This window comes from Campylobacter novaezeelandiae (assembly GCF_018968685.1).
Classification (GTDB): domain Bacteria; phylum Campylobacterota; class Campylobacteria; order Campylobacterales; family Campylobacteraceae; genus Campylobacter_D; species Campylobacter_D novaezeelandiae.
In genome coordinates this window covers 1-112755 of record NZ_CP076657.1, presented here as the reverse complement: position 1 = coordinate 112755, position 112755 = coordinate 1, and the positions used below count along the sequence as shown (strand labels likewise).

Below are 112755 nucleotides of genomic sequence, written 5' to 3'. Positions count from 1 at the left end.
GAAATTCAAGAGATAGACGGACATGATTTTAATGCTATTAATGAAGCTTTAATTTTAGCTAAAAATTGCAAAAAACCTAGTCTTATTATAGCCAATACAAAGATTGCAAAAAAAGCTTTAGAACTTGAAGGATCACATAAAAGCCATGGATCTCCTTTGGGAAAAGATATTATTAAAAGAGCCAAAATAAATTCAGGTTTTAATCCTGAACTTAACTTCGAAATTCCACAAGATGTAAAAATTCGCTTTGAAGGGGCTATAGAGCTTGGGGATTTAGAAGAAGCTAAATGGAAAGTAAAGCTAGAAAACAGTGATAAAAAAGAACTCTTAGAAGAGCTTTTAAATCCTGATTTTTCAAAAATTATTTTCCCTGATTTTAAAGATAAAGACTTAGCTACAAGAGATAGCAATGGAGAAATTTTAAATATCTTGGCCAAAAATTTGAAAGGTTTTCTAGGTGGAAGTGCAGATTTAGGACCTTCAAATAAAACAGAACTTCACGATATGGGAGATTTTATAGAAGGTAAAAACATTCACTTTGGCATAAGAGAACACGCAATGGCAGCTATTAACAATGCTTTTGCAAGATATGGATTATTTTTGCCTTTCTCTGCCACATTTTTTATTTTTAGCGAATACTTAAAACCTGCTGCAAGAATAGCAGCTTTAATGAAAATAAAACATTTTTTTATCTTTACTCATGATAGCATAGGGGTTGGGGAAGATGGTCCAACCCATCAACCTATAGAACAACTTAGCACTTTTAGAGCTATGCCAAATTTTTTGACTTTTCGTCCAGCAGATGGAGTTGAAAATGTAAAAGCTTGGAAAATTGCTTTAAATGCAGATATTCCGAGTGCTTTTGTATTATCACGTCAAAAATTAAAAGCATTAAAAGAACCTGTTTTTGGAGATGTTGAAAATGGGGCCTATTTGATTAAAGAAAGTCAAAATGCTAAATTTACTCTTTTAGCAAGTGGTAGCGAAGTTAATCTTTGCCTAGAAGTTGCGAACGAACTTGAAAAAAATAAAATCTCGTGTAATGTCGTTTCTATGCCTTGCTATGAACTTTTTAAAGAACAAAATAAAGATTATCAAAAAAGATTATTAAAAGGTAAAGTTATAGGTGTAGAAGCGGCTAATTCTAATGAACTTTATGAATTTTGCGATGAACTTTATATTATGAAAAGCTTTGGGGAAAGCGGTAAAGAAAAAGAAGTATTTGAGCATTTTGGATTTAGCGCTTCAAAACTTTGCAATTTTTTACTTAAATTATAAAATGTCTTGCTATTTTAAACTTCAAGAAGAAGAAAATTTAAACAAACTTTTAATTTTTGGAATTTGGGATAAAACAAATCTTCCAAAAATTAAATTTCATAAACAACTAAATCAAAAAAATGTTGTCATTGATTTTACCCATTTAGAATTTATAGATACTGCTGGAGTAAGGTTTTTTCTAGCTCTAGAACATGACTTAACCCAAAGAAATATCAAAGTCCAAAAACTAAACCTAAATTCTAATTTTTCTCATTTTTTTACTTTATGCGAAAAAAATTACACAAGAATTTATCCCAAAAAACAAAGTAAATTATCTTATAAAGATTATTTTATTAGCATTGGTGTATCAAGTATAAATTTATTAAAAACATTTAGACAATTTTTTTATTTTTTAGGTGCATTTTTTAGCTCTTTATTTTTTTGCATAATTAATCCTAAAAAATTTAGATTTATTGCTTTTTTATATCATATAGAAGATTCTATACTAAAAGCTCTTCCCATTGTAATTTTAACTGCTTTTTTAGTGGGAGTTGTATTAGCCTATCAAGCTGCTTATCAACTTGCTCAATTTGGGGCCAATATTTTTATCGTCGATTTAATAGGAATTTCAGCCACAAGAGAATTAGCACCCCTTATTGCAGCAATTATTATAGCAGGGCGTAGTGCAAGCTCTTATACAGCACAAATTGGGGTGATGAAAATCACAGATGAAATCGCTGCTATGAATACTATGGGATTTAATTCTTTTGATTTTATTGTTATCCCAAGAGTTATGGCTTTAGTTTGCGCTATGCCTTTAATAGTTATTATAAGCGATATTGTAAGTATTTTAGGGGGAATTATTATTGCAAAATTAAGTCTTGATATAAATGCTGGAGAATTCTTAAGACGCTTTAGAGAGGCTATTGATTTTAAAAATATACTTATAGGGATTATTAAAGCTCCTATATTTGGATTTTTAATAGGAATTATTTCTAATTTTAGAGGATTTAATGTAGCAAAAACAACCCAAAGTATTGGAATTTATACAACAAAAAGTGTTGTTGATACTATTTTTTGGATCATAGCATTTAATGCTATATTTTCTGTATTTTTAACTAAAATTGGATTTTAATGATAATAAAAGCACATAATATCACAACCTATTTTGGATCAAAACTTATTCATGATAAAGTAAATTTCGAAATCAAAGAGAATGAAATTTTTGGAATTTTAGGCGGAAGTGGGAGTGGAAAATCAGTTCTTTTAAAACAAATGCTTCTTTTAGAACATTTTGATAGTGGCGAATATGAAATTTTAGGATTTAAATTAAGAGGTATTAGTGAACAAGATGCTCTAACTTTACGTAAAAAATGGGGAGTGGTTTTTCAATTTGCTGCACTTTTTAGTTTTTTTTCTGTTTTTGAAAATATAGCCACCCCTTTAAGAGAATATACCAAATTAGATTTTAATGCTATCGAAGAAATTGTCCATATGAAAATTAAGATGGTAGGTCTTGATGAAAATGTCTTAAAACTCTATCCTAGTGAGTTAAGTGGAGGTATGCAAAAAAGAGTCGCTATTGCTAGAGCTTTAGCACTTGATTCTAAGCTTTTATTTTTAGATGAGCCAACTTCTGGACTTGATCCTTATAGCAGTCGTGCTTTTGATGAACTCATCTTAAATTTGAAAAAAAGTTTTAATTTAAATATCATCTTAGTAACTCATGATAAAGATAGTATGAAAACCTTACTTGATCGCTTTATTATTTTAGAAAATAAAAAAGTTGCTTTTATAGGAACGTGTGAAGAGTTAAAAATTCAAAATCAAGAACTTTATAAAAGATTTATGGAGTAATTATGGAAAATAAGGCAAGTTATTTTTGGATAGGACTTTTTGTTTTTAGCATTTTCTCTTTTAGCTTTATTTTTATTATATGGTTTCAAGGATATTCAAAAAATGAAGAATTTAGCTATTACGAAATTCATACTCAAGAATCCGTTGCAGGATTAAGTGTAAAAGCACCCGTAAGGCTTTTAGGGGTTGAGATAGGAAATGTTGAAAAAATTAGTATCAATGAAAAAGATAATTTAAGTGTAAATATACTCATTAAAGTAAAAAAAAATACTCCGATTAAAGAAGATACCTTTGCTACTTTACAACTTCAAGGTATAACAGGACTTAAATTTATCCAGCTTCAGGGCGGAAGTAAAAATTCTAAAAGATTAATAAGCACAAAAACATATATTCCTATTATAAAATTCAAAGAAAGTTTTTTTACAGCAATTGATAAGCAAAGCGAACATATTTTTTCCCTTGTAAAAACAGCTGATAATAAATCAAAGATTTTACTAAGTGATAAAAATTTAAAAAATGTAGAACTTATTTTGCAAAATTTAGCCACTTTAAGCTCAAATATCAATCAAAATTTTAATCTTTTAAATGAAAATTTAATATCTACTAGCAAAAAATTAGGAATTATGGCTGATGAAGTTAGCATTCTATCTAAAAACGCTAGATTAAGTCTTGAAAATATCAACAATAGCTCTATTTTATTTAACAATTTTATAAAAAAAGCTGACAATAAACTTGAAAACTATGATGATCTTCGCTTCTCATTGCTCTCTAATCTAGAACTTTTTAAAATTTTACTTTTAGAAAGCAATCAACTCTTAAAAGATTTAAGAAGAAGTCCCTCAGATTTAATATTTAAAGACAATAAGCCAAAATTAGGACCAGGGGAGTAAAATGAAAATTATATTATTATTTTTTATATTCATATTCTTAAGTGCTTGTTCAATTAAGTCTACAGATATATCTCAAGAGTTTATATTAAAAAGCAATGAAAGAGATTTTAATCAAAGTTTTAAAACTACAAATCAAACTCTAAAAATTTTAGATTTTGACGTTCCTTTATATTTAAATTCAAAAAATATAACTTATATTAAAGATGATATAAGCGGTATTTATGCCTATCATTTTTGGGCAGATACTCCAAACAATTTATTGCGTTTTATACTACTTGATAAATTGGAAAAAAGTCATCTTTTTAAAGCCTTGATTGGAAAACATAGCAAAATAAGTGCTGATATTGCACTAGAAGGACGCATAGATTCTTTTGAACAAATTCTAAACAAAAATGATAATTACGTAAAAATTAATATAAGTCTTAATTTAATCAATATAAAAAATAATACTTTAATATCTCATAAATATTTTACCATTAAAGAAAAAGTTGCAAATAATAATCCAAAAGAAATTTCTAAATCTTTCGAAGAAGCTTGCAATAAATTAAGCAATGAAATTATTATATGGATAAATAATTCCCTTTAATAAAAGGAATAATATTTGCTTTCGTTTTGAGAAATATTTAACGAAGGATCAAAATGAATGGATTAAATACACTTAAAAAACATTTGGGTGAAGTTAAAGAAATGAGTCGCTTTGAAGCAAAGCAAATTTGTTCTCAAATTAATGATGCCAATGATTTTATTGGGGCTTTGCAAGTTTTAGATCTAACTTTAAAAAAAGTTTCTCAAAATATCGATCAAAGACTAAATTCTAATGAACTCGATGATATCCAAAAAAGAACTTTAGATGCTAACACTTCAACTCTTATACAAAATTGCTCTTTTATGGGAACGGCTTTATTTGGAAATATTTTTAATGTTTATGCAGGAGAGCAATTTTTTGAATTTGAAATTACAAATCCCTTATTAATGCTTGAAAATAATGGATATGAAGGAATTTTATCTTATATAGAAGATAAAAGAGATGAGATTAAGACTATTTTAAGTCAATTGGCAAATATTATAGCTACTGGCTCTATAAATAATAACAAACCTTACGATACACAGACTGCAAATTTTAAAAATTTATTTAGATAAATTCTTAATAGAAATTCTATTAAGAATTTTAATCTTGAAAATTTAGATCCCAATCAATCGGAGTTTTATTAAGACTTTTTAGAATTTCATTGACCTTAGAAAAATGTTTACATCCTAAAAATCTATTTCCAGCTAAAGGACTAGGATGCGCAGCTTCTAAGACAAAATGTTTTTGCGTATTAATTAATCTTTTTTTATTTTTAGCAAAATTTCCCCAAAGTAAAAATATAAGATTTTCTTTTTTATTATTTAAATTTAAAATTACAGCATCGCTAAATTCTTGCCATCCCCAATGACTATGACTTGCCGCTTTTCCCGCCTCTACACTAAGAACAGAATTTAACAATAAAACTCCTTGTTTAGCCCAAAAACTCAAATCTCCGCTTTTTGGAATGCTTATACCTAAATCATTATTTAACTCTTTATAAATATTTATTAAACTTGGAGGTATTTTAACTCCATTTGGCACAGAGAAACTAAGCCCCATAGCTTGATTAGGCTGATGATAGGGATCTTGTCCGATTAAAATAACTTTTAGAGTATGCAAAGGGGTAAGATTAAAAGCATTAAAAGTTAAATTAGATGGTGGATATATAATCTTATTTTCTTTTTTAGCTTCTAAATATTTTCTTTTAAGCTCCAAAAAATATGGTTTAAAAAATTCATCTTTTAAGAATTCTTTCCAATCATTATTCATTTTGATTTGATGAAAATTAATATTTAAATCTTTCATTATTTTCCTTAAAATACTTTAATTAATTGTAACAAAATAAAAATGATTTTTATATTTTAAAATATATTTAATTTTTTATTTTTAACACAATAAAAAATTAATAATTAATTTTTTATTAATTAATTATTAACTATTATTCTATTATAATATTTATTATAAATTTATTTTTTATAATAAATTATTTTCAAACAAGAAAGGTTGATGATGAGTATAAGAAAAGAACATGATTTTATTGGAGAATTAGAAATTCCTAATGATGTTTATTATGGAATTCAAACTTATAGAGCTTTGGAAAATTTTCATATGAGCGGAAGAAAACTCAAAGAGTATCCTTATTTTGTTAAAGCTTTTGCACAAGTTAAAAAAGCAGCTGCTTTAGCTAATAAAGATTTAGGAATGGTTGAAGCCAATAGGGCTGATTTTATAGCAAAAGCTTGTGATAGAATTATCAATGGAGAATTTCTAGATCAATTCGTCGTTGATATGATACAAGGCGGGGCTGGAACAAGCACCAATATGAATGTAAACGAAGTTATAACGAATGTTGCACTTGAAATGATGGGGCATAAAAAAGGAGAATACCAATATCTTCATCCAAACGATAATACAAATTTTGGTCAATCTACCAATGATACTTATCCAAGCTCGATTAAAGTAGCAGTTCATGCCAAAATGGGTGATTTGTTAAAAGCTATGGAAATTTTAAAAAATGAATTAGAGATTAAAGCTAAAGAATATAAAGATATTTTAAAAATAGGTAGAACAGAACTTGAAGATGCGGTTCCAACCACTTTAGGAAATACCTTTAATGCTTTTGCAAGTTATATAAAAAGTGATATAGAAAAAATAACAAAAGCAAGAGAATCAATGACTTATCTCAATCTAGGTGCAACTGCCATAGGAACAGGAATTTGCTGTCATCCAGATTATAAAAATCTAGTTGAAAAGTATTTAAGCGAGATTACAGGAACTACTTTTAAACCTGCTGAAGATTTTATAGCAGCCACTCAAGATACAGGTGATTTTGTACATGTTAGCGGAGCTTTAAAAACTGCTGCAGTTAGACTCTCTAAAATTGCAAATGACTTAAGACTTATGAATTCTGGCCCAAGATGTGGTTTAAGTGAAATTAATTTACCTCAATTGCAACCAGGAAGCTCCATAATGCCAGGCAAAGTAAATCCAGTTATTCCTGAAGTTGTTGGAGAAGCTTGTTATGAAGTAATAGGAAACGATGTTACAATTTCACTTTGCTCAGAAAGAGGAGAATTTGAACTTAATGCATTTGAACCAGGCATTGCTTATGCTTTATTCAATTCTTTAATCCTATTAGAAAATGCAATGTTAACTTTAGCAAATAAAGCTATAAAACATTTAACTGCTAATCCGCAAAATTGTAAAGAAACTATGTTAAATTCTGTAAGTTTAGTAACTGCTCTAAATCCTTATATAGGCTATGAAAACTCAGCTTCAGTTGCCAAAGAAGCTTTACAGACTGGAAAAAAAGTAGCTGATATTGTTTTAGAAAGAAAACTTTTAACTAAAGAAAAACTAGATGAGTATTTAACCCCTGAAAACATGTTAAATCCGAGCATAGAAAAATAAAGGATTTCTTATGGGTTTAGATATAATCTTGCAAATAGTTGTCCTTCTTGGTGCAATATTTATAGGTATTCGCTTAGGTGGAATTGCTATAGGTTATGCTGGTGGATTAGGAGTTGTAATTTTAGGTCTTTTTTTAGGACTTAAACCAGGAAGTATTCCTTGGGATGTTATTTTAATTATTGCTGCTGCTATTGCAGCAATTTCTGCTATGCAACAAGCTGGTGGTCTTGATTACATGGTAAAAATGACAGAAAAACTCTTAAGGGCTAATCCTAAATTTATAAACTACCTCTCTCCAGCTTGTGGATGGTTGCTAACCATTCTTGCTGGAACTGGAAATGCTGTATTTTCTTTAATGCCTGTAGTTATAGATGTAGCCAAGTCTCAAAATATAAAACCAAGTGTTCCTTTATCATTAATGGTTGTTTCATCTCAAATCGGAATTACTGCAAGTCCTGTAAGCGCTGCTGTTGTTTATATGAGTGGAATTTTAGAGCCATTAGGGTGGAACTACCCTACTTTATTGGGAATTTGGATTGCTACAACTTTTATTGCTTGTATGGTTACAGCTTTTATAATAAGTCTTATAACTCCTCTAGATTTAAGCAAATGCTCAATTTATCAAGAAAGATTAAAAGCAGGACTTGTTAAAGATCCAAATGAAATTTTACACGCTGAAGATAAACCTGGTGCTAAACTTTCCGTAGGAATCTTTTTAATTACTGTTTTAGCTGTAGTTCTTTATGCCACAGCAATATCAAGTAATATAAAATGGATCGATCCAGTAATCATACCAAGAGATGCGGCTATTATGAGTTTTTTACTTACTGCAGCAACTCTAATCACTTGGCTTTGTAAAGTTGAACCATCTAAGATCATTGAAACAAGTGTTTTTAAATCAGGTATGACAGCTTGTGTTTGCGTATTTGGTGTAGCATGGCTTGGAAATACTTTTGTAAGTGCTCATGAGGCAGGTATTAAAGAAGTAGCGGGCGACTGGGTTAAACAAGCTCCTGCTATGTTAGCTGTTGCATTTTTCTTTGCTAGTATGCTTTTATATTCTCAAGCAGCTACAGCAAAAGCAATAGTACCTGTTATAATAACTGCTTTAGGAATAAGTGCAACAAATCCTCATGACTCTTATATGCTTGTAGCTTGTTTTGCGGCCGTTTCTGCTCTTTTTGTTCTTCCAACCTATCCAACACTTTTAGGTGCAGTACAAATGGATGATACAGGGTCAACAAAAATTGGAAAATTTATTTTTAACCACTCTTTCTTTATTCCAGGTGTTTTGGCTATTGTGATTTCTGTATCATTGGGATTTTTAATAGTTTCTTTACTATAGCTTATATTAAATAACCCTTTTTAAGGGTTATTTATTTAAATTTTGATATATTTTAAAATCCAATTTCAAGGATTTTTATGTATCAAAAATTGATAATTTTATCTTTTCTTTTTCTAACTGCTTGTTCAACCTATCAAGAAAAAAATATTACATATCAAAAAGTTTTATTTTCTAACAACTGTAATGATACTTTTTTAAAAGAACAGATGCAAGAACTCAATCAAAACAAAGACGTTATTTTTGTTGGATTAAATTCGGGCTATATTGCAAGAGATTGCATGAAATTTAAACTAAGCAATGAATTTTTTGATAAAGTTGAGCATTCCTATAAATATGACGTAGATTTACAGAGCTTTAGCACAAAAAGCACTCAATTTATCGGAAAAACTTTAATCAATGATACAATTTCAGACTATGAAGGCTCTTGGTATGAACGCACTATGGTTAATGTATACAAAGGGTTAAATTTTATGAGTCTTAAAGACTTTGAAAATGCCAGAGTTGAATTTAATCGTGCTTTAATGCGTCAAGAAAAAGCCAAAGAATATTTTGAAAATGAAATAAAACAACAAATAGAACAAGCAAAAAAAAATGAAAATTATAAACAAAACATAAAGGAAAATCTTCAAGTTATAGAAAAACAATATAATCATTTATTTGACGATTTTAATGCGCAAAAAAACTATACAAATCCTTATGTTACTTATATTTCTTCTGTTTTTTTCTTTATGGATAAGGATTACAAAAAAGCCTATGATTTATTAAAAGAAGTTTATATTATTTTCAATAAAAACGAAGAAATAGATAAAGAATTTAAAATTTTTGAAAAATACTCAAACTCTTTAACCCCATCAAAATTAAAAAAGTACATTTTTATTGTTTATGAAAATGGCTTAAGCCCATCTTTGGATTCATTTGACTTAACCTTGCCTTTTATTTTTGAAAATAAAGTAGTAAATACAAGCATTTCTTTTCCTACATTAAAAAAAAGAAATGCCTCATTTGAATATCTAAAAGCAAAAAATCTTAATGATGATTTCAAAAAAACACAAAATTTATTTAATTTTGATCAAGTGGTTGCTAGCGAATTTCAGGCTACTTTAACCCCAAAAATTATTAAAGCTTTATTATCAGGTGCTATTAAAACTGGTATAAATTTAACAATTGCAAAAAATGATAGCAGTGGAGTTTTAAATCTTGCAAGTAATATTTTCACCATTTTGACAACAAAAAGCGATTTAAGATTTTGGAATTTCTTGCCTAAAAATGCCCAAATTATAATGCTTGAAAATGATGGTTTTATAGAAATTTATAATGATAACAATATGGAAATTTTTCATCAAGATTTAGATAAAAATAAAAATATTTTAATACTAATAAGGTCTTTTTCCAAAGAATTTCCAGCAAGAATTTACAAAATGGAACATTAAAAATGATATAATACTTTAAGGAGGCAATCATGAAATTAATTTATATTTTTACCATATTTATAGCATTATTTTTTACAGCATGTAAAGCACCAATTTATACAGATGGAAAAGCGAGTCAAAAAAAACAAGGAGATGCATTAACCCTAGGACTTGATAGAGAAGATTTTGAAAAAACCGCAGATATAATGGTTCAAAGTATGCTTAATGATCCAGCATTTGCCAATATCAAACAAGGACAAAGAAAGGTTATATCAATAGGAAAAATAATCAATGACACGCCACAAAGAATAGATACAGATAAATTAATAAGCAAAATTACTATAGCACTCAGAAAATCTGGTAAATTTATACTAACAACAGCAGTAGCAGCAGGAGGAGCTAAAGATGAGATGAGTGAAGCAGTAAGAGAGCTTAGAGATAATGATGAATTTAATCAAAATACTATTTCAAAAAAAGGTACTTTAATAGCTCCTGACTATTCTTTAAGTGGAAAAATTCGCCAAGATAATGTAAAATTAACAAATGGAAAAATCCAAGCAGAATATTTTTTTCATCTAACAATCACAGATTTAAATTCAGGACTTGCCTACTGGGAAGATGAAAGAACTATTGATAAAACTGGATCAAATAAATCAGTAACTTGGTAAATGAAAAAACTTCTTTTTATTTTTATTCTTTTTTCTTCACTTTTTAGTGGAGAAAACAATATTTCCAATACCTTACCACATGAAAGAAGCATCATACAAAAAGTAGCTATAGGCATAGGGAATGGAAAAAACGAAAATGAAGCTCTCAATAATGCCTTAATTGATGCTATTTCTAAACTTAGAGGCATAACAACGGCGAATCTAAAACAAGAATTTAAAAATATAGATATTAATATTTCATCTTTAGTTCAAATTTCACAAAGCTCAAATACAACTTTACAAAATATTAGCAATGGATATATAAACGATTATAAAATTAATAAAATTGAAAAAACAAAAAACGGATGGAGTATCGAAATTTTAGCTTACAAGTATACTTTTGAAAAAAGCAAAAAAGCAAAAATCATTGTTTTAAATCCAAACAAAGAACTAGGAGAAAATTTAGAACGAGCCTTAAATGAAACTTTAAGTAAAAATAAAAATTTTCAAGTTTTAGAAAGAAAAATGGATTTTAAAGATGAGGACAAACTTCTAAAAAATGAACAAAGCTTAGATGAGGAAAAGTATAAATTTGGCAATGTTTTAATTACAGATTATATTCTAGAATTTAAATTTGCTAATACTTCAAAAATATCTCAAAATAAAATTTCATACTATAAAAATGAAAAAAAATCATTGGATATTTCTTATAAATTAATTTTTTATCCGACAAGAGAAATAGTTCTTTTTAAAACCATAAACACAAATTTAACTTTTAATGATAATAAAAAAGAACAAAAAGCTTGGAAAAAAATTGCCGATAAAATAAATGAGGATTTAAATAATTTATTTTCCAAAAACGTTATCTTAAATCTTCAAGAAGAGAACTATTTAAGTGGAAAAGATGCTAATTATCAAATTGATAAAGACGGAGGGTTGAATTTAGGATTTTAACAAAAATTAAAGTTTTTTTTATATAATTAAAGTTTTTTAAAGCCATTAAAGCTTTTAAATCCAAGAATTTGGTGCTTTATGGTAACTTACCTTAAAGGAAAAGTAATATGTATGCTATTATCAAACATAGTGGAAAACAATATAAAGTTGGCATTGGTGATGAATTAAAACTTGATCATTTTGAAGCAGAAATCAAATCGAGCATAGAAATTAATGAAGTTTTAGCCATCAACGATAAAGATTTGAAGGTAGGTGCACCTTTTGTAGCAGGTGCAAAAGTTGTCTTAGAAGTTATATGTCACGGAAAAGATAAAAAAGTTATTATTTATAAAAAAAGACGCAGAAAAGACTCTAAACTAAAGCGCGGTTTTAGAAGACAATTTACTCGCGTTAAAGTCATAGATATTAAAGCTTAAGGAGTAAAAATGGCACACAAGAAAGGTCAAGGTTCAACTCAAAACAATCGTGATTCTATAGGACGTCGTTTAGGTGTTAAAAAATTTGGTGGAGAATTTGTTAGAGCTGGAAATATCATCATTCGTCAAAGAGGGACCGCAACTCATGCTGGAAACAATGTAGGCATGGGAAAAGATCATACGCTCTTTGCACTCATTGATGGTTTTGTAAAATTTGAAAGAAAAGATAAAGACAGAAAAAAAGTTTCTGTTTATCCTGCATAATTCTAGGCTTTTTGCCTAGAAATCTCTATAATCTCATTCATCTTGTAATCTTAAAAAATTATACTAAAATTTCAAATAATACAAATAATACTTAGTTATTGTAAAAATCTATTTCTTTTAAGTTTAAATTTATGGGGGGGGGTATAATGCTTATTTTAAAAATATTCTAAAATAAGGAGACTTAATGAATAAAAAAATTAATCCCAAAGATAATGCTTCAAATATGCAAAATTCAAACTCAGGAAACAAAGGCACAAACAAACAATACGATCAAAACCAAGGAAATCGTGGCAAGCAATTAAATCCCAATCAAAAAAAGTAAATTAAAAATTTAAAAATAAATTTAAATTTTTAAAACCGATAAACCTTATGTTTTAAAATTCGAAAGAATAATTTCTTTCGAATTTTATTTTTATTTTTCTTTTGATATACTTCTTTTAAAAATTTCTTAAGGTTATAAATGTTTATTGATAGTGTTAAAATTACCTTAACTTCAGGTAATGGAGGCAAAGGAGCCGTAAGTTTTCGCCGAGAAAAACACGTTCCATTAGGAGGACCAGATGGAGGTGATGGTGGAAGTGGCGGAAATATTTATTTCATATGTGATAATAACACGCATACTTTGGTTAATTTTAAAGGTAAAAAAGAATTACGTGCTCAAAACGGATCTCCTGGAATGGGACGCAATAAAAATGGTAAAAAAGGTGAAGACTTAAATCTTATTGTGCCTGAAGGAACTCAAATCATTGATGCAAATACAAATGAAGTCTTACTTGACTTAACTAAAGAAGGGCAAAAAGAACTCTTTTTAAAGGGCGGAAAAGGTGGACTTGGAAATACACATTTTAAGCACGCAACCAACCAAAGACCTGATTATGCACAACCTGGAATAAAAGGAGAAAGTCGCTTAGTAAGACTTGAATTAAAACTTATTGCCGATGTGGGACTTGTAGGTTTTCCAAATGTAGGAAAATCAACCCTTATAAGTGTAGTATCTAATGCCAAACCTGAAATTGCAAATTATGAATTTACAACACTTACTCCAAAATTAGGATTAGTGGATGTAGATGAATATAACTCTTTTGTCATGGCTGATATTCCAGGTATTATAGAAGGAGCAAGTCATGGAAAAGGCTTGGGGCTTGAATTTTTAAAACATATTGAAAGAACAAGTTTTTTACTCTTTGTGCTTGATCCCATGAGAGAAATGAGTTTAAAAGAACAATTTATTATTTTAAGAAATGAACTTAAACAATTTTCGTCTAAACTCTATAAAAGAAAATTTGGCATTATGATTTCAAAAAGCGATAGTGTAAATTTAGGTAAAGAATTTGCTAAACAAATAGCTTTAAATTCACAAGAACTGCAAAATTATTTAGAAGAAATAAATAATATCCAAAGCTTTTTAATTCAAGTATCAAGCCTTGAAAAAACAGGACTTAAAGAACTTAAGTTTATCCTTTTGGAAGAAATTAAAAATTTAAGAAGCAATGAAAATGAAAAATAAAAATTTTATTTATAAGTTTAGTTTGCTCATTAATAATCCATAAATCAAATAAAATAACAATATATTTAAATTTTAAAAGGTTGCATATGCAAAGAATAGTTATAAAAGTAGGATCACATGTAATTAGCGAAGAAAAAAAATTAAGCTTAGAACGTATTAAAAATTTAGTAGAATTTTTAGCCAAGCTTATGGAAAAATATGAAGTGATCTTAGTTACCTCAGCAGCCATTTCAGCAGGACACACTAAACTTGATATAGACAGAAAAAATCTCGTCAACAAACAAGTTTTAGCAGCCATAGGACAGCCTTATTTAATTAGCGTTTATAATGAATTTTTAGCTCATTATAATAAAATTGGGGGGCAAATTTTACTTACAGGAAAAGATTTTGATTCAATAAAGGCTACAAAACATGCTAAAAATGCTATTGATGCAATGATAAATTTAGGAATTTTGCCCATTATTAATGAAAATGATGCCACAGCCATAGAGGAAATAGTTTTTGGAGATAATGATAGTCTAAGTGCCTATGCAACTCATTTTTTTGATGCAAATTTACTTGTGATTTTAAGCGACATAGATGGCTTTTATGATAAAAATCCTAGTGAATTTAAAGATGCTAAAAGATTAAATAAAGTTGATAAAATTCTTGACTCTTGGCTTGATATGCCAGTAAAAACAGGAAGTGAGCACGGAACTGGGGGCATTATCACCAAGCTAAAAGCTGCTAAATTTTTACTTGAAAATAATAAAAAAATGTTTTTAGCAAGTGGTTTTAATCTAAATGTAGCCAAAACATTTTTACTTGAAAACAAACAAATAGGCGGAACTTTATTTGAAAATTTTTAACACATAGCTTTACATTGAAATAAAGCTAATTTGCAATGATTAAAATATTTTTAAATATCTTTAAAAAATTCCTCTATTTTTACATTTAAAACCTTTGAAATTTTATAAAGATGTTCAAGATTAAAATGTATATTTTATATCCTGCTTCAGCTCCACCTACTAAAGAACAAGATTTATAACCTATTTCAAGACTTAAATCAAGTTGTGATAGACCTTTTTCTTTTCTTATTCTAGAAACATTTTTTGCAATTTTTTTATAAAAATCATCTATTTCATTTTTATTAAACTGATAAGTCAAATTCTAAACCTAAATCTATTATGATAGATTAGGTATATTTATTTTATAATTCTTTATCACTCTATTATAATAGATTAAAAGGCTTATATGATGCTTAGAAAAATTAAATATGACAATGGTATAAGAGAAATTTATTTAGGAAATTTTAGAATTTTAAAATATAAAAGATATGAAACTTTTTTAGAATTTAAATTCAAACAAATGCAAGAATTTTTACTTGATCATACTCACATAAATAAAACAAATAAAAAAGGTATTTATTTTTTACTGCTTTGCTCAATAGATCCTGCATTGCCCAAAAATACCGTAAGTTTTTTTATGATTTTTATTTAAGAAGTCAAAAAAAGAAAAACTTATATTTATAGATAGTGGTGCTCGCGTAGGAGTATTTAGTGATGCACTTTAGCTTGTGAGAATTTGCTATGCTTTTGAATCAAGTATTCATTTATACGCTTTTTTAAAAAATTTATACAAAGATAATCAAAATTTAATTTTATTCAATAAAGCTCTTTCTAATAAAAACGACAAAACTTTTTCAAACAGATGATAATATAGTAAGTGATGGTGGAAATATTCTTAAAACAGATTTTAATGGAGAAAATTTCTATGAGGTAGAACTAATCAATTTTTGTGAATTTTTAAGCGAAATTTTAAAAAAAGAAGAAGAAATCACATTGATAAAATTAGATATAGAAGGAGCTGAATTTGATATTTTAAATGATTTAATTGATCAAAAACTTTATAAAAAATAAAATACATTATAATAGAAACACATGAGCGTTTTTTAATGATGGGATACAAAAAATTAATTTATTAAAAGAAAAGATAAGAAAAAATAATATCACAAATATATTTTTGGATTAGATTTGATAATAAAAGTTTAATTTCTTCTTTATTATAATTACTTTTTAAATTATACAAAAGTAAAAAAATGAAAAATATTATCTTTATGGGCACACCCCATTATGCAACTTGTATTTTAAAAGAATTAATAGGTCAAAAATTTAATATTTTAGCTCTTTTTACTCAGCCTGATAAAGCAGTAGGAAGAAAACAAATTCTCACCCCAAGTCATACAAAAGCTTTTTTACTTGAAAACAATATTAATATCCCTATTTTCACTCCTACAACTTTAAAAGATGAATCAGTTTTTAATGAGATTTTCAAATTAAACCCTGATTTCATTGTGGTTGCTGCTTATGGAAAAATCTTGCCTAAAAATATCCTAGACATTGCACCTTGTATTAATTTACATGCTTCGCTTTTACCAAAATATCGTGGGGCTTCTCCTATACAAAGTGCTATTTTAAATGGAGATAAAAAAAGCGGAGTTTGCACTATGCTAATGGATGTTGGACTTGATACTGGGAGTATCCTTGAGAGCATAGAATGTGATATAAAAGATAAAAATGCTATAGAAGTTTTTGAACTTTTAGCTCATTTAGCAGCAAAACTCTGCGTTAACACTTTAAAAAATTATAACTCTATTGTTCCTGTAGCACAAGATGAAAATTTGGCAACATATTGTAAAAAAATTAAAAAAGAAGATGGTTTAATTACCTTAGATAATGCAAAAAGAATTTATCAAAAACATTTAGCTTTCATTCCTTGGCCTGGAATTTTTTTAAACAATGGTTTAAAATTTTTAGAACTTGAACTTGTAGATGAATTAAAACAACATAGCAAAGAAGCACAAATTTTAGAATTAGAAAAAGAAAGTTTTCTACTCGCTTGCAAGCAAGGAATTTTACGTATCAAAAAAATTCAAGAAAATGGAAAAAAAATTTTAGACGGACGCACCTATCTTAATGGAAAAAGGCTTAAATGTGGAGATTATTTGTATTGATAAAATAGCTTCAACTCATCTTTTTTTATGTGATGAAATTCGAAAAAATAAAATAAAAAAGAATCTTGCTATTTATGCACTTGAACAAACAAATGGTATTGGAAGCAGAGAAAACTCTTGGCAAAGCTCTAAAGGGAATTTACATCTTTCTTTTTGCATTGATAAACAAGATCTTCCCAAAGACTTGCCTTTAGCTTCTATAAGTATTTATTTTGCTTATTTGTTAAAAGAAATTTTAGCTCAAAAAGGATCAAAAACTTGGCTTAAATGGCCTAATGATTTATATATAGAAAATAAAAAAATTGGAGGAATAATAAGTACAAAAATAAAAAATTTTATTATAGGCGGAATAGGCCTTAATCTAAAATATTGTCCAGAAAATAGCTCTTTATTGGATATTGATATAAAATTAGATGAGTTAATTTCAAAATTTATAGAAACTTTAATGCAAAAAAAATTATGGAAGAATATTTTTAGCAAGTATATGATAGAATTTGAAAAATCAAAGCAATTTAATGTCCATTATGAAGGAAAAATCTTTTCTTTAAAAGATGCTCTTTTATATGAAGACGGATCGATATTATTAAATAATAAAAAGGTATATAGTTTAAGATGAGCGAAGTTATAACAATTGCAAACCAAAAAGGCGGGGTAGGCAAAACGACAACTGCTGTTAATCTAGCTGCTTCGTTAGCTGTTGCTGAAAAAAAAGTTTTATTAATAGACGTAGATCCCCAAGCAAATGCAACTACTGGACTTGGATTTAATAGAAATAATTATGAATATAATATTTATCACGTTTTCATAGGAAAAAAAAAGCTTTCTGATATTATTTTAAAAACTGAACTCAATCAACTTCATCTTGCTCCTTCTAATATAGGATTAGTTGGTATAGAACAAGAACTTGCTAAAGGCGAAAACAATGAAAAAAAAGTTGTTCTTAAAAACCAGCTTAAAGAAGTAGAAAATGAGTATGATTTTATTATTATAGATTCCCCTCCAGCATTAGGAAGTATTACTATTAATGCATTTGTTGCAAGTGATAGTGTGATTATACCTATACAATGCGAATTTTATGCCTTAGAAGGTGTTGCAATGGTTTTAAATACCATTAAAGTAATTAAAAAAACTATTAATCCAAAATTGAAAGTAAGAGGTTTTTTACCAACAATGTATAGTTCTCAAAATAACCTTTCTAAAGATGTAGTTGAAGATTTAAAGCAAAATTTTAAAAAACAACTTTTTACAATCAATGGGAATGAAAATGATTTTATAGTTATACCAAGAAATGTAAAACTCGCTGAAAGTCCTAGTTTTGGTAAGCCTATTATTCTTTATGATATCAAATCGCCTGGTTCTTTAGCATATCAAAACTTAGCTTATTCGATTTTAGGATAAAACTAATGGGCTTAAATAAAAATAAAGGTTTGGCTACACTTATTGGCGATATGGATGAAGTTTATAGCAAAGAATTGGGTCTTGATAAAAATAAAACAATTCAGATTCCAGTTGAAAAAATTAAAATTAATCCCTTTCAACCAAGAAAATATTTTAATAAAGAAGCTTTAGACGAATTAGCAAATTCAATCAAGCAATATGGACTTATTCAGCCTATTATAGTTTTAAAACAAAAAGATCATTATACTCTTGTTGCAGGAGAAAGAAGGCTTAGGGCATATAAAATGTTAGGATATGAAAATATACTAGCTCTAGTTTCAGATGCCAAAGAGGAAAAATTAAGAGAATTAGCACTTATAGAAAATATCCAAAGAGAAAATTTAAATCCTATTGAACTTGCAAATTCATACAAAGATCTAATAGAAGTTTATGAAATTACTCAAGAAAATTTAGCATCGCTTGTTAACAAAAGTCGTGCTCAAATTACTAATACTTTAAGACTTCTCAATTTAGATTCAAGCACACAAAAGCTTATTGTTGAAGGAAAAATTTCACAAGGACATGCAAAAATTCTTGTAGGATTAAATAAAAAAGATGAAAAAATGATAACAAATAGTATTATTGGACAACAATTAAGTGTCCATGATACTGAAAAAATCGTTAAAAAAATTAAAAATCAAGAGGCCATTAATTTAGAAAATGATCTTGAATTTGAAACTGAATTTAAAGAACTTATAAAATTATTGAATAATAAAAACTTTAAATGCAAGAAAAGCAAAAAAAACCTTATTATACATTTAAAAAATATTGATATAATAAAAAAATTAAAACAAATAATTGAAAAAATTAATTGAAAAATTATTTTTTATGAGATATAATATCCAGATTTTAGAAATTTAAAACTATCAAGGAGTTTTATGTTTGATGATGTTCATCCTTCTGTAATACTAGCAACTATTTTTATATTTCTAGCCATGATAGTTATTTTAAATTCTATGCTTTATAAACCTCTTTTAAAATTTATAGATGAAAGAAATGATTCCATAAAAAATGATGAAAATAAAGTGAAAGAAAATTCTCAAGAGATTTTGGATGTCAATCAAGAAGTGGAAGAAATCCGTAAAAATACAAGAGAAGAAATTTACAAAATCAAGCAAGAAGCTATCAATAAAGCCAAAGAAGAAGCCAACGAGCTTATAAAGCTTAAAAAAGAAGAAATTGAAAATAAAATGCAAGAATTTTACAAAGATTTAGAAAATGAAAAACAACAATTAAAAGAAAGTCTACTTGAATACTTGCCAGAATTAAAACAAAGTCTTCAAAATAGCATCAAAAAAATCTAAGGATAGTAATGCAAAAATTAAAGTTTTTACTTTTTTTACTTCCTGTTTATGTATTGGGAAGTCCTAGTGGTAATGGAGATTATGATATAATACCAAGAGTTGTTAATTTCTTAATATTTATAGCTATATTATATTATTTTATAGCTACTCCACTTAAGAATTTCTATAAAAATCGTATTTTTCAAATTTCTTCAAAACTAGATGAAATTCAAAGAAAGTTATTGGAAAGTAAAACTAAAAAATTTGAAATGGCTAAAAAACTTGAAGAAGCAAAAATCGAAGCATCTAATGCATTAAATCATGCAAAAAAAGAAGTAGAAATTTTGGTTCAAAAAGTTAAAGATGAAGCTCAACATGAAATTAATTTACTTAATAAATATTTTGAAGAACAAAAAAATTACGAAATTAAAAAAATAGAGAAAGAAGTTATATCTCAAATACTATCAGAACTATTTAAAGAGTCAAATACAATTTTAAAACAAGATGATATGATTGATATTATTATGAAAAAGGTATCTTAATGGCTGATAAACTTGTTGCTAGAAAATATGCAAAAGCTATTTTATCAAGAAAAGATTTTGAAACATTTTATAAAAATTTATGCATAATTCGCCAAGCTTTTTATGCTCCTCATTTTATAAATATATTACAAAATACACAAATACACAAAGAAAAAAAAGTTGAATTGATACTTTCTTTTATCGAACAAAAAAATCCTTACTTTGAAAATTTTATTAAACTTTTAGCGCATAATTCTAGACTTTCATTTATTCCTGAAATCATTGAAGAACTTCAACAACAAATATGCTTTCAAAATAATACCTATAAAGGGGTCGTTTATTCTAAAAAAATTCTTGATACAGAAATTCTAAAAAAAATTGAAGAACAGTTAAAATCTAAACTGCAAGTTCAAATTAAACTAGAAAATAAAATTATAGATAGTAACGAAGTTAAAATTGATATAGAAGATTTAAATTATGAAATATCTTTTTCTATGAAAACTTTTCAGAATAAAATTAGTGAATTAATATTGAAAACTATTTAAGGAGAATAAATGAAATTTAAAGCCGATGAAATCAGCTCAATAATTAAAGAAAAAATTGAAAACTTTGATTTAAATCTCGAAATTGAAGAAACTGGAAAAATTATTTCTATTGCAGACGGGGTTGCCAAAGTTTATGGGCTTAAAAATATCATGGCCGGTGAAATGGTTGAGTTTGAAAATGGCGAAAAAGGAATGGCTTTAAACCTTGAAGAAAGTAGTGTTGGTATCGTTATTCTTGGTAAAGGTGAAACTCTAAAAGAAGGAAGTAGTGTTAAAAGGTTAAAAAAACTCTTAAAAGTTCCAGTAGGAGAAGCTTTAATAGGTCGTGTAGTTAATGCCCTAGGAGAACCAATTGATGGAAAAGGTTCTATTTCTAGTAGCGAATCACGTTTTGTAGAGGAAAAAGCAAAAGGGATTATGGCTAGAAAAAGTGTTCATGAACCTTTACAAACAGGTATAAAAGCTATTGATGCTCTTGTTCCAATTGGTCGTGGTCAAAGAGAACTTATTATAGGAGATAGACAAACTGGAAAAACAACAGTTGCAATAGATACCATTATCAATCAAAAAGGGCAAAATGTTATTTGTATCTATGTGGCTATAGGTCAAAAACAAAGCAATGTAGCTCAAGTTGTTAAAAAATTAGAAGAACACGGAGCTATGGAATACACTATTGTTGTAAATGCTGGAGCTTCTGATCCAGCGGCATTGCAATATCTTGCACCTTATTCAGGGGTAACAATGGGAGAGTATTTTAGAGATAATTCTAAACATGCTCTAATTGTTTATGATGATCTTAGTAAGCACGCTGTAGCTTATCGTGAAATGTCTTTAATTTTACGCAGACCTCCAGGACGCGAAGCATATCCTGGTGATGTTTTCTATCTTCATTCAAGACTACTTGAAAGAGCAAGTAAATTAAATGACGAACTAGGTGCAGGATCTTTAACAGCTTTACCAATAATAGAAACCCAAGCAGGAGATGTTTCAGCTTATATTCCTACTAATGTTATTTCTATTACTGATGGACAAATTTTTCTTGAAACAGATCTTTTTAACTCAGGAATTCGTCCAGCTATTAATGTTGGATTATCAGTTTCTAGAGTTGGGGGCGCTGCGCAAATTAAAGCAACTAAACAAGTTTCAGGAACCTTAAGACTTGATCTTGCTCAATATAGAGAATTACAAGCTTTTGCACAATTTGCAAGTGATCTTGATGAATCAAGTAGAAAACAGCTCGAACGTGGTCAAAGAATGGTTGAAATTTTAAAACAACCTCCTTATTCTCCTTTAGCTATTGAAAAACAAATTATTACTATTTTTGCCGGAGCTAAAGGATTTTTAGATGATATTGCTGTTTCTGAGATTAGAAATTTTGAAGAAGGAATTTATGTATTTATTGAATCAAAATATCCAGAAATTTTTGAAGAAATTCGTTCAAAAAAAGCTTTGGATAAAGAATTAGAAGAAAAAATAAGCAAAGCTATTAATGAATTTAAATCAAACAACTTATAGGGTTTTTAATGTCTAATTTAAAAGAAATAAAAAGAAAAATTAAAAGTGTTCATAATACTCAAAAAACCACAAATGCAATGAAACTTGTTTCTACTGCAAAGTTAAAAAAAGCCGAAGAAGTTGCAAGTAGAGCAAAAATTTATGCTCAAAAAATTGAACAAATGTTAAGTGAGATATCATTTGAAATTAATAAAATTGCATATGATGAAAATGATTCAAGATTCAAATTTTTTTGTCAAAAAAACCCTATAAAAACCTCTGATATTATTTTCATAACAGCAGATAAAGGTCTTTGTGGTGGTTTTAATATTAAAACTATTAAAGCTGTTAATCATATTTTAAATGATTATAAAAATAAAAATATTAATGTTAGACTAAGAGCTATCGGTAAAACTGGAATTGAATACTTCAACTTCCAAGGAAAAAAACTTTCCAAAAAATATCTTGGCTTAAGCTCAAGTCCAGATTATGAAAAAGCGTCACTTGTAATTAAAGATGTTGTAGAAGATTATTTAAATGGCTTAACTGATGAAGTTATATTGATTCATAATGGATATAAAAATATGATTACTCAAGAATTATTCATTAATCATCTTATTCCAGTTGAACCCTCCAAAGATCTTGATATAGGCTCTAACTCTCTTATAGATTTAGAACCTGAAAATACAGATCTTTTAGAAAATTTATTAAAAACTTATTTTGAATATAATATGTATTATGCATTAATTGATTCCTTAGCAGCAGAACATAGTGCTAGAATGCAAGCAATGGATAATGCGACAAATAATGCAAAAACAAAAGTAAAACAACTTAATTTAGCTTACAATAAAGCAAGACAAGAGTCAATTACTACCGAGCTGATTGAAATTATCAGTGGTGTTGAGTCAATGAAATAGAATTGAAGGAGAATTAATATAATGCAAGGATTTATTTCACAAGTTTTAGGACCTGTTGTTGATATTGATTTCAATGAATACTTACCTAAAATTAATGAAGCGATACTAGTTAATTTTGAAAATGAAGGAAAAAAACAAAAACTTATTTTAGAAGTTGCTGCACATTTAGGAGATAATAGAGTGAGAACTATTGCTATGGATATGACAGATGGTCTTGTAAGAGGACTTGAAGTTAAAGCTTTAGGAAGTCCTATTAGTGTTCCTGTCGGAGAAAAAGTTTTAGGAAGAATTTTTAATGTAACCGGTGATTTAATTGATGAAGGAGAAGAAGTTCATTTTGACAAAAAATGGTCTATACATAGAGACCCTCCTGCTTTTGAAGAACAAAGCACAAAAAGTGAAATTTTTGAAACTGGAATTAAAGTTGTTGATTTATTAGCACCATATGCAAAAGGTGGAAAAGTAGGACTCTTTGGAGGAGCTGGGGTAGGAAAAACTGTTATTATAATGGAACTTATTCATAATGTTGCCTTTAAACATAGTGGTTATTCTGTATTTGCAGGAGTTGGAGAAAGAACTCGTGAAGGAAATGACCTATATAATGAAATGAAAGAAAGCAATGTATTAGATAAAGTTGCTTTATGTTATGGACAAATGAATGAACCGCCAGGAGCGAGAAATCGTATAGCCTTAACAGGTCTTACTATGGCGGAATATTTTAGAGATGAAATGGGTCTTGATGTTTTAATGTTTATTGATAATATTTTTAGATTCTCGCAATCAGGATCTGAAATGTCAGCACTTTTAGGAAGAATTCCTTCTGCTGTAGGTTATCAACCGACTTTAGCAAGTGAAATGGGAAAATTCCAAGAAAGAATTACCTCAACAAAAAAAGGATCTATTACTTCAGTTCAAGCTGTTTATGTTCCAGCTGATGACTTAACAGATCCTGCTCCTGCAACTGTTTTTGCTCATTTAGATGCTACAACTGTTTTAAATAGATCTATAGCTGAAAAAGGAATCTATCCTGCTGTTGATCCACTTGACTCTACTTCTAGAATGTTAGATCCTCAAATCATAGGCAAAGAACATTATGAAGTTGCACGCGGTGTTCAATCTGTTCTTCAAAAATATAAAGATTTGCAAGACATCATTGCTATTTTAGGTATGGATGAACTCAGCGAAGAAGATAAACTTATCGTTGAAAGAGCAAGAAAAATCGAAAAATTCTTATCACAACCATTCTTTGTTGCTGAAGTTTTCACAGGAAGTCCTGGAAAATATGTCACACTTGAAGAAACGATAGCAGGATTTAAAGGGATTTTGGAAGGCAAATATGATCATTTACCAGAAAATGCTTTTTATATGGTCGGAAATATAGAAGAAGCAATTGCAAAAGCAGATAAACTCAAAGGTTAAATTTATGGATGATTTAATCAATTTTGAAATTATAACTCCGTTAGGTTTAATTTATAAAGATCAGATCAAATCTGTTACTCTTCCTGGAAGTGAAGGTGAATTTGGTGTTTTAAAAGGACATGCTTGTTTAATTTCATCATTAAAATCTGGGATAATCGATATTGAAAAAAAAGATTTAAACCATGAATTGATAGCTATAAATGAAGGCTATAGCGAAATAAATGAAACCAAAGTTTGTGTTTTAGCCAAAGATGCTATTTGGATAAGCGGAGATAATCAAAGTGAAATTGAAAAAAATCTTACAAAAGCTAAAGAACTTATAAAATCTGCAAGCTCTGATAATGCTGCCTTGGCTGCAACATTATCAAAACTAGATAACAAAGGCTAACACTTATGAATTTTGAATCTATTTTTCATTTTTTTAATAATTCTAGCATAATCACTTATATTGTTTTAATATGGCTTTCTCTGTATTTTATTCTGTCTTTTTCTATACTTTTTTCAAGAATTACCAATTTAAATATTTGGAAAATTAAAGAACAAAAAAGTTTAGAAATCCTCTTAACAGGTGAAAAAGATCTTAGCAAAACAGATTCTATATTAAGAAAATGCACAGAATATAGCCAAAATCACTTAGAAATTTATAAAAATTTAGCCCAAAAAAAATCTTCAATTGGATTAACTTGGCTTAGTATTATAGCCTCTACTTCTCCTTTTATAGGACTTTTTGGAACTGTGATTTCTATACTTGAAACATTTGGTGGACTTGGTACACAAAATTCTCTCAGTATTATTGCTCCTAAAATTAGTGAAGCTTTAATCGCTACAGGATGTGGAATTTTAGTAGCTATTCCCGCTTATACTTTTCACTTAATCATCAAAAGAAGAGCTTATGAAGTTATAAATATTATTGATAGTGAAATCAAAATTTTAAACTCAAATAGAGAATGAAATGACTTTTGATAACGATAAACCAGAACTTAATATTACTCCTTTAGTTGACATTATGCTTGTTTTACTTGCCATTTTAATGGTAACTGCCCCTTCTATAAGTTATGAAGAAAAAATAAATTTACCACAAGGCTCTCAAAAAACAACAAGTTCTCCAACTATTAAAAGCTTGGTTGTAAGCATTAATGCAAAAAAAGAAATTTTTATCAATCAAAAAAAATTCGATTTTATAAGTTTTGCAGATAATCTAACTCAAATGCGAAATGAATTCAACACTCAAGATCCAGTTTTTATAAGGGCTGATAAAAGTTTAAAATATGATGATGTGATCTTTGTGTTAAGAAATATTAAAAATATTGGTTTTACTAAAGTTGCCCTACAAACTGAATAGATATGAAAAACTACGGTCTTGGTAATCTTAATTCTTTTCTTTTAGCTTTAATAGTTTATTTTTTAGTTATTCTAATTGTTTTTTTTAGAATAACAGCTTTTAAAGATCCAAGTATTAAATACACTGATTTAGAAGATAGTTTTATTGATATAGAATTAACTCAAAGCTCAAATAAAATTGCGAATTCAGATATAAATAAAGAAGTAGATATTGCCAAACTTTTTGAAAAAACTACAAATAAATTTGTTCAAACTGAAAATATTGACCAAAAAGAAACAAATTTTAATGATTTGTTTGGAAATGTTAAAGATATTCAGGATGAAAAAACAACAAAAGTCCAATCATCTGCTAAACCAAATATTCAAAATAACTCAAGTGATAAAAATGCCTCGCAATTAGTAAAAAATTTAGAAAATACTCTTCTTACTCAAAATAGCAATACTGACAGCATACAAATTCAACGCACAGGAATTTATGATGAATTTTTAGGCAAAATTACACGCATTATAGAAGAACGCTGGAAATTAAATAAATCGCAAGGAAATCTTAGCGTTAGAGTAAAAATTTTTATAGATAGTAATGGAAAATTTGGCTATACTTCTGTGGAAAAAAGTAATGATATAGCATTTGATAAAAAAGTAATGGATTTTTTAGAAAATTTACAAGGCAAATTCATAGCTTATCCTCCGAAAAATCAAAGTATCAATATTACAATGAATTTAAGCGATGAATTAATTGAAATTAAACAATAAATGGAGAAATACAATGAATAAACTTTTTTTTATTTTTTTAGTTTTATTTACCTCACTTTGGGCCGAAGATCCTATTATTGATGTAATTAACAAAGATATTGCTTTACCAAAAATTATCGTAAAAGATAAATCAAATTTAAGTGATGAAAACTTAAAAAGAAATTTCTATAATATCCTTGTTAATGATTTAAAAGTAAGTTCAAATTTTGAAATTGTTAATAACGGCAATGAATCAACAAACTATATTTTTGAATATTCTTTATCAAAAAACACTAATAACCTAGATCTTAATGTTAAAATTAAAATCGGCAATATAGAAAAATCAAATAAAAATTATTCATCTTCTATAGAACAATATCCTTTTTTAGCGCATAAAAGCGTTAAAGATTCTGTTAATGCTTTAGGTCTTGCACCAGTTGATTGGATGGATCATAAAATTTTAATCTCAAGAACAAATAGTTCCAAAAAAAGTCAAATCATTATGGCAGATTATACTTTAACCTATCAAAAAATAATAATAGAAGGGGGATTAAATTTATTTCCAAAATGGGGAAACAAAGAACAAACCTTATTTTATTATACAGCTTATGATTCAGATATGCCAACTCTTTATTCTTATAATCTAAAAAATAATCGTGCAACAAAAATATTATCAAGTGAAGGTATGGTTGTTGCAAGTGATGTAAGTACAGATGGAAGCAAACTTCTTGTTACTATGGCTCCTAAAGATCAACCTGATATATATTTATATGACCTAAACAACAAAAAACTAGAAAAATTGACAAATTATTCAGGTATTGATGTAAATGGCAATTTTATTGGGAATGATGACTCTAAAATTGTTTATGTTTCAGATCGTTTAGGATATCCAAATATTTTCATACAAACATTAGGAAGCAATATCGCAGAACAAGTAGTTTTTCATGGAAAAAACAATTCTTCAGTTTCAACCTATAAAGACTTTTTAGTTTATTCAAGCAGAGAGCCAAATCAATTTGGCGTTTTTAATATTTATCTTATGTCAATCAAGAGTGATTATATTAGACAATTAACCGCTAATGGTAAAAATTTATTTCCAAGATTTTCAAGTGATGGAGGAAGTGTTGTTTTTATCAAATATTTAGGATCTCAAAGTGCATTAGGAGTAATAAGAGTAAATGCAAATAAAGCTTTTTATTTTCCATTAAAACTAGGAAAAATTCAGTCAATTGACTGGTAAATATAATGTTGAAATAATTTAAATTTTTAGATATAATCTAATGAATTTATTAATTTTTGAAAGGTTATAAAATGAAAAAAATTCTTTTAACTTCGATTGCCGCTTTTGCAGTAATCATTAGTGGCTGTAGCACAAAAAGCACCACTGTAGAGAGTGATAGTTCTGTTGATTCTAAACCAGGTAGCGGAAGTAGTGATACTTTTGAAAGTATTGATAGTAAAATCAATAGATTAAATGACACTTTAAATAAAGTTTATTTTGACTTTGATAAATTCAATATTAGATCTGATATGCAGTCAGTAATTCAAGATAATGCAAATATTTTCAATACTGAAGTAAGTGGTGTTAGCATAACAGTTGAAGGAAACTGTGACGAGTGGGGAACAGATGAATATAATCAAGCTTTAGGTTTAAAAAGAGCTAAAGCTGTAAAAGAAGCTTTAGTTTCTCAAGGTGTAAATGCAGATAGAATTTCTATTAAAAGCTACGGAGAAACTAACCCTGCATGTACAGAAAAAACAAAAGCTTGCGATGCACAAAACAGACGTGCAGAATTTAAATTAGCAAAATAAATATAATGAAAAAAATATTATCAGTAGCTCTTTTAATAGGGGCTACTTTTGTTTATGCAGAGAATTCTGCTTTTAGCGCAGGTAATTTTGCAAATGATTCTTCCTATGGCTTAACACAAAATGAAAAAACAATCAAACAAAAGCTTGATACTTTAAACAACAATTATTCCGAAGTTAATGCAAGAATAAATGAAGCAAATGAAAGAATAGAGGGATTGCAAAGCACCATTGAAGGTATCAATTCACAATATACAAAAATAAATTCTCGTCTCAATCAATCAGAACAATACTACGAAAATTTAGAAAATAATTTCACACAAGAAATCAATAATTTAAAATCATATGTAGAAGAAAGTAGAAAAATTCAAGAAAGCAATAATAAGCAATTTAAAAAAGTTTTAGCAGAATTAAGCACTTTAGTTGATTCCATTAATGCAGATTATGTTTCAAAAAAAGAAATGGAAAAAAATTATAACAATATTAATTCGCAAAAAGACATCAATACAAGTGTTATAGAAAATAACCAGAGTTCTAAGTCAGCCTTAGAAGAACAAAAACAAAAAATAATACATGATGAAAGTTGGAAAAAAGAAAATCATAGCAAAATTTTAGATCTTGCTATTTTAGACTTAAATCAAAATAAATTTGAAGAAATGAAGCTTAAATTAAACTATCTACTTCAAAAACATTACAAACCAGCTAGAGTTAATTTTTACTTTGGTGAAATAGAATACAAACAAAAAAATTATAATAATGCAATTGTTTTCTATAAAAAAAGCTCAGCCATAAGCACCAAAGGAGACTATTTTCCTAAGCTACTTTATCATACAGCTATTTCTTTGGATAAAATTGGAGATCCTAAAACAGCAAATAGTTTTTACAAAGCTTTAAAAACTAATTATCCTAATTCACCTGAAGCAAAAGCTTCGCCAAATCGTAAATAAGGAGGAAAAAATGGCCATTGAAAAAAATAATGTTGTTTCTATGTTTTATGAACTAAAAGATGCTAATACAAATGAGGTTTTAGAATCAAATCTTTACGCTCAACCTATTTCTTTTATACTTGGAAAAGGACAAATTTTAGATTCTTTAGAAGAAGAAATTGCGAAATTAGACTGTCCTTCTAATACAGAAATTCTTATTAAAAAAGACAAAGCTTTAGGAGAATACGATGCAAACGCTATCCAAACCTTACCGAAAGAACAATTTGCTGGTATTGATCTTAAAATAGGAATGGAGCTTTTTGGAGAAGGCGAAAATGGGGAAAATGTTCGCGTTAGTGTTAAGGATATAAAAGAAGACAGTGTTACTATTGATTATAATCATCCATATGCTGGACGTGATTTACTTTTTTCTCTTAATCTTGTTGATGTAAGACCAGCAAGCGAAGATGAAATTCTTACAGGAATTATTGCAGGAAGCCATAGTTGCGGTTGTGGAAATAATCATGAACATAAACATCATCATGAACATAAAGGCGGTGGATGCTGCGGTGGTCATGGTGGGTGTGGTTGCCATTAATATGAATTATACATTTATTTTTCCAGGTCAAGGCTCTCAAAGTCTTGGCATGGGTAAAGACTTCTACGAAAATTCTAAAAGCGCCAAAGAGCTTTTAGATCATGCGAGCGATTTTTTAAAAATTAATTTTAAACATCTTTTATTTGAAGAAAACGATGATTTAAACAAGAGTCAGTTCACTCAACCTGCAATACTTTTAACTTCTTTAATGGCTTATAATACCTTAAATGAATTAGAACCGAATTTAAAAGCAAAAATTTCTTTAGGACATTCTTTAGGTGAATTTTCTGCTTTAGCTATAAGCGATGGGCTTGATTTTCTTGAAGCACTCAAACTTGTACACCAAAGAGGGCTTTTCATGCAAGAAGATTGTGCCAAGATTGAAGCAGGTATGATGGTTGTTCTAGGTCTTGATGATGAAAGCATAGAAAAACTATGCGAAAAAGCAAGAGTTGAAAATAAGCAAATTTTTGCTGCAAACTATAATTGCGAAGGACAAATCGTTATAGCTGGATTAAAAGCTGATTTATTAAGTTATGAAAATGAATTTAAAAATGCTGGGGCTAAAAGAGCTATGCTTTTAAATATGAGTGTAGCAAGTCATTGTCCTCTTTTAGAAAATGCTTCTTTAAAACTTTATAAAGAACTCGAAAAAGTTTTAAAACCAAATTTTCAAACAATTATCTCAAATGTAAACGCCAAACCTTACTCAAGTAAAGAAGAAGCCTTAAATTTGCTAAAAGCTCAACTTGTATTTCCTGTGCTTTATAAACAAAGTATAAAAACGATAGAAAATGAAACTTCTTATTTTATAGAATTTGGCTCTAAAATTTTACAAGGACTTAATAAAAAAATCACCACTAAACCGACTTATTCTCTAACCAACCTTAATGAAATAGAAACTTTTTTAAAGGAAATAAAATCATGAAAATAGCGATTTTAGGCGCAATGGAAGAAGAAATAACACCTTTACTTGAAATTTTAAAAGATTACAATAGTATAAAATATGCTAATAATATTTATTACACAGCAAATTACAAAAATCATGAATTAATTTTAGCTTATTCTAAAATAGGCAAAGTAAATTCAACTCTAAGTGCAAGCATAATGATAGAAAAATTTAAAGCCCAAGCTTTACTTTTTACAGGAGTTGCTGGTGCTTTTAATCCCGAGCTTGAAATAGGCGATTTGCTTTATGCAACAAAACTTGTTCAATATGATTTAGATATTACTGCTTTTGGCCATCCTTTAGGTTTTGTTCCAGGAAATGAAATTTTTATTAAAACTAATGAAAAATTAAATAATATTGCCCTAGAAGTAGCTAAAGAATTAAATATAAAATTAAAAGCAGGCATTATCGCAACTGGCGATGAATTTATTTGTGATGAAGCAAAAAAAGCAAAAATTAAAGAAATTTTTAATGCTGATGCTTGCGAAATGGAAGGAGCAAGCGTAGCTTTGGTTTGTGATGCTTTAAATACACCTTGTTTTATTTTAAGAGCAATGAGTGATAAAGCCGGAGAAAAAGCTGAATTTGATTTTGATGAATTTGTTGTTAATTCTGCCAAAATTTCAGCTAATTTTGTGCTTAAAATGTGCGAAAAACTATGATAAATCTTAGCAAAAAACTCATCCGTCAAGTAGCTAAAGCCAATGCTAAATTTAGTCTTATCAATGAAGGCGATAGAGTTCTTTTAGGCTTAAGTGGAGGAAAAGATTCTTTAGCCTTGGCTCATCTTTTAAAGCGCATGCAAGCTCACGCTCCTTTTAAATTTGAACTTAAGGCTGTCACTCTAAGTTATGGAATGGGCGAAGATTACTCTCGTTTAAATCATCATTGCAAAGAGCATGGTATTGATCATAGCATTCTTGATTCTAATATTTATGAAGTTTCTGAAGATGCTATAAGAAAAAATTCTAGTTTTTGTAGTTATTTTTCAAGAATGCGTCGAGGAGCTTTATACACTTATGCTTTAGAAAATAATTTTAACAAACTTGCCATAGCTCATCATTTAGATGATGCAGCTGAAAGCTTTTTTATGAATTTTATCCATAATGGGGCTTTAAGAACTTTGGCACCAATTTATAAAAGTAAACGTGGCATTATAGTAATACGCCCTTTAATCTTTGTAAGAGAAAGACAGCTTAGAGAAAATGCTTTACAAAATGAACTTGAAGTTATTGGCAATGAATTTTGTCCTGGTATGAAATTAAGCGAAAGAAATGTTAAATTCCCTCATGCAAGAGAAGAAGCAAAACAAATCTTAGCTAATTTAGAAAAAGATTATCCTAAGCTTTTTACAAGTCTAAAAACTGCATTTGAAAATTTACATACAGAGAGTTTCTGGCTTCAAAACATATGAAAAAAGCTTTTGTGCTTATAGACTATCAAAATGATTTCGTTACAGGAAGCTTAGGGTTTGAAAAAGCTTTAAAAATAGAAAATAAAATTTTAAATTTATTAGATAATATTGACTTTAATAATACAGATTTACTAATCACTTTTGATACACATGATAGCAATTATTTAAATTCTAATGAGGGAAAATTAATACCTATAAAACATTGCATTCAAAATACACCAGGGTGGCAAATGCCTACAAATTTACAAAAATATATACCAAAAGCCAAAAAAATATTTTATAAAAATACTTTTGGAAGTTTAGAGCTTGCAAATTTTATTAGCAAAAGCGAATATAAAGAACTTTATTTTTGCGGACTTGTATCGCATATTTGTGTTTTTTGTAATATCATTTTAGCTTTTAGTGCAAAACCTGATGCAAAAATATTTTTATATAAAGAAGCCAGTGCTAGTTTCGATACAAATTTAGAAAACTCCTCTTTTAACCTTTTAAAAACATATGGAATTAAAATAATATAGGTTTAAGTCAATGATCATGCTTATAATAATTTTAATCGTGATTATTTTTATCTTAGTTTTTAAAATAAATAATCAAAACAAAATCAATAAAAATTTAAAGCGAATTATTTTAAAACAAATCCAAAAAGAAAAAAATAAAAAAATTAAGAATCAATTTTTCTTAGAAAAAAAGAAACAAGAAGAAAAAATATCAGAATACAAAAAAAGCAAAGAATATAAGCTTGATTTAGTTAAAAAATGCAGTATTTTCAGTAAAGATAAGCTTATGGGTATTGGAGAATTTTTAATTTATAAGGAATTGATTTTTTGCGAAGATATTAAAAATAACTTTATAGTTTTTCCTCAAATCTCTTTAAAAAGCTTTTTAAAAGATGACAAAGAGGATGAAGTTTGGAAAGCATATTCTGATTTAGTAGTTGATTTTTTATTTGTTATCAAAGATTTTAAAAATAAATCCACAAAGCCATTTGCTGTTTTAGAATTTCAAGGTGGTGGACACTATGGAGATAAATCAGATATCATTCAAATGGAAAAAATTAAAAAAAACGATGAAATCAAAAAAGAAGTAATTTTAAAAGCAAAACTTCATTTTTATGTTTTAGAAGGGGCTCAAGTTTATCAAGATAATTCTTATTTTATTGATGATTTAAAACTAAAAAAAGAAATCAAAAAAATTGCAGATTCGCTTTATTTAAAATACAAAGATTTAATTTAGCTTATGCAGGGTTTTATTTTACATACTCAAAAAATTAAAGATGAGGATTTGATCGTTTATATTTTAAGTGCTAAAGCCTTACTTAAAACCTATCGCTTTTATGGGCTTAGACATTCAAGTATTTTAAATGGATATAAAATCGATTTTTCTCTAGATGAAAATCCCAACTTTTTACCACGTCTTAAAGATGTTATGCATCTTAGTTTTACTTGGATTTTACAAAGAGAAAAAATGTTTTTATGGCAAGAATTTATACGTCTTTTTTACCAGCATTTAAGGGGTATAGAAGAGCTTGATTCTTTTTATTTTGAACTTTTAAATGAAAGTGCCATAAAATTTTTAAAACAAAATCCAAAACGTGTAATTATAGATGCTTATATAAAAATATTGGAATTTGAAGGCAGACTTCATAAAAATTTTATCTGTTTTTCTTGCGAGGAACCGATAAAAAATGAAATTACACTTTTAAGAGCTTTTTTGCCCTCTCATCATTATTGTGCTTTAGGCTATTCATTTAATCAAAAAAAACTTGAAGAATTTTATAAATATAAAAATTCTAGTATTTTTAATGACGAAGAGATAGAAAAAATTTATTCTATTATCAAAGAAGGATTTTAAAATGATAATTTGTGATGAAAATGTTGATTTTTTAGAAAAAATTGCCCAAAAAATAAGTTCTAAAGATGTTGAACTTATTTTTTTAAACAATGAACAAATGCGTAATTTAAATTTAGAACAAAGAGGGATCGATAAAAGCACTGATGTGCTTTCTTTTCCACTTGTAGATATAGCTAAAAATTTACCCCTAGGATCCATAGTAATAAATACTGAATTAGCCAAAGAAAAAGCAAAAGAATTCAATCACACTTATGAAGAAGAAATAAGCTTACTTTTTATCCACGCCATGCTTCACTTAATAGGTTTTGATCACGAAATAGACAAGGGAGAGATGAGAGAGAAAGAAAAAGAATTAATCAATTTTTTCAAACTCCCAAAGTCTTTGATAGTGAGGAATGATGGGTAAAAATTTATTGATTTATTGGCTCAAATATTTAAAAGATTTATACTAAAAAATCATCGCTTTTACAAGTATTACAATTTTAAAAAACTAAAAACACTGCTAATGATTGCTTGTTCAATTGTTAATCTATTAAATTATCATCTAAATCTGAGACTGAACATTTTTATTTATTTTATTCTCTGGCTTTTTCTCATTAATTCCTTTATGCTGGCAACTAATTTATATTAAAGAAATTCCACAACTTAAATAAATTTTGGTTACATTTTATTCAAATTATGGATACAAGCAATATAATAAACATTTAATTTAGAGCATTTATATAAAATTCCAATTAAAGATTTAAGATAACTATTTAAATTTAAAATTTTACACAATTCTATTAAGCTAAAATATTTTATAAATTTTATTTTAAACCTTATTAAGATAAATAAAACCAAAAACAATGAAAATTGTTATAAATTTTCAAATTCTAAATATTTTTTAACAAAGTTTTAATAAGAAAATAATTTTAATCATAAAATTTGGAAATCAATTGTTTTAAGAATTACAAATGGTGCGGATGAAAGGACTTGAACCTTCACGCATTGCTGCACCAGATCCTAAGTCTGGCGTGTCTGCCAATTTCACCACATCCGCAAAAGTGGTACGCTCAAGAGGATTCGAACCTCTGACCTACGGCTTAGAAGGCCGTTGCTCTATCCAGCTGAGCTATGAACGCATATAGTAAGAAGTGGTGGTGCGCCCGATAGGAATCGAACCCATAACCTACAGATCCGAAGTCTGTCGCTCTATCCAGTTGAGCTACGAGCGCTTAGTGGGGTGAGTGATGGGAATTGAACCCACGACCCTCAGGACCACAATCTGATGCTCTAACCGACTGAGCTACACTCACCATTTTTTATAAATATTTATAAAAATGGTCGGGGTGAAAGGATTCGAACCTTCGGCCCCTTGGTCCCAAACCAAGTGCGCTAACCAGACTGCGCTACACCCCGAGTTAAAAAGCTAACATTCTAGCATAAAAAATAATACAAGTCAAGAATTTATTATTCCCTAACGCGCAAAAATATAGGAAAACGTGGTAAAGAATTTTTTGTCAATCCATTAAATTTATAAGTGATGATAGAACCTATTTTTGGAGGATTTTCTCTATCGCTATCTTTAAGCCCTGAACCAATTTTAATAATTTTTGTATTAGGCAGCTCACACAATAAAGCTCCAATTTTATTCTCATATTTACCTTTTCCTTTTGTATAACCCACAACTTTACATTCATCATCAAAAAAAGGTTTTAATTTTAAAGAAAAATTTGATCTTTTATTCTCATAAGACATAGAATTTTTTCTTACTATAACTCCTTCGCCACCATTTTTTATAATATTTTCATAAAAATTATTCAAATGTTTTTTATCTTTAATAAAAATTTGAGGAATAATTTTTATATAAGGATTAGGATATTTTTTTAAATACTCTTGCAAAACTTCTAAACGATTTAATAAAGTACATTCTTTAAGCTTAAATTCTTCACAAGCGTTTGGAACATCAAAAACATTGTAAGTTACTTTTTCCCAAAGTGTATTATTGATTTCATTTTTTCTTATAAGGGCTGAAATTTGATCAAAACTTGCTCTTTGTATCCATAATTCCCCATCAAGAGCAAAATTTGGAAAATTTTGAGTAAAAAACAAAGGGACAAAGATAGGATAGTTTTTACGCGTTTTAAACACTCTGCCATCCCAAATTCCTCTTACTCCATCAAGTTTTTCACTCATTACATAAGTTTTTATATCTTCTTTATCAAAAAATTTTTCATCATAGGTATCAAATAATAAAACCACCTTCGAAAAAGAAATACAAAAGATTAATAATACAATATTTCTCATCTATAGCAAATTTATGATATAACCTGTAGAATCTTTTTGAATTTTATAACTGTATTTTCCATCTAAATAAATCACCAAACGATAATATCCTTTATGAGATCCAAAATCTATTCTTTTAAATAAAGAGTCTTTAAGCCTAATATTTTTGGTTGGCTGAATATTATCTGATTTAAAATCTAAAACAATCTTGCTAGGATTTCCTATTGAAAAATCAGATAATATTTCATCGCTTGTGCTAAATTTGATCTTATTTTTATAAGTTGTATAAGCTATGAAATCATATATTTTATCTGTTTGTATAGGAAGTTCTATACTAACAGAAGTATTTAAATCTGATTTAGAATTATTTTTCTCGGGTATAGTCACAGAAACATCTAAAATTTTAGAAGGATCAGGGGCTTTTACTCTTGTTAAGACATAACGATCATGCCAATCTATGCTTTTATTGATATCAAGATTTAAATCACTCTCACTTCCATCAAGATTAATATAATGAAAAGTGACACCTTTAAGAATTCTTGCACTTGAATTAAATTTAACTTCTTCTTTTTGAAAAGATTCTGGGATTATGATATTATCACTTAAATTTTGTTCTATATCAAAAGGATTTTTAGCGTTTGCAAAAGCATATAAAAACAATAAAATATACAATAATTTAATTTTCATTTGGATACAAACCTTTCAACTCAAAGTATTCTTTTTGTGCTTTGGCATTTTGCTCTTTTAATAAAAGAATTTTTTTATTTAAATTCTCTTTTGTTGCTTCTAAAGAAAGCATAGTATCTAAAGAATATTGACCAAAAAGCATATTACCAAAATAAATAGCCCCAATAATCACAAAAATTGCCCATAAAAGCATTTTAAAAATATTAAAATAAAGACTTTTTTTCTTGGTACTTTCGTCATATTCTTTTAATAAATCACTCAGAGTCTTTCTCCCAAATATTCATCATTTTGAAGTTCAATTTCTAATAAACGATTGTATTTAGCAGTTCTTTCTCCTCTTGCTAAAGCTCCTGTCTTAATCTGACCCGTATTTAAAGCTACAGCAAAATCAGCTATAAAAGTATCTTCGCTTTCTCCTGATCTATGAGACATAATGCATTTATAATTGTTTCTATGCGCTAAACGCACTGTTCTCATAGTTTCTGTAATAGTTCCTATTTGATTTGGCTTTATAAGAACAGCATTTGCCATTTTTTTAAGAATACCCTCTCTTAAAATATTTTCATTGGTTACAAATAAATCATCGCCCACAAGCTGAATTTTATCTCCTAATTTCTGAGTAAGTTTTACCCAACCTTCAAAATCATTTTCAGCTAAACCATCTTCTATACTACAAATTGGATATTTTGAACAAAGCTCTATATATTTTTCAATTAAATCATCGCTTGAGAAAGTTTTTCCTTCTAAATGATAGCTTCCATCCTTATAAAACTCGCTACTTGCAACATCAAGAGCTAATTTTATATTTTTTTCATAACCTGTTTTTTTAATACAAGTCATTAAAAGATTTAAAGCTTCTTCATTATTAGCCAAATTAGGAGCAAATCCCCCTTCATCTCCTAATGCTGTAGAATGTCCTAAAGAGGCCAATTCTTTCTTAAGAGATGCATAAATTTCGCAAACAGAACGCAAAGCTTCTTTAAAACTTGTAAAACCAAAAGGCATAATCATAAATTCTTGAAAATCAATATTATTATTCGCATGAGCTCCGCCATTGATAATATTGCACATTGGGACAGGTAAAATGCTTGCATTTACACCGCCTAAATATCTATATAAAGGTATATTTAAAGAATTAGCCGCTGCACGTGCTAAAGCCATAGAAACGCCTAAAGTTGCATTAGCTCCTAAATTTGCATAATTATTTGTGCCATCAAGCTCTTTTAAAGTTTCATCTAATTGAACTTGATCATAAGCATCAAGTCCTATAATATTTTCGGCTATAAGTTCATTAACATTGGAAATAGCCTTTAATACTCCTTTTCCATTAAATCTTTCATCATTATCTCTAAGCTCTAAAGCTTCTTTTGAACCAGTACTTGCACCACTTGGAACTATAGCTGAACCTACACTACCATCATTTAATACTATCTCTGTTTTTATTGTAGGATTTGCCCTACTATCTAAAACCTCAAACGCCCTTACATCTTCTATTATCAACATTTTATTCCTCCTCCTCATCTTGTGAAGAACTTATCATCCCCTCAATACCGATAGAATTTTGTATTTCTTTAGTAATCTCTTCTGCAACTTGTGGATTTTCTTTTAAGAAAGCTTTTGAATTCTCTCTACCCTGCCCTAATTTTTTATCTTTATAAGAAAACCACGCTCCACTTTTATCTACTATATCTAGCTTAACACCATAATCTATAAGTTCACCTTCGCGACTTAAACCTTCTCCAAACATTACATCAAATTCGGCCTGTCTAAAAGGTGGAGCAACTTTGTTTTTAACCACTTTAACCTTAACACGATTTCCAATTACTTCTTCACTTTGTTTTAAACTAGCGACTTTTCTTACATCTAAACGCACAGAGGCATAAAATTTTAAAGCATTTCCACCAGTAGTTGTTTCAGGCGTTCCATAACCCATAGCACCTATTTTCATACGAATTTGGTTAATAAAAATAACCGTAGTATTCATTTTATGTACTATCCCTGTAAGTTTTCTTAAAGCCTGAGACATCAACCTTGCTTGAAGCCCTACATGCTGATCGCCCATGTCTCCTTCTATTTCAGCCTTTGGAGTAAGAGCTGCCACACTATCAACTACAATTAAATCAATAGCTCCACTTCTAGCTATAGTTTCTACAATCTCTAAAGCCTGCTCCCCAAAATCAGGTTGAGAAATATAAAGATCGTCTGTATTTACCCCTAAATTTTTAGCATATTTCACATCTAAAGCATGCTCTGCATCAATAAATGCACAAACACCCCCTGCTTTTTGACACTCTGCAATGATATGTAAAGTAAGCGTTGTCTTACCTGAGCTTTCAGGTCCATAAATTTCAATGATTCTCCCCTTTGGAATTCCTCCTATTCCCAAGGCTAAATCAAGTCCTACCGAACCAGTGCTAATACTATCAATTTGCTCAACTTCTTTATCGCCAAGTCTTAAAATAGTTCCTTTTCCAAAAGCTTTATCAAGACTTTTTAAAGCAGCATCTAAGGATTTTCTTTTATTATCATCCATTATTTTCCCTTAAAAAAATTTAATTTGAATTTTAACAAAATAAAGCTAAATAATGCATTACTTAAAAATTATTTTATTAAAAACTATAAGTTTTTATTTTTATTGAAAGATTACAAAAATTAAAGTTTTTATGAATTTTTAAATGAAATTTTATAAAATATTTTATTTAAGAAAAATCAAGGATTAACTCACCAATGAAAAAAACAATCACAATAGCTCATTCTCCTGATGCTGATGATATTTTTATGTATATGGCGATTAAATTTGGCTGGATTGGCAATGAATTTGATTATAAAAATAAAGCTTTAGATATACAAAGTCTAAACGAATTTGCTCTTCAAAACTACTATGATGTTAGTGCTATTTCTTTTGCTCTTTATCCCTTAATCGCTAAAGAATACGCACTTTTACGCACGGCTATGAGCTTTGGCGAGGGTTATGGACCAAAACTCATTAAGAAAAAAGAAACGAAACTAAAAAGAAATTTTAAAGTAGCACTAAGTGGAGCAAATACTACAAATGCTTTAATTTTTCGCATAAAATATCCAGAAGCTAGAATTATTTATAAAAATTTCTTAGAAATTGAAAAAGCAGTATTAGAAGGTGAGGTCGATGCTGGAGTTTTAATCCATGAAAGCATTTTAGAATTTGATACAAAACTTTGTGTAGAAGTAGAACTTTGGGATATTTGGCTAGAATTCGCAAAAGAAAATCTGCCCTTACCTTTAGGCGGAATGGCCTTACGTCGCTCTTTGCCTATCACAGACGCAATCAAAATAGAAAAAGATCTCATAAATGCTGTTAAAATAGCTCATCTAAATTCTAAAATTTTAATCCCTATGCTAATGGAAAGAAAATTTATACGTGTAGATGAATTAAAACTTAAAACTTATTTATCTTTATATGCTAATCAAAATTCTATTTATTTAAACGAAATTCAAACCAAAGCCCTTGATACACTTTTTAAACTAGGATATGAACATAAGTTTTATGATAAAATAATCCACACAAATGATTATCTTATTCCTAGCGAATATGAAAATGCTAGATATTCTTAAAGGAAAATTATGGATGAAAGCACTCTTGTAGCCCTTGGGGTTGCTACTTTTAAAGTTACACTGTTAATCTCTTTACCTATGCTTCTTGCAGGACTTATAGCAGGACTTATTATAAGTATTTTTCAAGCTACAACACAGATAAATGAAATGACACTTTCTTTTGTTCCAAAAATTATTTTAGTTGTAATTGTAATCATCTTTTTGATGCCTTGGATGACAACAACAATGATAGAATTTACCGAAAATATTTTAAATCAAATTCCAACTTTTATTAAATGATCATAGATTTTAAAAAATATTCTTCTGTGCGTATAGGTGATAAATTTGAAGTTCAAGTTTTAAATAAAATAGAAGAATTTGATGGCTTTTTAATAGGTGGAGCAAATAATTTACTAATTAGCCCAAAACCTAAAAAAATGGGGATTTTAGGAGATGTTTTTGATTTTATAGAAATACTTGATAAAAATAAAGACTTTCTCATCTTACGCATAGGTTGCAAAACAAAAGCGAGTAAAATTTATCGCTTTGCTAAAGAAAATAATCTTTTAGGCTTTGAGTTTTTACAAAAAATCCCAGGCACACTTGGGGGACTTTTAAAAATGAATGCAGGGCTTAAAGAAGAATGCATCAGTCAAAATTTGATCAAAATCGCCACTGCCAAAGGCGAAATTATGCGTGAAAATATAAATTTTGCTTACCGCTTTTGTCCTTTGCAAACGCCTTTTTTTTGGGCTGAATTTAAACTTTTCTTTGGCTTTGATAAAACAAAAGACGAGTTTTTAAAAAATGCCAGAAACAACCAACCAAGCGGTGCAAGCTTTGGATCTATCTTTAAAAATCCAAAAGATAATTTCGCAGGAGCCTTAATCGAAGCTGTAGGACTTAAAGGTTTTAGCAAAAATGATGCTATGTTAAGTGATAAACACGCCAATTTTTTAATCAATAAAAAAAACGCCAGCTTTGATGATGCATTTTTTCTTATAGAACTTGCTAAGAAAAGAGTTTTTGAAAAATTTGGAATTTTATTAGAAGAAGAAGTCATTATACTTTAATTTGCTTATTTTAAAGGATTTTTATGAAATTTATCAATTTAAATCAAAAAGATTTTTTTAATCCTTATTATTTTAAAAAACAAATCACACAAAATGAATTTGATAATTTTAAAAAGTTTTTAAATATCTACTTAGCTGATCTTGAAAATTCTAAAAACCAAAATGAAGATTATCTAGTGGCTAATGCTCTTGCACCTTTTTTAAAAGCTTTAAATTTTAATACCGCTATAAAACATAAACAAAAAGGAAAAAGTGAGATTGATCTAAGTCTTATCAATAAAGAAGAGCTAGAAGTTATTATAGAAGCTAAAAAACAAGGCTCTAAAGAATTTATCACGCCAAATTCTTTAAATTCAAAGGCACTTTGCGAAAGCATACTTTACTATCTTAGAGAAAGAGAACATAATTTTAATCTAAAATTTATCATCATCACTAATTTTTATGAATTTTATATTTTTAAGGCAAGAGTTTTTGAAGAATTATTTTTCAATGATACAAATTTCAAAAAACTTCTTAATGCTTTTAATGATAACAACTCTCTTATCAACAACACAGAAAAATTTTACAAAGAATGCTCTAAGCTTATAGAAAATAAAAAGCAAAATTTAGAAGGCTTTTTTATAGATTTAAAGATCTTTAATGACAAAGAAAAGCAAAATTTTAAAAATTTAAAAACTATTTTTAAAATTTTTAATAAAGATTTTTTACACAATGAATTTAATCCCAACGATGCAAATTCCTTAAATAACGCCTTTTACAAAGAGCTTTTATACATCTTAGGGCTTTATGAGAGCAAACAAAACTCAAAACTCATCATCACAAAAAGCCAAGAGAGCAAAGAAGAGCAAGGCACTTTTTATACTGCTATAAATTCTAAGCTTGAAAAAGAAGATTTTGAAACCATTTTAAAACTTTTAATCTTATGGCTAAATCGCATTTTATTTTTAAAACTTATAGAGTCAAATTTGGTGCGTTTTAATGATGATAAAAATTTGAAATTTTTAAATTTTAAAAAAATCCCTGATTTTGACAAACTTAGCGAACTTTTCTTTGAGATTTTGGCTAAAGAAAAAAGCAAAAGAAAGAAAAGTGTATTTGCTTATCTGCCTTATCTAAATTCTTCTTTATTTGAAAAACAAAGCATAGAAAATACGCTTGAAATTTCAAGCCTAAGCAATGATTTAAAACTTTATTACTATAAAAACACTATATTAAAAGATGACAAATGCAAGGCTAAAAAAGGACAAGTGGGGCTTTTAGAATATTTGTTTGAATTTTTAGATAGCTTTGATTTTGGTAGCGATGATGAACAAAGCGAAATTCTAAGGCAAAAAGAACTCATAAGCTCAAGTGTTTTAGGAAATGTTTTTGAAAAACTAAACGGCTATAAAGAAGGAAGTTTTTATACGCCAAGCTTTATCACTTCTTATATGTGCAAAGAAAGTATCACAAAAATCGTGCTTGATAAATTTAATGCTAAATTTGATCTTGATGCTAAGGATATAAGCGAACTAAAAAAGTCTTTAAAAAAAGAAGATAAAAAGATACAAAAAGAGCTTTTAAACTCCATAAAAATTTGCGATCCTGCCGTAGGAAGTGGGCATTTTCTAGTTTCTGCTTTAAATTGTTTGCTTAGCATTTATGATGAGTTAAATCTTTTTGATGAAGAATTTTACCTAGAAGTGCAAAACGATGAAATTCTCATCACAGATAGAAAAGGCGAGTTTATAGAGTATAAACGTCCAAGCACACCTAAAGATAAAGTCCATCTTATCCAACAAGAACTTTTTCATACTAAAAAAGACATCATAGAAAATAATCTTTTTGGGGTTGATATCAACCCAAACTCTTGCGAGATCACGAAGCTAAGGCTTTGGATAGAGCTTTTAAAACACAGCTTTTACCAAAACTTTGATGATGAAACTTATCACGATCTTAAAACCCTACCAAATATCGATATAAACATAAAATGCGGGAATTCTTTGGTATCTTACTTTGAAATTGATAAAAGCCTAAGTCATTATCCAAACATCAAAGAACGTATGAGTAAATACAAACGCATAGTAAAAGACTATAAAGAGGGATTTTACACGGATAAAAATCTCATTGCCAAAGAAATAAAAAATCTCCAAGAAAGCTTTAAAAATTTTTGCTTGAAAGATAAATTTAACAAAGAGATCAAACAGCTCACAAATGGGGCAAACGAGTATTCTAAAAAATACGGCGATTTTTTGGCCGATGAACATCACGATGAAAAATTTAAAAGCTTTTTTTCTAAAAATATGTTTGAATTCAGTTTTGATGAAAAAGTAGCAAGAAAAGAATTTAAAAAGCTTTTAGAGCTTTATGAGCGTATTTTCGAACTAGAAAAATCACATCCTTTTGAATGGCGTTTTGAATTCCCTGAAATTTTAGACGATGATGGAAATTTCAAAGGCTTTAATCTAATCATTGGCAATCCGCCTTATATAAGACAAGAAGAGCTTAAAGACCTAAAACCTCATCTAGCTAAAAACTATAAAGTTTATAAAGGCACGAGTGATATTTATACTTATTTTTATGAATTAGGATTTAACGCTTTGATAAACGGGGGCGGGGGTATTGAATTTCATAACCTCTAACAAATACACGCGTGCAGGATATGGGGAAGCTTTGCGTGAATTTTTGCTTAAAAATGTAAAGATTTTAGAATATACCGATCTAAATGGTGTAAAAGTTTTTGATAGTGCTACCGTGGATACTTCTATACTTTGTTTTGAAAAATCAAAAAGCAAAGATAATAAATTCAAATACCTTTCTTTAAACAATGAAATTTTAAAAGCTTGTGCTTATGACATTGGTTTATACAAGGACTTTAAAGAGCTTTCGCAAAATTCTTTAAGTAAAGAAAGCTTTACTTTTAATGATGAGAACGCAAATGCTTTAAAAACTAAAATAGAACATATAGGAACCCCGCTTAAAGACTGGTATGGACTTAATATAAACTATGGGATAAAAACGGGCTTAAATGAAGCCTTTATCATCACCACTGAAAAAAGAAACGAAATTTTAGCAAATTGTAAAGATGAAGCTGAAAAAGAACGCACCGCTAAACTCATACGCAAAATGCTACGCGGACGCGATATAAAAAGATATAGCTATGAATGGGCTGGGCTTTGGATAATAGTCTTTGAATTTGGAAGTTATAAAATTTTAGAAAAAGATTATCCAGCCATATATAATCATTTAAAACAATACAAGAAAAAACTTCAAGCTAGAGGACAATGCACCAATAAACCTGTGACAGAGAAAAGCCGTATTTGGGGCAACATCATTGGCTTGAGCTAGATAATAATCCAAACAAAGATTATTTATTACAATTTGAAAAAGAAAAGATAGTATATCCTGAAACAACTCAAGGAGCATATTTTGTCTATGATAATAAAGGAATTTTTTTAGAAAAAACAGCTTTTTTTATAGTCTGTGAAAATTTAAAATATTTACTAGGATTATTATCATCAAATTTAATTACATATTATTATAAGAATTTTTCTCAAGGTTGTAAATTAGGGACAAAAGGTTATCAATATAACAAACACGCTCTAGAAAAATTACCTATACCAAAAATAAATTCCAAAAATGAAAAATTAGCTGATGAGCTTGTAAATTTAGTAGATGAAATTTTAAAAGCCAAAGAACAAGACAAAAACGCAAACACTCAAGAACTAGAAAATAAAATTGATTTTTTAGTCTATAAACTCTACAATCTCACCGATGATGAGATAAAAATCATAGAAGGCAAGTAATGGAAAAAGTCAATATTGAATTATTAAAAATAAGATTGCGTATAGAAAAAGATGAAAAGCGCCGTAAAGAAATAGAAGATATTTTAGAAAAAGATGATGAAGAGTTAGCAGATTTATATATGAAAAAACATTACAAAACAATAAAAGAGAAACAAGAAATAATAGCTAATGCTTTAAAAATAAAAGTAGATGATGTTATTTATGATAAGTCTGAAAAATTTATATCAGGAAATAGAAATAAATTTGAAATTCATCATAAAGCAATAGGGTATTTTGATTTTTATTCTTTAAATGAGTATGAAATAGATTTTTATAGTTGCGATATAAACCTTGTTATTTCAAAAGGGTCTTCAATATATGCTGAAAATATAAATTTCAAAAGTTTGTATTTTATAAATTGTAAAATAAATATTAATGTTATTGATGATTTTTGTTGTGAAAATATACATTTTTTAAATTGTAATATTTGTGCTTTAAATTTCAACAAAGTTATTATAAAAGGAAATATGAAATTTTCAAATTCTATTTTTATAAATAAATCTATTTTTAATAGTTGTATTTTTCAAGATAATATTTATTTTAATAATTCTCACTTTAAAGATTACACCGATTTTCACGAGTGCAAATTTGAAAAAATTGCTTGTTTTTACGGGGCAACGTTTGAAAAAACTCCAAATTTTAGTGCTTGTTATTTTAAAGAACCAAAAGCCATAAATTTAATCAATATTGATATAGATAAACTTGATTTTAAATCAGTGGAGCAATATATAAAAGATAATTATCAAGATGAAAGTTACAAAAACGAAATTAAAAACATAAGCAGTCTAAAAAAAGATAAAATTGACAATAAACATCAATTAAGATATGCCAAAAATTTAAAAGATTCTTTTAGAACTATAAAAGATATTTTGATAACACAAAATAGTATTTTAGAAGCTCAGGAATGGCACAAGCTAGAGCTTTACGCAAAAGAGAAAGAGTTAGAACTTGAGGTAGAAAGTTGTTATAAGGAGAAGAAGAAACCGTTTATTGCTGCTAAATCAGAAGATAAAAATTCTATTAATCTTACTTTTAATGTATTGTTATTATGGATTTACAGGGTTACAAGTCTTCATCACACAAATTTGCCTAGAATTATTAATTTTACTAGTTTAAATATTGTTGTGTTTGGAGGTTTGATTTACTTGATTACTTACTTAAGTTATCTCATTGATAAACAAAGCAATTTTTGGTTTTTTGGAGTGGCGTTTCTTTCTATTTCGGTTTGGGTAATTGTACATCTAACAGTATTTAAAAAACAAAAGATAAAAAATATAAGATTAATCTCATTTACTTTTTTATTATTTTTAATAACTATGATTTTAATAGAATCCGCAACCTTATTAATGCCATTTAATAATGTTATCTTTGCATTATTTTTATATTGTATATTTATAATTATCTCATTTTATTTTTATTCTTATATAAATACAAAACCTTTAATATTTTATTCTTTAAATTATATTGTTTATTTACTTTTAATTATAGCTATTGTTGTAAAACCTCAACTTATCAATCCTTTTGTGGGAATTTTTTCATCAGATAAACTTTATGAAAGTAAATTTGAAAAAAGGTTAAATGACTTAAATACAAGTGCTATTATAAACCTTGCAAAACTATCTCAAAAAGATTTTAATTTCACTAAAGAATATATAAATATTTCTTTTACAGAATTAAATTCAGCTAAGGCTTTGATAGTAGCAAATAAAGAAAAATTAAAAGAAATTTTATCTAAAGTGTATGATGATAAATATGAAAGTGGTTATAAAAAGGTCTTAAATGAACTAGAAAATAACACATCAAATGTAAAAAATATCATAGAAAAAATAGACAATAAAAATAACAATAGCGTTGTATCTGCTCAACTTAACCAATTTTTAAAATTAAATTTTACTCAAGAAGTAGATTTTTTACATGGAATAAAAAGAAATTTTTCTATATCTGAAAAACTATCACCTGAGCAAATGGCTCTTTTTGATCAAAAAGACAGTCAAGATAAATTAAAAAATATTTTATCTCTTTTAAATTTCAAAGTAAGCTTTGAAGAAATTTTAAAAATTATAAAACAAGATGAAAATATGCAAGGTGTTATAAAATCCACTAGTATTTTATATAGCATTATTCTTTTGCTTTGTATATTTTCACTCCAAAAAACCGCACGAAAAAATTCTATAGTGCCAAGCTAAGCTTTTAAGGCTTAGCTAAGCTTTATAATTAGTCTTTTAAGTAGTATTCTATAGTAGAAACCACTCTTATGGTTTTGATATAAGGGGTGTTTTTGTCTCTATTACTGATACTAAATTGCCCTTGAGAAGCCTTTTTTATCTTACCAAGATGGCTATTTGAGTCTTGTGCGAATTTTATCGCTGCATTTCTGGCATTGAGCGTTGCTTCTTCTATCATTTGTGGTTTTATCTCATTTAATTTTGTATAAAGATATTCTATTTCATAATTTTCTATTTTTATCACTATACCTTCTTTGCCAAGCGTTGAAATTTTTTCTAGTATGCTTTTTCCAAGTTTAACATTTTTAGTATAGATGAGTAAATTTCCCGTGCCCACATACCTAAAGCTTACTATATTATCATTTCTATAAGGATCGCTTAATTTATCTATGATATTTGGGGCATTATAGCTTATCTCATCAGCCCTTACACCTTGAGCTTGCAAAAATCTAAGTATATTTTGCTTATCTTTTTCCAAATCTTCGTATAAATTTGTAAGATTATTATTTGATCTTGTAAATTTTATAGGAAAGATAAGTGTATCCGCTTCTACATCTTTTTGACTTAGACCCTTTACGCTTACACTTCTTTCAAGCGTTTTAAAGTCATTTAAAGCCTTATTAAAACCAAAGGCCAAAATCAAACTTGCCAAAACTATGGCCAAAGATATAAAAAAAGTATTTAATTTCATTTTTATCCTTTAAGTCTGTATTTGCAATAATTATAAAATCTATAAATATATATTTTAAAACTTTTATTTCGCTTAAAAATTATAGAGTATTTGGAAGTTAAAATATTTTTAAAAATTTAAAATTCCAAAGATTTTAAATTTTTAAAAAATAGCTAAAGATAAAAATTCAATTCTTAAAACAAAATTTAGAAACTAGAAAACAAAACGTGGCCGGGAGAAAGGGATTCGAACCCCTGGAGGTGTGACCCTCAACGGTTTTCAAGACCGCCGCTTTCGACCACTCAGCCATCTCCCGAAAAAAATGTAAAGAAAACTATCGCTGGAGGCGACATCCGGATTCGAACCGGAGATCAAGGCTTTGCAGGCCCATGCCTTACCGCTTGGCTATGTCGCCTTGAATATGGTGCCCGAGGCCGGACTTGAACCGGCACGGAAGAAAAATTCCGAGGGATTTTAAGTCCCTTGTGTCTACCAATTCCACCACCCGGGCGGGTGATAATGGAGCGGGAAACGAGAATCGAACTCGCGACACCAACCTTGGCAAGGTTGTGCTCTACCCCTGAGCTATTCCCGCAAAGAAAACTTTTATAAACAACAAGTAAGTAAAGATGAAATCTTAACAAATTAAACTTAAAATATTGTTAAGATTTATTTTTATTTATTTGCAAATGTAACTTACGATAGCCTCTAATTTTTGATCCCCTTCTGTTACAAGAGGTAAAGAAAGTTCTACTCCGTCCATTTTAGCATTTGAATTTAAAACCCTTGGCATTGTTGCACCATATTGTCTTTGAGTGATATTTAAAGATCTTAAAGTACAGGTTCTATTTAAATCGCTAGAATATTTTTTTTCATATTCTAATGATTTTGTTAAAAGTTTATCATAAAGCTTTTCTTTACTTTCTTTTAAAAGCTCATCAGAAAATCTAGCCTCTAAAGAAGGTATTGAAACACTTATAAACTCACTTTTTGCAACAATGGCGTTTAAATCATTAATAAAAGCATTAAATGCATTTAATTCTTCTGGTTTTATATTGCAATTTAAATAAGCATTTAGCCTTTGTCCTTTTGGAATTTGAACCCCATCTTTATAAGAAAAATTTGGCTCTAAACTATACGAACCGCCTGTGCAAAATTTATCTTGTTTAGCTCTTTGTAAAATTTGATTAAAAGTATTAGAAATTTGACTTTTTTCTTCTTGGGTTAAAGAAATTTTTGTGCTTAAAAGCTCATTTGCCCAAAAATTGATATGTGCACTAAATACATCAGGTTTTATTTTTGAACTTTCTTCAATGTTTCTTGAAAAACTTAAATACCTATTTGAGTTTAAACTGCTATTTGTATCTTTTTTCTTATTTAAAAACTCAACGTTAAAAATAACCCCTAAAACAAAAAGCAACAAGCATAAAAAACCTACACCTAAACCTTTAAAAAAAGTTAACATCTTATTTCCTTTATTAAAAATTTAAGCTAATTTTAGCAAAGAAATATAAAAATCAATATCTCTTTATCCTTGTTTTAAAAATCCTATAATGCAATTGCATTTTTTGCATCTAAATTTAGCATTACTATCTTGAATTTTTTTATGAATTCCAAAAGGCACATCGTGAATTTTTCCTAGACATTGACAAGTATAAAAATAAATTGCCAACTCGTCATTTTCTTCTTCTTTAACTTCTTCAAAACTTATATCAGTTCCATCCTCAGAACTCAAAGCTCCTATTCTCCATTTTTCTACTTTCATATCCTCATAAAGTATATGCTCTAAAAGCCATTTTTTTACCATAAGATAGAGTTTCTCTTTTAAATCATTTGTAGTTTTTATATTTTGAATAAGTTCTATCATAGATTGAGTAATTTCTTTATGGATCTTACAATGCTCTTCAAAATAAGGGTATTTGATAGTTAGCATATATTTTTCTTCATCATTAAAATGATATCTCATATAATTAAAAAATTCTGTCAGTAAAATTTTAATTTTATCTTTATATACAGGCTTATCAAGTATATATTCAACTTTTGCAGCAAGTTCAAATAATTTTTTATGTTGTTGATCTATTTTGTTATTATGAACGCTATAACTCTTATCCCATTTTGGTAACAATTTTTATCCTTTATAAGTTTTTTCTTTGCTCTTTAAAAAAACCAAAAGCTGTTGGCATTTTTTACATTTGATGATTGTATTTTCATTTATCATGCTCATATGATCTTCAAAATTTAATCTATGTTCTATTTTGCAAGGACAAGAATAAATAAATTCTAAATTTTCTTGCATTATGGGTTGCTTTTGTGTTGATTTTTCATTATTTAAAGCTTTTGTTTTATTTTCATTAGCCCAAATTGCTATTTTAAGATCATATTTTAAAATATGCTTATAAAGCCAATTTGACATCATGTAATACAATCTTTCTTTAAGATCATTTGTAGTTTTTATATTTTGAATCAACCTAGACATTTCATATATGATATTTTTATGCATTTGTCTATGTTCATGAAGATAGGGATATTGAATTTCTTCCATAAATTTTTCTTCATCATGAAAGTGTTCTTTCATATAATTAAAGAGTTCTGTTAAAATTTCTTTTAATTCATCTCGTTTAACAAATCTATAAACTGCATTTTCAACTTTTGCGGCAAGTTCGAATAATTTTTTATGTTGAGCATCGATTTTTTTATTATTAATGTTATAGCATTCATCCCAAGCTGGAATCAGCCTATGATCTTCCATTTTTCCAAAGCCCCCCCCCCAGTCCATTTACAAAACATTTTATCAATATTCTATAAATATTATTTAAATATTATATCATAAAAATTTATTTTTATATATTTTTTTAATAATATATTTAAATGTATAAATATACTTTTTATTATATTTTTATTAAATTTTATTTAAGATAGTTCAAAATTTCATTGCTATTCTTAAATACTTACAATTGCTATAAATTTTATTTTTTTGCTATACTCCTTTTATGCAAAAACAAATCCTAGCTAAATTACAAAATAATATTCTTATTTGGTATAAAAAAAATGGTAGAAAAGAGTTACCTTGGAGAAATTTACAAAACTCTTTATGTGATAAAAGACTTTACCATATTGAACGCTCTTATGGGGTTTATATCAGTGAAATTATGCTTCAACAAACTCAAGTAAAATCAGTTTTAGAAAAATTTTACTTTCCTTTTTTAGAAAAATTCCCAAATTTAGCTAGCCTTGCAAATGCAGACGAAGAAAAACTTTTAAAAGCGTGGCAAGGACTTGGGTATTATTCTAGAGCCAGAAATTTAAGAAAAGCAGCCATTATTTGCATACAAAAATTTAATGGGTCTTTGCCAAAAAATATCAAGGATTTAAAAAGTTTAAATGGTATAGGAGCTTATACAGCTGGGGCTATTGCTTGTTTTGGATACGATGAAAAAGTAAGTTTTGTTGATGGAAATATAAAACGCATTTTATGCAGATTGTTTGCCTTGCAAAACCCTAGTACAAAGGAACTAGAACTCAAAGCTGAAAAACTCTTAAATTTAAACAATGCCTTTGATCACAATCAGGCTTTACTTGATATAGGAGCTTTAGTTTGTTTGCCTAAAAATCCAAAATGTGGAATTTGTCCACTTTATGAATTTTGTATAGGGAAATTTAATACAGAACTTTATCCAAGAGTTAAAAAAATATCATATGAAAATTTAAATTTAAATCTTGTTCTTTTAGAGTTTCAAAAGAAATTTAGCATTCAAAAAAGTTCTAAAAAACTTTATAAAGGTATGTATAATTTCCCTTTTTTTGAGGACAATGAATTTAAATTTAATAAAAATATGAAATTAATAACAGAGTTTAAGCATAGCTATACTAGATTTAAAATCAATGTTAGAGTTTATCATCAAATTTTAGACAAGAAAGATAAAAGTCACAATTTTAAAAGTCTTGAAGAATTAGACAATATGCCCCTTTCAATTCTTTCTTTAAAAGCTTTAAAAATACTTAAACAATCCATTATAAAATTTGATAGCGAGGTTTGATTTATTATAATTATAAAATTATTTTGAAATTGAATTGGACAATAATGAAATTTAAAAAAATTTATATAGAACTTAGCGATATTTGTGGTTTAAAATGCGATTTTTGCCCTTGGGTGAAAAATACAAGAGGTGTTATGAAATTATCAAATTTTAAAGCTTTGGTAGAAGAAATTTCAAATAAAGCAGAACTTTTTACCTTTCACCTACTAGGAGATCCTTTACTTTTGCCAAATCTTGAAGAATACATTCAAATAGCCTATGAAAAAGATATGAAATTAGAACTTACAACAAGTGGCTTTTACTTTAATGAAAAAAATCAAAATTTACTTTTAAAATACTCTAATATTTATCAAATTAATATTTCAATCACGGCTTTTTTAAGTCAAAATAAATTAAATTTAAAAGATTATTTTGCACCTATTTTAACTTTTTGTCAAAAACATCTTGAACAAGATATTAAAAGTTTTATCAATCTTAGGCTTTGGAATTTAGATGAAAAATTTAATTTTCCTAAAGAAAATTTAGAATTTTATGAATTTTTAAACTCATATTTTAATGTAAAAATTGATCCTAAGCAATCTAAAAATCGTCTTGCAAGACATATAATACTTCATCAAAAAAAATCATTTAACTGGCCTAGTTTAGAGAATAAAATCATAAATACCAAAGGAACTTGTTATGGGCTTATTAAGCAAATTGGAATCTTAAGCAATGGCACAGTTGTGCCTTGCTGTTTAGATGCTAAAGCTTGCATTAACCTTGGAAATATCTTTGAAAAACCTTTTACAAGCATTATTAACTCTCAAAAATCAAAAAAAATTATACAAGGCTTTAAAGAAGGAAAATATTTAGAAGCTTTATGTCAAAGATGTGCTTTTAATGTAAGTTAAATTTAATTTTTTTTAGCTAAATTAAACATTTTATTTTATAAAAGGCAAAGAATGAAAAAAAACCTAATCATAGTCGAATCTCCCGCTAAAGCAAAAACCATAGGAAATTTCTTAGGAAAAGATTATGAAGTTATAGCCTCTAAAGGTCACATTAGAGATTTACCAAAAACAAGCTTTGGTATAAAAATAGAAAATGATGTTTTTATCCCTGAATATAAAATTACAAGTGATCATAGCTCCTTGGTAAAAGAATTAAAAGAAAAAGCTAAAAATGCTAAAGAAATCTTTCTTGCAACGGATGAGGATAGAGAAGGAGAAGCTATAGCTTATCATATAGCAAAAGCCATAGGAAAAGACGAAGAAAAACTTCCTCGTATCGTATTTCACGAAATCACAAAAAGTGCTATTGATCATGCTCTAAAACACCCTAGAAAACTGAATATGAACTCAGTCAATGCTCAACAAACTAGACGTTTGCTTGATCGCATCGTAGGTTACAAACTAAGCCCTCTTTTAGGACAAAAAATTCAAAAAGGTTTAAGTGCTGGACGCGTTCAAAGTGCGGCTTTAAAAATCATAGTAGATAGAGAAAAAGAAATTCGTGCTTTTATACCTTTAGAATATTTTAGCATTGATATGATATTCAAAAAAGATCTAGAAGCGGAATTAATAGAATTTGATAAAACCAAAATAGAAAAACTTACCATAACCAATAAAGACCGTGCTAAATTAGTTCTTGAAGCTTGCAAAAATGATAATTATTTTATAAGCGAAATAGAAAATAAAGAAAGAAAAATATCACCCCCACCTCCTTTTATGACCTCAACTTTACAGCAAAGCGCTAGCAATCGCTTAGGATTTAATCCTAAAAAAACCATGATGATAGCTCAAAAACTCTATGAAGGAGTAAATACTCATCAAGGCACAATGGGTGTAATCACTTATATGAGAACAGATAGCTTAAATTTAGCCAAAGAAGCAATCCAAAATGCAAGAGAATTTATCAAAAATAATTTTGGAGAAAAATATCTCCCTAATAAAGCTAATGTCTATACCACAAAAGCTAAAGGAGCTCAAGAAGCTCATGAAGCAATACGTCCTACAAATCTGGACTTTACCCCAGAAATTGCAACCAAATTTTTAGATAAAGACGAGTTAAAACTTTATGCCTTAATTTACAATCGTTTTTTAGCCTGTCAAATGAATCCTGCTATCTCTGGAACTCAAAATATTTTTGTAAAAAATGATAGAGCTGTTTTTAAAATAAGTGGTAGAAAAATACTTTTTGATGGATACTATAAAGTATATGGAGATATGGATAAAGATAAAATTTTACCCGATCTTAAAATTGGAGAAAATTTAAAAATACAAAATTTAGAAATGAATTCTCATTTTACAGAACCTCCTTCAAGATACTCTGAAGCAGGACTAGTAAAAAAACTTGAAAGTTTAGGCATAGGAAGACCTTCTACTTACGCCCCTACTATCTCTATACTTACAAGCCGTGATTATGTAAAGATTGATAAAAAACAATTAATTCCTAGCGAAATAGCTTTTGTAGTTACTGAGATGCTTGAAAAGAACTTTAGTGATATAGTAGATAGTAAATTTACTTCAAATTTAGAAAATACACTTGATGAAATCGCTGAAAATAAAGCTAATTGGCAAGAAACTTTGAAAGAATTTTATTATCCTTTTATAAAAAAAATAGAAGAAGGAAAAAATAAAATAGCAAGTCAAAAAACTGTTGTAAAACTAGGAGAACTTTGTCCTGAGTGTGGCGGAGAACTTGTTATAAGAAAAGGACGTTTTGGTGAATTTGTGGCGTGCTTAAATTTTCCAAAATGCAAATATTCAAGAAATTTAAACAACGAAAATAAAAATGAAGACCAAAATTCTACAAAAGCTAAAACAAACTCAACAGGCATAATTTGTCCAAGCTGTAAAAAAGGTGAAATTGTAGAACGCTTTTCAAAACGTGGAAAATTTTATGGTTGCAGTGCTTATCCAAAATGTAATTTTATAAGCAAATATAAACCAAGCGATGAAATATGCGAAGAATGTGGTGAAAATTTAGTGATTAAAGAACTTAAAAAAGGCACATTTTTAGAATGCCTTAAATGTAAAATAAAAAAAGAAATCAAAGACTAATTCTACTTATGAAAATGGAATTTATTTTACATTTTCATAATTTTTATTAATTTTATAAATTAAAACATTTACAAAACAATACAAAATTATTAAAGTTTAAAAAGGAGACTAAAATGCAAAAACAATACATCAAAGCTGATGTTATTTTAAGTTTAGGATCTGCTTGTCGCACTGCACATCACTTAAGAAAAAACCATTTAAGATTATTTTCTTCTCCGCTTGATTGGATGGTAAGTGGTGATTTAGATATAATTTATGATTTATTTTGCAATGATTTTAAAGATTTTTTCTTAAATTATGAAGTAGTTAAACATTCTAAAAAAGGCGATAAGGCAGATGAGCCAATTCATGTTAAAGATGTCAAATATGATATTTTATCCATTCATCATTTCTTTGCTAATGAAGATTTAAAAATTCAAAGCAAAAGAGTCAATGAACAAAGCATTTATCGCTGGAATAAAATCAAACAAAAATTACTTTTAGCCAAAAATATTGTTTTTATCCATTGCGGTAACTTTGAACTAGAAAAAATAAAAAAATTTTTAACAAAAACTTCTCTTCTTTTAAAAAGAAACGGGGGGGGGGAATAATATAAATATTATTTTATAAATATTAGTTCAAACGAAAATTTAAACGAAAATGAAATTTATATAGATGAATTTAAATTTAATGAAAATTTACATATCATAAACTACACTATCAATGATTCTTATAATGGTTTTATAGGAAATGCATCTGCTTGGAAAAAAATTTTAAAAAGCTTAAAAATGCCACTAAAAATTAAAATAAAAAATGCTATTAATGATTTTTTTATCCGTTTAAAAAGAAGCTGCAAAAGAAGAATAGCTTTTTTTACAAAAAAATACAAAAATGATATCAATGAATTTCATTAAAACTTACCTACCCTTAATGATAAAAATGCCAAATCTAAAAACCCACTTAAAACATTAAAACAAAATAAATTTATTAAATTAAGGCTTTTTTGTTAGAATGCAAATTTTAATTACTAAATAGGAGAAGCAATGCAAATTATGCTTTGTGCTATATGCAATATAGCAAGCGGAGGATGTAGCGAAGATTGTAAATACTGCACTCAAAGCTCTTTTGTTAAAACAAATATTTTAAAATATAAAAGAAAAGATATCAAGCAAATTATTTTAGAAGCTAAAATGGCTAAAAAAAATCATGCTCTAGGATTTTGTTTGGTAACTGCAGGGCTTGGACTTGATGATGAAAAATTAGAATATGTTTGCGAAGCTGCATATGCGATACAAAAAGAAGTTCCTAATTTATTTCTTATAGCTTGCAATGGTATGGCAAATGTGGAACAACTTAAAGAACTTAAAAAAGCAGGAATTTTCTCTTATAATCACAATCTTGAAACTTCAAAAGAATTCTTTCCAAAAATTTGCACCACTCATACTTGGGAAAGTAGATTTAATACAAATCTTAATGCCAAAGAAGCAGGATTAATGCTTTGTTGTGGCGGAATTTACGGAATGGGAGAAAGTGAAGAGGATAGAATAAGCTTTAGAAAATCACTACAAGAATTAAAGCCTTTTTCAACTCCGATAAATTTTTTTATTTCTAATGAAAATTTAAATTTAAAAGCTCCAAAATTAAGCGCAGATGAAGCTTTAAAAATAGTGCGTGATACAAAAGCTGCATTACCTGATTCTGTTGTTATGGTAGCAGGGGGACGTGAATTTGTTTTAAAAGAAAGACAATATGAAATCTTTAAAGCAGGAGCTTCTTCTATTGTTATAGGAGATTATCTTACCACAAAAGGAGAAATAGCCTCTAAAGATATTGAAAAACTTGAACAAATGGGATTTAGTTTTGCTTCAGAATGTCATTGAGCACCAAGATTTAATTGATCTAAAAATTCTTGCAACAATAGCTTGTTGTTTATTTTTTTCTCCATATATTGCCAAATCTTTACGACTACCTATTTCTGCAACTGAAATTATTTTAGGTTCTATTGTGGCGTATTTTCATTTTATAGAAGATAGTGAAAATTTTAAACTTTTAGCTAATATTGGTTTTTTCTATCTAATGTTTATTGCAGGTATGGAAGTCAATTTAAGAAATTTTTTTAATATGGAAAAGAGACTTATTAAACAAAGTATTTATTATATATTTTTGCTTTATTCTTTAGCTTCTTTGATAGTCTGGATTTTTAAACTTCATTTTATATTTATTTTGATAATTCCTATAATGAGTGTTGGACTTTTATCTATACTTTTTAAAGATTTTGGTAAGCAATGTTATTGGCTTAATACAGCTATGATTGTTGCTACCTTAGCTGAAGTTATTAGTATAGTTTTAATTACTATCGCAGGAGCTTTTTTAAGAGAAGATACAAATATCATTAATGTAGGTCAAAGTATTTTATATCTTAATATATTTTTAGGGCTTTGTCTTTTAAGTTTTAAAATCCTTGGTATTTTATTTTGGTGGTATCCTGGATTAAAAACTATTTTAATGCCTGAAGAGGACAAAAACGAAAAAGATATAAGATTTTGCATTGCTATTTTTATTTTAATTATTATAGCGATGATTTTTACAAAATTAGAAGTTGCACTTGGAGCTTTTATAGCCGGTTCTTTCATAGCAACCTTTTTTAATCATAAAAAAGATTTAGAACACAAACTCTCAAGTTTTGGTTATGGTTTTTTAATTCCTGTATTTTTTATCTATATAGGTTCAACTTTTGATATTAAAATACTTTTAGAATATAAAATCATACTTTATTCTTTTTCTCTCATGCTTTTAATGATGTTTTTAAGGATACTTTGCTCTATGGTTTTTTTAAAGGATATTGGCTTTAAAAACTCAATTTTATTTGCCTTAAGCCACTCCATGCCTTTAACTTTATTAATTGCTGCAGCGACTTTATCTTTTAATGCTAAAATTATTTCTTCAAATTTATATGCTGCTTTAATTTTAACAGCTTTATTTGAGGTTATAATAGTTTTAAGTCTGATAAAAATTGTATCAAACATAAAAAAGGAAAATTAATGAATCTAGATTATTATTTAAATTTGGCTATTGAGGCTGCCTCTTTGGCATCTAAGGCTATAATGCAAACTAGGGATTCTTTAGAAATTTGGAAAAAAGAAGATAAAAGTCTTGTTTCAACAGCAGATATGGTTTCTAATGAAATTATTACACAAAAACTCTCACAAACTAATTTTAAAATTTTCTCAGAAGAAAAAATTTTAAAATACGAAGAAAGAAAAAATCTAGAGTATTTTTGGCTTATTGATCCTCTTGATGGCACAAGTGGTTTTTTAAAAAAATCAGATGAATTTTGCGTTATGATTTCTCTTATAAAAGAACAAAGACCCATTTTAGCTCTAATTCAAAGCCCTAGCACAAACAATGTTTTTTATGCACACTTGCACACCCCTGTTTATAAAAATAATACAATTTTAAAAAAAGATGAAAATTTAATAAATCAAAATAAAAATACCGCTCTTTTAAGTGTAAATCATTTAAGCAAAGAAGATGAAAACTTTGCAAAAAAACACAATCTAAAAGCTCTAAATATAGGCTCAGGACTTAAATTTTGTGCCATTTTAGAAGGAAGAGCTGGGGTATATAAAAGAAATGAGAGCTTAAGTATATGGGATATAGCAGCAGGAGATTTTTTAATCAATCAAATTGGTGGTTTTATGGGAGATTTTAATTCAAAACTATTAAACTACAATCAAGAAAGCTATAAAGCTTTACCTTTTATAGCACTTTCAGATAAAAAATTCTTAAAAGATTTTTTATAAGGATAAAAATGAAAATTTTATTTTTAATGCTTTTTTTTCTAAATGTTTTATTATCCAATGATTTCTCGCAAAAAAAAATTTTAAGCATCAAAGCAAATGAAGATCCTTTTGAAATCATTGATTTAAAACAAAACAACCCAATAAATCTTTATAAACAAGAAGCTCTTTTTAACAGCTCAAATATAAACAAAGAAAAACAAAATAATCCCAAAGATGTAAAAACCGATTTTGCTATACTTGTAGGTTTTAAACCGCATTTTGGTTTAGCCTTAAATCAAATTTATATTAAAGCTGATCAATTTTCTTCTTTATTTATGAAAAATTTTTTCTTAAATTCACAACTTCATTTTATAAATTCTAAAGCCAATGAAATATATCAAAATAAAAAATATCTTGATTTATTTAGCATAGATAATAAATTTCATATTTTAAATATTTCCAATTTTTTAAATTATGAAAAAGATAAAAATAAAATCTATTCTCAAATTACAGATTTTCTAATCGTAATGAATTTAAACGAATTTTATATCAATACAACAAATTTTTTTATAACAAAAACAAAAAGTGCTAACGCTCTTATTAATTTTAAAATCATTGATGTTATTACAGGAAAAATAATAAGTAGCAAAAAAATCAAACTAAAACTTTCTCTAGATTCTTATAACGAAGAACAAAGTTATAAGCTTATATTAGATCAAATGCCAAAAATGCTTGCTGAAATTATCGATAAAGAAGATTTTAAAAAATGAAAAATTTTTATATGCAACTAGCCTTAAATGAGGCATGGAAATATCAATTTTTAACCTATCCAAATCCTGCTGTTGGTTGTGTGATCTTAGATAAAAATGAAAAAATTTTAAGCATAAAAGCCCACGAAAAAGCGGGTTGCAATCATGCTGAATTAAATGCTATAAGCGAAGCCTTTAAAAAATTAAAGCCTGAGATTTCTTTACCAAAAGAAGCCAATGCTTTACATGAATTTATTTGCAAAAATCATCAAGGAATTTTTAAAGATAGCATAGCTTTTGTAACACTTGAACCTTGCTCTCATCAAGGCAAAACACCTCCTTGTGCAAAACTCTTTAGCGAACTTAAATTTAAAAAAGTTTTTATAAGTGTTAAGGATGAAAATAAAATAGCTAGTAATGGGGCTTTATATTTAAAAAAACAAGGCATTGAGGTTGAATTTGGAATTTTAGAAGAAGAAGGTAAAAAACTTTTAAAACCTTTTTTAAAATGGCAAAAAGAACAATTTAAGCTTTTTAAACTTGCTCTTTCGATGAATGGTTCACCCTATGGCAAAATAGTAAGCAATGAATTAAGTCGCACTTATGCTCACCAAATAAGATCAGCTATTGATCTACTTGTTATCGGTGGAGAAACTATAAGAGCGGATAGACCTATACTTGATGCAAGACTTTGCAAAGGCAAAGCTCCCAATATTTGCATAAAAACTCATAAAAATTTAGAAGAATTTGATAAAAACATCCCTTTATTTAAAGTTCCAAATCGCAAGATTTATACTCATATCCCAGAGGAAGCAAAATTTATAATGTATGAGGGCGGAGAAAATTTTTTAAAAAATTTCAAAGATGAAATAGATATGTTTTTAATCTTTCAAAGCTCTAATTTAAATAATAAAGAAAATATCAAAATACCTTTAAATTTAACCCCGCTTTTTAAAGCTAATTTAGGAGAAGATAGCTATGGCATTTATGAGTTTTGATATTTTTTTATATGCAAAAACAGATTTAAGAATGTTTAATATAAAAGAGATAAATTTAGAAAAAAAAGGTGTATTTAACTATGAAATAAAAGCTAAAAAAGATAAGCTGAATCCTTATGATGAAAGCTTTGTTTATAGTGATAAAAGTGAAGATATTTTTGAAGCAAATGATGAAATTATTATCTCAAATCTTGGTAAAAAAATCATACTTTTTAATAACTACTCAAAAAATATTAATAATTTTAAAAAAGCAAAAAAAACTCATTTATTAAATCTAGCCCTTTTAGGCTCTTTAAATATCTTTTTTATAATCCTTGCTTTTTTAAATAACTTTAATACAATCAATTGCTTTTTAGTGCTTTTTGGTCTTTTGTTTTTAACTATGGGACTCATTAATTTAAAACTACTTAATAAGCAAATTCATATTTTAAAAAATTTCAAAAGCGAAGAAATGAAACAATTTTTAGAAAAAAATCATTAAAAGAGATATTTAACTTTGCATTTAGTCGATTTCATTTAAAATGGATAAGTAATTAATTATAGATTTTATAAATCAAGAAGAAGCTATGAAAAAGATAGTTGCTTTACTCGTGGTACTTTAGTTTTTTAAACGCTGATTTTAAAAAAGTAGATACATATGTTTTGATTTTAAAGAAAAGCTTAGAAAGTGTAATTCTTTACTTACAAATTCAAAGACAAATGTGTCGCTTAAATAAAATCAATAAATAAAGGAGGAAATAATGTTTGCATCTGTCAATTCTCAAAATACTTTATTTTCTTATGAAAATTTAAACATTGAGAAAAAAGAACTTGTAAAATTACAAAATGAAAACAAAACTCCTTTAGAAATTCCAAGTGATCAAATAGGTGGTGTTAGAGTTATCTTTGAAGATAAAAATAAAAATTTAATCAGTATAAATTTAAGTGAAGAAAATTTCAAAAGCTTACAAGAAAATTTTAGATCTTATACAAATTATATCCCAAAAGAAGATGGCTCTATAAGATTAAACGCAGAAGCTGAGAATTTCATCTCTTCGTGGTTTAATACTGCTTTAAATTTAGATAGTGCAAAAATAAATTCAAATCTTTATGATGATTATAATCTTATGTCTTTTAAAAAAGATAGACCTACTTTAAATCAAAGCCTAAATCAGCTTGGAAAAAGTAATTTTAATGCCATAGATGAAAATGCAAATATCACCCAAAAGCTTAATTTTTTAATTGATAAAGATGTCAATAAAGATGGCAAAATTGAATTAGGAGAATCAAAACCCGATGAACCCAAAGAAATATTAAATTCTCTTAGAGAAAGTTTAAATGGATCTTCAAAGATTACTGATAGAATAGATCCTCAAAAAATAAATGAAGAACAAAAGAAAAAAATAAAAAAAGTTGATAATAAAAAAGAAGAAGATTTGCTTAAAAAAGCACAAGAAAAAGGTTTAAGTGCATTAAGTGCTAATGAGCAAGAAAAGCTAAAAACACAAAATCCTAAGGAATTTAAAAAATTACAAGAAAAATCTTTGCAAAATTTAAGCTTAAATTTAAACAAAGACTTTAATCAAATAAAACTTGTAGATAAATTAGTCTAAAAGGTATTTAAATTTATACCTTTTAGAGCGTTACTTATAGTTTTACTTATAAAATTAGAACTACTAATACTTAATTTATCTAAGAATCTATCTAATTTATCCTCTTCTTTCCAAATAGGGTTTTTAACCCCTGCTAAATGCTCTAATTCTTTTTTAGCGTTTTCATAATCACTAAGCTCATCAATAAGCTTTAAATCCTTTGCTTCTTTAGCCAAAAACACTCTTGCATTAGCCCAAGTATCTTTTTGATCAAGATTTAAACCACGCTCTTTTGCTACATAACTTGTAAAAAGATCATAACTTTGATTGATTAAATTTTGTAAATATTTTTTTTCCTCAGCAGTCCAAGCCCTTGTAAAAGTTCCAGCACTTTTAAATTCTCCTGCTTGCAAACTTTGCTCTTTAATACCAAGCGTATTTACCAGCTCACTTATATCAACTCCTTGCATAATAACTCCTATAGATCCTATAAAACTTGCTGGATTAGCTAAAATTTTATTTGCACCTACTCCTGCCAAATAACTTCCGCTTGCCATAGTTCCACTTGCATAAACAACTACAGGTTTTTTTTCTTTTAAATTTTTAATTGCTAAAGCAAGTTCCATACTTGGTGCAAAAGATCCACCTGGAGAATCTATAACAAAAAGCACCCCTTTTATATTATCATCATTTTTTGCATTAATAATTCTTTCTAAAACTTTTGAGCTATCAAAAATCTCTCCTTTTAAATCAATACGCTCTAAATTTGCAAAATTTGATTTTGAGGCAGAATTTGGCACAAGAATTAAAAAAACAATAAACAAAAAAACAAAAGTTTTAAAATAAGTATTAATAAATCGAATAATTTTTCCAAAAAAATTAAAAAAACACTTTAAAATTTGCATTCTTTTCCTTTAATAAATAATTTTTCAACAAATTTAGCATTAAGAATAAACTGCAAAGGTAATTGTAAATTTTCACATTCTTTCACTTCAAAAAGACTAAAATCAGCACTTTTTCCTATTTTAATTTCTCCTAAATTTAAATTTAAAGCCTTGGCTGGATAAAGCGTTGCCATTAAAATAAGTTTTTTTGCTAATTCTAAAAGATTAAAATCTTTGTGTATAAGTAAATTAGCACGCATTTCATCTAACATAGATAAAGAGATATTTGAACTTAAGCCATCTGTGCCAAGATGAATATTTAAACCACTTTTTAAAGCTTTTTTTAAATCTAGGCTTTTTCCACTTAAAAGACGATTTGAAAATGCACAATGCGTTATAGAATGTAAATTTGTATCTAAATTTTCCCATTCTTTTAAATAAACACAATGAGTAAAAAGTGTTCTTATATCTTTAAAAAGTTTTAAAAAACTATCTACGCTATAAAATGGAACTGGATTAGAAGTAAAGTTTTTTAAATAATCTTTAAATTTCCCTTTTGCAAATCTTAACCAAAAATTCTCAGCCCTACTTTCTAGCAAATGAGTACTAACAAGTAGATTTCGCTCTTTTGCTAAATCAAGAGCAAATTTAGCAAGTTTTGGGTGAGTAGAGTAAGCAGAATGCACTGATACCGCTGGAATAAATAAATCGCTTTTATGCTTTAATGAATCTTGAAATCTTTTTAAAAATTCTTCTTTTTTAACAGCAATTTGATTTTCGTTGCTTCCTAAAATTTCATTAAAAAATATTATACGCATTCCATCTTTGCTTGCCTTAACACAAGGTTTTAAATCACTTCCAAAACTTGAAATTTCGCCTATGGTTGCCGTTCCTGTTTTGCGCATCCAATTTAGTTTTTCTAAAATTAAATCATTCTTAGCTTCTTTGCTAAGTTCATCTCTTGAATTAATAATACTTTTTAACCAAATTAAAAACTCTCCAAAATGTAAAGTATAAGAATTTGCACTAAATTCTAAGTGCGTGTGAGGATTGATAAAAGAAGGAAGCAAAAGCGTGTGTTTATGAGACTTTATAAGCTCTGCTTTAGGATATTTTTTTTGCAAAGTCTCTAAAGAATCTATAGCAATAATTTCTTCTTTAAAAGCCAAGGCCTTTTTTTCTAAAATATTAAATTTTTCATTACATAAAAATATTTTATCACTATAAATTATTTTCATACTTTCCTTTCAAAGCCATAATTGTAACAAAAATTTATTTTAAAATGTTATAATATTAAATTAAAGAATTAATTTTTAAGGTTTAGACTATGAAAATAATGGTAATTCAAGGACCAAATATCAATATGTTAGGTCTTAGAGAAGTTGGAATTTATGGCTTAATGAAAATGGATGAAATTCATGAGCAAATGAAAATTGCCGCATCTGGAAATAATGTTGAACTTGATTTTTTTCAAAGCAATTTTGAAGGAGAAATTGTAGATAAAATTCAAGAATGCTTAGGTGTATTTGATGGCATTATTATAAATGCTGGGGCATACTCTCACACATCAATTGCAATCAGAGATGCAATAGCTGGAGTAGGTTTACCAACTATAGAAGTTCATATTTCTAATATTTATCGTAGAGAAGAATTTAGACAAAAAAGTCTTTTAAGTCCTGTTTGCTCTGGAAGTATAGTAGGCTTTGGACCTTTTGGATATCATCTTGCTTTAATGGGTGTTTTACAAATTTGTGATCAAATTCAAAAAATTAAAGAGCAACAAAATCAACAAAATGCTAAAAATTAATGGAGCAATACGCTTTGAAACAAGTCGTTTTTTTCCTTATTGCAATAAAGGGGTAATTAAACAGAAATATTATGCTTTTATAGGTCTTGGAAGTAATATAGAGCCAGAAAAAAAACGTTTTGATATTTTTTTTAGAAAACTTCTAGATGATAAAAGAATCAAGATTTTAGCTACTTCCCCCTTTTTAATCAATAAGGCATTTGGATTTACAGAACAAAAAGATTTTACTAATGCTGTAATGATCATTGCAACCAATTTGCATGCAAGAGCACTTTTAAAAATTTTACTTTATTATGAGTTAAAATTTAAACGAAAGAGAACTTTTAAAAATGCTCCAAGAACTTTAGATCTTGATCTTTTGTATTTTTCAAAAAAAGTAAGAAAAGATTCTTGGTGTGAAGTTCCACATATTGGAGTTAAAGATAGAATAAGTGTAATTTTGCCTATAGGCTTATTATAAAGGAAAAAATTAATGGGACAACTTATCCATACCTTTACTGTAGAAGATACCGAAGAGATTATACCGAAAGTTAAACAAGACTATGGAGATAAAGCTTTAATTATAACCAATAAACAAATCAGACCAAAAACCATTAACCGTAAAGGAATTTATGAAGTAATGGTAGCCATAGAAGAATCAGACTATGAAGAACATCTTAAAAAGATGGGAAAAACTCTGCCAAATAAACAAACCAAACAAGCTAACTCTTATCAAAAAATAGAACAATCAAAAATTTCAAAAAACTTAGAAGATGAAGATGTTGTTTTAGACTTTTCATCTAATCTTAAAACACCTCCTTTAAAAGAAAAACTTCCAAGAAATAATCTTGAGAATATAAAAGAAAAATTATCAGAAGTTAGTAGCGAAATTTCAAAAGTAACTAACACGCCATTGCCAAACTATGAGCCAACTCCAAACTATAATAAAAAAATAGAATCTTTTGAAAAACAGATTAATAAGCTTAATGATAAAATGAATTTGCTTGTTGATATGATGTGGGATGATAAAGCTGAAGCTAGAAAAAATCTTGTTATACCGCCAGAATTTGCGAGTATTTATAAACAAGCCAAAGAAAGCGGTATGAAAGAAGAGCATTTAGAAGCCATAATGAAAGCAACTATTGAAAATATGCCAACAGCTATGAAAACCAATAAAGAAGCTGTGCAAAAATATTTTTATTCGCTTTTACGCAGTATTTTGCCTTGCCGCGTAGAAAGTGAAATTAAAAAGCAAAAAATTATGATGTTAGTAGGCCCAACAGGAGTTGGAAAAACTACCACTTTAGCAAAACTTGCTTTTCGCTATGCTTACGGAGATAAACGCTATAAAACTGGAATTATTACTTTAGATACCTATAGAATTGGTGCTGTGGAGCAATTATTTCAATATGCAAAAATGATGAAATTGCCTATCATTGATAGTATAGAACCAAAAGATTTAGATGAAGCTATTAAAAGTTTAAATAATTGTGAAGTAATCTTAGTCGATACCATAGGAAATTCTCAATATGACCAAAACAAACTTGCAAAAACCAAAGAATTTTTATCTCATTCTAATGCACAAATTGATGTAAATTTAGTAATTTCAGCTAATACCAAGCATGAGGATTTGGTCGAAATTTATAAAAATTTTTCTTTCTTAAATATTGATACGCTTATTATTACTAAATTTGATGAAACAAAAGTTTTTGGTAATATTTTTTCTTTAATTTATGAAACAAACATTCCTCTTAGTTTTTTCTCTATAGGTCAAGAAGTTCCTGATGATTTAGAGGTTGCAAATAGCGACTTTTTGGTGCGTTGCATTTTAGAAGGTTTTAACAAAGGAAAAGCAAGTGAATAATCAAGCTAATAAATTAAAAAATCTAATGAATGAAAATAAAAATAAAAAATCTAAAAATACACATTTTATTTCCATCACAAGCGGAAAAGGTGGGGTGGGCAAAAGCACTATAAGTGCTAATTTAGCAAATGTTTTAGCCTCCAATAACTATAAAGTAGGACTTTTTGATGCGGATATAGGCTTAGCAAATTTAGATGTAATTTTAAATATACGCATACAAAAAAATCTTTTACATGTCTTAAAAGGTGAATGCTCTTTAGAAGATATTTTAATAGAAGTAAAACCAAATTTATGGCTCATACCAGGAGAAAGCGGAGATGAGATATTAAAATACAATGATAAAAATATCTATGAAAGATTTTTAAATCAAGCAAGTATTTTAGATGAGCTTGATTTTTTGATTATTGATACAGGAGCGGGTATTGGAGGAAATATTTTAAATTTCTTGGAAATGTCAGATGAAGTTATAATCGTTACTGTTCCTGATCCAGCAGCAATTACTGATGCTTACGCGACTATTAAAACTACTTCTAAAACTAAAGAAAATTTATTAATGATTTTCAATATGGTCAAAAATGAAAATGAAGGATTAAAAGTTTTTGAAAATATTAAAAAAGTCGCCGATGCAAATATAAAAAATCCTCTAAAATTAGAATTTTTAGGATTTTTAGCAAGCAGTAAAGATGTAAGCTCAAGCATTAAAAAAAGAACCTTATTTACTGATGATAATACAAGCTCTAGCGATGAACTTAAAGCTCTTGCTTCAAAACTTTTATATAGATTGGAACAAAAAGTGCTTAATAATGTTTCAAATAGAAGTTTTTCGAATTTCTTTAGAAAAATTATAGAAAGATTTTAAAAAAGAGAAAATATGAGAGCTGAAAATTACGTAGCATTTTTTACTGTTTGCGGTTTCTTTATAGGACTTTCATTTAGCGTTATTAGTGTAGATGAAGCTTTTGATATTATTTTGTTTACATGCTTTATTACTTTTGCTTTTTATATTTTTGCACATATTGCTATAATGAATTTTATAGATATCAAAAAAATTAGTGGTCGTATTTTTAATAAAAATGATTATGAAAAAACTAGTAATAATATTATTAATGATTTAATCATTCGTGAGAAAAAAATGGATATAATTTTGGAGAAGCTTAATCAAGAAAGAGAAAGTCTTAAAAAGAATGACCCAAAAGAAAGAAACAAAAATGCTAAAAAAGCCGCCTAAAGCCTATGAACAAATGATCAAAAAAGAACAAGATGATCTTGTTGTAGCTTATATGCCCGCTTTGCGTGCTATGGCTTTTAAACTTAAAGAAAAACTCCCTTCAAGCATAGATGTTAATGATTTAATTAGCACTGGTGTTGAAGAAATGATTAAACTCTCGCGCAGATACGATAAAGAACAAAATGATAATTTTTGGGGTTTTGCAAGAAAAAGAGTTAATGGATCCATGCTTGATTATTTAAGAAGCTTAGATGTAATGAGTCGTAATAACAGAAAAATTATTAAAAGTATTGATAATCTCATAGATGAATATTATCAAGAATACGAAAGCGAACCTGATGATGAGTATTTGGCTAAAAAACTAGACCTTGATATAGAAAAAGTCAGAGAAGTAAGAACAGCTCATGCAATAAGCTATACTCTTCCTTTAGATGAACAAATAGAGCTTTATAATGAAGATAATACTTTAGAAAAAATTGAAAAAGATGAGCTTTTAGAAAAAATTAATGAAATTCTAGAAGATTTAAAAGAACGTGATCAACTCATCATTCAGCTTTATTATTATGAAGAACTTAATCTTAAAGAAATAAGCGAAATTTTACAAATAAGCGAAAGCAGAATTTCTCAAATTCACAAAAAACTTCTTAAAAAAATAAGAGAAAGGCTTTCTTAATGGCTGAAATACTTTCTCAAGAAGAAATTGATGCTTTACTTGAAGTTGTAGATGATAACACAGATACGCCAGTATCCTCCAACAATAAAGACGATAAAGAAGAAAGAAATATAGTCGTTTACGACTTTAAAAGACCTAATAGGGTTTCTAAAGAACAATTAAGAACCATTAAAGGTATCCACGACAAACTCGCAAGAAATCTTGCCTCTCAAATTTCATCTATGATGAGAAGCATAGTAGAAACTAAACTGCATTCAGTTGATCAAATGACTTATGGTGAATTTTTAATGTCTTTACCAAGTCCTACAAGCTTTAATGTTTTTTCCATTAAACCTTTAGATGGTAACTGTGTTTTAGAAATTAACCCAAGTATCGCCTTTCCAATGATCGATAGGCTTTTAGGAGGTCAGGGTGATAGCTATGAGGCCTCGCGCGAACTCACAGATATAGAACTTAATTTATTGGATTCTATTTTGCGTATTATTATGCAAAGACTCAAAGAAAGTTGGGCAAGTGTTACTGAAATTTATCCTAGTATTGAAGCAAAGGAATCAAGTCCGAATGTAGTCCAAATAGTTTCTCAAAACGAAATCGTCATTATGGTTGTAATGGAAATTATCATAGGAAATTCAAGCGGCATGGTAAACATTTGCTATCCGGTTGTACATTTAGAATCTATTCTTTCTCGCTTAGCAAATCGTGATATAATGATGGGAGAAACCTCAGCTAAAAAATCTCGTAATAAAGAACTAAAAACTCTCATTGGTCGTGCCGAAGTTGTTTACGAGGCTATTTTAGGAAAGACTTTAATTAGTGTGCATGAATTTTTAGAGCTTAATCAAGGAGATATTTTACGCCTTGATAGAGAAGCTGATGATAAAGCCATAGTTTGTATTGATAAAAAAGAAGTTTTTTTAGCACAAATTGGCTTACATCGTTTTAGAAAATCGATTAAAATCTTAGAACTTATTAGAACCGACAAAGACGAAATTAAAGAAATTCTTGAAAAATATGAAGAAGAAAGAAAAGCAAAAGCCAACGTTTATGATCAAGAAGAAACTCAAGAGGAGGAGGATGAAATATGATTAATGAATTTTTAAAGCTATTTACAAATGAATGTATAAGCACAATAGAAGGCTTAACAGGTAAAAGTGCTGAATTTAGTGAATATAAAGAATTTGATATTTCAACCCAAGATACGCTAAAGCCTCCTTTGGTTTATGTAGATTTTAATATAAATCCAACAGGTAAAATAGGAATTTTAGCTAGTGCTGTTTTAATGAGTGCTATTGGTGAATGGATGATGGGAGAAGAAGAAATTACCAAAAATGATCAACTTGGTGATGACGAAATGGATGCAGCTAAAGAAGCGATACAAAATATTATTTCTGCTTTTTCTACAAGTTTAGGAGCCCAAAAAGAAATTCCTAAAATAGAATTTAATTTTAACTCTTGCAAATTTAGCTCTGAGCAACCCGAGCTTAAAGATTTTATTAAAATTTATCTTTATGATGTAAAAATAGAAGATTTAAATGAACAAATTTCTTTAGTAATGGATAAAAATTTTTATAATTTACTTACACAAAAAGAAGATGACAATACCAGCAATAATAGCGATGCTAAAGATAATGATAAAAAAATTGCATTAAGCGAAGAGCTTAGAAATATAAATCTTATTATGGATGTAAGGCTTCCTGTTCGTGTGCGTATAGGAAATAAAAAAATGCTTTTAAAAGATGTTTTAACCATGGATATAGGTTCTGTTGTAGAGCTTAATCAATTAGCCAATGATCCCTTAGAAATTTTAATTGGAGAAAAAAGAATTGCTTATGGAGAAGTTGTTATAGTTGATGGGAATTTTGGAGTTCAAGTAACTGAAATTGGAAGCAAAAAAGAAAGATTAGAACAACTTAAATGAAAAATGTAAAACTTGATATAGAAAAATTTGAAAATATCCCTGATTTTCCAAAAGCTGTTACTTTTTTTGGTTCAGCAAGATTAAAAGAGGATAGCATTTATTATAAAAAAGCCAAAGAGTTAGCAAAAAAATGTGTTGAAAATGATTTTTGCGTTATCAGTGGCGGAGGTGGGGGAATTATGAAAGCAGCAAATGAAGGTGCTTTTAAAAATAAAAATAATAAAACTTCCATACAATCTGTAGGTTTTAATATTTTTTTACCCTTTGAACAAAAACTTAATGATTTTATAGAGTATAATATCACTTTTAAGAGCTTAGCCATACGCAAAATGGCTCTTATTCAAAAGAGTCTAGCTTTTGTGATCTTCCCAGGCGGCTTTGGAACTTTAGATGAGTTATGTGAAATTATCACACTAAAACAACTTAAATTTAAAGAAAATGTTCCTATTATTTTATTTGGGAAAGATTTTTGGCATAGCTTTGATGAATTCGTCAGAAATTCTTTGCTTGAATATAATCTTATCACAAAAGGAGATGAGTTAAAGTATAAAATCACTGACGACTTAGATTTTATCATTCAAACTTTAAAGGAACAATTATGAAAATTCTAGTCGCAATGAGCGGAGGAGTTGATAGCTCAGTAACTGCCTATAAACTTAAAAATTTAGGTCATGAAGTTATAGGATGCTATATGAAACTTCACGGAAAACCAAATTATCATGAAGAAAATATAAAAAAAGTTCAAAAAGTAGCAGATTTTTTACAAATCCCTTATCATATTTTAGACTTACAAGAAGATTTTAAAAATAAAGTATATATGCCTTTTGTTAATACCTATAAAGAAGGAAAAACTCCTAATCCTTGTGCTTTATGTAATCGTTTTATCAAACTTGGAAAACTTTTAGAATTTGCTAAAAGTTTAGGCTGTGAAAAACTTGCCACAGGACATTATGCAAGACTTGAAAATGGATATATCAAAGTAGCTTTTGATGAAAGCAAAGATCAGAGTTATTTTTTGGCAAATGCCGATAAAGAAGCTTTAAAATACCTTATTTTTCCACTTGGAGAGATGAAAAAAGAAGATGTTAAAGCTTTTGCTTCTACCATAAAAGAATTAAAATCTTTTGCTACTCAAAAAGAAAGTTCAGAAATTTGTTTCGTTGAAGATACTTATATCAAAGTTTTAGATCAATTTATGGATACAAAAATACCAGGAGAAGTTTTAAATAGCGATGGAAAAGTTATAGGAAAACATGAAGGTTATATGCACTATACCATAGGAAAAAGAAGGGGATTTGAAGTGCGTGGAGCACATGAGCCTCATTTTGTTTTAAAAATAAATCCAAAAGAAAATCAAATTGTAGTGGGAACTAAAGAAGAGCTTAAAGTTAATAAATTTAATTTAAAAAATATTAATCTTTTTATAGATGCTAAAGAACTCGACTGTGAAGTAAAAATCCGCTACCGATCTAAATCAACACCTTGTAAAGTAGTTATTAATGATGATAAAAGCGCTAATATCATTTTAAATGAGCCAGTTTATGGTTTAGCAAGCGGTCAAATGGCTGTATTTTATGATAATGATAAAGTTATAGCTAGTGGTTTCATAGAATAAGTTTATATTTTGTAATTATCTTAAACAAATAGATAATTACAATCATCATTTGAAAATATTTTTAAACTACCTATGACAAAACATATATTTTGGACTGTATTTTATATTTTTTAACAAAGCAATAAAAAAGCTACGAACTAGATTAAATGATTTCCTTCTTGCAAGAAATGAAAAATTTAACAAAATAAAACTAAGCAAAAAAAATAAACTCTAATCACGATCATAAAATGATCAATTTTTAAGTTGATAATTAATTGGTATTAAAATCTTAATATTTTTACTATATTTTGGGAAATTTTTAGACGCTAACTGTATAGTTTTTAAAGCACTTTCGTCTAATAATTTATATCCTGAACTTTGCATAATTTTTAAATACTCTAATTTTCCCTCCTGTTTCCATAAAAACTCAATTAAAACTATACCCATCATACGCATTTTAATTGCTTGTCTTGGATAAACCAAAGAATCTTGTATAGCCTTTTTAATTTCTTGTAAAAAAGGATGATTATCGCCAAAATTTATACTTTCTGTTTCTGTTTTTTGATTTACAGCTTGATTGGAATTTAAATTATTAAATTCTTTAGATTTAACAACTTCATTAGATTTGTGTAATTTTTCGTTTACAATAGGCTTTTTTTTGTATTTTTTTATTTTTTGGGTTTTGATTACTTTTTCTTTTATAGGTAAAATTGGCAAAATTGGAACATTTTGTTTTTCTTGTTTTATGGTATTATCTTGAGATGGACTAGAAATAGCAAACTGTTTCATTGAGAGAGAAAATGCCTCTTGACTCTTAAATTCTATTTTAAACAAAGTAACACTAGAAAATAAAAAAAATAATAAAGGCAAAAAAAATAAAAAAGAAATATAAAAAGCTTGAAATTTATGATTTTTTAATATATTAGTCATTTTTTTTCTCAGTTAAAATTTGAAAATTTTCGTGCTTTTTAGCTTTTAATAAATCAATAACTTTTACAAAGCTTTCAAATTTTGAATCTTTATCGCTTTTTAGCTCCACTATAGTTTTAGGATTTAAATTATCAATAGTATGTTTAAGCTCATCTAAGCTTATCTTTTTATCATCGACATAAAAAATATTTTGTGCATCAATACTAATAGAAATTTTTTCTTCTTTTTCACTCATATTTATACTGCTTTGACTTGATGGGAGATTAATTTTTATACTTCCTTGCGCTATAAAAGTAGAAATACTTAAAATTATAGCAAGTAAAACAAGCATAATATCAATAAAAGGGACTATATTTAACCCTTCATTTTTTGGAAGCTTAATCATCTTTATTCTCATTAGAAATTCTAAAAGAATTGCTAAGAAGCGATACTTTGCGCAATAAAGCATTATAAGCAATTAAAACAGGAATAGCCACTAAAAGTCCTAAAGCTGTTGCTTTAAGCGCTAATGAAAGTCCTATAACTATGGATTTTACATCTATATTACCAGCCAAACCCATTTCATAAAAGGTTATCATTATACCTATAACAGTTCCTAAAAGTCCTATATAAGGGGCATTAGAATAAATAATATAAAGTGTTGTCAAATTTTCACTTATTGCATCATCAAATTTTTCTTGATTTTTATAATCTTTAAAATTAAGTTTTTTAAAAAACAATATTCTTTCTACGACACACCAAAATGCTATAAAAGCCATAAAACCTAAAACTACAAAAATAATTAAATCTATATAATTTTTTAAAAATTCCATAAAAAACTCCAAATGTAGTTTACGATTATATTAAAAGAACTCTGAATTTAAAATTAATATCTATTATCAAATTTATTTAAAAAATTTTTATACTCACTTCACAATTTATTATTACAATTCATTTAAATTAATTTTTAAGGAGTTTAATATGAAAAAAATATTTTTTGCAATTTTAGCTTTTGCAGCATTACTTTACGCTGATATGGTTGTTTCAGTTGATTCTTTACCTCAAAATGCTCAAAAATTTATCCAAACTTATTTTAAAGGAACTCAAATAGCTCTTGTAAAAAAAGATATTGACTCTTTTGATGTTACTTTAAATGATGGTACAGAAATTGATTTTATCATAAATGGAGAATGGAAAGAAATTGATGGCAATTATAAAGCTATACCAACTGGATTTTTACCTACTAATTTAATTTCTAAAGTTCAAGCTTCTCAAGCAAATGCACAAATTATAGAAGTAAGCAAAGAAATTAACGGTTATAAATTTAAATTTAATAATAATATGAAAGTTTATACAGATATAAATGGAAATATTTTAGGACAAAAATTTGATGATTAAAATAAAGCTTGTTTTTTAAACAAGCTTTTCAATCCAAATCATTCTCCTGGAAAGTAGTTTGGATTCTTCCAAGGTCCATATTTAACTTTTATATATTCTTTTGGATCTAAATTCTGCTGTGGTGATGCAAAATATTCTGGTTTTAAAGAAGGGGATTTACTATAAGCAGTATCAAGCCCTGCGCGATTTTCAGTTGTTACAATTGGCATTCTTACAAAACCTGTATTCACATAAGCTGCAATATCAAGCGCATCATCATCACTTAAAATAGGATTATCATAGCTTGCGCTATAAGGCATAGCCGACTTTAAAAATCTTGCTAAAAAAGGTATCATAGACATATGTCCTCCATCAGGATAAATGAGCAACGACGGATAAAGATGACCTCCACCTTGTGCATAGTTTTCATTTTTAATCCCTAATCCATTTTCGCCATGACAAGCCATACAATTTTCTTCAAAAAGTTTTTTTCCACGCACAGGATTGGCTGGGCGATTAGGAAATTTCATTTTAGCAAAAAAATCTCCCTCAAGTCTTACCCCATCTTTAATTCCATAAGCTTTTTTAAGCCATTTAAAATAAGCTAAAATTGCTTTCATTTCTTTAGAATCATCAGGGAATTTATGAGAATCTGTTCCGCCCATACCACGAATCCTATCCTCTAAAGAAATAATCTTCATTGTTTCTATATCAAGCTTTGGATAATTATTTATAACATTTAAAAAAGGAATAACATATTTTTTAGTGCCAGGCAAACCATTATTATCATCCATATGGCAAGCTATACAATTAACCTCATTATTAGTCATTTTAAGCTTCCCTTTAGGTCCTAATGTACTTTCTGTTTTGCTTAAAAGTTGTATGCCATAACGAATTAATTTTCCCTCTTCTCCTTTTGGCACATCATCAATGCTTAAATTTTTAATTGGCCATTGTTGTATAGGTCTTTTAGAAAATTCTTCAAAATACTTAACACCTTGCTTGTCGTTAAGCTCTTCTCCAATATTATAATCTTTAAAATTTTTAGCATTAGCCAAACAAATCAACACAAAAATTAAAAATATTTTTTTCATTACTAAAACTCCTTTTATAACATTAGAACCATTTTAGCAAATTAAAAGTTTAATTAAAAACAAAAAATTAATTTAAAAATTTATTTTTAATTATTTGTAGATTTTTTTCCAAATTTTTTAAATTATGTTCTACAGTTTGTTTAAAATCAATAAAAAACGGACTTGTTAAAGTAGAAATTAAATAGTTCTTTTCTTTTCCAAAACAGAACTCAACACTAAAAAATTTATCCTGCAATTTAGTATAAATTTTTTCTTCATTATCAAAATAAGTTTTCTCATTTATTTTTAAAAATTCAATTAAAATACCACAAAAATAACGCTTCCTTTCATCTATAAATTGCAAATCATAAATAATAAAATCTTTAAATTCGAAAGTATTAAAGCTCTTAAATTCGCTTAATGTTTCGCTTAAACCCAAAGCTTCAAATTCTTTTTGATTAATTCCAGTTTGTTTGAATTTTGCTTTAAAACGATATAAAAATGACCTTAGGATATTAATTTCTAGTTCTTTTTGACTTTTTTTAAGTTTTCTACTTGCAAAACGAAAGAAAAAAATTCCGGCAAAAATAGCCAAAATTAAAGCTATAAGCAAATCTTTAGTAAAAACAAAAGCTAAAAATCCAACAAGAAAAGCCTCTATAATGCTTAAAAATTTTAAAATAGCCAAACGCTTTATAATAAAAACTCTTTGATTTTCCAAATCCTGCATTCGCTATCCTAAATTTAAAACTATGATGATAAACTTTTTTAGAAAAATTTCAAATTTAAAATTTTATAAAAGCAAAATCTAATTTTAAGATTTTGCTTTTTCCATTCTTTTTCTTTGAGTTGGATCAAGATAACGTTTACGCACACGAATATTTTGCGGGGTAACCTCAACAAGCTCATCTTCTTCTATCCACTCTAAAGCCCTTTCTAGACTTAATTTTCTAGGAGGTACAAGCTTGATAGCATCATCGCTTCCACTTGCTCTAACATTGGTAAGATTTTTCCCTTTAATAGGATTTACATCCAAATCATTAGGACGTGAGTGTTCTCCTATAATCATACCTGTATAAACCTTAGTTTGAGGATCAATAAAAAGCACACCTCTATCTTGTAAATTAAAAAGAGAATACCCTAAAGCAACACCATTTTCCATAGAAATTAATGCTCCATTATTTCGCTTTTCAACTGTACCACCAAAAGGACGAAACTCTAAAAAACTATGATTCATTATTCCTTCGCCCTTGGTATCTGTTAAAAATTGACTCCTAAAACCTATAAGTCCACGTGCTGGAATTTCAAATTCTAATCGCGTTTGTCCATCTCCTGTTGGCACCATAGTTTTCATTTCAGCTTTTCTTTTGCCAAGTTTTTCTATCACAGCCCCGCTAAATTCATCTGGCACGTCTATAACTAAATGTTCAAAAGGCTCTGTTTTAACTCCATTTTCAACCTTTACAATAACTTCGGGCCTTCCCATACAAAACTCAAAACCTTCACGACGCATATTTTCAGCCAAAATAGTGATTTGAAGCTCGCCTCTACCGCTTACTTTAAATTTTCCTTCGCCACTATTTTCATATTTCATGGCAATATTTGTTTTCATTTCAGCTTCTAGACGTTCTGCAATTTTATTCGAGGTAACATGTTTGCCTTCGGTTCCTGCTAATGGGCCATCATTGACAGAAAAAACTATACTCAAAGTTGGCTCTTCTATATGCAAAGGATCAAGAGGCATAGGGTTATTAGGATCTACAATACTATCTCCTACATCTAAAGCTTCAAAACCAGCAATAGCCACTATATCACCACTTTGTGCTTCATCAATATCCATTTTTTCTAAACCCATAAAACCTATAAGTTTTGAAATTCTTCCATTTACTTTAGTTCCATCAGCTTTTGCAAGCATTACACTTTGATTTTTTTTCACACTTCCATTAAAAATTCTTGCAATTCCTATTTTGCCCACAAAATTATCATAGCCTAATGTAAAAACTTGAAGCTGTAAAGGATTTTCATTATTTCCACTTGGAGCAGGAACACGCTCTAAGATTGTTTTAAAAAGGGGTTCCATATTATCACTTGTATCATTTAAATCAAGTTTTGCATAACCATTTTTTGCTGCTGCATAAACTATAGCAAAATCAAGTTGCTCATCATTTGCATCTAAAGCTACAAAAAGATCAAAAATTTCATTGATCACACGCTCAGGATCAGCGGCTGGTTTATCAATTTTATTGATCACTACTATAGGCTTAAGACCTAAAGATAAAGCTTTTTTAACTACAAATTTAGTTTGAGGCATAACTCCTTCTTGCGCATCAACCAAAAGTAAAACCCCATCTATCATTTTTAAAACACGCTCTACTTCTCCACCAAAATCAGCATGACCTGGAGTATCAATAATATTTATCTTAGTTCCCTTATAATTAATAGCAGTATTTTTAGAAAGTATAGTAATACCTCTTTCTTTTTCTATATCATTGCTATCCATCACACGTTCTGAAATTTGCTCTCTATCGCTAAAAGTCCCTGATTGTTTAAGCAATTCATCAACCATTGTAGTTTTACCATGATCAACGTGAGCAATAACTGCAATATTTCTAATATTTTCCAAAATTTTCTCCAAAGCTTCAAAATTTAAAAAATAAAAATTATATATAAAAAATACTTAAAAATTAAAAATTAAAAATTGGAACACTTGTTGCTTTGTTCAATCATGTAAAACCAAAATTGAAGGAAATTAAAATGTCAAAACCATTAAATCAAGAAATTTTAGAAGGATTAAATCCTGAGATTACAATTAAAAAAGATAATACTCTTTTAGAAATTTTAAATCTTTTAGAAATTTTAAAATCAAACACAAATGAAAAAATGGCAAGAATTTCAGGCGAGTTAACAGAATTATTATCTCACAATGAAAATTTTATAAAAATTCAAAAAGCTGATAATTTAAATGAGTTATTACAAATTCTTACAGAAATAAGCAACAAAATGATTAAAGTTCATAATAGCGATTTTCTAAAAGAAAAATTTCCTGTACTTAAAAAAAGTAAATTTTTAAATTATTAAGGATAGTTATGTCAAGCCTAACCTCACAAAATGATATATTAAATTTAAATTCTAGCTCCAATAATTCTAAAACGAATTTTAGCAAAACAGACAAAATAAAAGAAAATAAAAATGCTGAGGTTAAGGATACAAAAAATCAAAAAGAAAGCAACAAAGAAGATACTGAAGATTTTTTAAATTCATTGCTTAATTCTATAGAAGAAACCAATGAATTTTTACCAGATAATATGAAAATCAGTAAAAAAGAAGTTCTTGATGAAGCTTTAAATAAGCTCCAGCAAGGTGCTTTTGATGAAAATGATAAGATAAGTATTTTTGAGTCAGCCTCTTTTATGCAGATTCTTTCTATGCTTGATAAACTAAAAGCTAATTCATCAGATATCAAGCTTGGGAATTTAAGCTCTCAATTAATACAAACTGTTAAAACAGAAGCTAATTTTAATGCTTTAAAAAAAGCAAATAATTTAAGCGAACTGTTAAATATAGCAAAAGATTTAGGCTTAAATGTTAAAAATATAAAAGTGGATCGTTTACTTGATCTAAAGGCCACTTTTCCAAATTTAGATAAAGCAGATTTTTTTAAAAATTCTATTGACAATGTTTTTAAAGAAATTATTCATAATAAAATAACTCATCTTATTAAAAATAAAGAAAGCAACACTAGCACCAACACAAAATCACCCTTAGTGCAAAACAAACTCAAAGAAAAAAATACAAATTCTTTGCTTTCTGAAACCCTAAAAAACCTTGATCTTTTAATTAAGGATAAAAAAGAAAGCAAAAAAAGTAATGAGCAAGATTTAAATGAAACCATAAAAACAAAAATTAAAGACATTAAAAATGATATTTTGCAAAATCAAGAAACTAAAAAAGAAAACATAAAAGAAGAGTTAAAAGATATTAAAACCGAAATCAAACAAGAAAAAACTGAACATTCTTTAAAAGATATTAAAACTGAAGCTGATAAAAATTTAGATAATAAAATTAAAGAGATCCAAAAAAAAGAACAAATTCTTAAACAAGAAGAAACAATAAAACAAGAAAAAATAGTAAAAAATGATAACTTCAATAAGAATGAAACTATAAAAAATTCCCAAATCATTAGTTCAAATCAAAAAGAATTAAATATTAATCAAAAAGATCTCAAACAAGAAAATCACAAAGATTTAAAACAAGTCAATCTTGATCAAAAAATCAATCCAGAAAATATAACAGATAAAATTTCAAAAGAGTTAAATAAAAACAATAATTCTACTTTTGATAATAATCAAAATAAAGATTTAAACCAAAATTCGAATAATCAAAATAAAGAAGAAAAATCTATAGAAAAAAATTCTGAAGATTTAAATTCTTTGATTAAAGAATTAAGCAAAATCAATCACAATCAAACTAGAAATGCTACAAATGCAAAAGAAACCTTACAATATTTTTCACAAGATTTAAAAGAAGCTGTAGAACAGTATAAAGCTCCTATTACAAAAATTAGCATCACCCTAAATCCGTCTAATTTGGGAGAAGTTGAAGTAACTTTAGTTCAAAGAGGAAACAATTTACACATTAATTTTAATTCTAATACCAATGCTATGAATCTTTTTATCCAAAATCAGGCGGAGTTTAAAAATTCTCTTGTTAATATGGGATTTACAGGACTTGAAATGAATTTTAGCGATCAAGGAAAAAAAGATCAAAATCAAAATCAAGGAAAAAATCGTAGCGGTTATGGTTTTAAAGACGCTTTAGATGGCCAAAATGAGGAAAAAATTAATCTAGAACTTGTTTTAGCAAAATATTTCTAAATTGGAATGATTTTTGCTTTTAATTAAAAAATACTTAATATAAAAAGGATTTTATGATGTCAACAACAACTTGGAATAGCAATCTTAATTGGACAAATACCGCTAATACTAGCACAACCAACAAAACAACTAAAACCGATGATTCATCTAGCTCTAGTAATAGCTCTGGTATTGTTAGCAATCCAAATGCTACCTTGGATAAAGATGCATTCTTAAAACTTCTTTTAATAGAGCTCCAACATCAAGATCCAACTGATCCTATGGATAGCGATAAAATGCTTACTCAAACTTCCCAACTTGCTGCACTAGAAATGCAACAAAATACTAATAACACTATGCAGCAAATGGTTAAGACTATGCAACTACTTTCAAATTCTATGAGCACTGGTATGAGTATCTCTGCTGTAGGTGCTATAGGAAAAATGGCCACAGTTAATGCAAATACTATTAAATTAACTGGTGCTGATGAAGTTATTGCACTTAAAATGTATTTGCCTGAAGATTCCGATGATAAAGGTATTACTTTAGAAGTTTATGATAAAAATAACAAATTAGTATTTTCAGAAAAAAGCAATGAGGGAAAAGAAGTTTCAAAAGGACTTTTTACTTTAGAATGGCCAGGTAGAAATAATGATGGGGTTTATGCCGGAGATGGAGAGTATACCGTTAAAGTGGTTTATAATAATAAAAATGGAGAGAAAATCACAGCAAATTATGGTTCATATCCTATAGAAGCTATTAAATTTATAGATGGAATTGCTTATGCTAAAATGGGGGGTCAATACGTTAAATTTGATGATATTGCCGAAATTGCAGAATATAAAACTTCAAGCGGAAGTTCTCAAACACCAAGTGAGCCAGACGAAAATCCTGAAGAACCAGATGAGCCAAGTAAGCCAGACGAAAATCCTGAAGAATCTGTAGATTCTGATTTTTCAAAACCAGAAAGTTTTTATAGCACGTGGAGACATTAAGCCATGATGAACTCATTTTATAATGGAATTTCTGGAGTAAAGTCAAATAGTTTTGGTATAGATATTTCAGCTAATAATATAGCCAATGTTAATACCATAGGCTTTAAAAACTCAAACGCTGAATTTAAAGATGTATTTTATAATACTATTACATCTCAATCTACAAACCCAGGACAAGGCGGGTATGGCTCAACTTCAGCTTCTTCAAAATTAGATTTTTCTCAAGGCTCTCCTGTCGCAAGTGAAGGAGAATTTGATGTGGCACTACAAGGAAAAGGTTTTTTTGGGGTTTTAGGATCAGATGGAGGGGCTTATTATACAAGGAATGGATCTTTTAGAAGAGATGCTAATGGATACCTTGTGGATTCTTATGGAAACTATGTTTTAGGAACAATGAATCCTGCCTTTACAGGCATTAACTATAGCGACAGAGTTGCTGGACTTATGGGGGATTATCTTGATACAGGCTCTCCTGTAAATAATGGCTTTACAATTGGATCAAATGATTCTTTTACTTTGGGAACAACAACTTCCCAAGGAGCTATTAAAGTTCCTGTAAATATGTATCTGCCTCCTCAAGTAACTCAAAATGTAAAATGGAGCGGAAGCTTAAATACCAATACAACAACAGAAGTGGTTAAAATAGATCTTGATCCTAATAAATTTAATATTACAAAAACTGAAGATGGAAAATACATAGTTAGCGGAAGTGTTAGCAAAGAAGATGTATATAGTGCTAAAGCAGGTGATAGAATTATTTTAAATTTTACAGATGATAATGGAGTTAAGACAAGTTTTGAAGCAACTTTAGATGAAAATTTAAATTTTAAAAGCAATGAACTTGATTTAAAAGGTTTAGATGAAAATAGCATCAAACTTGATACGGCGCAAATTTCAACAGAACAGCAAAAAGCCAATAAAGATATCCTAGAATCTCCTATATACAATGCAGATGGAAGCAAAAGCACTTTAAGGGTTACACTCGAAAGAGTTCTACCACAAGAAGGCGATAATATACAATATAAAGCTATTGCACAAATTTATGATTCTAATGGAAATGCAGTAGGTAATCCAACTGAAGGAAATATGGTTTTTGATAAAAACGGGGCTTTGCTTCAAAACAATATCACAAGCATTGCAAATCCAAATGGTGGAACTATTAATATAGATCTAGGAACCCCATATGATCCTAATAAACCAGGTTCAGGTTATAGTGGAATTTACATTAAACAAGGGACAGAAAAAGATATACTTACACAGCAAGATGGCGTAGCTGAAGGATTTTTTGAGAAATATAGCATATCAGATGATGGAAGTATAGTTGCACAATTTAGCAATGGTAAAAATGGTATTGTTGGAAAACTTGCTCTTTATAACTTTATAAACGAACAAGGTTTAGCAGCAATAGGAGATAATATTTTTGCAGCTACAGCAAACAGTGGGGATCCTACTTTTATAATGAAAGATGGAAAATTAGTCAATACTGCTAAATTTAAAGGTGGATATCTAGAACAGTCTAACGTGGATTTAAGTGTAGAACTTTCAAACCTTATTGTAATGCAAAAAGCTTTTGATGCAAGTTCAAAAAGTATTACAACAAGTGATCAAATGATTCAAAAAGCTATAAATATGAAAAGATAATTTTATCTTTTCATTGTTTTAAATAGTCAAAAACAGAACTAAATTCTTTTAATTCAATTTCGCTATATTTTTCACATTCTTTTATAGTTGGGTTTTGATTTTGAAAACTTATACTTAAATTACTTGATACTAAATTATATTTATGTTCATCTTTGTTTATATTAAAACAAATAAAATTTCCAATATCTATTTTAGCATTTGTGCAAATATGTATTTTTACTCCATCCATTTTTTCATTAAGTTTATCAATCTTAGAACTAATTTCAAATTTTAAATTTATCAATTCTTTATACTGCTCAATCAAAAAATTATATTTATTTAACTTTTCGCTATAAGCGCTTAAAAGAAGTTTGCATTTTTTAGCATTAATAAAATTAGTTTGTTCACTCAATAAATATTTATAAGTTTTTTCTAAATTCAAAAGAACTATTTTTAAAGAATGTTCTAGTTTTACACTTAAATCTTTAAAATTAAATAATTCTTTATTTGATTTTTCAATATCACTATATTCAAAATAAATTTTATTATTATCTTTCATACAATTTTCAACAATAAGCTTTTTTCTAGGATAAATTTTATTACCCTTTAAACAATCTTTAATAAAAATATTATCAGCTTCTATAATTGCACCAGAACATTTTTCTATATAAACATCCTTAGCCTTAACATGTCCTTGCTCTAAATTTTTAATATAAACACAATCTGCTTGCAAAAATCCCTTATGGATATTTATAAAAACATCACTTCCATAAATTTGTGATTTTGCATGTGTAGCACCTTGGATAATTATTGTTTTACCATGCAATTGTGTATATCCAACATTGCCATTTATTTTTACTTTAGAAGTTTGAATATTTACTATACCTGATTTAACAGCATCATCTATTGAATTATTAACAATTTCGACACAAACATCTTCATCTAAGTCTGTTTTGATTGTTCCTGTCGTCTTAAGTCCAACCTGAGAAACTTTTAATGTATTTGAAATTCCATAACCTTCATTATCTTGAAACAAAAATCCATATTTTGCACTGTAGTATTTTATCCTATCATTGAAATTGATCTCATATATACTTTGATCTTTAAGTTTAAAAGGGTTATTTAAAAATTTAATTTCTTTTGGAAGTATGGGTTTTCCTTGTAAATTCTTTCCTTTTTTACCTTCTATTTTTAAAACATATTCAAAAAGCAACTCATCCTTTTGAACAGGTCTGCAATAATCCTTCTCATCATAAGAGTGATCTAGCTTATCATCTAAATGTCTATGAAATTTTACCTCATCAATTTTTCCTTCTTGAGTATCAACCCCTCGACTTATAATAATTTCATATTCTTTATCTTTAAAACCTTGTTTTATGGCTTGGACAATATTATTAATATTATTGTCTAAATTTCTATCCAATCTTATGATAAGAATTTTATATTTTACCATACCTTTAAAAAGTTCTTGAAAAATATCATTTTTAAGCTCGGTATAATAGCTTAAATTACTAGAAACCACCAAACTTGCTTTTAAACAAAGTAAATTTTTATCACTTTTAAAAGAAAATTTAAACAATTTTGAATTTTTTGGAACCATTTCTATCAAAAATTCCTGAGTTATATCTTGAAAGCCATCTAAAAAGAATTCATCAGAATAAAATAAATTTAAATCTTCTTCTTGATAAGTTTTCTTTTTCCTAGTTTTAAAATTTGTACAAATTGTATTATAGTTTAATATCTTAAAATCTAACTCTTGAGACGTTTTGTTTTGTTCTTGTTTTAAAGACTCGTAGGGATTAAAAGTTTTTATTAATTTTGACATTTTCAAACCTTTTTTTAAAATATTCAAATGTTTCTTCTTTGTTTGTAATTTTCTCTTTTAGACATAACGCTTCTTTACAAGAAGGGCATCTAAAATACCTTTTTTCCTTTAAAAGCTCTTCATGAATACTTTGTGGCACTCTATGAATTTTCAAATCACAATTGCAAATATAAAAAAATTGATATTCTTTTCCTATGTCTTGATTTGCAATCATTTTTTTTAAATTAATATACTGCTCCAAAGTATAATGAATTTCTCCAGTATAAATTAACCTTGTTAAATAATTGTTTATTAAAATATCCTCAGTACAAACATGATTTAAAATCCAACTTTTTGTTAATATAGATAATTGCTCTATAACATTTGATATATCAATATCATTTACCAATAACAAATTTTTTGTTTTATTTGCCAGTTCTTTATGAACTCTTCTATGTTCTTCTAAAAAGGGAAAATTTATTTTTTCCATAAATTCTTCTTCATTCTTAAAATGAAATTTAATATAATTAAATAATTTAAAAATGATGCTTTTAAAATTATCCCTATCCTCTTTTTCAAAGTTGTTTTGAACCTTTTTAACAAAATCATCTATTTCATCAACTATCTTAAAAAGTTCTTGATGTTGTTTATCTAGACTTTTTTCATTAATGGAATACTCACTACACCAAACAATACCAGCCATAGCTATCCTTTTTTCTAATTTTTCTGACGTTAACAAAAAATAAATAAAAATAAAATAAAAAAATTCCTTTTTTAAAAAATTACACGGGGGGGGGGGGTTACAAAAATACGCATTTAGCATTTGAAACTTTTAATATTTAAAACTTTTTAAGACTAATATGCTATAATAACTACGCCTTTTTTCAGACCTGTGCAATATTTTATTTAAACATCGCTTCAGGGTAGGAATACAGCAGAGCACTTAAATTTTATATGTGCCGCAGCCATCTGGGAAAAGGTTTTATTCTATTTCCCTAGTAATACGATTTCTAATATCTCTACGAACTATTTCTATACTCCAAAGCCAAACTATATGACCAAATAATTCAGAAATATGCTCATCTAAAGGAATTTGTGAAAGCGGTGGAACTTCAGCTATCAAAGGCATAACTATAACATGAGCAAAAAGATAGACAAAAAAACCAAAAACAGCGCCTTGCCACATTTTAATGCGAGGATAATACTCTGCTATCATACAATAAGCTATAGCAAATACAACAGAAAATCCTATATGCACAATAAAAATTGAAAGAGGTAGCTCAACTCCAGAAAAAACATAAGTTAGATCTGTTGGCAAACCAAGTTGTTCTAAAAAAATCTTAGGAGGAGTAGTTCTTTCCAAAGAATCTAAAGGCCAAGGAAAATTCGGATTTCTAGGAGGAAAAGGAACTTCCCATCCCCACTTAACTATAGCACCAAAAACTCCAGCTAAAATCCCTATAAAAAAAGATAAAACAACATGTTTTTGCGTCAAGTTATCAACTTTCATTTTTACCCCTTAATGAAATTTTTGAATAATTTAATATATTTTTATTTAAAATATATTAAATTCCAATTTATTATGTTTAATAACTTAAATATTTAAACTAAAATATTGTTTAAATTCCTCGCAAATTGTTAAAAAATTTACTCCATCTATAGATTTATTTTGCTTAAAAAAATCAAACATATCTTTAAATCCATCTTCTAATTCTTTAGATCGAACTCCATAGCTAATAGAAAGCCCTGCTTCTATAAAGGCTGCTAATTTATCACAATGCTTTAAAGCTTTACCATCAATAGCTCCAAATTCATCTTGATTAAAAGAAGCCAAACTTCCACTGCAAAGCTCAACTATTTTATTTTTATAGGTGCGATTTTCAAATTCATTCTTTACAAAAGCTCCCTCATTATCTCTTCCTTCTCTTATACCTAAAATATAAGCAAATTCAGCTCTTAAATTTTCAGGAATTAAAGGCAAAATCCTTTCATTGATAAGTTTCATTTCATAATCATTGATAATAGTATGAAGTCCATCTACTCCATATTTAACAGGGCTTATAATATCTCTTGTTAAACTTTCTGGCAAATCGTGAAATAAAGCACAATAAAAATTATTTTCAAGTCTTTTATTGCAAGCTTTTATTTCCAAAGAATAAAAATATCCCAAAATAGCCACTACAAGCATATGACCCAAAACAGCAGTTTCTGGAATTCTAGGAGTTTGAGCCCAACGTTTTTGAAAACGAAGTCTGCCACTTAGCTCAATGATTTTAGCAATTTTTTGATTTAAGGCAATTTTTCTAACTCCTATAAGCTCATAATAATCCTCTAATTCTTCTTCAACTTTATTTTTAATTTCTTCTATATCATTTAAAAAAGATGAGGTTTGATAAACTATATTAAACTCCCATTTTGTTGCAAAATAAGATGCTGCTTTTAAAATCAACTTTTCCTTAGGATAAGAATTGGTCTTTAAATATTCTTCAAAACGCTTTAAAAATTCTCCATTTTCAATATGTCCTATCATAGGTTCGATCTTATTTAAAACCCATTTATTCATCTCATCTTTTTTTTGTCTTAATATTTCATGATAAACATCTGGGCGTATATCAGTCACCACAACACGACTTAAAAATTCAAATATTCCACCCTCAATAATAACTCTCATATTAACATCTTGCTCCATTTTGGCAATAAAATAAGCAATAATAAATTTATGCGCTTGTTTATCAAGTTCAACTAAATTTGTCATTCTTGGATAATCATTCCATCTGCTAATTGATGCAGCTTTAAAAATATGTTCTATTAAATTTATACTAATCATTCATATCCTTTCATTTTTTAAAGCGATTTTATCATTTTCTTATTTGAAAAACATTATTTAAATCAAAAATAGCATTTTTTATATCTATTATCAACTTAAACGCCAATAATAATTAAATCAAAAATTATAATTAGTATATAATTTAATCTATGATTTTACACACAAGTACACAATATTTTTTAATTAAAAGGATATAAATGGATAAAAAAGCACTTTGCATCATAAGTGGAGGAATGGATAGCACTGTATGTGCTTATTTGGCAAAAGAACAAGGTTTTAAGGTTGTAGCCTTACATTTTGATTACAATCAACGCACGCAAAATAAAGAAAGAGAATGTTTTAAACAAATTTGTAAAAATTTAGGAGTGGAAAAATCCTATATTTTAGATACTTCTTTTATAAAGGATATAGGAGGCAATGCCTTAACTGATACAAATTTAACTATACCTAAAAATGAACTTCACTTAAACAATACTTCACCTATTACCTATGTACCGTTTAGAAATGGAATTTTTTTAAGTATAGCAGGTTCTTTGGCAGAAAAAGAAAAATGTGAAGCCATTTTTATCGGGGTAATTGAAGAGGATAATAGCGGATACCCAGATTGCACAACCGAGTTTATAAAAAAGGCACAAGAATTTATTAATGAAGGAACAAGTAAAAATTATAAAGTCGAAATTATAACCCCTTTAATTAACCTAAAAAAAGAACAAATCATCTCTTTGGCTTTGAAAAAAAATATTCCTTTGGAATTAACTTGGTCTTGTTATGAAAGCGAAAATGAAGCTTGCGGGGAATGCGATAGTTGTTTGCTTCGTTTAAAAGGCTTTAATAATGCTAATCTTGAAGATAAAATCCCTTATTCAAATAAAATAAAACATTTAAAAAAACTAGATGAAAATGAAAGAAAATCTCTGCTTGAAATTTGGGAAAAAAGTGTTTTAGCCACTCATCATTTTTTAGATGAAAAAAATTTTAATATCATAAAAGATTATCTAAAAAATGCTGATTTAACAGAACTTCAATTTTTATTCTATTATAAAAATAAAAAATTAGTAGGTTTTTTAGGGTTTCATGATGATATTATAGAAATGCTTTTTATTGATCCTCAATATTTTCGCCAAAAATGTGGAGAAAAACTTATAAAAAAAGCTTTAAATGATTTTAATATCCAAAGAGTTGAGGTCAATAAAGACAATTTAAATGCTATAAAATTTTATAAAAAAATGGGATTTAAGGGCAACAAAGAATATGTTGATGATTTTGGCTATACATTAATAAAATTAGAACTAGAATAATTAAACCCTAGAAAACTAGGGTTTAATCAATTTAAAATATAAAGTTTATTTTCATTATTTTGATAAGAAAGAATATTTATCAATCCATCTTTAAAGAAAATACTTCTTGCATTTGTAATAGTTTCTGGATAAGAAATAACTTTTATTACTTCTTCTTTTACTGGATCAATAACTGCAATAACATTATGATTTTTACTTAATGCATAAATTAAACCATTTTTATAAGTCATTGAAGTTACATAAAGATCACCTAGAGTTTTTCCCTCTTTAAGATCAGCTTTTGGTGTAAATTCTCCAGATAATACACGATCTTTTAAAGAAAATTTAGAGATTACAAAGGTTTTTGCATCTTTGTTGTTTGGAGTTGTTGCAAGATAAAAATAATTATTATCTACAGTCATACTTGCCACGTGATTAAATTTGGATCTCACAGTATCTAATCTTCCACGTCCTAAACCTTCTCCTTGACCTTCAAAAATATTTGCACCTTTTATAAAATCAGCATATTGTAAGGTATCATCAGCATTAGGATTTTTCTTAAATCTTAAAAAAGATTTATTTGAACCCATAAGAATAAATTTATCATTCATATAAGGGATAATACCTATGATAGGATCTATAGTAGCTGAAAAATAAGGATCCAATTCAAAACTTTCTTTGATTTTAAAACTATCATCAAGGAAAGCTACATCCCATTTAGAGCTTACTACAAATTCATTATTAATATAATCAAGTGTATTAATTGGTTTATCAAATGCTATTGTTTCTTCTTTTGCAATTTTAAGCTCGCTATCAATTTTTGAAAATGGAGAATTGTTAACATCATTATCAAATTTAATGCCAAGTTTTTCGCTTGCAGGAGCAAAAGCATAATCAGGTGCTTTAACATCACGTTTTCCTAGAAAAGATATATTTTGCCATAAACCATTCCAACTATCTGTGCTCCAAATAATATACTTTGGATTTAAAGTAAATCTTACTGGATCACCTTGTCCTACATATGGAGGAATTCCAGTACTTACAAAAGCTTGAAAAACATTTGAAGCCACAATTAAAGCACTAATAAATACAGCAGCAAAGCTAAATTTAGTAAATTTTCTAAATTTTTCTCCATTTAATTCTTTTTCAAAAGCACCAAATTTAGGAGCAAAAGCAAAAATCACACCTAGTAACAATACAACAGCCCAAAATATAACTTCAGCCCAAAAATAAGTATGGATACCAAAAACAGCTAAACCAAAACCTTGATCCAAGTCGCGATGAGCATGATTTCCATAATGAGCAAAAGATTGATAAAGACCAACAGCTGTCATAATTAAAAGAGCGGCTAAATATTTACCTTTTATACCATAACGAACAATAAAAAGAGCCATTACTCCTATGAAAATCATAGCCTCTCTTTGACCCCAACAAAGAACACAAGGACTATCACCTAACATATAACCAAAAACTAAATTCGCAATTCCAACGGGCAAAAGTATAATTAAAAAACCCGCTAAACACATTAAAGTATAAAAATTTCTTGTTTTATTAATTTCGTTCATTTTAGCCCTTCTTTATAAATTCATTATCGTTAAAAGCGCACCGGTTTTGTGACCAACATAGAAAAAAACCATCATTAACCAAGCTACCATTACTAAAGTAAAAGCAAGTTTTTCTTTTTCTGGCTTTTTAATTATTAATATTAAAGCAATTAAGACCAATAAAAGCTCTAAAAACTCCATAATATTCTCCTTATTTAAAAATTAAAGTATTTTAGTACCAATTACTTAAAACTTCCTAATTTTTCAGAAAGTTTCGAAGCACCATCTAATACATCTTCTGAAATAGTATTTATTTCTATAGAAAGCTCTTTAACCGAATTAGCAAGTTCACTCACTTTATCAATATTTCCCCCTAAGTGTAACATTTTATCTTTTATTTCAGCACTTTTATCTTTCATTGTTTGGGCTGATTGTTTACTTGATTCTAGTTTATACATAGAATTTACAAGTTCATGTTGTAAATCATTTGTTTTAAGAGAAGTTTCTTTCATAGACTCATGGATAGTATCCATTAAAGACTTATTATCATTAATTTGTTGCACTATCATTTGCACAGTCGTATTGATATTAACCAAAGATTTGCTTGTTTTATCAGCTAGTTGTCTTACCTCATCAGCAACAACAGCAAAACCTTTTCCATGTTCTCCTGCACGAGCAGCCTCAATAGCCGCATTTAAAGCTAAAAGATTGGTTTGATCTGCAATATCTCTTATAGAGCTTGTAATAGAAATAATATTATCAGCAGTTTGAGTTAAATAATCCATATTTTTAACAATATTTTGTTCTTTTTCATTACTTTCATTTATCAAATTTACAAGATCTGATAAAGTAGATTCTACTCTATTCATTAATGTGCTCATATCTTGCATATTGGTAATACTTTCTTGGGCAAGATCATGGGCCAACTCAATATGATTATCCAAAGCCTTTGTTATATTTCTTACACTTTGAATTTGTTCATTTTGAGAATTTGAACTTTCCTCTAACAAACTTACATTATTTTTAAGTAATTTTGAATTTTTATAGGACATTTCTGCACTATGAATTGCTTCAAGAACAGAATTTTCAACGGTAGCGATGAAAGTATTAATATAACCTGCACTTTTGCCTAATTCACTTTTTGAACTAATATCCAATCTTGCTTTTAAGTTTGCTTCATTTCCTGCAAGATTAGCACTTAGTTTTTCCAAAATAGAAATAGGAATAACAACTTTTTTTAATGTTACTAGCACAAATAAACCAAGTAAAATAATAGTAACAAAAACTATACCTAAAGCAAAGTAAAGACTATTGAGTCTAGCATCTGCTAATTTTTTATTAACTGTATTTTTAAAATCTATAATTTTTGCTTCTAAAGTATTTTCTAAATACATTGAAGAATTTATTTGCATAATATAAATTTGATCAACAATCATTTGAAAATGTTTTAAAAATAAATCAAGTTCTTCATTTTTTATATTTATAGCTTTTAAATTATTGATATATTTTCTAAGAATATCTAAAGTGGTTTTTTCCAAAATACTCTGCGTTGCCAAAACTGTTAAAATTTCATTTGTATTTTTAAGAATTTTAGGCACTTCAGTATGATCTTTTAATCCATTATCTAAATACTCTGTTAATATATTTTTATTTAACTCATAAAGATAATTTTTTGAATTAATAGCAATAGAATTTGCGGATTTAAATTTTTCTAATTGCTCTACTTTAGATTTAAAAATATCAGTAATTTCTGACACATCTATTGAAAGATTGCGTAGATTAGCTAATGAGTTTTCAAATTCCTTGACCAAAATTACACTTGAATCGTAATTAACAAAATTAAATCTTTTTTCAAAAGTTTGATTCATCTTAGAATCCAAAATCTCTAATCCATTTAATAAATTTGTAACCTGCTCATTTCTTTTAGAATTTAAATGATTGCTAAAAATAACAAATAACAATGCCAAAACAAAAACAAAAACAATAGTAGCTAAGAAAATAAACTGATATAAAAAAGAACTTTTATTTGATCTGGTCATTATATTCTCCTGTTAAGCTTTCCAAAAAAGCTACAATATCATCAACAGTTTTTTGATCTAAAAACTTTCCAAGCTGATAATAAGCCATAAATTGGACACAAGCATCTAAAGTAGGAATAGATCCATCGTGATAATACGGAGCCGTTTTAGCAATGTTTCTTAAGCTTGGAACTTTAAATACCATCTTATCTTCAGGGTTTTTAGTTATCTCATATCTTCCTAAAACTTCTTGATTAGGATAATCTTCAAAAACTCCAATTTTTTGATACATATTGCCCCCAATATTTTTTCCTTGATGACAAGCTATACAACCATTATTTTTAAACGCTTCATATCCTCTTTTTGCTTTTTGTGATATAGCAGTAGCATCACCTTGCAAATATCTATCAAAAGGCGAATTTAAAGTAACCAATGTCTTTTCAAACTCTGCTATAGCATCCATTATATTATCTATATTAATTTCTCCATAAATTTTTTTAAAATCATTAATATATGCAGCATTTGCATTAACTTTTTGGATAAGTTCACTATCTGATTCTAATCCCATTTCTATAGGATTAAAAAATGGTACTTTTGCTTGCTCTTTTAAATCCTTAGCCCTACCATTCCAAAACTGAACAAAATTAAATACTGAATTAAACGTTGTAGGAGTATTAAAAGGTTTATCAAGCTGTCCTTTAACTCCAGTTGAAAATTCTTTATTATCAACTCCAAAATTATCGGTTCTATGACAAGTATTGCAGGAAACAGTTCCATCCTTTGATAAACTTGTATCATTATAAAGCTTTTTGCCTAGAATAGCCTTTTCTTTATTATAAGGAACTTCAGATATAGGGGTTATCATATCATCAGCATAAAGTATTGAAATAAATATTAAAAATATTAATTTTTTCATTTAAAAAATAGTCTCTCTTTCTTGTTAGCAAAATTAAATTTCTAACATGTTATTAATTTTAATATAAAAAATAAATAATTTTAAAATTAAAAATGAATATTTTATAATAATAAAATTATAAATATATTAATAAATAATAAAAATTATTAATTGACAAAAGAATTTTTTTGTTATAAAATCATAAAGATTAATAATATATAAATAAAGGATAAACAATGAGACAATACGAAACTTACAAATGCAATAAATGTGGCAACGAAGTTGAAGTTCAAAATGTTGGCGGAGGTAAATTAGTTTGTTGCAATGAAGAAATGCAGTGCATAACAAAAGATTTAACTGCGGTTAATCTAATGAAAGCTTTTGCAGGCGAATCAATGGCTAGGAATAAATATGATCTATTTGCCGATATAGCACAAGAAGAGGGTTGGCACGCAATAGCAAAACATTTTAGAGAAGCGGCAGAAAATGAAAAATGGCATGCAAGAGCTGAATTTAAAGCTTATCATGAAATCGTTGATGGAAAACCTTTAGAAGTTACAACAAAAAATTTAATTAGTGCTGCAGAAGGCGAAAATTATGAACATAGCATTATGTATCCAAATTTTGCAAAAATTGCAGAAGATGAAGGCAAAAAAGCGATCGCAAGATTATTTACAGCTATTGGAAAAGTAGAAATTGAACATGAAAGAGAATATCTAGCTCTTAAAAAAATGCTAGAAGAGGAAGAATTCTTTAATAGCGAAGTAGAAGAACTCTGGGTTTGTGAAGTATGTGGGCATATTCACCGTGGAAAAAAAGCTCCTGCTGCTTGTCCTTTATGCAAAGCTCCAATGGAGTATTTTAAAAGAGAATTTTTAGGATAATTTAAAAATGAAAAAGATTGTATTTTTATTATTTATTTTTTTAGGTGTGCTATTTGCTAAAATTAATATCAATACAGCAAGTATTGAAGAGTTAAAAACCCTTAATGGCATAGGAGAAGCAAAAGCTAAAGCTATCATAGCTTATAGAAAAGAACAAAATTTTACCAGTATAGAAGAAATAAAAAAAGTAAATGGCATAGGAGAAAAAATATTTCAAAATATTAAAGATTCTATTAGCGTTAATTAATTAAAAACCCTCATAAGGGTTTTTAATTTAATCAATATAAACACAATTTGCTTCTAAAAAATCTTAGAAATTTTTCATGATAAAATTCAATACTAAAGAAAATAAAATTAAAAGTTTATTACAATATACTTATGAATTTATTTGCAGAGAATGAAATTATAATAAGCAAAAATTTAATAGGCATAGATGAAGCTGGACGCGGGGCTTTGGCAGGTCCAATGCTTTTATCAGCTTGCAAGCTTCACAAAGATATAACATGGCTTTGCGATTCTAAAAAATTAAATGAAAAAAAGAGAGAAGAACTTTATACGCAAATCATTAAAAATTCAAGCTATTTAATACTTAGTTTTTCTTCTGATCAAATTGATACTTTAGGACTTAGCACTTGTTTAAAAAAAGGTTTAAGCATCATAAAACAACACTTTAACAAAGACAATGATTTTTTATATGATGGCAATACAAATTATGGTATAAGTGGTATAAGAACTCTTATTAAAGCAGATTCTAAAATTCCTCAAGTAAGTGCAGCTAGTATACTTGCAAAAGTAAATAAAGACAGAATAATGAATTTTTTAGCTAAAGAATTCCCACAATATCATTTTGAAAAAAATAAAGCTTATGGCACAAAAATGCATAAAGAATTAATTACTAAATTTGGACCTTGCAAACTTCATCGTAAAAGTTTTAAACTCGTATAATTTTGTATTTAAAAATTTATAGACAAAGAAATTTTCTTTGTCTATAAACCTACCGCACTAAGAGTTTGGTATTTGTTCATATAAATTTGAGCTTCAATTTTTCTCATTGTATCAAGAGCGACTTGAACAACAATTAAAACAGAAGTACCTCCGAAATTAAACGGTACTCCCATAAATTTAACCAAAACCCAAGGTAATGTAGCTATAAGTCCAAGATATATAGAACCTGATAAGGTAAGCCTTGAAGCAATTTCATTTAAATAATTTGCCGTTCCTTCTCCAGGTCTAATTCCTGGTATAAACCCTCCTTGTTTTTTAAGATTCTCTGCTATATCTTTAGAATTAAATACTATAGAAGAATAAAAATAAGCAAAGAAAATAACAAAAAAGAAAGTTAAAATATGAAATATATAACCATTTGGATTTAAAAAATCATTAATAGCTTGCAAATAAGAATTTGTACTTGATTGCAAAATTGTGGCTGGAAACATCAAAATCGCACTTGCAAAAATAGGAGGTATAACACCGCTTAAATTTAATTTGATAGGAATGTAATTCATAATGCGTTTATTTTGATTTTGCATTACAACTTTACGAGAATAAGAAATTGGAATACGACGCTCTCCTAATTCTACATAAATGATAATACCTATAGTTAAAAGTATAAGAACAAATATAGCAAATGCGCTTAAGAAATTCATTTCACCCGAGTTGATTTGACCTACAGTATTTTCTATAGCTCTTGGAATAGCTGAAACAATTCCAGCAAAGATAATTAAAGAAATACCATTGCCAACACCTTTTTGTGTGATTTGTTCTCCTATCCACATTAAAAGCATTGTTCCAGCAAGCATAGATATAGCACAAAGAGCTATAAAAGTATTTGTATCTTCTAATATAATAGCATTAACGCCTCCGCGTCCATGTAAACTTTGTAAACCTATAGCTACACCTATACTTTGAACTAAAGTTATAAAAATAGTTGCATAACGAATAATTTGCATATACTTTTGCATACCATCACGTTCTTTTTTCATTTTTCCGATATTTGGAAAAGTAGCAGCTAAAAGTTCCATAATAATAGAAGCTGTAATATAAGGCATAATTCCTAAAGAAATAATAGAAAATCGTTCAGCTGCTCCTCCGCTAAAAACATTAAACAAACCCAAGGCATTATTTTGATTATTATTAAAAAATTCTGCAATTACATCAGCATTGACGCCAGGAACAGCCACATAAGCTAAAACCCTATAGGCGAATAAAAACGCTAAGGTAATTAAAATTTTATTCGTCAATGCTTTATTCATTATTTTATTCCACTAATACTTATATTTTGATCTTTCACTTTAGAAGCTAAATCTTTAGCACTCTTTCCAATTAATTTGATTTTTTTAACAGCTTTTGAAATTTTATGTATGCTTTTAATACTTTCAAAGCTAATTTCATTTAATTCTTTAATAGCCACAATTTTTTCAACATTAATTTCATAAGGCTTTTCTACTCTAGAAGTAAAACCTACTTTTGGTAATCTTCTTTGGAGTGGTTGTTGTCCTCCTTCAAAACCTCTTTTCTCGTTATATCCTTTTCTTGCAGTTTGGCCTTTGCCTCCTTTAGTAGAAGTTTTACCCATACCAGAGCCTTGACCACGTCCAATTCTTTTAGTTTTATGCGTTGAACCCGCTGCTTTTGTCAAATTCATCTTCTTATCCTTTTAGCATTGTTAAAGCTTTAATTGTAGCACGAACTACATTTGCAGAATTATTTGAACCTAAAGATTTAGTTAAAATATCTTTAATACCTGCAAGTTCCACGATAGGACGTGTTGAACCACCTGCAATAACTCCTGTTCCTTCACTTGCTGGTCTAAGCAAAATTCTACTTGCATTATATTTAACTTCTACATCATGAGCGATAGTAGAACCTTTAGTTTTTACTTCAACCATATTTTTAAAGGCATCATCAACAGCTTTACGAATAGCATCAGGAACTTCTTTAGCTTTTCCATAACCTACGCCTACTAGACCTTTACGATTTCCTACTATAACTAAAGCAGTAAATCTAAATCTTCTACCACCTTTAACAACTTTAGTAACCCTGCCGATATCGACGATTACTTCTTCAAATTCTTCTCTATTATATTTTTCCATCGATCCTCCTTTGGGTTATAGCTTAATGCCATTTTCTCTTAAAGACTCAGCTAAAGCTGCAATTACACCATGATAAACATAACCATTTCTATCAAAAATGCCTTGTTCAATTTTTTTAGCTTTTAGAATTTTTGCAAATTCAGCAGCTATTTTTTTAGCACCTTCTTTATTTGCTTTTACATTCATCTTGCGTCCATCAATTGCTGCCAAAGTTACAGCTTTAACATCATCAATAGCTTGTATATATAGGGTTTTATTTGATTTAAAAACAGAAATTCTAGGTAAAACTTCAGTTCCAGAAATTCTTGCTCTAATTCTTTTTTTTCTTTTAATTCTTAAAGAAATTTTTCTTTTTAATATATTTACTCTCATACCCTATCCTTACTTCTTAGATGTTTTACCAGCTTTACGGATAATGCGTTCATCAGAATATTTAACGCCTTTACCCTTATATGGTTCTGGTGGTCTAAACTCACGAATTTGAGCAGCAACTTGTCCAACAACTTGCTTATCACTTCCTTTTACAATGATATTATTTTTATCTACTACGATTTCAATACCTTCAGGAATATCATAATTAATAGGATGTGAAAAGCCAAGAACTAATTCTAATACTTTTCCTTTTAATGCTGCTTTATAACCAACACCATTGATTTCAAGAGTTTTTGAGAAACCTTGAGTAATCCCTACAATCACATTATAAGCAAGCGCTCTATAAGTTCCCCAGTAAGCTCTACTTTGTCTGTCTTCACCCTTTGGAGAAAAAATAATTTGTTTATCTTTAATTTCAACATTAACATTAGCTTTTGTATCAAGCTCTTTTGTTAAATTTCCTTTTTTAAATTTTAAAAAATTTCCTTCTATTGTAACTTCTACCCCATCTGGAATAGAAATCGGTTGTTTACCTATACGAGACATATTTTTCCTTTTTATTTGTCTAGGATATTTCTACTTTTTAAAGAATGGATACCCAATGCCATAAAAAGTAAGATTACCAAATGGTACATAAAATTTCGCCACCTACTCCAGCTTTAAAAGCTTCATCGTTTGGCAAAACACCTTTACTTGTGCTAACTACTATAGTTCCATAACCATTCTTGAAACGTTTAATTTCATCTTTACCTTTATAAACACGACGACCTGGTTTAGAAACTCTTTTAATTTCATTTATAACACTTTGTCCCTTTTCGTCGTATTTTAAAACTACGTTAACAAATTTCTTTTTATCTTCTTCAATAATATTGAAACTTTCAATATAACCTTTTGTCTGAAAAATACTCACTAAAGCTTCTATAACATTAGAATGTAAAAGCTTAGTAGTTTCAAGCTTTCTCATACTTGCATTTCTAATACGAGTAAGTGAATCTGAAATTATATCATTGATCATTATCTTTCCTTACCAACTTGCTTTTTTAAGACCTGGAATTAAACCTTCATTGCCCATCTTTCTTAGACAAACTCTACAAATTCCAAAATCTCTATAAACTGAATGAGGACGCCCACAAACTTGACATCTTGTATATCCACGAACCTTAAATTTAGGTTTACGTGCTGCTTTAGCAATCATTGATTTTTTAGCCATCTTTATCTTCCTTTTGCAAATGGCACACCTATAAGCTCTAATAATTTATGTGCCTCTTTATCATTTTGTGCTGTTGTAACAATAGCAATATTCATCCCGTGAGTTCTTAAAATTTTATCATACTCAACTTCTGGGAACATCAATTGCTCATCAAGACCAAAATTATAATTTCCACGTCCATCAAAGCCATCTTTACTTAAACCTCTAAAATCCTTTACTCTTGGTAAAGCAATAGAAATAAGTTTATCTAAAAAAGCATACATATTGTCTTTTCTTAAAGTTACCATAACACCTACAGGAAAACCTTCACGTACTTTAAAACCAGCAACAGATTTTTTTGCTTTAGTTATAACAGCTTTTTGTCCAGCAATTAAAGAAATAGTATCTGCAATATTTTGCAATACTTTTTGATCTTTAGCTAACTCTCCTGCTCCAACACTAATAACGATTTTTTCAATACTAGGTATAAGCATAGGATTTTTGATATCAAATTCTTTAACTAAAGCAGCTTTTATGTTTTGATCATATTTTTCTTTTAATCTCATCATAAATTCTACCCCTCAATCTTTGCTACATTAGAGATATCCATAGGCATTTCTTTATTAATAAAACCACCATTTGGATTTTTCTCAGTTGGCTTTACAGCTTTTTTAGCTATTTTGCAACCTTCAACAATTACTTGAGATTTTTTTGGAAAAACTGCTAACACTTTTCCTGTTTTACCTTTATCATCTCCTGTAATGATTTTTACATTATCACCTTTTTTAATTTTAAATTTAACCGCCATTATAATACCTCCGGTGCTAGTGAAACAATCTTCATAAAGCCACCATATCTAACTTCTCTTCCTACTGGTCCAAAAATACGTGTTCCAATAGGTTCTCTCTTACTATCAAGTATTACAGCAGCATTTTCATCAAAACGAATTAAAGATCCATTCTCTCTATGAATTTCTTTTTTAGTACGAACGATAACCGCCTTAACAACTTGACCTTTTTTAACCTTACCATTTGGCAAAGCTTTTTTTACAGATGCAACAATCACATCGCCTACTGTAGCATATCTTCTTTTGCTACCACCTAAAACCTTAATACACATAAGCTCTTTTGCACCGCTATTATCAGCAACTGCAAGTCTTGTAAAACTTTGAATCATTATTAAACTCCTGTAGCTAATACAGATTTTAAACGAAATGATTTTCTTTTAGAAAGAGGTCTGCATTCTACAGCTACAACAACATCTCCCACTTTAACTTCATTTCTTTCATCATGAATTAAATATTTTTTAAATCGTTTAACAATTTTTCTATATCTTGGATGAACAACTTTTCTTTCAACCAAAACACTTACTGTTTTATCCCCAGCAATCTTAACAACACTACCTTGAATTTCTCTTTTAAATGCCATATTCTATCCTTGTTTTAAAACGCTAATTGCTGTACTTATTCTAGCAATATCTTTTTTAACTTGTCTAATCTCGTTTGGATTAGTAAGTTGCATAGTTTTTAGCTTTTGTCTTAAAGTGAATAAAAGCACCTTTTTTTCTTTTAGCATTGTTGCAAGCTCGGCTGCATTTTTATCTTTAATCTCAGTATATTTCATTTTGGCTCTCTCTTGTAACAAACTTAGTTTTAAAAGGTAATTTATGCATAGCTAATGTTAAAGCTTTTCTTGCCATTTCTTCATTAACTCCAGCCATTTCATAAATAATACGACCTGGCTTAATATTCATTACCCATTCTTCAACTCCACCTTTACCTTTACCCATACGTGTTTCCAAAGGCTTTTTGGTTAAAGGTTTATCAGGAAAAACTCTAATCCAAGTTTTACCTTGTCTTTTAACAAAACGAGTTAAAGCTATACGTGCAGCTTCAATTTGACGTGAATTAATACGACCTGCTTCAGTAGCTTTTAATGCAAACTCACCAAAAGTAAATTCTGTTCCTCTGCAAGCATAACCTCTGTTACGCCCTTTCATCATTTTACGATATTTCGTTCTTTTTGGCATTAACATTACTTACTCCTTCTTCGTCTTGTTGTTTTTTTAGCTGGAGCATTTTCTTCTGTTTTTTCAGGTTGCATACCCTTTTGTAGTACTTCTCCTTTAAAGATCCATACTTTAACACCTATATTTCCATAAGTAGTTCTAGCTTCTGCAAAACCATAATCGATTTTTGCTCTTAAAGTATGAAGTGGTACACGACCTTCTAAATACCATTCTGTTCTCGCCATTTCAGCTCCACCTAAACGACCCGAAACAGAAACTTTAATCCCTTTAGCTCCTGCTTTTTGCGCTCCTTGAATAACTTTTTTCATTGCTCTTCTAAAAGCTACTCTTTTTTCTAATTGAGTTGCAACGCTTTCTGCTGCAAGTTGAGCTGAAGCTCCTGCTTTTCTTTCTTCTTTAATATTGATATTAACATCTTTACCAATTAAATTTTGAAGATCCTTTCTTAAAACATCAACATCACTACCTTTTTTACCGATGATTATGCCTGGTCTTGCTGCTACAACAGTTACGCGCAATCTTTTAGCTGTTCTTTCAACTAAAATTTGACTAATTCCTGCATAATAAAGTTTTCTTTTTAGAAAAGTTCTAATTTTGTAATCTTCACCAATATTTTCAACCAAACTTGTTTTACTAGGAAACCATCTTGATTCCCAATTTCTATTAATTCCTAATCTTAAACCAATTGGATTTACTTTTTGTCCCATTTAGCTTTCCTTCTTTGCTGTTGCTTTTTTAGTGCTTTTATTATTTTTTACTTCTGCTTTTTCTATTTTAGCAACTTCTACTAAAATATGAGAAGTAGGTTTTCTAATACGACTTGCACTTCCTCTAGCACGTGGTCTAAATCTTTTAAGAACAGAACCTGCATCAACACGGCAACTTTTAATGACAACTTCATTAGCTTCAAAACCACCATTAGCTACTGCACTTGAAATAGCATTAGCAATATATTTAGCACCTTTATTTGGCATAAATTTTAAACTTGCCATTGCAAGTTCAGCATTCATCCCTTGAACTTCTCTTGCAATAAGTCTTGCCTTAGTCGGAGACAATCTTATGAATTTAATTAAAGCTTTACTCATATCTTATCCCTTACTTACCTATTTTCTTTTGAACAGAGCCTTTATGGCCTTTAAATGTTCTTGTTGGTGCAAATTCGCCAAGTTTGTAACCTATATGATTTTCTGTAATATAAACAGGAATAAAACTTTTGCCATTATGAACATTAAAAGTTAAGCCAATCATATCAGGAATAATTGTACTTCTTCTTGACCAAGTTTTAATAGGTTTATTATCATTATTTTTTTTTGCAGCGATGACTTTTTTCATCACATGATCATCTACAAAAGGACCTTTTTTTAACGATCTAGCCATCTTATTTTCCTTTTCTTCTTGAAATTATTAATTTATCACTTGCTTTTTTACGACGTGTTTTTGCACCTTTAGTAGGTTTACCCCAAGGAGTTACAGGATGACGCCCTGAATTTTTCTTACCTTCTCCCCCTCCGTGTGGGTGATCAACTGGGTTCATAGCAGAACCTCTGGTTTGAGGACGAATTCCTCTATAGCGATTGCGACCTGCTTTACCTATTGTAATATTAGCCCAATCTTCATTTCCAACCTCACCAATACTTGCCATACATTCAGCTAAAACTTGTCTCATTTCACCACTAGCAAGTCTTAAAATAACATATTTTTCTTCTTTACCCATAAGTTGAGCATATGCCCCTGCTGAACGTATCATTTGAGCACCTTTACCTGGTTTTAGCTCTATATTATGAACTATAGTTCCAATAGGAATATTTTTAAGCTTCATTGCATTACCTGGTTTTATATCAAGTCCGCTTTCTGCTGAAGCTACTACATCTCCAACATTTAAACCTTTTGGTTGGATTATATATCTTTTTTCTCCATCTTTATAAGAAATTAAAGCAATTCTACAATTTCTATAAGGATCATATTCTATAGCTTCAACCTTACCTTCTATACCAAATTTACGACGTTTGAAATCTATAATTCTATAAAGTTTTTTAGCTCCAGCTTGTTTATGACGGCTTGTAATTCTTCCATAACTATTACGACCCGAATGAGATTTAAGTTTTACAAGTAAAGATCTTACACTTGGTTTTGCTGTAATATCTTCAGAACTTAAACCTGTCATATATCTTCTACTTGGAGTATATGGTTTATAAGTTTTAATTGCCATTTTTAAGCCTCCATATTTTCTAAGCTAACACCTTCAGGTAGCTTCACATAGAATTTTTTATAATCGTTTCTTTGTCCTGTACGACCTCTAAAACGTTTCACTTTTCCATTAGTTCTTAAAGAATTAATACTTTGTGCATTTACGCCAAAATATTCTTTCAATATTACTTTTAAACTTGTTTTAGTCATTCTTGTTGAAGTTTGAATAACTACGACACCATTTTCTTGCAAATTCAAACTTTTTTCTGTATAAAGTATAGTTTTAATATCTGTAATATCTGCCATAATTATCCTTCTTTTGTAATTGAATCTAATGCTGATTTTTCAAAAATAACTGCATTAAAAACAGCTACAAGATATGCGTTAACTTCATTAATATCAACAACATAGCAATTTGATAAATTTCTATAAGCTAAAAGTGTTTTTTCATCTAACATATCTTTAACAATTAAAGCATCTTTAAGCCCTAATTTTTTAATAACAGCATTAGCATCTTTAGTTTTACCACTTTCTATAGTTAATGAAGGAACTACAAAAAGAGAATTTTTTGAAGCTTTTTCTTCTAAAGCTCTCTCAAGAGCTAATCTTTTTTGCTTTTTATTAACTTTTTGAAAATAATTTCTATTGTTAGTAGGACCAAAAGCTACAGCACCTCCTACCCAAACATTTGTTCTTGTAGAACCAGCTCTTGCTCCACCTCTTCCTTTTTGTCTCCAAGGTTTTTTACCACCACCACTTACGTCACTTCTACCTTTTGTATGAGCAGTATTTGCTCTAAGACTAGCAAGATAAGATTTTACATATAAATAAAGATTGTGTGGATTTACTTCTGCATATTTTGCAGGAAGATCTAATTCTCCAGCTCTATCAAATTTTTCATCTAAAATAGTTATTTTACTCATTTTGCAATCCTTATTTTACCCATAGCACCATTATATCCTGGCACTGCACCTTTAACAACTAAAATTTTATTTTGTGCATCATAGGATACAACTTCGTTTTTAACGCTAACCTTTTCATTTCCATAATGTCCAGCCATTTTCATTCCTGGTTGAACACGACCTGGCCATTCTCTATTACCAATTGATCCGTGGCGTCTGTGAAATCTACTTCCGTGAGATGCTGGACCACCACCAAAATTATGTCTTTTAACAACACCGCTATAACCACGTCCTTTAGAATTAAAACTTACTTTTAAAATTTTTGCTTCATTTAAAGGAGTTTCATCTAAATCACCTATTTCTGTATTTGCTACTTCTAAAGTTGCAAAGCGGTTAAATTCAGCCGAAAGATTATATTTTTTTTGCTGACCTTTTATACATTTATTACTTCTTTTACCTTTAGGATAAGCAACTAATGCTTTGCCATTATCAATTTCACAAACTTTAGCATTTACAACTTTTAATAAAGTTACAGCAATGCTAGGACTTGTGATAGTTCTACTCATACCTATTTTTTCTACAATATATTCCATATTCTATCCTTTATTTACCCATAGCTCTAACTTCAACATTAACTTCTGGAGCTAAATCAAGCTTAGTTAAAGAATCAACTGTATCAGGAGTAGCAGCCACTATATCTAATAAACGTGCATGAATTCTTATTTCAAACTGTTCACGAGAATCTTTATTGATATGTGGGGATTTTAAAACTGTATATCGTTTAATTTTAGTAGGTAATGGTACTGGACCTCTAATATCTGCACCTGTTCTTTTAACAGCTTCTACAATCGCTGCAACTGTTCTGTCTAGGACTCTGTGGTCATAAGCTTTAAGCTTAAGCCTAATTCTTTCCATAATTTTTCCTTTTTAAAAGAACTCGTTAGTTTAAAAACTAACTAAAAATAAAACGAAAGTATAATAAATTCATATTTTGCTTGTCAAGAGAATTTATAAAAATATTTAATTTTTTTCCTTATAAAAAGGATAAAAATTAAACTTATTACTTTTTTCTAAGATTTAAATTATTTTAATTTATAAAAATACTTTTAATCTAAAAATTTTAATTTAATAAATCAAACTAAATTTTTATATCATTTTTTCATTGTATAAAATATTTTTGTATTAATCATATAATTGCATAAGTCATTGGATTTTTTGTGTTACTTCTAGTCTTTTAATATAATTTGCGCTCTATCAAAATAGAAATTTAAAATTTCTTAATATCAAAATCCAATATCTATTGCTTTTTATATTAATATATTTTTAATCCTCACTTTGGCACGACCATATCACTACGACATTCTATGATAGTATGGACATTACCACGTGGGTTAAAATCCCCTACAACTTTAATCCATTTTGGTTTTAATTTATCTTTTAAAGTATTATAAATTTCGTTGATACTTGCTTCATGAGAAATATTTTTATACATAAAAGAATTAATATATAATTTTATAGCTTTAAGCTCAACTACTAATTTATCTGGGATATATTCAAAATAAATTGTCGCAAAATCAGGATATCCACTTCTAGGGCAACAGCACATAAATTCAGGCAAAGTAATCTTAATCACATAATCATTTTTAGCATCATTTGGCCAAAGCTCTAAGTGTTTATCTACATCAAATTCTTTAATCTCTTTTTCACCATATCTCATTTAAACTCCCTTTAGATAATTTTAGTTCATTTTAATTTTAAGATTGATTATAAAATTGCAAGTAATTTTCATATGCCAACAATAATTTTATCTTTAAAATTATACAAAAACTAACTAAAAAATTTTAAAGCTTTTTGAAATTCTAATTCATAATTTTCTTTAAATTCTAAAAAATTGCATTGGTATTTTAAGCACTCTTTTTTTAAATTTAAATGATCTTTTATTAAATCATTTAAGCTTAATTTTTCAGCAAATAACCTCCTTTCTATCACACTTTCTTTTTCATAAATCAACTCATAATTTTTCACTATATATTCTTTAGAAAAAAGTAAATTTAAATGTTTTATTTCATTTTTAAATTCTTTTATTAAAAGATCAATGAACTTAGGATAAAGATAAATTCCTTCTAAAATAAGATTTTGATTATTTTCTAAATGTGTTTGTAAAATACTTTTAACAATAGGATATAAAAATTTAGCGATTTTTATATCTTCATTTACTTCAAAAGGCCTAGGGCTAAGTCCTTTTAAAAGTCCCATTTTTAAATGATCTAAGCTTATATAAGGATAGTGATGAATTTCTAATAATTTTTGTGCAAGTAGAGTTTTTCCTGTATGAGACTCTCCTGCTATTAAAAAGATCATTAGATAATCTTTTTATCTTTTAAATATTTTTGCATTTTTTCATCATTATAAATTTCATCATAAAATTTTAATCCAATACGTTCAATATCACTTATATTAATATCTTTATTTAAATTTTGTATAAAATCTTTAAAATCCTTATTTTTACCAATTAATAAATCAAGTGTTATTAAATCTAAATTTGGTCTTTCTTTTGCCTTAATAATTATTTTAGAATCATTAATATTATTTACATCAAGTTTTATAAAACCTATGCCAAAAGCATTATTTAATCTCCAAAGTTCTTTTATAATCTCATCATCGAATTCTAAAGCAATCAAATATCCTTCATTTGCCCAACTTGAATTACTTACAGCTTGAAAATAACTAGATCTTAAATTTGAAAAATTAAGTTTTATTTTCAATTCAAAACTATAAAGTTTATAAGAAATTTGATTTAAATTTTTATAAAATGTGAAAGTTTCATCTTCATAATCCTTAAAAGGAAAATGTACACCTACTATATCAGGATGTATCCATTCATTTTCACCACTTTTATTTTTTTGAGATTTTTCATGAAGAATAGTTTTAGAATAAAGATTGAAATCTTGACTTTCAAATAAAAATTTAACAGCTAAAGGATGCAAATCTCTTTCTTTAAATTTAATTTCTTTTTAATTTAATAAATTTGAATATTCATCAATTTTTTTATCTGATATATTTTTAATTTTTATTAAATTTAATTCATTTTCTCTTTCTTTAAGCCAAAATTTTGTTGGTCTTTTAGAAACTACTAAAAATAGAGAATTTTTACTATTTAGGTTTACATAAATTTTAGCAGCTAAACTTGCAACTGGAGTTTTACTTAAATTCCCATCTTTATAAGTTTGGAGTTTTTTTTCAAAACCTTTATCTAAAGCATACTTCTAAATTTCATTTGCACTTAAAGGAAATTTACTTTCTTTTAAAACCTCTATAATTAAATCTAAAAAATTATATTTTTTCATAAATTATCTCTAATTCTCACACATCTAAATGTTTAACATCCTTAGCGTGTGCTTGGATATAATCTCTTCTTGGTTCTACATCATCACCCATAAAGAGATTAAAGGTATCATCAGCACTTTGTGCATCTTCGATGGTAATTTTAAGAAGTCTTCTAGCACTTGGATCCATAGTTGTTTCCCAAAGTTGTTCAGGATTCATTTCACCTAAACCTTTATAGCGATAAATATCTGATCCTTTTTTAGCATTGTTTTCTACTTCTTCTAAAATATCTAAAATATCTTTTTCAAAGTTCAAATCTCTTTCTTTAATCTTATCAAAGATAAAATTTGCTTCAACATATAAAGGATGAGTAAATAAATCATCATTAATTAAAAGTTCTTCAAGTCCATTTTCAGTTTGAACAAAAATACGAATTTCATTTTCATTGATATAAGAATTTAAAATATTATAATTTAATTTTTCAAGATAAACTTTTATAATATTAAAAAGTTCTTCATTTGAATTTTTAATTAAATCTGGATTTTCAATTAAATATCTAATCACTGAAATGATATTAAATCTTTTTTCAAGTTCTCTAAGAACAGAACGATAAGCTGAAACAATTTTTAAAAAATCTTTTAAATCATTAAGTCCTATACCTTGATAATTAGAATTTTCTATGCCCATTTCAATTAGAAAATCATTTAAAGCTTTCTCATCTTTTAAATAAATTTCTTTTTTCTTTTGTCCTCTTTTTTCATAACGATATAAAGGAGGCTGAGCTAAATAAATATGTCCATTTACAATTAAATCTTTCATAAAACGAAAGAAAAAGGTTAAAAGCAAAGTTTGTATATGAGATCCATCTACATCAGCATCTGTCATAATGATAATTTTATGATATCTAAGTTTTGAGATATCAAAATCTTCTCCTATACCGCAACCAAAAGCAGTGATCATATTTTGAATTTGTTCTGATTTTAAAATTTTATCAAGTCTTGATTTTTCAACATTTAAAATTTTACCTCTTAAAGGTAAAATCGCTTGAAAAGATCTTTCTCTACCTTGTTTTGCAGAACCTCCGGCAGAGTCTCCTTCTACAAGATAAATTTCACTTTCACTTGGATCTTTGCTTTGACAATCAGCTAATTTTCCAGGTAAAGTTCCTACACTTAAACTTTCTTTTTTACGGGTTAGTTCTCTTGCTTTTTTAGCTGCCTCTCTACCACGTGCTGCCATTAAAGCCTTATTCATTATAGCTTTTGCTTCTATGGGATTTTCTTCAAAATATTTAGTTAAATACTCAAAAGAAGCTTTTGAAACTATAGGACGCACATAAGTTGAACCTAATTTTCCTTTAGTTTGTCCTTCAAATTGTGGTTCAGGAACTTTAACACTTACTATAGCTATAAGTCCTTCACGTATATCCTCACCAGTGATTTTACTATCTTTTTCTCTGGTACTTGCATTAGCTTCTATATAATTACTTATCACACGGGTTAAACCCATTCTAAAACCTGCTTCGTGAGTTCCACCATCTGGAGTTTTAATATTATTTACAAAAGAAAGTAAATTTTCACTATAAGTATCATTATAAAGTAAAGCTACCTCAACATTTACATCTTCTTCATCAACACTAAAAAAGATTGGTTTAGTTAAAGCTTCTTTTTTATTTAAATCTGTAACAAATTGAGATATCCCACCTTCAAAATGAAAACTTTCGTGTTTTCCTATACGATTATCTTTAAAATTTATAGTAATTTTTGGATTTAAATATGCAAGTTCTCGAAATCTTTTAGCTAAAATTTCATAATCAAATTCTGTTACTTCAAAAATTTTATCATCAGGCCAAAATTCTATAGTTGTTCCTGTTTTTTTACTTTTTCCTATAACACCAAATTCACTAACAACTTTACCTTCTGAAAATTCTTGACGATAAATTTCTCCATTTCTTTCAACTGTAGCTACAAGTTTTTTAGAAAGAGCATTTACAACAGAAACTCCAACACCATGTAGACCACCTGAAACTTTGTAAGTATCTTTGTCAAATTTTCCTCCTGCGTGAAGAACAGTTAAAACAACGGTTAAAGTTGGTATATTTTCAGTTGGATGTATATCAACAGGAATTCCTCTACCATTATCACTTACTATACAACTTCCTTCTGTTGTAATTTCAATGTCAATAGTATCACAATGTCCTGCCATAGCTTCATCAATAGAATTATCCACTACTTCATAAATCATATGATGAAGTCCGCCTATATTAGTATCTCCTATATACATACCAGGACGTTTTCTAACAGCTTCTAGGCCTTTTAAAACTTTAATATTACTTGCACCATAATTTTCTTGCATATTTTTCCTTTTAAACTAAATTTATAATTTTTAAATTTATAAAATCATAGGCATAATAACCATTTCAAGTTTTCCTGAGCTCACAACAAAAGCTAAATTTGGTTCATTAATACTAATTTTAAATTCATTCTCTTCAATAGAAGATAGAAAGTCTAATAAATATTTAATTTTCACACTAAGAGCAAATTCTTCTTCTAAATTAAGTTCCATATCAAGTTCTGTTTTTGCTTCCATATTATCAAGACTGATTCCTTCAAATATGATTTTATTTCTTAAAAAATGGATCTTTAATTTTTCTGTTACTACACTGATTTTTTTTAGAGAATCTATAAAATCTTCAGTTTGTAAAATGATTTCTTGTTTAAATTGTTTTGGTACAACTTTTTCATAATCTGGGAATTTATCATTAATGAGTTTTGTAAAAAATTCAAAATTATCATTCTTAGCTATAAGCATATTTTCATCATAAAATATTTCGATTTTTTCATAAAAAAGTTTTTGCATCTCAGTGATTGCTTTTTTAGGAATGCAAATATGAAATTCTTGATCGTTATTTTTTTCTAAAGTATAAATGGCTAATCTTCTTGTGTCTGTTCCTACAAAATTGATTTTTTCAGTTTTTATATCTAAAAAAGCACCATTTAAAGAATACTTTGGGTTATTTGTATCTATACTTGGGAGAATTTTTTTAAGAGATCTGCTCAAATCACTAGAATCAATATCGAATTTATTTTTACCTTCTGTTTGTGGAAAATTTGGAAAATCTTCATGGTTAAACATTGGTAATTTATATTTTGTGCTTTTTTGTCTTATAAATAAAAAATTATCAATTGTTTCGAGTGTAACTTCTTCATTATTTAAATTTTTAATTACATCAACAATACTTTTTGCGTTTGCTGTTGCAAATCCAGAAGATTCTATACGAATTTTTTTGATTTTATAATTTATTCCTATTTCAAAATCGGTTGCTTTGATTGTAAGTTTATCTTCATTGGCTTCAAAAAGCAAATGAGAGGTAATAGTACTAGAATCTTTTTTTTCTACATAGGCATTACATAAAATAATAGCAGATTCTAAAGTATTTTTATTTATACTCAGTTTCATTTTTTCTCCTTTTATAATTTAATTTCATCATAATAATAAGCATATTGAAAATGTGAAAAAGTATTTTAAAAATTTATTTTATCATAGTTTTTTCTTTTTTAATTTTTCATTTTTATTCACATTTTTTCACTTAACTTTGACTTTTTGTTAAAATTTTATTTTTAAGTTCTTCAATTTTATTTTTAAGTTCTAAATTTTCTAAAAAAAGCTCATTGATTTTTTTGATATTATGTGAAATTGCTGTGTGATCTTTCATTTCAAAAAACATTGCAAGTTGTGGCATAGACATAGTTGTAAGTTCTCTTGCTAGAAAAATTACAATGCGTCTTATAGTTACTATATTTTTTGTTTTTCTATTTGATTTTATATCACTTGGTTTTATATTAAATTCTTTACAAACAATATCAAGTATATCTTCTATAGTAATATTTTCTTTTTTCTCTTTGATATGATCTTTCATTAAACTTTTTGCTATATCTAGAGTTATTTCTTGATTAATGAGTCTTGAATAAGCATTAAGATTTGTAATCATACCTTCAATTTCTCTTATATTATCTCCCATAGAAGTTGCAATATAATTAATAACTTCATTGTTCAAATTTACTTCATTAAATTCACATTTTTTTCTTATGATGGTCATTTTTGTATCAAGTTCAGGTGGTGTAATATCAGCAATAATCCCATTTGCAAAACGACTTTTTAATCTTTCAGTAATACCTTTTAGCATATTTGGTGGATTATCTGAAGTCATAATGATTTGACCTAATTTATCTTTAATTTCATTAAAGGTGAAAAAAAATTCCTCTTGAATTTTGTCTGTTTTTCCTAAAAATTGTACATCATCAATAAGCAATACATCACAATTTCTATATTTTTCATGAAATTTCTCCATAGTTTTATTACTAAGATGAGAGGTAAAATCATTGACAAAATTTGCACTTGTGGCATAAATAACTTTTTTTCCGAGCTCTAAACAAGCATTTCCAACAGCTTGAAGTAAATGCGTTTTTCCAAGTCCAGTTGCCCCATAAATAAAAATAGGGTTATAAAGTTTTCCTAATTTATCTTTATTAGCTACAGCTTTACAGGTTGCATAAGCGTATTCATTTGAATCTCCTACCACAAAACTATCAAAAGTAAAAGAAGGATTTAATATAGTGCTTTGTGTTTTAATTTGCATTATATCTATTTTACTAGCTTTAGAATGGGTTTTTGTATTTTGTGTTTGGATAATCACTTTTGCTTTATTGCCAGTTTGCACTTCATAAAAATAAGAAATTTTTTGAGCGTATTTTGTTTGGGTAAATTTAGCTAGAAATTCGTTTGAAGCATTAAAAACTAAAAGGTCTGCTTTGCTTTGCTTTTCATTTAATCTAAGAGGTAAAATATAATTTTCATACTCATTTTCTGAAAGTTCTTTTTTTAAAAAATCAAGTATTTTATTTATATCCAT

Annotated in this window: 130 protein-coding genes, 9 tRNA genes, 1 other RNA gene and 4 pseudogenes (1 of these 144 only partly in view); 80 read left to right on the top strand and 64 right to left on the bottom strand. The window is 28.0% G+C overall.

Annotation, left to right across the window (positions count from 1 at the left end):
- The 6 genes in view from tkt to CNZW441b_RS00685 are tightly spaced (at most 53 nt apart) and all read left to right on the top strand, a layout consistent with a single transcriptional unit that may run on beyond the window.
- On the top strand, nt 1-1278 hold the 3' portion of the coding sequence (gene tkt / locus CNZW441b_RS00710) for a transketolase (protein WP_216681414.1). Its footprint begins 621 nt before the window's first position; 1278 of the gene's 1899 nt are visible here — the last part of the coding sequence; its start codon lies off the left edge, out of view; it ends in the stop codon at nt 1276-1278.
- Between the two features lies 1 nt (nt 1279).
- On the top strand, nt 1280-2392 hold the full coding sequence (locus CNZW441b_RS00705; protein WP_131186414.1) for an ABC transporter permease: 1113 nt from the start codon (nt 1280-1282) through the stop codon (nt 2390-2392).
- A complete protein-coding gene (locus CNZW441b_RS00700; RefSeq protein WP_131164051.1) occupies nt 2392-3114 on the top strand; it encodes an ABC transporter ATP-binding protein in 723 nt (240 codons plus the stop codon). The genes CNZW441b_RS00705 and CNZW441b_RS00700 overlap by 1 nt, the downstream gene beginning before the upstream one ends.
- Before the next feature lie 2 nt (nt 3115-3116).
- Complete coding sequence (locus tag CNZW441b_RS00695) at nt 3117-4004, top strand: MlaD family protein (RefSeq protein WP_131164050.1); 888 nt, start codon at nt 3117-3119, stop codon at nt 4002-4004.
- Between the two features lies 1 nt (nt 4005).
- Nucleotides 4006-4590 carry an ABC-type transport auxiliary lipoprotein family protein gene (locus CNZW441b_RS00690; RefSeq protein ID WP_131164049.1) on the top strand — a complete coding sequence of 195 codons (585 nt, stop codon included), beginning with the start codon at nt 4006-4008 and terminating at the stop codon, nt 4588-4590.
- Between the two features lie 53 nt (nt 4591-4643).
- Nucleotides 4644-5144: a flagellar FLiS export co-chaperone gene (locus CNZW441b_RS00685; protein WP_131164048.1), complete on the top strand. Its 501-nt coding sequence runs from the start codon at nt 4644-4646 to the stop codon at nt 5142-5144.
- 28 nt (nt 5145-5172) lie between these two features.
- Here CNZW441b_RS00685 and ung read toward each other — a convergent pair whose 3' ends face one another.
- Nucleotides 5173-5877 (bottom strand): uracil-DNA glycosylase, encoded by a 705-nt coding sequence (gene ung, locus CNZW441b_RS00680; protein ID WP_131165760.1) that lies wholly within the window; start codon nt 5875-5877, stop codon nt 5173-5175.
- A gap of 204 nt (nt 5878-6081) precedes the next feature.
- Between ung and CNZW441b_RS00675 the strand changes: the two genes are divergently transcribed.
- The 10 genes from CNZW441b_RS00675 (at nt 6082) to proB (ending at nt 14872) form a co-directional block, all read left to right on the top strand.
- Nucleotides 6082-7482: an aspartate ammonia-lyase gene (locus CNZW441b_RS00675; protein ID WP_131165761.1), complete on the top strand. Its 1401-nt coding sequence runs from the start codon at nt 6082-6084 to the stop codon at nt 7480-7482.
- 10 nt (nt 7483-7492) lie between these two features.
- On the top strand, nt 7493-8827 hold the full coding sequence (locus tag CNZW441b_RS00670) for an anaerobic C4-dicarboxylate transporter (RefSeq protein ID WP_200218334.1): 1335 nt from the start codon (nt 7493-7495) through the stop codon (nt 8825-8827).
- 77 nt (nt 8828-8904) lie between these two features.
- Nucleotides 8905-10257 carry a COG3014 family protein gene (locus tag CNZW441b_RS00665; protein WP_131186416.1) on the top strand — a complete coding sequence of 451 codons (1353 nt, stop codon included), beginning with the start codon at nt 8905-8907 and terminating at the stop codon, nt 10255-10257.
- Nucleotides 10258-10286: 29 nt separating this feature from the next.
- Nucleotides 10287-10904, top strand: a complete 618-nt coding sequence (lpoB, locus tag CNZW441b_RS00660) for a penicillin-binding protein activator LpoB (protein ID WP_131164043.1) — start codon at nt 10287-10289, stop codon at nt 10902-10904.
- Entirely contained in the window at nt 10905-11837 is a 933-nt protein-coding gene (locus CNZW441b_RS00655) for an LPP20 family lipoprotein (protein WP_131164042.1), read from the top strand. It abuts the gene before it with no gap.
- Between the two features lie 107 nt (nt 11838-11944).
- The gene (rplU, locus tag CNZW441b_RS00650) at nt 11945-12253 is read left to right on the top strand and encodes a 50S ribosomal protein L21 (protein WP_131164041.1); all 309 of its coding nucleotides are present in this window, start codon (nt 11945-11947) and stop codon (nt 12251-12253) included.
- A 9-nt stretch (nt 12254-12262) separates the two neighbouring features.
- Nucleotides 12263-12517: a 50S ribosomal protein L27 gene (gene rpmA / locus CNZW441b_RS00645; protein WP_066778460.1), complete on the top strand. Its 255-nt coding sequence runs from the start codon at nt 12263-12265 to the stop codon at nt 12515-12517.
- A 184-nt stretch (nt 12518-12701) separates the two neighbouring features.
- Nucleotides 12702-12839, top strand: coding sequence for a hypothetical protein (locus CNZW441b_RS00640; protein ID WP_166683057.1), 138 nt, complete (start codon nt 12702-12704; stop codon nt 12837-12839).
- A 138-nt stretch (nt 12840-12977) separates the two neighbouring features.
- On the top strand, nt 12978-14024 hold the full coding sequence (obgE, locus tag CNZW441b_RS00635; RefSeq protein ID WP_131164040.1) for a GTPase ObgE: 1047 nt from the start codon (nt 12978-12980) through the stop codon (nt 14022-14024).
- An 86-nt stretch (nt 14025-14110) separates the two neighbouring features.
- Nucleotides 14111-14872, top strand: coding sequence for a glutamate 5-kinase (gene proB, locus CNZW441b_RS00630; RefSeq protein ID WP_200218329.1), 762 nt, complete (start codon nt 14111-14113; stop codon nt 14870-14872).
- Between the two features lie 85 nt (nt 14873-14957).
- Here proB and CNZW441b_RS00625 read toward each other — a convergent pair whose 3' ends face one another.
- Nucleotides 14958-15170: a hypothetical protein gene (locus CNZW441b_RS00625; protein ID WP_342367111.1), complete on the bottom strand. Its 213-nt coding sequence runs from the start codon at nt 15168-15170 to the stop codon at nt 14958-14960.
- Nucleotides 15171-15260: 90 nt separating this feature from the next.
- On the opposite strand from CNZW441b_RS00625, the gene CNZW441b_RS00620 reads away from it, so the two are divergent.
- The 27 genes from CNZW441b_RS00620 (at nt 15261) to ybeY (ending at nt 34658) form a co-directional block, all read left to right on the top strand.
- Nucleotides 15261-15503, top strand: a complete 243-nt coding sequence (locus CNZW441b_RS00620) for a hypothetical protein (RefSeq protein ID WP_216681413.1) — start codon at nt 15261-15263, stop codon at nt 15501-15503.
- A gap of 167 nt (nt 15504-15670) precedes the next feature.
- Complete coding sequence (locus CNZW441b_RS08255) at nt 15671-15922, top strand: FkbM family methyltransferase (protein WP_216681593.1); 252 nt, start codon at nt 15671-15673, stop codon at nt 15920-15922.
- 179 nt (nt 15923-16101) lie between these two features.
- Nucleotides 16102-17016 (top strand): methionyl-tRNA formyltransferase, encoded by a 915-nt coding sequence (gene fmt, locus CNZW441b_RS00610; protein WP_216681412.1) that lies wholly within the window; start codon nt 16102-16104, stop codon nt 17014-17016.
- Entirely contained in the window at nt 16979-17632 is a 654-nt protein-coding gene (locus tag CNZW441b_RS00605; RefSeq protein WP_216681411.1) for a biotin--[acetyl-CoA-carboxylase] ligase, read from the top strand. Before fmt ends, CNZW441b_RS00605 begins: the two co-directional genes overlap by 38 nt.
- Nucleotides 17629-18414 carry a ParA family protein gene (locus CNZW441b_RS00600; protein WP_131164035.1) on the top strand — a complete coding sequence of 262 codons (786 nt, stop codon included), beginning with the start codon at nt 17629-17631 and terminating at the stop codon, nt 18412-18414. Before CNZW441b_RS00605 ends, CNZW441b_RS00600 begins: the two co-directional genes overlap by 4 nt.
- A 5-nt stretch (nt 18415-18419) precedes the next feature.
- Nucleotides 18420-19268, top strand: a complete 849-nt coding sequence (locus tag CNZW441b_RS00595; protein WP_216681410.1) for a ParB/RepB/Spo0J family partition protein — start codon at nt 18420-18422, stop codon at nt 19266-19268.
- A 63-nt stretch (nt 19269-19331) separates the two neighbouring features.
- Nucleotides 19332-19757, top strand: a complete 426-nt coding sequence (locus tag CNZW441b_RS00590) for a FoF1 ATP synthase subunit B' (RefSeq protein WP_131164033.1) — start codon at nt 19332-19334, stop codon at nt 19755-19757.
- A gap of 8 nt (nt 19758-19765) precedes the next feature.
- Entirely contained in the window at nt 19766-20278 is a 513-nt protein-coding gene (locus CNZW441b_RS00585) for a F0F1 ATP synthase subunit B (RefSeq protein ID WP_131164032.1), read from the top strand.
- Nucleotides 20278-20802, top strand: a complete 525-nt coding sequence (locus CNZW441b_RS00580) for a F0F1 ATP synthase subunit delta (protein ID WP_131164031.1) — start codon at nt 20278-20280, stop codon at nt 20800-20802. The genes CNZW441b_RS00585 and CNZW441b_RS00580 overlap by 1 nt, the downstream gene beginning before the upstream one ends.
- A 9-nt stretch (nt 20803-20811) precedes the next feature.
- A complete protein-coding gene (gene atpA, locus CNZW441b_RS00575) occupies nt 20812-22317 on the top strand; it encodes a F0F1 ATP synthase subunit alpha (protein ID WP_131164030.1) in 1506 nt (501 codons plus the stop codon).
- Nucleotides 22318-22325: 8 nt separating this feature from the next.
- Entirely contained in the window at nt 22326-23213 is an 888-nt protein-coding gene (gene atpG, locus CNZW441b_RS00570) for an ATP synthase F1 subunit gamma (RefSeq protein ID WP_131164029.1), read from the top strand.
- 21 nt (nt 23214-23234) lie between these two features.
- Nucleotides 23235-24632, top strand: coding sequence for a F0F1 ATP synthase subunit beta (gene atpD / locus CNZW441b_RS00565; RefSeq protein ID WP_131164028.1), 1398 nt, complete (start codon nt 23235-23237; stop codon nt 24630-24632).
- Between the two features lie 4 nt (nt 24633-24636).
- Nucleotides 24637-25020 carry an ATP synthase F1 subunit epsilon gene (gene atpC / locus CNZW441b_RS00560; protein WP_131165768.1) on the top strand — a complete coding sequence of 128 codons (384 nt, stop codon included), beginning with the start codon at nt 24637-24639 and terminating at the stop codon, nt 25018-25020.
- A gap of 5 nt (nt 25021-25025) precedes the next feature.
- Entirely contained in the window at nt 25026-25583 is a 558-nt protein-coding gene (locus CNZW441b_RS00555) for a MotA/TolQ/ExbB proton channel family protein (protein WP_131164026.1), read from the top strand.
- A gap of 1 nt (nt 25584) precedes the next feature.
- Nucleotides 25585-25974, top strand: a complete 390-nt coding sequence (locus tag CNZW441b_RS00550; RefSeq protein ID WP_131165769.1) for an ExbD/TolR family protein — start codon at nt 25585-25587, stop codon at nt 25972-25974.
- 2 nt (nt 25975-25976) lie between these two features.
- Entirely contained in the window at nt 25977-26726 is a 750-nt protein-coding gene (locus tag CNZW441b_RS00545; RefSeq protein ID WP_131165770.1) for a TonB C-terminal domain-containing protein, read from the top strand.
- Nucleotides 26727-26739: 13 nt separating this feature from the next.
- Entirely contained in the window at nt 26740-27945 is a 1206-nt protein-coding gene (gene tolB, locus CNZW441b_RS00540; protein ID WP_131164023.1) for a Tol-Pal system protein TolB, read from the top strand.
- Between the two features lie 71 nt (nt 27946-28016).
- Nucleotides 28017-28517 (top strand): peptidoglycan-associated lipoprotein Pal, encoded by a 501-nt coding sequence (gene pal / locus CNZW441b_RS00535; RefSeq protein WP_216681409.1) that lies wholly within the window; start codon nt 28017-28019, stop codon nt 28515-28517.
- Between the two features lie 5 nt (nt 28518-28522).
- The gene (locus tag CNZW441b_RS00530; protein ID WP_131165771.1) at nt 28523-29461 is read left to right on the top strand and encodes a tetratricopeptide repeat protein; all 939 of its coding nucleotides are present in this window, start codon (nt 28523-28525) and stop codon (nt 29459-29461) included.
- 10 nt (nt 29462-29471) lie between these two features.
- A complete protein-coding gene (locus CNZW441b_RS00525; RefSeq protein ID WP_131165772.1) occupies nt 29472-30038 on the top strand; it encodes an FKBP-type peptidyl-prolyl cis-trans isomerase in 567 nt (188 codons plus the stop codon).
- A gap of 1 nt (nt 30039) precedes the next feature.
- Nucleotides 30040-30966, top strand: a complete 927-nt coding sequence (gene fabD, locus CNZW441b_RS00520; protein ID WP_131165784.1) for an ACP S-malonyltransferase — start codon at nt 30040-30042, stop codon at nt 30964-30966.
- A complete protein-coding gene (locus CNZW441b_RS00515) occupies nt 30960-31649 on the top strand; it encodes a 5'-methylthioadenosine/adenosylhomocysteine nucleosidase (protein ID WP_200218056.1) in 690 nt (229 codons plus the stop codon). Before fabD ends, CNZW441b_RS00515 begins: the two co-directional genes overlap by 7 nt.
- Nucleotides 31646-32401, top strand: coding sequence for a tRNA 2-thiocytidine biosynthesis TtcA family protein (locus tag CNZW441b_RS00510; protein ID WP_131165774.1), 756 nt, complete (start codon nt 31646-31648; stop codon nt 32399-32401). Before CNZW441b_RS00515 ends, CNZW441b_RS00510 begins: the two co-directional genes overlap by 4 nt.
- Nucleotides 32398-32919, top strand: coding sequence for a cysteine hydrolase family protein (locus tag CNZW441b_RS00505; protein WP_131165775.1), 522 nt, complete (start codon nt 32398-32400; stop codon nt 32917-32919). The genes CNZW441b_RS00510 and CNZW441b_RS00505 overlap by 4 nt, the downstream gene beginning before the upstream one ends.
- A gap of 10 nt (nt 32920-32929) precedes the next feature.
- The gene (locus CNZW441b_RS00500) at nt 32930-33634 is read left to right on the top strand and encodes a DUF2726 domain-containing protein (RefSeq protein WP_131165776.1); all 705 of its coding nucleotides are present in this window, start codon (nt 32930-32932) and stop codon (nt 33632-33634) included.
- 3 nt (nt 33635-33637) lie between these two features.
- Nucleotides 33638-34252, top strand: a complete 615-nt coding sequence (gene recO, locus CNZW441b_RS00495) for a recombination protein RecO (RefSeq protein WP_131165777.1) — start codon at nt 33638-33640, stop codon at nt 34250-34252.
- 1 nt (nt 34253) lies between these two features.
- Complete coding sequence (gene ybeY, locus CNZW441b_RS00490) at nt 34254-34658, top strand: rRNA maturation RNase YbeY (protein ID WP_131164013.1); 405 nt, start codon at nt 34254-34256, stop codon at nt 34656-34658.
- A 548-nt stretch (nt 34659-35206) separates the two neighbouring features.
- Here ybeY and CNZW441b_RS00485 read toward each other — a convergent pair.
- The 10 genes from CNZW441b_RS00485 to recA form a co-directional block, all read right to left on the bottom strand.
- Nucleotides 35207-35291 (bottom strand) — tRNA-Leu (locus tag CNZW441b_RS00485).
- 5 nt (nt 35292-35296) lie between these two features.
- Nucleotides 35297-35373 (bottom strand) — tRNA-Arg (locus tag CNZW441b_RS00480).
- Nucleotides 35374-35389: 16 nt separating this feature from the next.
- Nucleotides 35390-35466: transfer RNA gene (locus CNZW441b_RS00475), tRNA-Arg, on the bottom strand.
- Nucleotides 35467-35470: 4 nt separating this feature from the next.
- Nucleotides 35471-35547, bottom strand: a tRNA-His gene (locus CNZW441b_RS00470).
- Nucleotides 35548-35572: 25 nt separating this feature from the next.
- Nucleotides 35573-35650, bottom strand: a tRNA-Pro gene (locus CNZW441b_RS00465).
- A 51-nt stretch (nt 35651-35701) separates the two neighbouring features.
- Complete coding sequence (locus CNZW441b_RS00460) at nt 35702-36538, bottom strand: DNA ligase (protein WP_216681408.1); 837 nt, start codon at nt 36536-36538, stop codon at nt 35702-35704.
- Nucleotides 36539-37204 (bottom strand): AMIN domain-containing protein, encoded by a 666-nt coding sequence (locus CNZW441b_RS00455; RefSeq protein WP_131164011.1) that lies wholly within the window; start codon nt 37202-37204, stop codon nt 36539-36541.
- Nucleotides 37194-37397, bottom strand: coding sequence for a hypothetical protein (locus tag CNZW441b_RS00450; RefSeq protein WP_131164010.1), 204 nt, complete (start codon nt 37395-37397; stop codon nt 37194-37196). Before CNZW441b_RS00450 ends, CNZW441b_RS00455 begins: the two co-directional genes overlap by 11 nt.
- A 65-nt stretch (nt 37398-37462) precedes the next feature.
- Nucleotides 37463-38707 (bottom strand): phosphopyruvate hydratase, encoded by a 1245-nt coding sequence (eno, locus tag CNZW441b_RS00445; protein ID WP_131164009.1) that lies wholly within the window; start codon nt 38705-38707, stop codon nt 37463-37465.
- 1 nt (nt 38708) lies between these two features.
- The gene (gene recA / locus CNZW441b_RS00440) at nt 38709-39737 is read right to left on the bottom strand and encodes a recombinase RecA (RefSeq protein ID WP_131164008.1); all 1029 of its coding nucleotides are present in this window, start codon (nt 39735-39737) and stop codon (nt 38709-38711) included.
- Between the two features lie 194 nt (nt 39738-39931).
- Between recA and CNZW441b_RS00435 the strand changes: the two genes are divergently transcribed.
- From CNZW441b_RS00435 to CNZW441b_RS00415, 5 genes and pseudogenes are all read left to right on the top strand, one after another.
- Entirely contained in the window at nt 39932-40795 is an 864-nt protein-coding gene (locus CNZW441b_RS00435; protein WP_131164007.1) for a menaquinone biosynthesis family protein, read from the top strand.
- Between the two features lie 9 nt (nt 40796-40804).
- Nucleotides 40805-41074 (top strand): flagellar biosynthesis protein FliQ, encoded by a 270-nt coding sequence (gene fliQ / locus CNZW441b_RS00430; protein WP_131164006.1) that lies wholly within the window; start codon nt 40805-40807, stop codon nt 41072-41074.
- Nucleotides 41071-41847, top strand: coding sequence for a UDP-N-acetylmuramate dehydrogenase (locus CNZW441b_RS00425; protein ID WP_131164005.1), 777 nt, complete (start codon nt 41071-41073; stop codon nt 41845-41847). The genes fliQ and CNZW441b_RS00425 overlap by 4 nt, the downstream gene beginning before the upstream one ends.
- Nucleotides 41848-41870: 23 nt before the next feature.
- A pseudogene (locus tag CNZW441b_RS00420) lies at nt 41871-45632 on the top strand (class I SAM-dependent DNA methyltransferase).
- Nucleotides 45632-47857, top strand: coding sequence for a pentapeptide repeat-containing protein (locus CNZW441b_RS00415; RefSeq protein WP_131164004.1), 2226 nt, complete (start codon nt 45632-45634; stop codon nt 47855-47857). Before CNZW441b_RS00420 ends, CNZW441b_RS00415 begins: the two are co-directional and overlap by 1 nt.
- Before the next feature lie 28 nt (nt 47858-47885).
- On the opposite strand, the gene CNZW441b_RS00410 is transcribed toward CNZW441b_RS00415, so the two are convergent.
- From CNZW441b_RS00410 to CNZW441b_RS00375, 8 genes are all read right to left on the bottom strand, one after another.
- Complete coding sequence (locus tag CNZW441b_RS00410) at nt 47886-48587, bottom strand: SIMPL domain-containing protein (protein WP_131164003.1); 702 nt, start codon at nt 48585-48587, stop codon at nt 47886-47888.
- Between the two features lie 207 nt (nt 48588-48794).
- Nucleotides 48795-48882, bottom strand: a tRNA-Ser gene (locus CNZW441b_RS00405).
- A 25-nt stretch (nt 48883-48907) separates the two neighbouring features.
- Nucleotides 48908-48981, bottom strand: a tRNA-Cys gene (locus CNZW441b_RS00400).
- A gap of 7 nt (nt 48982-48988) precedes the next feature.
- Nucleotides 48989-49077, bottom strand: a tRNA-Leu gene (locus tag CNZW441b_RS00395).
- Nucleotides 49078-49086: 9 nt separating this feature from the next.
- Nucleotides 49087-49161: transfer RNA gene (locus tag CNZW441b_RS00390), tRNA-Gly, on the bottom strand.
- 84 nt (nt 49162-49245) lie between these two features.
- A complete protein-coding gene (locus tag CNZW441b_RS00385) occupies nt 49246-50031 on the bottom strand; it encodes a hypothetical protein (RefSeq protein ID WP_216681407.1) in 786 nt (261 codons plus the stop codon).
- Nucleotides 50032-50094: 63 nt separating this feature from the next.
- Nucleotides 50095-50691 carry a bacteriohemerythrin gene (locus tag CNZW441b_RS00380; RefSeq protein ID WP_131164001.1) on the bottom strand — a complete coding sequence of 199 codons (597 nt, stop codon included), beginning with the start codon at nt 50689-50691 and terminating at the stop codon, nt 50095-50097.
- A 3-nt stretch (nt 50692-50694) separates the two neighbouring features.
- The gene (locus CNZW441b_RS00375; protein ID WP_216681592.1) at nt 50695-51315 is read right to left on the bottom strand and encodes a bacteriohemerythrin; all 621 of its coding nucleotides are present in this window, start codon (nt 51313-51315) and stop codon (nt 50695-50697) included.
- Between the two features lie 241 nt (nt 51316-51556).
- Between CNZW441b_RS00375 and mutY the strand changes: the two genes are divergently transcribed.
- From mutY to CNZW441b_RS00320, 11 genes are all read left to right on the top strand, one after another.
- The gene (gene mutY / locus CNZW441b_RS00370) at nt 51557-52603 is read left to right on the top strand and encodes an A/G-specific adenine glycosylase (RefSeq protein ID WP_131163999.1); all 1047 of its coding nucleotides are present in this window, start codon (nt 51557-51559) and stop codon (nt 52601-52603) included.
- Between the two features lie 44 nt (nt 52604-52647).
- Nucleotides 52648-53493 carry a radical SAM/SPASM domain-containing protein gene (locus CNZW441b_RS00365; RefSeq protein ID WP_131163998.1) on the top strand — a complete coding sequence of 282 codons (846 nt, stop codon included), beginning with the start codon at nt 52648-52650 and terminating at the stop codon, nt 53491-53493.
- 51 nt (nt 53494-53544) lie between these two features.
- On the top strand, nt 53545-55644 hold the full coding sequence (topA, locus tag CNZW441b_RS00360; protein ID WP_131163997.1) for a type I DNA topoisomerase: 2100 nt from the start codon (nt 53545-53547) through the stop codon (nt 55642-55644).
- Between the two features lie 113 nt (nt 55645-55757).
- Nucleotides 55758-56234, top strand: a complete 477-nt coding sequence (locus CNZW441b_RS00355; RefSeq protein WP_131163996.1) for a DUF1796 family putative cysteine peptidase — start codon at nt 55758-55760, stop codon at nt 56232-56234.
- Between the two features lie 432 nt (nt 56235-56666).
- Entirely contained in the window at nt 56667-57503 is an 837-nt protein-coding gene (locus tag CNZW441b_RS00350; RefSeq protein WP_131163995.1) for a biotin synthase, read from the top strand.
- Nucleotides 57484-58665, top strand: coding sequence for a cation:proton antiporter (locus tag CNZW441b_RS00345; protein ID WP_131164083.1), 1182 nt, complete (start codon nt 57484-57486; stop codon nt 58663-58665). Before CNZW441b_RS00350 ends, CNZW441b_RS00345 begins: the two co-directional genes overlap by 20 nt.
- Nucleotides 58665-59426, top strand: coding sequence for a 3'(2'),5'-bisphosphate nucleotidase CysQ family protein (locus tag CNZW441b_RS00340; protein WP_131163994.1), 762 nt, complete (start codon nt 58665-58667; stop codon nt 59424-59426). Before CNZW441b_RS00345 ends, CNZW441b_RS00340 begins: the two co-directional genes overlap by 1 nt.
- 8 nt (nt 59427-59434) lie before the next feature.
- On the top strand, nt 59435-60175 hold the full coding sequence (locus tag CNZW441b_RS00335; protein WP_131163993.1) for a hypothetical protein: 741 nt from the start codon (nt 59435-59437) through the stop codon (nt 60173-60175).
- Entirely contained in the window at nt 60172-61152 is a 981-nt protein-coding gene (gene ribD, locus CNZW441b_RS00330) for a bifunctional diaminohydroxyphosphoribosylaminopyrimidine deaminase/5-amino-6-(5-phosphoribosylamino)uracil reductase RibD (RefSeq protein ID WP_131163992.1), read from the top strand. The genes CNZW441b_RS00335 and ribD overlap by 4 nt, the downstream gene beginning before the upstream one ends.
- A complete protein-coding gene (locus CNZW441b_RS00325; protein ID WP_131186429.1) occupies nt 61142-61633 on the top strand; it encodes a hypothetical protein in 492 nt (163 codons plus the stop codon). The genes ribD and CNZW441b_RS00325 overlap by 11 nt, the downstream gene beginning before the upstream one ends.
- 259 nt (nt 61634-61892) lie before the next feature.
- Nucleotides 61893-62744, top strand: a complete 852-nt coding sequence (locus tag CNZW441b_RS00320; RefSeq protein ID WP_131165612.1) for a hypothetical protein — start codon at nt 61893-61895, stop codon at nt 62742-62744.
- Here CNZW441b_RS00320 and sppA read toward each other — a convergent pair.
- A complete protein-coding gene (gene sppA / locus CNZW441b_RS00315; protein ID WP_131165613.1) occupies nt 62741-63628 on the bottom strand; it encodes a signal peptide peptidase SppA in 888 nt (295 codons plus the stop codon). The two genes, CNZW441b_RS00320 and sppA, sit on opposite strands and share 4 nt — an antisense overlap.
- Nucleotides 63616-64845, bottom strand: a complete 1230-nt coding sequence (gene mqnF, locus CNZW441b_RS00310) for an aminofutalosine deaminase family hydrolase (RefSeq protein WP_131186430.1) — start codon at nt 64843-64845, stop codon at nt 63616-63618. Before mqnF ends, sppA begins: the two co-directional genes overlap by 13 nt.
- An 89-nt stretch (nt 64846-64934) precedes the next feature.
- On the opposite strand from mqnF, the gene aroQ reads away from it, so the two are divergent.
- From aroQ to mnmA, 10 genes are read left to right on the top strand one after another with little or no spacing between them, the layout of a single operon-like run.
- The gene (gene aroQ / locus CNZW441b_RS00305; protein ID WP_131163987.1) at nt 64935-65414 is read left to right on the top strand and encodes a type II 3-dehydroquinate dehydratase; all 480 of its coding nucleotides are present in this window, start codon (nt 64935-64937) and stop codon (nt 65412-65414) included.
- Nucleotides 65401-65874: a 2-amino-4-hydroxy-6-hydroxymethyldihydropteridine diphosphokinase gene (gene folK / locus CNZW441b_RS00300; protein ID WP_131163986.1), complete on the top strand. Its 474-nt coding sequence runs from the start codon at nt 65401-65403 to the stop codon at nt 65872-65874. The genes aroQ and folK overlap by 14 nt, the downstream gene beginning before the upstream one ends.
- A gap of 12 nt (nt 65875-65886) precedes the next feature.
- On the top strand, nt 65887-67257 hold the full coding sequence (gene flhF / locus CNZW441b_RS00295; RefSeq protein WP_131163985.1) for a flagellar biosynthesis GTPase FlhF: 1371 nt from the start codon (nt 65887-65889) through the stop codon (nt 67255-67257).
- Nucleotides 67250-68116: a flagella biosynthesis ATPase FlhG gene (gene flhG / locus CNZW441b_RS00290; RefSeq protein ID WP_131163984.1), complete on the top strand. Its 867-nt coding sequence runs from the start codon at nt 67250-67252 to the stop codon at nt 68114-68116. The genes flhF and flhG overlap by 8 nt, the downstream gene beginning before the upstream one ends.
- A gap of 12 nt (nt 68117-68128) precedes the next feature.
- Complete coding sequence (locus tag CNZW441b_RS00285; RefSeq protein WP_131163983.1) at nt 68129-68485, top strand: hypothetical protein; 357 nt, start codon at nt 68129-68131, stop codon at nt 68483-68485.
- Nucleotides 68466-69158, top strand: coding sequence for an RNA polymerase sigma factor FliA (locus CNZW441b_RS00280; RefSeq protein WP_187347518.1), 693 nt, complete (start codon nt 68466-68468; stop codon nt 69156-69158). The genes CNZW441b_RS00285 and CNZW441b_RS00280 overlap by 20 nt, the downstream gene beginning before the upstream one ends.
- On the top strand, nt 69158-70243 hold the full coding sequence (fliM, locus tag CNZW441b_RS00275) for a flagellar motor switch protein FliM (protein ID WP_131163981.1): 1086 nt from the start codon (nt 69158-69160) through the stop codon (nt 70241-70243). The genes CNZW441b_RS00280 and fliM overlap by 1 nt, the downstream gene beginning before the upstream one ends.
- Entirely contained in the window at nt 70240-71076 is an 837-nt protein-coding gene (gene fliY / locus CNZW441b_RS00270; protein ID WP_131165617.1) for a flagellar motor switch protein FliY, read from the top strand. Before fliM ends, fliY begins: the two co-directional genes overlap by 4 nt.
- A complete protein-coding gene (locus CNZW441b_RS00265; protein ID WP_131163979.1) occupies nt 71073-71678 on the top strand; it encodes an LOG family protein in 606 nt (201 codons plus the stop codon). Before fliY ends, CNZW441b_RS00265 begins: the two co-directional genes overlap by 4 nt.
- Entirely contained in the window at nt 71675-72691 is a 1017-nt protein-coding gene (mnmA, locus tag CNZW441b_RS00260; RefSeq protein WP_131163978.1) for a tRNA 2-thiouridine(34) synthase MnmA, read from the top strand. Before CNZW441b_RS00265 ends, mnmA begins: the two co-directional genes overlap by 4 nt.
- A gap of 231 nt (nt 72692-72922) precedes the next feature.
- Here the strand turns inward: mnmA and CNZW441b_RS00255 are convergent, their stop codons facing one another.
- Genes CNZW441b_RS00255 through exbB form a run of 3 tightly spaced genes read right to left on the bottom strand, consistent with a single transcriptional unit; the run spans nt 72923 to nt 74412 of the window.
- The gene (locus CNZW441b_RS00255) at nt 72923-73600 is read right to left on the bottom strand and encodes an energy transducer TonB (protein ID WP_131163977.1); all 678 of its coding nucleotides are present in this window, start codon (nt 73598-73600) and stop codon (nt 72923-72925) included.
- A complete protein-coding gene (gene exbD / locus CNZW441b_RS00250; RefSeq protein ID WP_131163976.1) occupies nt 73593-73985 on the bottom strand; it encodes a TonB system transport protein ExbD in 393 nt (130 codons plus the stop codon). Before exbD ends, CNZW441b_RS00255 begins: the two co-directional genes overlap by 8 nt.
- The gene (exbB, locus tag CNZW441b_RS00245; protein WP_131163975.1) at nt 73978-74412 is read right to left on the bottom strand and encodes a TonB-system energizer ExbB; all 435 of its coding nucleotides are present in this window, start codon (nt 74410-74412) and stop codon (nt 73978-73980) included. The genes exbD and exbB overlap by 8 nt, the downstream gene beginning before the upstream one ends.
- A gap of 148 nt (nt 74413-74560) precedes the next feature.
- Here exbB and CNZW441b_RS00240 point away from each other — a divergent pair, with 148 nt between their 5' ends.
- A complete protein-coding gene (locus tag CNZW441b_RS00240; protein ID WP_131163974.1) occupies nt 74561-74977 on the top strand; it encodes a PepSY-like domain-containing protein in 417 nt (138 codons plus the stop codon).
- A gap of 38 nt (nt 74978-75015) precedes the next feature.
- Here CNZW441b_RS00240 and CNZW441b_RS00235 read toward each other — a convergent pair whose 3' ends face one another.
- The 3 genes from CNZW441b_RS00235 to typA all read right to left on the bottom strand — a co-directional run bounded on the left by CNZW441b_RS00235 (nt 75016) and on the right by typA (nt 78652).
- Complete coding sequence (locus tag CNZW441b_RS00235) at nt 75016-76050, bottom strand: c-type cytochrome (RefSeq protein WP_216681406.1); 1035 nt, start codon at nt 76048-76050, stop codon at nt 75016-75018.
- A gap of 67 nt (nt 76051-76117) precedes the next feature.
- A complete protein-coding gene (locus tag CNZW441b_RS00230) occupies nt 76118-76759 on the bottom strand; it encodes a poly(A) polymerase (protein ID WP_131163972.1) in 642 nt (213 codons plus the stop codon).
- Nucleotides 76760-76843: 84 nt separating this feature from the next.
- The gene (gene typA, locus CNZW441b_RS00225) at nt 76844-78652 is read right to left on the bottom strand and encodes a translational GTPase TypA (RefSeq protein ID WP_131163971.1); all 1809 of its coding nucleotides are present in this window, start codon (nt 78650-78652) and stop codon (nt 76844-76846) included.
- 131 nt (nt 78653-78783) lie between these two features.
- Between typA and CNZW441b_RS00220 the strand changes: the two genes are divergently transcribed.
- From CNZW441b_RS00220 to CNZW441b_RS00205, 4 genes are read left to right on the top strand one after another with little or no spacing between them, the layout of a single operon-like run.
- Complete coding sequence (locus CNZW441b_RS00220; RefSeq protein ID WP_131186431.1) at nt 78784-79107, top strand: hypothetical protein; 324 nt, start codon at nt 78784-78786, stop codon at nt 79105-79107.
- Nucleotides 79108-79115: 8 nt separating this feature from the next.
- Nucleotides 79116-80903, top strand: coding sequence for a flagellar hook-length control protein FliK (locus tag CNZW441b_RS00215; protein WP_216681405.1), 1788 nt, complete (start codon nt 79116-79118; stop codon nt 80901-80903).
- Between the two features lie 53 nt (nt 80904-80956).
- Nucleotides 80957-81877, top strand: a complete 921-nt coding sequence (locus CNZW441b_RS00210) for a flagellar basal body rod modification protein (protein WP_216681404.1) — start codon at nt 80957-80959, stop codon at nt 81875-81877.
- Nucleotides 81878-81880: 3 nt separating this feature from the next.
- Nucleotides 81881-83518: a flagellar hook protein FlgE gene (locus tag CNZW441b_RS00205; protein WP_216681403.1), complete on the top strand. Its 1638-nt coding sequence runs from the start codon at nt 81881-81883 to the stop codon at nt 83516-83518.
- 10 nt (nt 83519-83528) lie between these two features.
- On the opposite strand, the gene CNZW441b_RS00200 is transcribed toward CNZW441b_RS00205, so the two are convergent.
- Together CNZW441b_RS00200 and CNZW441b_RS00195 are read right to left on the bottom strand one after the other, a co-directional pair.
- Complete coding sequence (locus tag CNZW441b_RS00200; RefSeq protein WP_131165619.1) at nt 83529-85322, bottom strand: flagellar assembly protein A; 1794 nt, start codon at nt 85320-85322, stop codon at nt 83529-83531.
- Nucleotides 85297-86004 carry a bacteriohemerythrin gene (locus CNZW441b_RS00195; protein WP_166683052.1) on the bottom strand — a complete coding sequence of 236 codons (708 nt, stop codon included), beginning with the start codon at nt 86002-86004 and terminating at the stop codon, nt 85297-85299. Before CNZW441b_RS00195 ends, CNZW441b_RS00200 begins: the two co-directional genes overlap by 26 nt.
- 178 nt (nt 86005-86182) lie before the next feature.
- Here CNZW441b_RS00195 and ffs point away from each other — a divergent pair.
- An RNA gene (gene ffs / locus CNZW441b_RS00190) (signal recognition particle sRNA small type) lies at nt 86183-86280 on the top strand.
- 3 nt (nt 86281-86283) lie between these two features.
- On the opposite strand, the gene CNZW441b_RS00185 is transcribed toward ffs, so the two are convergent.
- The gene (locus CNZW441b_RS00185; protein ID WP_131186434.1) at nt 86284-86811 is read right to left on the bottom strand and encodes a YagU family protein; all 528 of its coding nucleotides are present in this window, start codon (nt 86809-86811) and stop codon (nt 86284-86286) included.
- An 84-nt stretch (nt 86812-86895) separates the two neighbouring features.
- Complete coding sequence (locus CNZW441b_RS00180; protein ID WP_131165622.1) at nt 86896-88128, bottom strand: HD domain-containing protein; 1233 nt, start codon at nt 88126-88128, stop codon at nt 86896-86898.
- A 197-nt stretch (nt 88129-88325) separates the two neighbouring features.
- On the opposite strand from CNZW441b_RS00180, the pseudogene queC reads away from it, so the two are divergent.
- A pseudogene (queC, locus tag CNZW441b_RS08075) lies at nt 88326-88997 on the top strand (7-cyano-7-deazaguanine synthase QueC); the annotation flags it as partial.
- On the top strand, nt 88983-89426 hold the full coding sequence (locus tag CNZW441b_RS08070; protein ID WP_243830438.1) for a GNAT family N-acetyltransferase: 444 nt from the start codon (nt 88983-88985) through the stop codon (nt 89424-89426). The pseudogene queC and the gene CNZW441b_RS08070, both read left to right, overlap by 15 nt.
- 26 nt (nt 89427-89452) lie before the next feature.
- Here CNZW441b_RS08070 and dsbI read toward each other — a convergent pair whose 3' ends face one another.
- The 5 genes and pseudogenes from dsbI to CNZW441b_RS00155 all read right to left on the bottom strand — a co-directional run bounded on the left by dsbI (nt 89453) and on the right by CNZW441b_RS00155 (nt 93883).
- Nucleotides 89453-90970, bottom strand: coding sequence for a disulfide bond formation protein DsbI (dsbI, locus tag CNZW441b_RS00170; protein ID WP_131165623.1), 1518 nt, complete (start codon nt 90968-90970; stop codon nt 89453-89455).
- A gap of 12 nt (nt 90971-90982) precedes the next feature.
- A complete protein-coding gene (gene dba / locus CNZW441b_RS00165) occupies nt 90983-91150 on the bottom strand; it encodes a disulfide bond formation protein Dba (protein WP_131163253.1) in 168 nt (55 codons plus the stop codon).
- A 41-nt stretch (nt 91151-91191) separates the two neighbouring features.
- Nucleotides 91192-91734 (bottom strand): methyl-accepting chemotaxis protein, encoded by a 543-nt coding sequence (locus tag CNZW441b_RS08250; protein ID WP_424944991.1) that lies wholly within the window; start codon nt 91732-91734, stop codon nt 91192-91194.
- Between the two features lie 594 nt (nt 91735-92328).
- Nucleotides 92329-92988: pseudogene (locus CNZW441b_RS08245) on the bottom strand (DAHL domain-containing protein); the annotation flags it as partial.
- Nucleotides 92972-93883: a cytochrome-c peroxidase gene (locus CNZW441b_RS00155; protein WP_131186437.1), complete on the bottom strand. Its 912-nt coding sequence runs from the start codon at nt 93881-93883 to the stop codon at nt 92972-92974. The pseudogene CNZW441b_RS08245 and the gene CNZW441b_RS00155, both read right to left, overlap by 17 nt.
- A gap of 215 nt (nt 93884-94098) precedes the next feature.
- On the opposite strand from CNZW441b_RS00155, the gene CNZW441b_RS00150 reads away from it, so the two are divergent.
- From CNZW441b_RS00150 to CNZW441b_RS00140, 3 genes are all read left to right on the top strand, one after another.
- Nucleotides 94099-94746: a ferritin family protein gene (locus CNZW441b_RS00150; protein ID WP_131163250.1), complete on the top strand. Its 648-nt coding sequence runs from the start codon at nt 94099-94101 to the stop codon at nt 94744-94746.
- A gap of 7 nt (nt 94747-94753) precedes the next feature.
- Nucleotides 94754-94993 (top strand): ComEA family DNA-binding protein, encoded by a 240-nt coding sequence (locus CNZW441b_RS00145; RefSeq protein ID WP_131163249.1) that lies wholly within the window; start codon nt 94754-94756, stop codon nt 94991-94993.
- Nucleotides 94994-95124: 131 nt separating this feature from the next.
- On the top strand, nt 95125-95691 hold the full coding sequence (locus CNZW441b_RS00140; protein ID WP_216681401.1) for a ribonuclease HII: 567 nt from the start codon (nt 95125-95127) through the stop codon (nt 95689-95691).
- 41 nt (nt 95692-95732) lie between these two features.
- Here CNZW441b_RS00140 and secY read toward each other — a convergent pair whose 3' ends face one another.
- The 27 genes and pseudogenes from secY to dnaA form a co-directional block, all read right to left on the bottom strand.
- Entirely contained in the window at nt 95733-96998 is a 1266-nt protein-coding gene (gene secY, locus CNZW441b_RS00135; RefSeq protein ID WP_131163247.1) for a preprotein translocase subunit SecY, read from the bottom strand.
- On the bottom strand, nt 96998-97390 hold the full coding sequence (gene rplO, locus CNZW441b_RS00130; RefSeq protein ID WP_131163246.1) for a 50S ribosomal protein L15: 393 nt from the start codon (nt 97388-97390) through the stop codon (nt 96998-97000). The genes secY and rplO overlap by 1 nt, the downstream gene beginning before the upstream one ends.
- 4 nt (nt 97391-97394) lie before the next feature.
- The gene (gene rpsE / locus CNZW441b_RS00125; protein ID WP_131163245.1) at nt 97395-97838 is read right to left on the bottom strand and encodes a 30S ribosomal protein S5; all 444 of its coding nucleotides are present in this window, start codon (nt 97836-97838) and stop codon (nt 97395-97397) included.
- 15 nt (nt 97839-97853) lie between these two features.
- Nucleotides 97854-98210: a 50S ribosomal protein L18 gene (gene rplR / locus CNZW441b_RS00120; protein ID WP_131163244.1), complete on the bottom strand. Its 357-nt coding sequence runs from the start codon at nt 98208-98210 to the stop codon at nt 97854-97856.
- A gap of 9 nt (nt 98211-98219) precedes the next feature.
- Nucleotides 98220-98756: a 50S ribosomal protein L6 gene (gene rplF / locus CNZW441b_RS00115; RefSeq protein ID WP_131163243.1), complete on the bottom strand. Its 537-nt coding sequence runs from the start codon at nt 98754-98756 to the stop codon at nt 98220-98222.
- A gap of 73 nt (nt 98757-98829) precedes the next feature.
- Nucleotides 98830-99225, bottom strand: a complete 396-nt coding sequence (gene rpsH, locus CNZW441b_RS00110) for a 30S ribosomal protein S8 (RefSeq protein WP_131163242.1) — start codon at nt 99223-99225, stop codon at nt 98830-98832.
- 9 nt (nt 99226-99234) lie between these two features.
- A complete protein-coding gene (locus CNZW441b_RS00105; protein WP_131163241.1) occupies nt 99235-99420 on the bottom strand; it encodes a type Z 30S ribosomal protein S14 in 186 nt (61 codons plus the stop codon).
- 2 nt (nt 99421-99422) lie between these two features.
- Entirely contained in the window at nt 99423-99968 is a 546-nt protein-coding gene (rplE, locus tag CNZW441b_RS00100) for a 50S ribosomal protein L5 (protein ID WP_131163240.1), read from the bottom strand.
- A gap of 5 nt (nt 99969-99973) precedes the next feature.
- Complete coding sequence (gene rplX, locus CNZW441b_RS00095; RefSeq protein ID WP_131163239.1) at nt 99974-100207, bottom strand: 50S ribosomal protein L24; 234 nt, start codon at nt 100205-100207, stop codon at nt 99974-99976.
- A complete protein-coding gene (gene rplN / locus CNZW441b_RS00090; protein ID WP_131163238.1) occupies nt 100207-100575 on the bottom strand; it encodes a 50S ribosomal protein L14 in 369 nt (122 codons plus the stop codon). Before rplN ends, rplX begins: the two co-directional genes overlap by 1 nt.
- A 2-nt stretch (nt 100576-100577) precedes the next feature.
- A complete protein-coding gene (gene rpsQ, locus CNZW441b_RS00085) occupies nt 100578-100826 on the bottom strand; it encodes a 30S ribosomal protein S17 (protein WP_131163237.1) in 249 nt (82 codons plus the stop codon).
- 3 nt (nt 100827-100829) lie between these two features.
- On the bottom strand, nt 100830-101021 hold the full coding sequence (gene rpmC / locus CNZW441b_RS00080; protein WP_131165627.1) for a 50S ribosomal protein L29: 192 nt from the start codon (nt 101019-101021) through the stop codon (nt 100830-100832).
- The gene (rplP, locus tag CNZW441b_RS00075; RefSeq protein ID WP_131163235.1) at nt 101008-101433 is read right to left on the bottom strand and encodes a 50S ribosomal protein L16; all 426 of its coding nucleotides are present in this window, start codon (nt 101431-101433) and stop codon (nt 101008-101010) included. The genes rpmC and rplP overlap by 14 nt, the downstream gene beginning before the upstream one ends.
- Entirely contained in the window at nt 101433-102134 is a 702-nt protein-coding gene (rpsC, locus tag CNZW441b_RS00070; protein WP_131163234.1) for a 30S ribosomal protein S3, read from the bottom strand. The genes rplP and rpsC overlap by 1 nt, the downstream gene beginning before the upstream one ends.
- Nucleotides 102135-102512 carry a 50S ribosomal protein L22 gene (gene rplV / locus CNZW441b_RS00065; protein ID WP_131163233.1) on the bottom strand — a complete coding sequence of 126 codons (378 nt, stop codon included), beginning with the start codon at nt 102510-102512 and terminating at the stop codon, nt 102135-102137. It abuts the gene before it with no gap.
- Between the two features lie 10 nt (nt 102513-102522).
- Nucleotides 102523-102804 carry a 30S ribosomal protein S19 gene (gene rpsS / locus CNZW441b_RS00060; protein WP_131163232.1) on the bottom strand — a complete coding sequence of 94 codons (282 nt, stop codon included), beginning with the start codon at nt 102802-102804 and terminating at the stop codon, nt 102523-102525.
- A gap of 1 nt (nt 102805) precedes the next feature.
- On the bottom strand, nt 102806-103636 hold the full coding sequence (gene rplB, locus CNZW441b_RS00055; RefSeq protein WP_131163231.1) for a 50S ribosomal protein L2: 831 nt from the start codon (nt 103634-103636) through the stop codon (nt 102806-102808).
- A 2-nt stretch (nt 103637-103638) separates the two neighbouring features.
- Nucleotides 103639-103920 carry a 50S ribosomal protein L23 gene (locus CNZW441b_RS00050; RefSeq protein WP_131163230.1) on the bottom strand — a complete coding sequence of 94 codons (282 nt, stop codon included), beginning with the start codon at nt 103918-103920 and terminating at the stop codon, nt 103639-103641.
- Nucleotides 103921-103922: 2 nt separating this feature from the next.
- Nucleotides 103923-104537: a 50S ribosomal protein L4 gene (gene rplD, locus CNZW441b_RS00045; protein WP_131163229.1), complete on the bottom strand. Its 615-nt coding sequence runs from the start codon at nt 104535-104537 to the stop codon at nt 103923-103925.
- Nucleotides 104534-105109, bottom strand: coding sequence for a 50S ribosomal protein L3 (rplC, locus tag CNZW441b_RS00040; RefSeq protein WP_131163228.1), 576 nt, complete (start codon nt 105107-105109; stop codon nt 104534-104536). Before rplC ends, rplD begins: the two co-directional genes overlap by 4 nt.
- A gap of 10 nt (nt 105110-105119) precedes the next feature.
- On the bottom strand, nt 105120-105431 hold the full coding sequence (rpsJ, locus tag CNZW441b_RS00035) for a 30S ribosomal protein S10 (protein ID WP_131163227.1): 312 nt from the start codon (nt 105429-105431) through the stop codon (nt 105120-105122).
- Nucleotides 105432-105846: 415 nt separating this feature from the next.
- Nucleotides 105847-106233: a preQ(1) synthase gene (gene queF / locus CNZW441b_RS00030; protein ID WP_131163226.1), complete on the bottom strand. Its 387-nt coding sequence runs from the start codon at nt 106231-106233 to the stop codon at nt 105847-105849.
- A 110-nt stretch (nt 106234-106343) separates the two neighbouring features.
- On the bottom strand, nt 106344-106877 hold the full coding sequence (locus tag CNZW441b_RS00025; RefSeq protein ID WP_131165628.1) for an adenylate kinase: 534 nt from the start codon (nt 106875-106877) through the stop codon (nt 106344-106346).
- A pseudogene (locus CNZW441b_RS00020) lies at nt 106877-107863 on the bottom strand (HrgA protein). The gene CNZW441b_RS00025 and the pseudogene CNZW441b_RS00020 overlap by 1 nt, the downstream one beginning before the upstream one ends.
- 16 nt (nt 107864-107879) lie before the next feature.
- The gene (gyrB, locus tag CNZW441b_RS00015) at nt 107880-110198 is read right to left on the bottom strand and encodes a DNA topoisomerase (ATP-hydrolyzing) subunit B (protein WP_131165629.1); all 2319 of its coding nucleotides are present in this window, start codon (nt 110196-110198) and stop codon (nt 107880-107882) included.
- Nucleotides 110199-110234: 36 nt separating this feature from the next.
- Complete coding sequence (dnaN, locus tag CNZW441b_RS00010) at nt 110235-111302, bottom strand: DNA polymerase III subunit beta (protein ID WP_131163222.1); 1068 nt, start codon at nt 111300-111302, stop codon at nt 110235-110237.
- 130 nt (nt 111303-111432) lie between these two features.
- A complete protein-coding gene (gene dnaA, locus CNZW441b_RS00005; RefSeq protein WP_131163221.1) occupies nt 111433-112755 on the bottom strand; it encodes a chromosomal replication initiator protein DnaA in 1323 nt (440 codons plus the stop codon).

Bases quoted from the DNA above. Each gene is read 5' to 3' on its own strand.
- CNZW441b_RS00705 (WP_131186414.1), top strand. From the start codon at position 1,280: ATGTCTTGCTATTTTAAACTTCAAGAAGAAGAAAATTTAAACAAACTT.
- CNZW441b_RS00700 (WP_131164051.1), top strand. From the start codon at position 2,392: ATGATAATAAAAGCACATAATATCACAACCTATTTTGGATCAAAACTT.
- CNZW441b_RS00695 (WP_131164050.1), top strand. From the start codon at position 3,117: ATGGAAAATAAGGCAAGTTATTTTTGGATAGGACTTTTTGTTTTTAGC.
- CNZW441b_RS00690 (WP_131164049.1), top strand. From the start codon at position 4,006: ATGAAAATTATATTATTATTTTTTATATTCATATTCTTAAGTGCTTGT.
- CNZW441b_RS00685 (WP_131164048.1), top strand. From the start codon at position 4,644: ATGAATGGATTAAATACACTTAAAAAACATTTGGGTGAAGTTAAAGAA.
- ung (WP_131165760.1), bottom strand. From the start codon at position 5,877: ATGAAAGATTTAAATATTAATTTTCATCAAATCAAAATGAATAATGAT.
- CNZW441b_RS00675 (WP_131165761.1), top strand. From the start codon at position 6,082: ATGAGTATAAGAAAAGAACATGATTTTATTGGAGAATTAGAAATTCCT.
- CNZW441b_RS00670 (WP_200218334.1), top strand. From the start codon at position 7,493: ATGGGTTTAGATATAATCTTGCAAATAGTTGTCCTTCTTGGTGCAATA.
- CNZW441b_RS00665 (WP_131186416.1), top strand. From the start codon at position 8,905: ATGTATCAAAAATTGATAATTTTATCTTTTCTTTTTCTAACTGCTTGT.
- lpoB (WP_131164043.1), top strand. From the start codon at position 10,287: ATGAAATTAATTTATATTTTTACCATATTTATAGCATTATTTTTTACA.
- CNZW441b_RS00655 (WP_131164042.1), top strand. From the start codon at position 10,905: ATGAAAAAACTTCTTTTTATTTTTATTCTTTTTTCTTCACTTTTTAGT.
- rplU (WP_131164041.1), top strand. From the start codon at position 11,945: ATGTATGCTATTATCAAACATAGTGGAAAACAATATAAAGTTGGCATT.
- rpmA (WP_066778460.1), top strand. From the start codon at position 12,263: ATGGCACACAAGAAAGGTCAAGGTTCAACTCAAAACAATCGTGATTCT.
- CNZW441b_RS00640 (WP_166683057.1), top strand. From the start codon at position 12,702: ATGAATAAAAAAATTAATCCCAAAGATAATGCTTCAAATATGCAAAAT.
- obgE (WP_131164040.1), top strand. From the start codon at position 12,978: ATGTTTATTGATAGTGTTAAAATTACCTTAACTTCAGGTAATGGAGGC.
- proB (WP_200218329.1), top strand. From the start codon at position 14,111: ATGCAAAGAATAGTTATAAAAGTAGGATCACATGTAATTAGCGAAGAA.
- CNZW441b_RS00620 (WP_216681413.1), top strand. From the start codon at position 15,261: ATGCTTAGAAAAATTAAATATGACAATGGTATAAGAGAAATTTATTTA.
- fmt (WP_216681412.1), top strand. From the start codon at position 16,102: ATGAAAAATATTATCTTTATGGGCACACCCCATTATGCAACTTGTATT.
- CNZW441b_RS00605 (WP_216681411.1), top strand. From the start codon at position 16,979: ATGGAAAAAGGCTTAAATGTGGAGATTATTTGTATTGATAAAATAGCT.
- CNZW441b_RS00600 (WP_131164035.1), top strand. From the start codon at position 17,629: ATGAGCGAAGTTATAACAATTGCAAACCAAAAAGGCGGGGTAGGCAAA.
- CNZW441b_RS00595 (WP_216681410.1), top strand. From the start codon at position 18,420: ATGGGCTTAAATAAAAATAAAGGTTTGGCTACACTTATTGGCGATATG.
- CNZW441b_RS00590 (WP_131164033.1), top strand. From the start codon at position 19,332: ATGTTTGATGATGTTCATCCTTCTGTAATACTAGCAACTATTTTTATA.
- CNZW441b_RS00585 (WP_131164032.1), top strand. From the start codon at position 19,766: ATGCAAAAATTAAAGTTTTTACTTTTTTTACTTCCTGTTTATGTATTG.
- CNZW441b_RS00580 (WP_131164031.1), top strand. From the start codon at position 20,278: ATGGCTGATAAACTTGTTGCTAGAAAATATGCAAAAGCTATTTTATCA.
- atpA (WP_131164030.1), top strand. From the start codon at position 20,812: ATGAAATTTAAAGCCGATGAAATCAGCTCAATAATTAAAGAAAAAATT.
- atpG (WP_131164029.1), top strand. From the start codon at position 22,326: ATGTCTAATTTAAAAGAAATAAAAAGAAAAATTAAAAGTGTTCATAAT.
- atpD (WP_131164028.1), top strand. From the start codon at position 23,235: ATGCAAGGATTTATTTCACAAGTTTTAGGACCTGTTGTTGATATTGAT.
- atpC (WP_131165768.1), top strand. From the start codon at position 24,637: ATGGATGATTTAATCAATTTTGAAATTATAACTCCGTTAGGTTTAATT.
- CNZW441b_RS00555 (WP_131164026.1), top strand. From the start codon at position 25,026: ATGAATTTTGAATCTATTTTTCATTTTTTTAATAATTCTAGCATAATC.
- CNZW441b_RS00550 (WP_131165769.1), top strand. From the start codon at position 25,585: ATGACTTTTGATAACGATAAACCAGAACTTAATATTACTCCTTTAGTT.
- CNZW441b_RS00545 (WP_131165770.1), top strand. From the start codon at position 25,977: ATGAAAAACTACGGTCTTGGTAATCTTAATTCTTTTCTTTTAGCTTTA.
- tolB (WP_131164023.1), top strand. From the start codon at position 26,740: ATGAATAAACTTTTTTTTATTTTTTTAGTTTTATTTACCTCACTTTGG.
- pal (WP_216681409.1), top strand. From the start codon at position 28,017: ATGAAAAAAATTCTTTTAACTTCGATTGCCGCTTTTGCAGTAATCATT.
- CNZW441b_RS00530 (WP_131165771.1), top strand. From the start codon at position 28,523: ATGAAAAAAATATTATCAGTAGCTCTTTTAATAGGGGCTACTTTTGTT.
- CNZW441b_RS00525 (WP_131165772.1), top strand. From the start codon at position 29,472: ATGGCCATTGAAAAAAATAATGTTGTTTCTATGTTTTATGAACTAAAA.
- fabD (WP_131165784.1), top strand. From the start codon at position 30,040: ATGAATTATACATTTATTTTTCCAGGTCAAGGCTCTCAAAGTCTTGGC.
- CNZW441b_RS00510 (WP_131165774.1), top strand. From the start codon at position 31,646: ATGATAAATCTTAGCAAAAAACTCATCCGTCAAGTAGCTAAAGCCAAT.
- CNZW441b_RS00505 (WP_131165775.1), top strand. From the start codon at position 32,398: ATGAAAAAAGCTTTTGTGCTTATAGACTATCAAAATGATTTCGTTACA.
- CNZW441b_RS00500 (WP_131165776.1), top strand. From the start codon at position 32,930: ATGATCATGCTTATAATAATTTTAATCGTGATTATTTTTATCTTAGTT.
- recO (WP_131165777.1), top strand. From the start codon at position 33,638: ATGCAGGGTTTTATTTTACATACTCAAAAAATTAAAGATGAGGATTTG.
- ybeY (WP_131164013.1), top strand. From the start codon at position 34,254: ATGATAATTTGTGATGAAAATGTTGATTTTTTAGAAAAAATTGCCCAA.
- CNZW441b_RS00460 (WP_216681408.1), bottom strand. From the start codon at position 36,538: ATGAGAAATATTGTATTATTAATCTTTTGTATTTCTTTTTCGAAGGTG.
- CNZW441b_RS00455 (WP_131164011.1), bottom strand. From the start codon at position 37,204: ATGAAAATTAAATTATTGTATATTTTATTGTTTTTATATGCTTTTGCA.
- CNZW441b_RS00450 (WP_131164010.1), bottom strand. From the start codon at position 37,397: ATGCTTTTATGGGCAATTTTTGTGATTATTGGGGCTATTTATTTTGGT.
- eno (WP_131164009.1), bottom strand. From the start codon at position 38,707: ATGTTGATAATAGAAGATGTAAGGGCGTTTGAGGTTTTAGATAGTAGG.
- recA (WP_131164008.1), bottom strand. From the start codon at position 39,737: ATGGATGATAATAAAAGAAAATCCTTAGATGCTGCTTTAAAAAGTCTT.
- CNZW441b_RS00435 (WP_131164007.1), top strand. From the start codon at position 39,932: ATGAAAAAAACAATCACAATAGCTCATTCTCCTGATGCTGATGATATT.
- fliQ (WP_131164006.1), top strand. From the start codon at position 40,805: ATGGATGAAAGCACTCTTGTAGCCCTTGGGGTTGCTACTTTTAAAGTT.
- CNZW441b_RS00425 (WP_131164005.1), top strand. From the start codon at position 41,071: ATGATCATAGATTTTAAAAAATATTCTTCTGTGCGTATAGGTGATAAA.
- CNZW441b_RS00415 (WP_131164004.1), top strand. From the start codon at position 45,632: ATGGAAAAAGTCAATATTGAATTATTAAAAATAAGATTGCGTATAGAA.
- CNZW441b_RS00410 (WP_131164003.1), bottom strand. From the start codon at position 48,587: ATGAAATTAAATACTTTTTTTATATCTTTGGCCATAGTTTTGGCAAGT.
- CNZW441b_RS00385 (WP_216681407.1), bottom strand. From the start codon at position 50,031: ATGTTAACTTTTTTTAAAGGTTTAGGTGTAGGTTTTTTATGCTTGTTG.
- CNZW441b_RS00375 (WP_216681592.1), bottom strand. From the start codon at position 51,315: ATGGAAGATCATAGGCTGATTCCAGCTTGGGATGAATGCTATAACATT.
- mutY (WP_131163999.1), top strand. From the start codon at position 51,557: ATGCAAAAACAAATCCTAGCTAAATTACAAAATAATATTCTTATTTGG.
- CNZW441b_RS00365 (WP_131163998.1), top strand. From the start codon at position 52,648: ATGAAATTTAAAAAAATTTATATAGAACTTAGCGATATTTGTGGTTTA.
- topA (WP_131163997.1), top strand. From the start codon at position 53,545: ATGAAAAAAAACCTAATCATAGTCGAATCTCCCGCTAAAGCAAAAACC.
- CNZW441b_RS00355 (WP_131163996.1), top strand. From the start codon at position 55,758: ATGCAAAAACAATACATCAAAGCTGATGTTATTTTAAGTTTAGGATCT.
- CNZW441b_RS00350 (WP_131163995.1), top strand. From the start codon at position 56,667: ATGCAAATTATGCTTTGTGCTATATGCAATATAGCAAGCGGAGGATGT.
- CNZW441b_RS00340 (WP_131163994.1), top strand. From the start codon at position 58,665: ATGAATCTAGATTATTATTTAAATTTGGCTATTGAGGCTGCCTCTTTG.
- CNZW441b_RS00335 (WP_131163993.1), top strand. From the start codon at position 59,435: ATGAAAATTTTATTTTTAATGCTTTTTTTTCTAAATGTTTTATTATCC.
- ribD (WP_131163992.1), top strand. From the start codon at position 60,172: ATGAAAAATTTTTATATGCAACTAGCCTTAAATGAGGCATGGAAATAT.
- CNZW441b_RS00325 (WP_131186429.1), top strand. From the start codon at position 61,142: ATGAGTTTTGATATTTTTTTATATGCAAAAACAGATTTAAGAATGTTT.
- CNZW441b_RS00320 (WP_131165612.1), top strand. From the start codon at position 61,893: ATGTTTGCATCTGTCAATTCTCAAAATACTTTATTTTCTTATGAAAAT.
- sppA (WP_131165613.1), bottom strand. From the start codon at position 63,628: ATGCAAATTTTAAAGTGTTTTTTTAATTTTTTTGGAAAAATTATTCGA.
- mqnF (WP_131186430.1), bottom strand. From the start codon at position 64,845: ATGAAAATAATTTATAGTGATAAAATATTTTTATGTAATGAAAAATTT.
- aroQ (WP_131163987.1), top strand. From the start codon at position 64,935: ATGAAAATAATGGTAATTCAAGGACCAAATATCAATATGTTAGGTCTT.
- folK (WP_131163986.1), top strand. From the start codon at position 65,401: ATGCTAAAAATTAATGGAGCAATACGCTTTGAAACAAGTCGTTTTTTT.
- flhF (WP_131163985.1), top strand. From the start codon at position 65,887: ATGGGACAACTTATCCATACCTTTACTGTAGAAGATACCGAAGAGATT.
- CNZW441b_RS00285 (WP_131163983.1), top strand. From the start codon at position 68,129: ATGAGAGCTGAAAATTACGTAGCATTTTTTACTGTTTGCGGTTTCTTT.
- CNZW441b_RS00280 (WP_187347518.1), top strand. From the start codon at position 68,466: ATGCTAAAAAAGCCGCCTAAAGCCTATGAACAAATGATCAAAAAAGAA.
- fliM (WP_131163981.1), top strand. From the start codon at position 69,158: ATGGCTGAAATACTTTCTCAAGAAGAAATTGATGCTTTACTTGAAGTT.
- fliY (WP_131165617.1), top strand. From the start codon at position 70,240: ATGATTAATGAATTTTTAAAGCTATTTACAAATGAATGTATAAGCACA.
- CNZW441b_RS00265 (WP_131163979.1), top strand. From the start codon at position 71,073: ATGAAAAATGTAAAACTTGATATAGAAAAATTTGAAAATATCCCTGAT.
- mnmA (WP_131163978.1), top strand. From the start codon at position 71,675: ATGAAAATTCTAGTCGCAATGAGCGGAGGAGTTGATAGCTCAGTAACT.
- CNZW441b_RS00255 (WP_131163977.1), bottom strand. From the start codon at position 73,600: ATGACTAATATATTAAAAAATCATAAATTTCAAGCTTTTTATATTTCT.
- exbD (WP_131163976.1), bottom strand. From the start codon at position 73,985: ATGATTAAGCTTCCAAAAAATGAAGGGTTAAATATAGTCCCTTTTATT.
- exbB (WP_131163975.1), bottom strand. From the start codon at position 74,412: ATGGAATTTTTAAAAAATTATATAGATTTAATTATTTTTGTAGTTTTA.
- CNZW441b_RS00240 (WP_131163974.1), top strand. From the start codon at position 74,561: ATGAAAAAAATATTTTTTGCAATTTTAGCTTTTGCAGCATTACTTTAC.
- CNZW441b_RS00235 (WP_216681406.1), bottom strand. From the start codon at position 76,050: ATGAAAAAAATATTTTTAATTTTTGTGTTGATTTGTTTGGCTAATGCT.
- CNZW441b_RS00230 (WP_131163972.1), bottom strand. From the start codon at position 76,759: ATGCAGGATTTGGAAAATCAAAGAGTTTTTATTATAAAGCGTTTGGCT.
- CNZW441b_RS00220 (WP_131186431.1), top strand. From the start codon at position 78,784: ATGTCAAAACCATTAAATCAAGAAATTTTAGAAGGATTAAATCCTGAG.
- CNZW441b_RS00215 (WP_216681405.1), top strand. From the start codon at position 79,116: ATGTCAAGCCTAACCTCACAAAATGATATATTAAATTTAAATTCTAGC.
- CNZW441b_RS00210 (WP_216681404.1), top strand. From the start codon at position 80,957: ATGATGTCAACAACAACTTGGAATAGCAATCTTAATTGGACAAATACC.
- CNZW441b_RS00205 (WP_216681403.1), top strand. From the start codon at position 81,881: ATGATGAACTCATTTTATAATGGAATTTCTGGAGTAAAGTCAAATAGT.
- CNZW441b_RS00200 (WP_131165619.1), bottom strand. From the start codon at position 85,322: ATGTCAAAATTAATAAAAACTTTTAATCCCTACGAGTCTTTAAAACAA.
- CNZW441b_RS00195 (WP_166683052.1), bottom strand. From the start codon at position 86,004: ATGGCTGGTATTGTTTGGTGTAGTGAGTATTCCATTAATGAAAAAAGT.
- CNZW441b_RS00185 (WP_131186434.1), bottom strand. From the start codon at position 86,811: ATGAAAGTTGATAACTTGACGCAAAAACATGTTGTTTTATCTTTTTTT.
- CNZW441b_RS00180 (WP_131165622.1), bottom strand. From the start codon at position 88,128: ATGATTAGTATAAATTTAATAGAACATATTTTTAAAGCTGCATCAATT.
- dsbI (WP_131165623.1), bottom strand. From the start codon at position 90,970: ATGAACGAAATTAATAAAACAAGAAATTTTTATACTTTAATGTGTTTA.
- dba (WP_131163253.1), bottom strand. From the start codon at position 91,150: ATGGAGTTTTTAGAGCTTTTATTGGTCTTAATTGCTTTAATATTAATA.
- CNZW441b_RS08250 (WP_424944991.1), bottom strand. From the start codon at position 91,734: ATGGATTATTTAACTCAAACTGCTGATAATATTATTTCTATTACAAGC.
- CNZW441b_RS00155 (WP_131186437.1), bottom strand. From the start codon at position 93,883: ATGAAAAAATTAATATTTTTAATATTTATTTCAATACTTTATGCTGAT.
- CNZW441b_RS00150 (WP_131163250.1), top strand. From the start codon at position 94,099: ATGAGACAATACGAAACTTACAAATGCAATAAATGTGGCAACGAAGTT.
- CNZW441b_RS00145 (WP_131163249.1), top strand. From the start codon at position 94,754: ATGAAAAAGATTGTATTTTTATTATTTATTTTTTTAGGTGTGCTATTT.
- CNZW441b_RS00140 (WP_216681401.1), top strand. From the start codon at position 95,125: ATGAATTTATTTGCAGAGAATGAAATTATAATAAGCAAAAATTTAATA.
- secY (WP_131163247.1), bottom strand. From the start codon at position 96,998: ATGAATAAAGCATTGACGAATAAAATTTTAATTACCTTAGCGTTTTTA.
- rplO (WP_131163246.1), bottom strand. From the start codon at position 97,390: ATGAATTTGACAAAAGCAGCGGGTTCAACGCATAAAACTAAAAGAATT.
- rpsE (WP_131163245.1), bottom strand. From the start codon at position 97,838: ATGGAAAAATATAATAGAGAAGAATTTGAAGAAGTAATCGTCGATATC.
- rplR (WP_131163244.1), bottom strand. From the start codon at position 98,210: ATGAGAGTAAATATATTAAAAAGAAAAATTTCTTTAAGAATTAAAAGA.
- rplF (WP_131163243.1), bottom strand. From the start codon at position 98,756: ATGTCTCGTATAGGTAAACAACCGATTTCTATTCCAGATGGGGTAGAA.
- rpsH (WP_131163242.1), bottom strand. From the start codon at position 99,225: ATGATCAATGATATAATTTCAGATTCACTTACTCGTATTAGAAATGCA.
- CNZW441b_RS00105 (WP_131163241.1), bottom strand. From the start codon at position 99,420: ATGGCTAAAAAATCAATGATTGCTAAAGCAGCACGTAAACCTAAATTT.
- rplE (WP_131163240.1), bottom strand. From the start codon at position 99,968: ATGATGAGATTAAAAGAAAAATATGATCAAAACATAAAAGCTGCTTTA.
- rplX (WP_131163239.1), bottom strand. From the start codon at position 100,207: ATGGCGGTTAAATTTAAAATTAAAAAAGGTGATAATGTAAAAATCATT.
- rplN (WP_131163238.1), bottom strand. From the start codon at position 100,575: ATGATTCAAAGTTTTACAAGACTTGCAGTTGCTGATAATAGCGGTGCA.
- rpsQ (WP_131163237.1), bottom strand. From the start codon at position 100,826: ATGGCATTTAAAAGAGAAATTCAAGGTAGTGTTGTTAAGATTGCTGGG.
- rpmC (WP_131165627.1), bottom strand. From the start codon at position 101,021: ATGAAATATACTGAGATTAAAGATAAAAATGCAGCCGAGCTTGCAACA.
- rplP (WP_131163235.1), bottom strand. From the start codon at position 101,433: ATGTTAATGCCAAAAAGAACGAAATATCGTAAAATGATGAAAGGGCGT.
- rpsC (WP_131163234.1), bottom strand. From the start codon at position 102,134: ATGGGACAAAAAGTAAATCCAATTGGTTTAAGATTAGGAATTAATAGA.
- rplV (WP_131163233.1), bottom strand. From the start codon at position 102,512: ATGAGTAAAGCTTTAATTAAATTCATAAGATTGTCTCCGACTAAGGCA.
- rpsS (WP_131163232.1), bottom strand. From the start codon at position 102,804: ATGGCTAGATCGTTAAAAAAAGGTCCTTTTGTAGATGATCATGTGATG.
- rplB (WP_131163231.1), bottom strand. From the start codon at position 103,636: ATGGCAATTAAAACTTATAAACCATATACTCCAAGTAGAAGATATATG.
- CNZW441b_RS00050 (WP_131163230.1), bottom strand. From the start codon at position 103,920: ATGGCAGATATTACAGATATTAAAACTATACTTTATACAGAAAAAAGT.
- rplD (WP_131163229.1), bottom strand. From the start codon at position 104,537: ATGAGTAAAATAACTATTTTAGATGAAAAATTTGATAGAGCTGGAGAA.
- rplC (WP_131163228.1), bottom strand. From the start codon at position 105,109: ATGGAATATATTGTAGAAAAAATAGGTATGAGTAGAACTATCACAAGT.
- rpsJ (WP_131163227.1), bottom strand. From the start codon at position 105,431: ATGGAAAGAATTAGGCTTAAGCTTAAAGCTTATGACCACAGAGTCCTA.
- queF (WP_131163226.1), bottom strand. From the start codon at position 106,233: ATGAGATATGGTGAAAAAGAGATTAAAGAATTTGATGTAGATAAACAC.
- CNZW441b_RS00025 (WP_131165628.1), bottom strand. From the start codon at position 106,877: ATGATCTTTTTAATAGCAGGAGAGTCTCATACAGGAAAAACTCTACTT.
- gyrB (WP_131165629.1), bottom strand. From the start codon at position 110,198: ATGCAAGAAAATTATGGTGCAAGTAATATTAAAGTTTTAAAAGGCCTA.
- dnaN (WP_131163222.1), bottom strand. From the start codon at position 111,302: ATGAAACTGAGTATAAATAAAAATACTTTAGAATCTGCTATTATTTTA.
- dnaA (WP_131163221.1), bottom strand. From the start codon at position 112,755: ATGGATATAAATAAAATACTTGATTTTTTAAAAAAAGAACTTTCAGAA.